Below are 112,477 nucleotides of genomic sequence, written 5' to 3'. Positions count from 1 at the left end.
CACCGCCGCGACCTTGAGCGGTGGCGACAGCGGCGATGGTTTCACGAGGAGCGCTCATAAACCGGTATCCAGACAAAAGTGACAGATAGCAAAACGCCCCACTAGGGGGCGTTTTGAGTGGTTATCCACAGTGTAAATCAGGCAGCTGCTTTGGTAGCCGCTTCGATCTTGCGAGTGATGTACCACTGTTGGGCGATCGACAGGCAGTTGTTCACTACCCAGTACAGCACCAGACCAGCCGGGAACCACAGGAAGAAGAAGGTGAAGATGATTGGCATCAGTTTCATCACCTTGGCCTGCATCGGATCCGGAGGAGTCGGGTTCAACTGCTGCTGGATGAACATGGTTGCACCCATGATGATCGGCAGAATGAAGAACGGATCCTTGATCGACAGGTCAGTAATCCACAGCATGAACGGCGCCTGGCGCATCTCGACGCTTTCCAGCAGAACCCAGTACAGGGAAAGGAAAACCGGCATCTGCACGAGGATTGGCAAGCAACCACCCAGCGGATTGATCTTCTCTTTCTTGTACAGCTCCATCATGGCTTGCGACATTTTCTGCCGGTCGTCGCCATGTTGCTCTTTCAGCGCGGCCAGTTTTGGTGCCACTGCACGCATGCGCGCCATGGATTTGTAGCTGGCAGCCGACAGCGGGAAGAAAATCCCTTTGATCAGCATGGTCAGGAAGATGATCGACCAGCCCCAGTTACCCACAATGGCGTGGATGTGTTGCAGCAACCAGAAGATCGGTTGGGCGATGAACCACAGAATGCCGTAGTCGACAGTCAGTTCCAGACCTGGGGACAACTCTTTCAGCACGGCCTGGCTTTTCGGACCAGCGTACAGAACAGCACTGGTTTCAGCCTTGGCACCCGGTGCAACACTCATCGAAGGGCCGGTGTAGCCGATGATGTAGTTGCCTTTGCTGTCTTTACGGGTCTGGACGATGTTGTTTTCGCCCTTGGCCGGAATCCATGCGGTCACGAAGTAGTGCTGCAACCAGGCGACCCAACCGCCGGTGACGGTTTCTTTGAGCGGCGCCTTGTCCATGTCCTTCATGGACACTTTCTTGTACGGCTCCGAACTTGTCCACAGGGCAGCACCCAGGTAAGTCGCGGTGCCGGTCGCCGTGGTCGACGACGGGTCGGCGCTGGCATCACGCTTCAACTGGGCGAACATCGCACCGTTCCAGGGCTGGGCGCTCTGGTTGTCGATCAGGTAGGAAACGGCTACGTCGTACAGGCCGCGTTTCAGGGTGAAACGCTTGATGTAGTTGACACCGTCCTTGCTGAACTTCAGGTCCACGACCAATTGGTCCTGACCGTCAGCCAGTTGATAAACCTTCTTCTCCGATGAATAGACCGGACGACCGGCCGGGTTTGCATCCGGACCATTGGTGCCGATCAGACCGCTTTGCGCCAGATAGGTACGTTCGCCGCCGTTATCGAACAGCTGGAACGGAATTTCCGGGTGATCCTGACGACGCGGATACAGCGGCAGGGTCAACTGGGCAACATCGCCACCTTGTGGGTCGATAGCCAGGTCCAGTACATCCGTTTTGATCTGGATGAGGTCCTTGCTCACAGCTACCGGTGTTTCGGCAGGTGCGCTGGTGTCGCTTGCAGCACGTGGAATGTCGTCACTGGCGGAAGCGTTGGAGCCAGATGCCGTATCCGGCAGGCCCGATGCAGTCGTATTGGTGGCAACATTCTGAGTCGGCAGGGCAGCCTGGCCATAGTCCTGGTTCCATTTAAGAACCATTACGTAGGACACGATTGCCAGGGCGACGATCAGGATCGTGCGTTTGATATCCATGATTACTCGGCCATCGAAGAAGAACGGGAGGTAGGGACAGGTGGAACCGGGTCATAACCACCGGGATTCCACGGATGACAGCGACCTAAACGACGAAAGGTCAGCCAGCCACCGCGAAGAAGGCCATGATTTTCGATGGCTTCTAACGCGTAGCAGGAACAACTGGGGTAGAAACGACAGTGACTGGCCATCAGGGGACTAATGGCATAGCGATAAAACTGGATCGGAACGAGTGCCAGTTTACGCATCTGGACTGTCTACCCCTACAGTTTCGGTTTTGACTGCTGGTACCGGCGAACTGCGAGCCAGACGTTTCCAGAGTTTGCCGAAATGCTGAATCAATTCGGGGTTTTCTACGTCACCCAAACCTTTGCGCGCGACGATAACAATGTCCCAGCCGACCAGAGAATCCTGGTTCAGGCGAAACGATTCGCGCATCAGACGTTTGAGGCGATTGCGCTCGACGGAGAGCTTTACGCTCTTTTTCCCGATTACCAACCCGAGACGGGGGTGATCAAGATCGTTGTTGCGCGCAAGGAGCAGGAGATTTTTCCCCGGAACCTTGCCGGTAGGGGAGTCAAAGACTGCCTTGAAATGCCGGGGGGTAAGCAGACGCTTTTCCCGACTGAAGTCCTGACTCACCTTCAGTGCCGGATTATCAAACTGCCAGACGTGCGCGACCTTTGGCGCGACGACGCGACAGGACGGCACGACCGTTCTTGGTAGCCATGCGAGCACGGAAACCGTGGGTACGAGCGCGTTTGATAGTGCTTGGTTGGAAAGTACGTTTCATGTCGTGTTACCTGGTTCGTCCACAACGGGCCGGAATGGCCCCCGTTTTAAGAGACCGGGGATTCTAGAGAAAGCAAGCCTTCAGGTCAATTTCCAACCAACGTTTCCTTATAAACAGATCTCCAGACGTTTTGTGCTGAACGAACCGTCGGCAGACATAAAAATAAGAAAGGAAAGTATTTAAAGCTTTTCTGTAAAGCTTGTAAAAGCTAGGTACGCAGTCATCTGTGGATAAGTAATCTCAGCCCTTGTTTTATCAACTGTACAGAGAATGACAACTACAGGGGAAAACCGTGTTCAGCCTGTGCTGCGCTGGCGGATAACCTGTGTGTGGAAGGTCGCCTTATCCACAGGCCGGTTATCCACTGAGTTTCGCCCCGAGTTGTGCAATGACCTTAGCCATGGTTATCCACAGACCTTATGCACAGACCGCTGGTCGTCTTTTTTACCTATGAAACGTCGATTCTTCTTGGTTGATGAACCAGCTACGTGTGGATAAGTCGGCGTCTGGTCGTTACAATGGCTGCTTGTTTTTGCCTCACCGGCTTTCAACTTAGGGGATATCCGTGTCAGTGGAACTTTGGCAGCAGTGCGTGGAGCTTCTGCGCGATGAGCTGCCTGCCCAACAATTCAACACTTGGATCCGTCCACTACAGGTCGAAGCCGAAGGCGACGAGTTGCGTGTCTATGCACCCAATCGTTTTGTTCTGGACTGGGTTAACGAAAAGTACCTGGGGCGTGTTCTCGAATTGCTCGATGAACACGGCAATGGCATGGCGCCTGCGCTTTCCTTATTAATAGGAAGCAAACGCAGTTCGGCACCCCGTGCCGCGCCAAACGCTCCCTTGGCTGCCGCGGCTTCCCAGGCCCAGGCTGCCCAAGTGACCGCCAACCCGCCGCCAGCACCTGCCGCCGCTCCGACCAAACGTGCGACGCAAAAAGTAGAAGAGGTCACCGAGGAAGAACCTTCCCGTGACAGCTTCGATCCAATGGCCGGCGCCAGTTCGCAACAGGCCCCGGTTCGTGCCGAGCAACGTACCGTGCAGGTCGAAGGTGCGCTCAAGCACACCAGTTACCTGAACCGCACCTTTACCTTCGAGAACTTCGTCGAGGGTAAATCCAACCAGTTGGCGCGCGCCGCCGCCTGGCAGGTGGCAGACAACCCCAAGCACGGTTACAACCCGCTCTTCCTTTATGGTGGCGTCGGCCTGGGTAAAACCCACTTGATGCACGCTGTGGGTAACCATCTCTTAAAGAAGAATCCGAATGCCAAGGTGGTCTACCTGCATTCCGAGCGTTTCGTGGCGGATATGGTCAAGGCCCTGCAATTGAACGCGATCAACGAGTTCAAACGCTTCTACCGTTCGGTGGATGCGTTGTTGATCGATGACATTCAGTTCTTCGCCCGCAAGGAGCGTTCCCAGGAAGAGTTTTTCCACACCTTCAACGCCCTGCTCGAAGGTGGCCAGCAGGTCATTCTCACCAGTGACCGATACCCGAAAGAAATCGAAGGCCTTGAAGAACGCCTCAAATCCCGCTTTGGCTGGGGCCTGACCGTAGCGGTCGAGCCGCCGGAGCTGGAAACCCGCGTGGCGATCCTGATGAAGAAGGCCGATCAGGCCAAAGTCGAGCTGCCTCACGACGCCGCGTTCTTCATTGCCCAACGCATTCGCTCCAACGTCCGTGAGCTGGAAGGCGCGCTTAAACGCGTGATCGCCCACTCGCACTTCATGGGCCGCGATATCACCATCGAGCTGATTCGCGAATCCCTCAAGGACTTGTTGGCGTTGCAGGATAAACTGGTCTCTGTGGATAACATTCAGCGTACCGTCGCCGAGTACTACAAGATCAAAATCTCCGACTTGCTGTCCAAACGCCGTTCCCGTTCGGTCGCTCGTCCGCGTCAGGTCGCCATGGCGTTGTCCAAGGAACTCACCAACCACAGCCTGCCGGAAATCGGCGATGTGTTCGGCGGCCGTGACCATACAACTGTTTTGCACGCGTGCCGCAAGATCAACGAACTTAAGGAATCCGACGCGGACATCCGCGAGGACTACAAGAACCTGCTGCGTACGTTGACCACTTGATGAATACCAGCGCAGCTTATTAAGGCAAGGGACTAGACCATGCATTTCACCATTCAACGCGAAGCCCTGTTGAAACCTCTGCAACTGGTCGCAGGCGTCGTCGAACGCCGACAGACCTTGCCGGTGCTTTCCAACGTGCTGCTGGTTGTCGAAGGCCAGCAATTGTCGCTGACCGGTACCGACCTGGAAGTCGAGCTGGTTGGTCGTGTTCAACTCGAAGAGCCAGCCGATCCGGGCTCCATCACCGTGCCGGCGCGCAAGCTGATGGACATCTGCAAAAGCTTGTCGAACGATGCGCTGATCGATATCAAGGTCGACGAGCAGAAGCTTGTGGTCAAGGCTGGACGTAGCCGCTTCACCCTGTCGACACTGCCGGCAAACGACTTCCCTACCGTGGAAGAAGGTCCGGGTTCGCTGACCTGCAGCCTGGAGCAAAGCAAGCTGCGTCGTCTGATCGAACGCACCAGCTTCGCCATGGCCCAGCAAGACGTGCGCTACTACCTCAACGGTATGCTGCTGGAAGTCTCCGCCGGCGTGATCCGCGCCGTCGCCACCGACGGTCACCGTCTGGCCATGTGTTCGATGCAGGCCGATATCGGTCAGCCGGATCGTCACCAGGTCATCGTACCGCGCAAAGGTATCCTTGAGCTGGCACGCCTGCTCACCGAGCCGGACGGCAATGTCAGCATCGTGCTGGGTCAGCACCACATCCGCGCCACCACCGGCGAGTTCACCTTCACTTCGAAACTGGTCGACGGCAAGTTCCCGGACTACGAACGCGTCTTGCCAAAAGGCGGCGACAAGCTGGTGCTTGGCGATCGCCAGGCTCTGCGCGAAGCGTTCAGTCGTACCGCGATTCTTTCCAACGAGAAGTACCGTGGTATCCGTCTGCAGCTGGCCAGCGGTCAGTTGAAGATCCAGGCGAACAACCCGGAGCAAGAAGAAGCGGAAGAAGAAGTGGGCGTTGAATACAACGGCGGCTCTCTGGAAATCGGCTTCAACGTGAGCTACCTGCTCGACGTACTGGGCGTGATGACCACCGAGCAGGTTCGTCTGATCCTGTCCGACTCCAACAGCAGCGCGCTGGTGCAAGAGTCCGACAATGACGACTCGGCCTACGTTGTCATGCCGATGCGTCTGTAATCATGCTCAGCAGAAGCTAGATGGCCTTAAGTCGCGTCTCGGTCACCGCGGTGCGCAATCTGCACCCGGTGACCTTCTCCCCTTCCCCCCGCATCAATATTCTTTACGGCGCCAACGGCAGCGGCAAAACCAGTGTTCTGGAAGCCATCCACCTGCTGGGGCTTGCCCGTTCGTTTCGCAGCACCCGTCTGTTGCCGGTCATTCAATACGAACAGCTTGCCTGTACGGTATTTGGCCAGGTTGAGCTGGCAGAGGGTGGGCAAAGCGCCTTGGGCATTTCGCGAGATCGCCAGGGGGAGTTTCAGATCCGTATCGATGGGCAGAATGCGCGCAGCGCCGCGCAACTGGCCGAAATCTTGCCACTGCAACTGATCAACCCCGACAGCTTCCGGCTGCTGGAAGGTGCGCCGAAGATTCGCCGACAGTTTCTCGACTGGGGCGTGTTCCACGTGGAACCGCGCTTCATGTCAACCTGGCAGCGCTTGCAGAAGGCCCTGCGCCAGAGAAACTCTTGGCTGCGGCATGGTACACTTGACGCCGTTTCGCAAGCGGTTTGGGACAGGGAGCTGTGCCAGGCCAGCGCTGAAATTGATGAGTACCGCCGCGCTTATATCAAAGCCTTGAAACCAGTCTTTGAACAAACCTTGAGCGAACTGGTTGAGCTTGAAGGCTTGACGCTCAGCTATTACCGCGGCTGGGACAAGGACCGTGAACTGAGTGCTGTGCTCGCAGGGTCTCTGCAAAGGGACCAGCAAATGGGACATACCCAGGCCGGACCACAACGCGCTGATTTGCGTCTCAGACTGGGCGCACACAATGCCGCGGACATCTTGTCCCGTGGCCAGCAGAAGTTGGTGGTTTGCGCATTGCGGATTGCCCAAGGGCACCTGGTCAGCCAGGCTCGTCGCGGTCAGTGTATTTATCTGGTGGATGACTTGCCGTCCGAGCTGGACGAGCACCACCGTCGCGCGCTTTGCCGCTTGTTGGAAGACTTACGCTGCCAGGTGTTTATCACCTGTGTAGATCACGAATTATTGAGGGAAGGCTGGCAGACGGAAACGCCAGTCGCTCTGTTCCACGTGGAACAGGGCCGTATCACCCAGACCCACGACCATCGGGAGTGAAGGCATTGAGCGAAGAAAATACGTACGACTCAACGAGCATTAAAGTGCTGAAAGGCCTGGATGCCGTACGCAAACGTCCCGGTATGTATATTGGCGACACCGACGATGGCAGCGGTCTGCACCACATGGTGTTTGAGGTGGTCGATAACTCGATCGACGAAGCGCTTGCCGGCTACTGTGACGACATCAGCATCATCATCCACCCGGATGAGTCCATCACCGTTCGCGACAACGGCCGTGGCATCCCGGTAGACGTTCACAAGGAAGAAGGCGTATCGGCTGCCGAGGTCATCATGACCGTGCTGCACGCCGGCGGTAAATTCGACGATAACTCCTACAAGGTTTCCGGCGGTCTGCACGGCGTGGGTGTTTCGGTAGTTAACGCCCTGTCGGAAGAGCTGGTCCTGACCGTTCGCCGTAGCGGCAAGATCTGGGAACAGACCTATGTTCACGGTGTTCCACAGGCACCGATGGCCATCGTTGGCGACAGTGAAACCACCGGTACCCAGATCCATTTCAAGGCTTCCAAGGAAACCTTCAAGAACATCCACTTCAGCTGGGACATCCTGGCCAAGCGCATTCGTGAGCTGTCCTTCCTCAACTCCGGCGTCGGCATCGTTCTGAAAGATGAGCGCACCGGCAAGGAAGAGTTGTTCAAGTACGAAGGCGGCCTGCGTGCGTTCGTTGAATACCTGAACACCAACAAGACCGCGGTCAACCAGGTGTTCCACTTCAACATCCAGCGTGAAGACGGCATCGGCGTGGAAATCGCCCTGCAGTGGAACGACAGCTTCAACGAGAACCTGTTGTGCTTCACCAACAACATTCCCCAGCGCGATGGCGGTACCCACCTGGTGGGCTTCCGTTCGGCGCTGACGCGTAACCTGAATAACTACATCGAGCAGGAAGGCCTGGCCAAGAAGCACAAGGTCGCGACCACCGGTGACGATGCCCGTGAAGGCCTGACCGCGATCATTTCGGTGAAGGTGCCGGATCCGAAGTTCAGCTCCCAGACCAAAGACAAGCTGGTGTCTTCCGAAGTGAAGACCGCGGTCGAACAGGAAATGGGCAAGTACTTCTCCGACTTCCTGCTGGAGAACCCGAACGAAGCCAAGCTGGTTGTCGGCAAGATGATCGATGCCGCCCGTGCCCGTGAAGCGGCGCGCAAGGCCCGTGAGATGACCCGCCGCAAAGGCGCGCTGGACATCGCCGGCCTGCCGGGCAAACTGGCCGACTGCCAGGAAAAGGACCCTGCCCTGTCCGAACTGTACCTCGTGGAAGGTGACTCCGCGGGCGGCTCCGCCAAGCAGGGACGCAACCGCCGGACCCAGGCGATTCTGCCTCTGAAGGGTAAGATCCTCAACGTCGAGAAAGCACGCTTCGACAAAATGATCTCTTCCCAGGAAGTGGGCACCCTGATCACCGCGCTGGGCTGCGGTATCGGCCGCGAAGAGTACAACATCGACAAGCTGCGTTATCACAACATCATCATCATGACCGATGCTGACGTCGACGGTTCGCACATCCGTACCCTGCTGCTGACCTTCTTCTTCCGTCAGTTGCCGGAGCTGATCGAACGCGGCTACATCTACATCGCCCAGCCGCCGCTGTATAAGGTCAAGAAAGGCAAGCAAGAGCAATACATCAAAGACGACGACGCCATGGAAGAGTACATGACGCAGTCGGCCCTGGAAGATGCGAGCCTGCACCTGAACGAAGACGCCCCGGGGATTTCCGGCGAAGCGCTGGAGCGTCTGGTGAACGACTTCCGCATGGTGATGAAGACCCTCAAGCGCCTGTCGCGCCTGTACCCACAGGAGCTGACCGAGCACTTCATTTACCTGCCAGCCGTAAGCCTGGAAAAACTCAGCGATCACGCAGCGATGCAAGACTGGCTTGCCCAGTACGAAGCCCGTCTGCGCACTGTCGAGAAGTCCGGCCTGGTCTACAAGGCCAGCCTGCGTGAAGACCGTGAGCGTGGTGTGTGGCTGCCGGAAGTCGAATTGACCTCTCACGGCCTGTCCAGCTACGTCACCTTCAACCGCGACTTCTTCGGCAGCAATGACTACAAGACGGTCGTTTCGCTGGGCGCACAACTGAGCACCCTTCTGGATGAAGGTGCATACGTTCAGCGCGGCGAACGCAGAAAATCGGTCACCGAGTTCAAGGAAGCCCTGGACTGGCTGATGGCCGAAAGCACCAAGCGCCACACCATCCAGCGATACAAAGGTCTGGGCGAGATGAATCCGGATCAGCTGTGGGAAACCACCATGGACCCAAGCGTGCGTCGCATGCTGAAAGTCACCATCGAAGACGCCATTGGCGCAGACCAGATCTTCAACACCCTGATGGGTGATGCGGTCGAACCTCGCCGTGACTTCATCGAGAGCAACGCCCTGGCGGTGTCCAACCTGGACTTCTGATCCCGGCCGGCGCCAACGAAAAGGCCAATGCATCAGCATTGGCCTTTTTTGTTGCCTACCATTCACTCACGGGCGGGTGCCACGCTCTCCAACCGATACCCATACCCATAAATCGTCAGCAACTGCCAACCGCGATCCGCTGTAAGACCAAGCTTGTTGCGCAGGCGATAGATGTGGGTGTCCAGCGGGCGTGACGACGACAATTCTTCATGGGGCCAGAATCGTTCGTACAGGTAATCCCGCGACAGCGGTCGGCCGAGATTGCTGAAAAGGCAATGCGCCAGCCGGTATTCCCGTTCGGTCATGACGATGGGTTTGCCTTCGCGAGTGACTGTCAGTTCAGCGTCGTCGAACACCAGATCGTTGAAGCTCAACACTTCAGCAGCCGCACGCTGCTGACCCTGTCGGCGCAGAACCGCGCCAACACGGGCCTTCAGTTCATTGGGACGGAATGGTTTGCTGACGTAGTCATCGGCGCCGGCATTCAGGGCCTGGACGATATCGCTTTCGCCGTCGCGGCTGGTGAGCATGATTGCTGCGGGTGGCGCCTCCATGTGTTCACGGGTCCAGAGCAACAATGACAAACCGCTGAGGTCGGGTAGCTGCCAGTCGAGGATCAGCAGGTCGAAGGTTTCCCGACGCAGTTGGCGCAACAGGTCTTCAGCTCGTTCAAAGCTGTGCAGCGACCATGGCTGCTCTCCGGTTTCGGCCATCTGTTGCAGGGTTTGTTCGACCCGGCGTAATTCGGCGGGCTCATCGTCCAGAATCGCAACACGCATACACGGTGATTCCTTGTCGCTTGGGCAGATCCTTATCGACGATAGCGGCTCAATCGATACAGTGAAAGCAAGTGGCCCGCCGTTGGTCGCAGTGTCCGCTATGATTCTTTGAGTCGACGCCTCAGACCCAGGAACCATGAAACCATTTCCCTCGCCCTGCCCTGTTGGCCATGTTTGACCAACGTCGCCGTGAAAGCCGAGAGCCAAGCCAGGTGCAGCGATTGTTTCGGCAATTGGTGCGCGAGTGGTTGTGGATAAGCCTTGTGCTGCTGCCGCTGACGACACTGCTGTCCTATCGCGCACAAATCAACCTGGGCGATGCTTTCCCTGGCTTGAGCGCATTGCTTTCCCTTGGTCTGGTGACATCTGTACTTGGGCTGTTGCTGTGGCGCCCGCGCCTGGCGCTCTGGCTGACGCTCACGGGAATGGCGTGTGCGTTGCTGATCAGTGCCGGCCTTGCGGAGTTCAAGCGGTGGTGGTCACCGACGCCAGCGGTGTTGGGGATGTTGTTTGGTTATCTGATCTGGAACTGGCGGCGGCTGAGTGTGGTGCTGACCTATTTCGGGTGGGAGTTGGCGCGGCTGGACAGCGAGCCGAAAGTGTTTCCGGAGCGCCGTCGTGCCCGGTATCCCGGTGGCGACCGTTTGCAGAAGCAAATCATCGCGTTGGAACAAGCCATGAGCCTGACCCGCGATACCCACCGATTCATCGCCGATGGCCTGGAATATTTACCGGTTGCAACGTTGATCAGTGATCCACAGGGACAGATTCTGCTCGGCAACCGCAAGGCCCGTGATCTGTTTGGCGGGGATCTGGTCGGTGATGACGTACGCAAGCGACTTGAACAGCTAGGTTATCCGGATATGAGCCGTGGGGCGGGCTCGCCTTTATCGAGCCTCCCCCTGCTGGAGTTTCGCGACCTCAAGGAACGCAGCTTGCGTCTTGAGCGTGCAGAGTTGTTGCCGGTAGACGGCGACATTCCGGTCGGCTGGCTATGGAACCTGACTGATTTGAGTGTTGAACGCGATGCGGAGCAGCAGCGCGCGGTCCTGTTGCGGTTCCTGTCTCACGATCTGCGGGCGCCACACTCGGCCATCCTCGCCTTGCTCGACGTCCATCGGCATCAGGTGGGAGGTGATACGGCGCTCTTTGATCAAATCGAGCTACAGGTCCGTCGGGCTCTGGAACTGACAGACGGTTTCGTGCAACTGGCGAGGGCCGAGTCCGAGGCTTACCAATTTCAGCCGAGCTTGTTTGCGATGTTGGTGTTGGATGTGTTCGATCAGGCGCTGCCCATCGCGCAAGTTAAACAGATCGAACTGGTTCGCCAAGTAGAAGAGGAGGCGCAGGAAAGTCTGGTCCTGGCGGACCAGGCGCTGCTGACTCGGGCACTGTTCAATCTGCTGGAGAATGCCATCAAATACAGTGTTTCAGGTACATGCATCCGTTTGCGCGTCAGTCAACGGGACGGTTGGCTGAGCTGTGAGCTCATTGATCAGGGCAAAGGCATCGCCGCTGAGGAGTTACCCGAATTGTTCAGCCAGTACCGGCGCTTTTCTTCCGCCCAGGGTATCGATGGCGTCGGGTTGGGATTGTCGATGGTCAAAGCCGTTGTGGATCGGCACGGCGGGCGAATCGAGTGTCTGAGCGAGGTGGGTCGGGGTACGACATTCAGGCTGGAATTTCCGCTGCTTGCTGAATGAAAGCGTGCAATCCAGATCGCCAGCCAGCGATCGCTTGGGCATAAAAAAACCGGCTATATCAGCCGGTTTCTTTAGGTCTCCAAAAAACTTATGCACGTTTTTATGGTTTTTATCATTCAAAGAAATATATAAAAAAATCATAAACTTACGTGCAATTCACGACGGTTTTCAACGAAACGGTACACAGGTTATCCACAGAATTTCAGACAGCCACCTGATCGTTTGAAACCGGCGCTTGCGGAGCAGGTGGCAGCGAGCCCATTTCCCGTTGCATCTGTTCGTTCCACGCCTGGACCCGGTCGTTCAACTCAGCAATGGCGCGCGGTCCGGTGCCTTCGGCATACATCGGCTTGCCAATGATTACAGTGATGACGCCCTGCTTCTTCGCCCAACCGGTTTTCGGCCAGAACTTGCCGGCGTTGTGCGCAATCGGAAGCACCGGCAATTCGGCGTTGACCGCCAATGCGCTGCCACCGCGGGAGAACTTGCCGATGGTGCCGAAAGGAACGCGCGTACCTTCGGGGAAGATCAGCACCCAGACATTGTCCTTGAGCAACTCATCGCCTTTCTGCGCCACATGCTTGAGCGCGGCTTTCGGGTTGTCGCGATCGATGGCGATCGGTCGCAGCATGGCCATGGCCCAACCGAAGAACGGTACATAGAGCAGTTCACGTTTGAGCACCTGGCTCAGCGGTGAGAAGTAAGCAGAGAGAAAGAATGTCTCCCACGTACTCTGGTGGTTCGACTGAATGACGCAAGGCCGTTCAGGTACGTTCTCGGCACCCTTCACTTCGTAGCGAATGCCCAGAAACACTTTGCTCAGCCACAAGGCGCAGCGGCACCAGTACACGTTGATGAAGCGATAACGTGCCTTGAAGGGCAGAAACGGCGCGATGAAAAAACTCAGGCTGCACCACAGCAAGGAACTGGTGCCCAGCAGCAGGTAAAAGAGGAAGATTCTGATGGCCTGCAATATCGACATGGTGACGTTTACCGTTGCGGGAATTGCCCGCCTGTATAAAGCGCACTCCTGATGGGTCCTTTATCAGGAATTTCAGAAGCACTCTAATTGTGGATAAGTTCTGCGGCAATCGCCGCCAGATCGTCAAAAATCAATGTGCCTACCGGAAGGGTCTTGCCCAAAGTCTTTTCGCCTTTCCCGGTCTTTACCAAAACTGGCTGTGAATCGACGGCTTTGGCGGCTTCCAGGTCACCAAGGCTGTCGCCAACGAACCATAGATTGGTCAGCGACACGTTGTAATGAGCGGCGATGGTTTTCAACATCCCCGGTTTCGGCTTGCGGCAATCGCAGCCTTCGTCCGGCCCGTGTGGGCAATAGACGATCAGCCCGACTTCACCACCCTGCTCCGCCACCAGCGCGCGCAAGCGCTCGTGCATGGCGTCCAGGGTGGCGAGGTCGTAATAGCCGCGAGCGATGCCCGACTGGTTGGTAGCGACCGCTACCGTCCAGCCGGCCTTGCTCAACTGCGCGATGGCTTCGATCGATCCGGGGAGTGGAATCCACTCCTCCACCGACTTGATGTAAGCGTCGGAGTCGAAATTGATCACCCCGTCCCGATCGAGAATCAGCAGTTTCAACAGCAGCCCCTCAACTCAGCAGCGAAATGTCGGCGACGCCGAGGAACAACCCACGCAGGCGCGCCAGCAACGCATAACGGTTGGCGCGGACCTTTGCGTCCTCCGCGTTGACCATCACGGCTTCGAAGAACGCATCCACTGGCTCGCGCAGTGCAGCCAGGCGTGCCAGGGATTCGCTGTACTGACGCGAGGCGGCCATTGGCTGTACAGCCTGGTCTGCCTGCTGGATCGCCGAGTACAGGGAGAACTCGTTGGCATTGTCGAAGTACTTGGCTTCCACGACGGTTGGCACCGAGCCTTCGATCTTGCTCAGCAGGTTCGACACGCGCTTGTTCACCGCGGCCAGGGCAGCGGCTTCCGGCAATTTGCGGAAGGCTTCTACCGCTTGCACGCGCTGGTCGAAGTCCAGGGCCGAGCCTGGCTTCAGGGCACGTACCGACAGGTAGGTGGCAACGTCGACGCCTTCGTCTTCGTAACGGGCACGCAGACGGTCGAAGATGAACTCCAGCACCGAGTCACTGAGGCCGGCAGCCTTGACCTTGGTACCGAACGCATCCACGGCGAAAGCCACGGCGTCGGTCAGGTCCAGATCCAGTTGTTTCTCGATCAGGATGCGCAACACGCCCAGTGCGGCACGGCGCAGGGCATACGGGTCCTTGCTGCCGGTCGGTAGCATGCCGATGCCAAAAATGCCGACCAGAGTGTCGAGCTTGTCGGCGATGGCCACGGCCGCACCGGTCAGGGTGGACGGCAGTTCAGCGCCGGCACCGCGCGGCATGTACTGCTCGTTGAGCGCCAGGGCGACATCTTCCGGCTCGCCGTCGTTGAGGGCGTAGTAGTAACCGGCGACACCTTGCATCTCCGGGAACTCACCGACCATCTCGGTCGACAGGTCGCACTTGGACAGCAGGCCTGCACGAGCGGCCCACGCGGCGTTGCCGCCGATGCGCTGAGCGATGAACGCGGCGAGTCTGGATACGCGCTCGGCCTTGTCATAGACACTGCCGAGTTTTTCCTGGAACACCACGTTTTGCAGGCGCAGGTTGAAGTCTTCGAGTTTCTGCTTCTTGTCTTGCTTGAAGAAGAACTCGGCGTCGGTCAGGCGTGGGCGAACCACTTTCTCGTTACCGGCGATGATCTGTTGCGGGTCTTTGCTTTCGATGTTGGCCACGGTAATGAAACGTGGCAGCAACTTGCCGTCGGCATCCAGCAGGCAGAAGTACTTCTGGTTGTCCTGCATGGTGGTGATCAGGGCTTCTTGCGGCACGTCGAGGAAGCGTTCCTCGAACGAGCACACCAGCGGCACTGGCCATTCGACCAGCGCGGTCACTTCATCGAGCAGGTCCGGCGGCACGATGGCGGTGCCTTCCTGGCGGGTGGCCAGCTCTTCGGTGCGCTTGCTGATGATCTCGCGACGTTCGTTGGTGTCGGCCAGCACATAGGCGGCACGCAGGTCGGCCAGGTAGCTGGACGGCGAACCGATGCGCACGCTTTGCGGGTGATGGAAACGGTGGCCACGGGAATCGCGGCCGGCCTTCTGGGCAAGGATGGTGCAGTCGATGACCTGGTCACCGAGCAGCATCACCAGCCATTGGGTCGGACGAACGAATTCTTCCTTGCGCGCGCCCCAACGCATGCGTTTCGGGATCGGCAGGTCGTTCAGGGAATCTTCGACGATGGTCGGCAGCAGGCTCGCGGTCGGCTTGCCGGCGATGCTCTGGCTGTAGCGCAGTTTCGGGCCGCTCTGGTCGATTTCGCTCAGCTCGACGCCGCACTTCTTGGCAAAGCCCAGGGCCGCCTGGGTCGGGTTGCCTTCGGCATCGAACGCGGCCTGACGTGGCGGGCCGTCAAGGTTGATGCTGCGATCCGGCTGCTGGGTGGCCAGTGCGGTGATCAGCACGGCCAGGCGGCGCGGGGCGGCATAGACGCTTTTGGTTTCGTAGTTCAGGCCGGCAGCTTGCAGGCCCTTGTCGATACCGGCGAGGAACGCCTCGGCCAGGGTGTTCAGGGCTTTGGGTGGCAGTTCTTCAGTGCCCAGTTCAACCAGAAAATCCAGAGCACTCATTGTGCAGCCTCCAGCTTGGCCAGTACTTCATCACGCAGGTCCGGGGTTGCCATCGGGAAGCCCAGCTTGGCGCGAGCCAGCAGGTAGGCTTGCGCAACGGAGCGCGCCAGGGTGCGTACACGCAGGATGTATTGCTGACGCGCGGTCACCGAGATCGCCCGGCGCGCATCCAGCAGGTTGAAGGTATGGGATGCCTTCAACACCATTTCGTAGCTCGGCAACGGCAGCGGCTGGTCGAGTTCGATCAGGCGCTTGGCTTCGCTTTCGTAGAAATCGAACAGTTCGAACAGCTTGTCGACGTTGGCGTGTTCGAAGTTGTAGGTCGATTGCTCCACTTCGTTCTGGTGGAACACGTCGCCATAGGTCACTTTGCCGAACGGGCCGTCAGCCCAGACCAGGTCGTAGACCGAGTCCACGCCTTGCAGGTACATGGCCAGGCGCTCGAGACCATAGGTGATCTCGCCGGTGACCGGGTAGCATTCGATGCCGCCCGCTTGCTGGAAGTAGGTGAACTGGGTCACTTCCATGCCGTTGAGCCAGACTTCCCAGCCCAGACCCCAGGCGCCGAGGGTCGGCGATTCCCAGTTGTCTTCGACGAAGCGGATGTCGTGGACCAGCGGGTCCAGGCCGACGTGCTTGAGGGAACCCAGGTACAGTTCCTGGAAGTTGTCCGGGTTCGGCTTCAGGACCACCTGGAACTGGTAGTAGTGCTGCAGACGGTTCGGGTTTTCGCCGTAGCGGCCGTCAGTCGGACGGCGGCTTGGCTGCACGTAGGCGGCGTTCCAGGTTTCCGGGCCGATGGCGCGCAGGAACGTTGCAGTGTGGAAAGTGCCGGCGCCTACTTCCATATCGTAGGGCTGAAGTACCACACAACCTTGCTCGGCCCAGTATTGCTGGAGGGCGAGGATCAAGTCTTGGAAGGTACGCACGGCTGGCGTAGGCTGGCTCACGAAATTCACCTGTTTCTTGGGCTGCGATTTAAAGAGCGGGAGTATACCCGATTCATGGCTGCGCACGCCCCCTGGAGCCTTATGCCACGCTGCTTTTGGTGTTCCGAAGATCCGCTGTACATGGCTTATCACGATCAGGAGTGGGGCACGCCGCTTCGCGATGCGCAGGGATTGTTCGAGTTGCTTTTGCTCGAAGGGTTCCAGGCCGGGCTTTCCTGGATCACTGTGCTGCGCAAACGCGAGCATTATCGTCAGGTGATGTTTGGTTTTGATGTCCAGCGCGTGGCGCAGATGAGCGATGCCGAAATCGACGAGTTGATGCTTGATCCCGGCATCATTCGCAACCGCCTCAAGCTCAACGCGGCCCGGCGCAATGCCCAGGCCTGGCTGGCGCTGGAGGACCCGGTGGCGTTTCTCTGGTCGTTCGTCGGCGGCCAGCCGGTGATCAATCATTTCAAGGATCGCGGCGAAGTCCCGGCCGTCACGCCGACTGCCGTCGAGATGAGCAAAGGCCTGAAAAAAGCCGGTTTCACCTTCGTCGGACCGACCATTTGCTACGCGCTGATGCAGGCCTCGGGCATGGTCATGGATCACACCCGCGACTGCGACCGCTACGCGCAGTTGGCGAACGGCGGTTAGAATAGCCGCCTCGCGCACAGCACAAGATCAGGAGTGACCTGTGGATAAGTTGAAAGGCGCCTTGCTGGTAGGCGCTCTGCGGCTGTTTGCCCTGCTTCCGTGGCGGGCCGTGCAAGCCGTGGGCTCGGCGATTGGCTGGGTCATGTGGAAAACCCCGAACCGTTCCCGCGACGTGGTACGGATCAATCTGTCCAAGTGCTTTCCGGACATGGACCCCGCCGAGCGTGAGCGCCTGGTGGGCCAGAGCCTGAAGGACATCGGCAAGTCCCTGACCGAAAGCGCCTGCGCCTGGATCTGGCCGGCACAGCGCTCCATCGAACTGGTGCGCGAGGTCGAAGGCCTCGACGTATTGAAGGACGCCCTCGCCTCCGGCAAAGGCGTGGTCGGCATCACCAGCCACCTGGGCAACTGGGAAGTGCTCAACCACTTCTATTGCAGCCAGTGCAAACCGATCATTTTCTATCGTCCGCCGAAGTTGAAGGCGGTGGATGAATTGCTGCAAAAACAGCGGGTGCAGTTGGGTAACAAGGTCGCCGCCTCCACCAAGGAAGGCATCCTCAGTGTCATCAAGGAAGTGCGCAAAGGCGGTGCCGTGGGCATCCCCGCTGACCCGGAACCGGCCGAATCCGCCGGGATCTTCGTGCCGTTCTTCGCCACGCAGGCGCTGACCAGCAAGTTCGTACCGAACATGCTCGCGGGCGGTAAAGCGGTTGGCGTGTTCCTGCATGCCCTGCGCCTGCCGGATGGTTCAGGCTACAAAGTGATTCTTGAAGCCGCGCCAGAGGCCATGTACAGCACCGATACGGCGGAGTCCTGTGCAGCCATGAGTAAAGTGGTCGAGCGTTATGTCGGCGCCTACCCGAGCCAGTACATGTGGAGCATGAAGCGCTTCAAGAAGCGTCCACCGGGCGAAGCGCGCTGGTATTGATTCAATTGGCATGATCTGTGGATAACCTTGCACTCGGGGTTATCCACAACCGTTCATCAAAGGGCGCAGAAGATGTCCGAACACCGCAAGTCATTCCGCATCAAGATCAGCCACGAAAGCATCGGCGATTGCCTGGGCCAGACACGCAACCTGTCGACCACCGGTGTCTACGTCAAGCATCCGCAACTGTCGGGGCTGCCTCGGGGCGCAGTGGTCTATGGGCAGGTGCAAGACTTACCCACAGGCGCGCCGCGGGTACGCATGGAAGTGGTGCTGGTGGATGCCGAGGGCATCGGTTTGCGCTATCTCTGATCAGTGCGCCTGACGCTCGAGTTTCTTCAGGAACACTGTCATTTCCTTCTCTGCCTGCTTGTCGCCATGGCCGCGAGCAGCTTCCAGGCCTTGTTCCCAGGCCTGCCGAGCAGCTGCGAAGTCCGCCAGCGCCAGATGGGCCTTGCCCAGCAGTTTCCAGGCAGCCGAATACTTCGGATCGAATTCGACGCAGCGTTGAAAATGTTCCACCGCCTTGGCGTTCTCCCCCAGATCCAGATAACCCTTGCCCAGGCCGAAGCGCAGCAAAGAGTTATCCACACCCTTGGCGAGCATTTTTTCCAGGGATTCGATCATGGTGAATTCCTCACCTGAGGCATGTCAGGGGTTGATTTACTGTAGGAGCGAGCATGCTCGCTCCTACAGTACAGGGAGGGGTCGGTCTTTTAGAAGAAGCTCAACCCCACATGGAACAACTTTTCCACATCGCGAATATGCTTTTTATCCACAAGGAACAGAATCACATGGTCGCCCGCTTCGATCACGGTGTCGTCGTGGGCGATGATCACTTCTTCGTCGCGGATGATCGCACCGATGGTGGTGCCCGGCGGCAGGCCGATGTTCTCGATGGCCTTGCCGATCACCTTGCTCGATTTCGCATCGCCATGGGCAATCGCCTCGATGGCTTCCGCCGCACCCCGGCGCAGTGAGTGCACGCTGACGATGTCACCACGGCGTACGTGAGCCAGCAAGGTTCCGATGGTCGCCAGTTGCGGGCTGATGGCGATGTCGATGTCGCCGCCCTGGATCAGGTCGACATAGGCCGGGTTGTTGATGATGGTCATCACCTTCTTCGCACCCAGGCGCTTGGCCAGCAGCGACGACATGATGTTGGCTTCGTCGTCGTTGGTCAGGGCAAGGAACAGATCCGCGTCGGCGATGTTCTCTTCCAGCAGCAGGTCGCGGTCCGAGGCGCTGCCCTGCAACACCACGGTGCTGTCGAGGTGGTCCGAGAGATGACGGCAACGTGCCGGGTTCATCTCGATGATCTTTACCTGATAACGGCTTTCGATGGCCTCGGCCAGACGCTCGCCAATCTGCCCGCCACCGGCGATGACAATGCGTTTATAGGTTTCGTCGAGACGGCGCATTTCGCTCATGACCGCGCGAATGTTCGCTTGGGCGGCGATGAAAAATACCTCGTCGTCGGCCTCGATCACGGTGTCACCCTGGGGCAGGATCGGCCGGTCACGACGGAAAATCGCCGCGACGCGGGTTTCCACGTTCGGCATGTGTTCACGTAGCTGCCGCAGTTGCTGACCCACCAGCGGTCCACCGTAGTAGGCCCGCACCGCGACCAACTGCGCCTTGCCTTCGGCAAAGTCGATCACCTGCAAGGCGCCCGGATGCTGGATCAGGCGCTTGATGTAGTTGGTGACCACCTGTTCGGGGCTGATCAGTACGTCTACCGGAATCGCTTCGTTCTGGAACAACTGCTCTTCGCGGGTCAGGTACGCCGCTTCGCGTACCCGGGCGATCTTGGTCGGGGTGTGGAACAGCGTATGGGCGACCTGGCAGGCGACCATGTTGGTTTCATCGCTGTTGGTCACTGCGACCAGCATGTCAGCATCATCGGCCCCGGCCTGGCGCAGCACGGTCGGGAACGAACCGCGACCTTGAACGGTGCGGATGTCCAGGCGGTCGCCAAGGTCGCGCAGGCGTTCGCCATCGGTATCGACTACGGTGATGTCGTTGGCTTCGCTGGCCAGGTGTTCCGCCAGCGATCCGCCGACCTGCCCTGCGCCGAGGATGATGATTTTCATCCAGTCACTCCATTGAATCCATTTAACCGCGCGCGGCGGCGATCTTGATCAGCTTGGCGTAATAGAACCCGTCGTGGCCGCCTTCCTGGGCCAGCAACTGACGACCATGGGGCTGCTTGATGCCGGCCGCCGTGGCAAGGTCCAGTTCACGGGCGCCCGGCGTGCGGGCAAGGAAGGCTGCGATGACTTCGGTGTTTTCGGTCGGCAGCGTGGAGCAGGTGGCGTACAGCAGAATGCCGCCCACCTCCAATGTGTTCCACATGGCGTCGAGCAACTCGCCTTGCAGCACCGCCAGCGCGGCGATGTCGTCGGGCTGGCGGGTCAGCTTGATGTCCGGGTGCCGACGGATCACGCCAGTAGCCGAGCAAGGCGCGTCCAGCAGGATGCGCTGGAACGGCTTGCCGTCCCACCATGCCTGAGTGTCGCGGCCGTCGGCGGCGATCAGTTCGGCACTGAGTTTCAGGCGTTCGAGGTTTTCCCGCACCCGCACCAGGCGCTTGGCTTCCAGGTCCACCGCTACCACACCGGCCAGTTTGGGCTCGGCTTCGAGGATATGGCAGGTCTTGCCGCCGGGTGCGCAGCAGGCGTCCAGCACCCGTTGGCCCGGTGCCAGATCCAGCAGGTCCGCGGCCAGTTGCGCGGCTTCGTCCTGCACGCTGATCCAGCCCTCGGCGAAACCCGGCAGGCTGCGCACATCGGTGGCCGCTTCGAGCAAGATGCCGTCGCGGCTGTACACACAGGATTTAGCAGCAATACCGGTATCAGTCAGCAAACCGAGGTAGGCATCGCGGGTGTGATGGCGACGGTTGACCCGCAGGATCATTGGCGGATGCGCGTTGTTGGCGGCGCAGATGGCTTCCCATTGCTCTGGCCAGAACGCCTTCAGGGATTTCTGCAGCCAGCGCGGGTGAGCGGTGCGCACCACCGGATCACGTTCCAGTTCGGCGAAAATCGTTTCGCTTTCGCGCTGGGCATTACGCAGCACAGCGTTGAGCAACGCCTTGGCCCATGGCTTTTTCAGCTTGTCGGCGCAACCGACTGTTTCACCGATGGCGGCATGGGCCGGGACACGGGTATAGAGCAGCTGATAGAGACCGACCAGCAACAGCGCCTCGACATCGGCGTCGGCGGCCTTGAACGGTTTCTGCAACAGCTTGGCCGCCAGTGCCGACAAGCGTGGCTGCCAGCGTGCGGTGCCGAACGCCAGGTCTTGGGTGAAACCGCGATCACGGTCTTCCACCTTGTCCAGTTGCGTTGGCAGCGAACTGTTGAGCGAGGCTTTTCCGCTCAGGACCGCGGCGAGTGCCTTGGCGGCGGCCAGACGCGGATTCATTGAGCGTCCGCCGCTTGACCGAGGACAGTGCCGGTGGCGAATTTCTCACGGCGGCTGTTGAACAGGTCGCTGAAATTCAGTGCCTTGCCGCCGGGCAATTGCAGGCGGGTCAGGCACAAGGCCTGTTCGCCGCACGCGACAATCAGACCGTCCTTGCTGGCGCCGAGGATTTCCCCCGGGGCGCCTTTGCCTTCGGCGAGATGCGCGGCCAGCACTTTCACGGCTTCGCCATTCAAGGTGCTGTGGGTGATCGGCCACGGGTTGAAGGCACGGACCAGGCGCTCCAGCTCAACCGCCGGGCGACTCCAGTCGATGCGTGCTTCGTCCTTGTTCAACTTGTGCGCGTAGGTGGCCTGGCTGTCGTCCTGCACTTCGCCTTCCAGCGTGCCCTTGGCGAGGCCGGCAATCGCCTGGACCACGGCCGGCGGGCCCATTTCGGCCAGTCGATCATGCAGGCTGCCGCCGGTGTCTTCAGCGCTGATAGGGGTGGTGACTTTGAGCAGCATCGGCCCGGTATCGAGACCGGCCTCCATGCGCATCACGGTCACGCCACTTTCGGCGTCCCCCGCTTCCACGGCGCGCTGGATCGGCGCAGCGCCACGCCAGCGCGGCAACAGCGAGGCATGGCTGTTGATGCAACCCAGGCGCGGAATATCCAGCACCACTTGCGGCAGGATCAGGCCGTAGGCGACCACCACCATCAAGTCCGGTTTCAGTGCAGCCAGCTGCGCTTGTGCGTCTTCGTTGCGCAAGGTGGGCGGCTGCAGCACCGGGATGTTGTTCTCCAGCGCCAGCTGCTTGACCGGGCTCGGCATCAGTTTTTGCCCGCGACCGGCCGGACGATCCGGTTGGGTGTAGACCGCGACGATCTCGTAGGGGCTGCTCAGCAGGGCCTTGAGGTGTTCGGCGGCGAATTCCGGGGTGCCGGCAAAGACAATGCGCAATGGCTCAGTCATGGGTGACGTCTCTTGAAAAGAAAAAGGCTTGCCGCAGCAAGCCTTTGAAGATGGGCATCAGGCGTTCTGGCGATGAAGCTTTTCCAGTTTTTTCTTGATGCGGTCGCGTTTGAGCGTCGACAGGTAATCGACGAACAATTTGCCGTTGAGGTGGTCGCATTCGTGCTGGATGCACACCGCGAGCAATTCTTCGGCGATCAGTTCGTATGGCTTGCCGTCGCGGTCCAGCGCCTTGACCTTGACCCGTTGCGGGCGATCGACGTTTTCGTAGAAGCCCGGCACCGACAGGCAGCCTTCCTGATACTGGCCCATCTCGTCGGTCAATGGTTCGAGCTCGGGGTTGATGAACACTCGAGGCTCGGTGCGGTCTTCGGAGAGGTCCATCACGACGATGCGTTTGTGCACGTTGACCTGGGTAGCGGCGAGGCCGATGCCAGGCGCTTCATACATTGTTTCAAACATGTCGTCGACCAGCTGACGCACTTCGTCGTCCACTACGGCCACTGGCTTGGCGATAGTGCGCAGACGCGGATCAGGGAATTCGAGGATGTTTAAAATGGCCATAAGCTTGATCAGTGCACGTGTGGAGTAAGGTCGGGTCGATGGCCTGGCGGCTCCGAAGAAATGCAGGCTACCGTTGTAAAACGTAGCTCCCATCTGTTGACAAGCAAGTTTTGACAAGCAAGCCGGGAGCGAGCCACCGAGGGCTCTGGCGTTTCACGCGAACGCACATAATAAAGGGATTCACCGCATGAGGAAATCACTACTCGCCCTGCCGCTTCTGGTCTCGGCCAGTCTGGCGTACGGGCAAGTGCAACTTCGGGAAGATACTCCCACCATAAAGCTGTCGCCCCAGGTGCGCAGCAGCCCGGTGACCGAGGCTATCCCCGGCATCGCGCTGAAATCGATCAACAGCTTTCTGCTGAGCAACCGCATCCTCGACAGGACCGACGATTTCGACAAGGCGCCCTACATCGTCGCCGGCGATGCCGAACGCGTACTCAGCGGCGCGGGTGACCGTGTCTTTGCCCGCGGCCATTTCGATCCGGCGCAACCGGTGTACGGCATTTTCCGCCAAGGCAAGGTCTACACCGATCCGCAGAGCAAGGAAGTCCTGGGGGTCAACGCCGACGACATCGGCGGTGGCGAGGTCGTGGCCATCGAAGGTGACGTCTCCACACTGGAGCTGCAACGTACGACCCAGGAGGTCCGTCTTGGCGACCGCTTGTTCAGCGGCGAAGAGCGCTCGATCAACTCGACCTTCACACCCAGCGCACCGAACCACGAAATCAACGGTTTGATCATCGATGTGCCGCGTGGGGTCACGCAGATCGGCGAACTGGACGTGGTGACGCTGAACAAGGGACAGCGCGACGGCCTGGCCGAAGGCAATCTGCTTGCGGTGATGAAAACCGGCGAAACCGTGCGCGACCGGATCACTGGCCAGCCGTTGATAATTCCCGATGAGCGCGCCGGTCTGCTGATGGTTTTCCGTACCTACGACAAGCTCAGTTATGGGCTGGTGCTCAGCGCTTCGCGCTCGCTGTCGGTCATGGACAAGGTGCGCAATCCGTAAGTTTGCTTCACAAGTTACCAACAGAGTTATCCACAGCTTGTTCCCGTTTGTACGGGTACTCATAACGATCAAGGATGATCCATGCCACTGTCTGTCGCCACACCGGTTTCCCCTGCGGAACTGGAAGCCCGTTTGCGTTTGCATCGCCTGCCTGAGCTCGGCCCGGCACGGTTCAAGAAGCTGCTTGAAGCCTTTGGCTCGGCATCCAGGGCGATCAGCGCACCGGCGAGTGCCTGGCGTTCACTGGGGTTGCCTCTGGCCTGTACGGAAGCCAGGCGCAGCACTGAAATCCGTGATGGTGCCGCCCACGCATTGGCTTGGCTAGAGCGTCCGGCCCAGCATTTACTGATGTGGGACCAGCCAGACTACCCGGCGCTGCTGGCGCAAATCAGCGATGCACCGCCTCTGTTATTTGTTGCCGGCAATCCGGGCATTCTGGAAAAGCCGCAGTTGGCGATGGTTGGCAGTCGTCGCGCATCGCGCCCGGGCATGGACACCGCCGCCGCGTTTTCCCGCAGCCTGGCCGGCGCCGGTTTTGTCATCACCAGTGGCCTGGCCCTGGGTATCGACACTGCTGCACATCAGGCCGCCCTGGACGTTGGAGGGCAAACGGTCGGTGTACTTGGCACGGGGCTCGAGAAGTTTTATCCACAGCGCAATCGACGCCTGGCGGACGCGATGATTGCCTCGGGCAGCGCGGTGCTATCGGAGTTCCCCTTGGATGCAGGCCCAACCGCCAGCAACTTCCCTCGACGCAACCGGATCATCAGCGGTTTGTCGCTCGGGGTGCTGGTGGTCGAAGCCAGTGTCGCCAGCGGCTCACTGATCACCGCGAGGCTGGCGGCGGAACAGGGGCGCGAGGTATTTGCGATGCCTGGGTCGATCCATCATCCCGGCGCCCGCGGCTGCCATCAATTGATCCGTGACGGTGCGGTATTGGTGGAGACCATCGAGCATATCCTCGAAGCCTTGCGTGGCTGGCAACGACTGCCGTTATCCACAGAATCCTCTACCCCTGAAACGACTCACCCCCTGTTGAAGTTACTGCATGCCGCGCCTCTGACCAGTGAAGCGCTGGCCAACGCAAGCGGCTGGGCCTTGCCGAAAGTGCTGGCGGCGTTGACGGAGCTGGAAATGGACGGCTGTGCCGTTTGCGAAAGCGGGCGCTGGTTTGCACGGGTGAGCTAGGTTTTATGAACAAGATCGGTAAACTGCACAGAGCCTTATTCTGGAGAGTTTTTCATGGTCAACAGTTGGCGTGTGCAACAAGCCGCGCAAGCAATTCGCGCCGGGGCGGTGATTGCCTACCCAACCGAAGCAGTCTGGGGTCTGGGTTGCGATCCGTGGGACGAGGAAGCGGTGGAGCGTCTGCTGCTGATCAAGGGCCGGTCTGTGGATAAAGGGCTGATCCTGGTCGCCGACAACATCCGTCAGTTCGATTTCCTCTTCGAAGACTTCCCCGAATTGTGGATGGACCGCATGGCCAGCACCTGGCCGGGGCCCAACACCTGGCTGGTGCCGCACCAGAACCTGCTGCCGGAGTGGATTACCGGGGTGCACGAAACCGTGGCGCTGCGGGTCAGTGATCACCCGCAGGTGCGGGACTTGTGCGCTCTGGCCGGGCCGCTGGTATCGACGTCGGCCAACCCGCAGGGGCGCCCGGCGGCACGTACGCGGATTCGCGTCGAGCAATATTTCCGTGGGCAGGTCGATCTGGTACTCGGCGGGATGTTGGGCGGACGCAAGAACCCGAGCGTGATTCGCGATCTGGCGACCGGCAGGGTGGTGCGCCCGGACTGATACCGAGGTGTGCCCATCGCGAGCAGGCTCGCTCCCACAGGGGATTTGTGTTCGACACAGAACCAATGTGGGAGCGAGCCTGCTCGCGATGGCGCCAGTCAGGGCAATAACACTACCGAACCGGTCGTACGCCGCGCCGACAACTCGGTCTGCGCCTTCGCCGCGTCAGCCAGTGGATAGCGCTGGCTGATCTCCACCGTCAACTTGCCGCCGATGATCATCTCGAACAACTCGTCGGCCATGCGTTGCAGGTTCTCGGCGTTGTTCGCATAAGTGCCCAGGGTTGGCCGGGTCACGTAGAGCGAGCCTTTCCCGGCCAGGATCCCCAGGTTTACGCCGTCGACCGCGCCGGACGCATTGCCGAAACTCACCACCAGCCCACGGGGCGCGACGCTGTCGAGTGAGGTCAGCCAGGTGTCCTTGCCAACGCCGTCGTACACCACCGGGACTTTTTTGCCGTCGGTCAATTCCAGTACGCGCTGAGCGACGTTTTCATGGCTGTAGTCGATGGTCGCCCAGGCACCGTTGGCCTTGGCCAGTGCGGCTTTCTCTGCCGAGCTGACCGTTCCGATCAGCTTCACGCCCAAGGCCCTGGCCCATTGGCAGGCCAGGGAACCGACACCGCCGGCTGCGGCGTGGAACAGAATGGTTTCGCCACCCTTGAGTTCATAAGTCTGACGCAGCAAGTACTGCACGGTCAGGCCCTTGAGCATCACCCCGGCGGCCTGTTCGAAACTGATGGCGTCCGGCAGTTTCACCAGATTGGCCTCGGGCAACACGTGAACATCGCTGTAGGCGCCCAGAGGGCCGCTGCCATAGGCCACGCGATCGCCGATCTTGAAGCGGGTCACGTCGCTGCCTACCGCCTCGACCACGCCCGCACCTTCCGAGCCGACACCCGATGGCAGGGATGGCGGCGGATACAGACCACTGCGGTAGTAAGTGTCGATAAAGTTCAGGCCGATGGCCTTGTTGGTCACGCGTACTTCCTTCGGGCCGGGCTCGGCGGGCTGGTAATCCACATACTCGAGCACTTCGGGGCCGCCATGGGCGCGGAACTGGATACGCTTTGCCATCGGAACTCTCCATAGGTCGTTTTACCAAGCTCCCTATCGGACTCCTAAGCTTGATCTTCGTCAACTGCGACGGGGTGACTTGCGATGGTATGCTACGGACCCATTTGCGCTGGCCCCCCCGCTCCCATGGAGCGCCGCGTAGTTTTGCCCGATTCAAGGTGATGACATGACGACCCGCACCGAGGCCGTAAAAGCCTATCTGCTCGACCTGCAAGACCGTATTTGCGCCGCCCTGGAAGCCGAAGACGGTGGCACGCAATTCGTCGAAGATGCCTGGACCCGGCCGGCCGGCGGTGGCGGTCGCACCCGTGTGATCGAAAACGGCGCAGTGATTGAAAAGGGCGGCGTCAACTTTTCCCACGTCTTCGGCAGCGGTCTGCCCCCGTCCGCCAGCGCTCATCGACCGGAACTGGCCGGCCGTGGCTTTGAAGCCCTGGGCGTGTCGCTGGTGATTCACCCGCACAACCCGCATGTGCCGACTTCCCACGCCAACGTGCGCTTTTTCATCGCCGAAAAAGAAGGTGAAGAAGCGGTCTGGTGGTTCGGCGGCGGCTTCGACCTGACGCCGTACTACGGCAATGAAGCAGACTGCATCCACTGGCACCGCATCGCCGAACAGGCCTGCGCGCCGTTCGGTCCGGACGTCTATGCGCGCTACAAGGCCTGGTGCGACAGCTACTTCCACATCAAGCATCGCCACGAACCGCGCGGCATCGGCGGGCTGTTTTTCGACGACCTGAACGAATGGGATTTCGACACCAGTTTCGCTTTCATGCGCGCCATCGGTGACGCATACATCGACGCCTATCTGCCGATCGTGCAGCGCCGCAAGAATGATGCGTTCACGGAAAAACAGCGTGAGTTCCAGGAGTTCCGCCGTGGCCGCTACGTTGAATTCAACCTGGTCTATGACCGTGGCACGCTGTTCGGCCTGCAGTCGGGCGGGCGTACCGAGTCGATTCTGATGTCGCTGCCACCGCAAGTGCGTTGGGGTTACGACTGGAAGGCCGAGCCTGGCAGCGAAGAAGCGCGCCTGACCGAGTACTTCCTGCAAGACCGCGATTGGTTGGCCGATGCCTGAACGAGGAACCCCGATGGACCGTTATGTTGTATTCGGTAATCCGATTGGTCACAGCAAGTCACCGCTGATCCATCGCCTGTTCGCCGAGCAGACTGCGCAACGGCTGGACTACAACACGCTGCTGGCGCCACTCGACGACTTTTCCACTTGTGCCCGGACGTTTTTCCTCGAAGGGCGCGGCGCCAATGTGACGGTGCCGTTCAAGGAAGAGGCCTATCGATTGGCGAACAGCCTGACGGCACGGGCGCAGCGCGCCGGCGCGGTCAATACCTTGAGCAAACTGGCTGATGGCAGTTTGCTGGGCGACAACACCGACGGTGCCGGGTTGGTGCGTGACCTGACGGTCAACGCCGGATTCAGCCTCAAGGGCAAACGCATCCTGCTGCTCGGTGCTGGCGGTGCGGTGCGCGGTGCCCTGGAGCCGTTGCTGGCCGAGCAACCGGCATCGGTGATCATCGCCAACCGCACGGTGGACAAGGCCGAGCTGCTGGCCGAACTGTTCTGCGATCTGGGGCCGGTCTCGGCCAGTGGCTACGATTGGTTGCAGGAGTCGGTGGACCTGATCATCAACGCGACCTCTGCGAGCCTGACCGGCGATGTGCCGCCGATCGCCGCCAGCCTCATCGAACCGGGCAAGACGGTCTGCTACGACATGATGTACGGCAAGGAACCGACCTCTTTCTGCCGCTGGGCCAGCGAACATGGGGCCGCGGTGGCGATGGATGGCCTGGGGATGTTGGCCGAGCAAGCCGCGGAAGCGTTTTTCCTGTGGCGCGGTGTGCGCCCGGATACGGCGCCGGTGCTGGCGGAGTTGCGTCGGCAACTGGCCCTTTAAAAGCTTCGTCGGAACGCCGCCCGGAGCAAGCCCGCTCCCACATTGCACTTGTGAACGACACAGATCAAATGTGGGAGTGAAGCCGGATCAGTCTTCAAACCGGATCGGGCATTTCTCCGCCCCTTCCAGCTTCCTCAGCTCTTCCACCACCTGCGGCCGGGCCCGGCGCAAGGTCAGGCTGCGATCCTGACGCAGCAGGCGCCGCGCTTCCTGATGCAGCATTTCCACCCCGGAATAGTCGATGAAGTTGATCTGCTGCGCCTCGATCACTACCCGCATGCCCTGCATGCGTTGCAGGCGTACTTGCAGGTAATGGCTGGCGCCGAAAAAGATCGAACCGCCCACTCGCAGTATGTCTTCCTCGCCATCTCGCACATGCTGCACCCGTGGTTGCGATGTGCGTTTGAGGTAGAAAAACAGCGAGGCCAGCACGCCGGCGTAGATCGCCGTCTGCAATTCCAGCAGCAGCGTGGCGACGCAGGTCAGGGCCATGACTGCAAATTCGGCGCGGCTGACCCGCAACAGCGCGCGAATACCGCGATGGTCCACCAGTCCCCAGGCGATCAGCAGAATACTCCCGGCCATCGCCGGGATCGGGATGTGCGCGATCAGGCTCGCGCCGAAGATCGCAAACAGTGCCACCCACAATGCCGAAAAAATCCCGGCCAGTGGCGAACAGGCCCCCGCTTCATAGCTCAGGCCTGAGCGAGTGAAAGAGCCAGCCGACAGCGATCCGGAAAAAAACGCTCCGACGATGTTCGACAGGCCCTGGGCGCGAACTTCCTGGTTGGCGTCGAGCAATTGCTGCGAACGTGCCGAGATCGAGCGGGCGATCGACAGGCTGGTGACCAGCCCGAGCATTCCGACCGCCACCGCACTGGGCAGCAGGCGCAGGATCAGATCGAGATCCAGCGGCAACGGACTGAAAGGCGGCAGTTTGCCAGTGAAGGCGCTGACCAGATGCACGTGGCCGAACATTGATGGCCAAAGCCAGACCCATAATGCAGCCAGCACCAGAGTGATCAACAGCGTCGGCCAGCGTGGCAGCCACAGTTTGAGGATCACGCCCACCACCACCGTCGCCAGCCCCAGCGCCAGCGAAGGTTTGTCCATTTCGCCGAAATGGCGCAACAACGTGATGAAACTATCCAGAGCGGTGGCCTGGCTGGGCAAATCCAGCCCCAGCAGGTTAGGCAGTTGACCGATGGCAATCACTACGGCGGCGCCCAGGGTGAAGCCGAGCACCACCGAGTGCGAGACGAAATTCACCAGTGCGCCGAACCGCAGCAAACCCAGCAGCCACTGAAAGATGCCCGCAAGAAACGTCAGCAACAGGATCAACATGACGTAGTCCTGCGAAGCCGGAACGGCCAGAGGACTGACGCTGGCGTACAGGACAATCGAGATGGCCGCCGTAGGCCCGCAGATCAAATGCCACGACGAACCCCAGAGGCAGGCGATCAACACCGGGATGATTGCCGCGTAGAGGCCGTATTCCGGTGGGAGACCGGCAATCAGCGCGTAGGCAATGGATTGCGGCAACGCGAGAATCGCGCCGCTGAGGCCGACGATCAGGTCACGCCCGACGCTGGCGCGGGTTTGCCGGGGTAGCCAGGTGAGGAAAGGGAAGAGTGAATGGCGGCTGGGAAGGGCCATGGGTCCTCTCGGTCGGGTTTTTTGCGCAAGGGTAGCAGGACCGTGCACAGATCGGTCCTTCTGTGGGAGCGAGCCTGCTCGCGAATGCGGAGTTTCAGTCGGCATGAATGTCGGATCTGATGGCCCCTTCGCGAGCAGGCTCGCTCCCACATTGGCTCAGAGTTTGGCTTTGACCGCCGGCAAGGCATCCTTGCCATCTACGGTCTTCACGCCATCGAGCCATTTGTCCAGCACTGCAGGGTTGGCCTTGATCCACGCCTTGGCCGCGTCGGTGTTGCTGACTTTCTTGTTCACCACCTCGGCCATGATGCTGTTTTCCATGTCCTGGGTGAAACTCAGGTTGGTCAGCAATTTGCCGACGTTCGGGCAGGCCTGTGCATAACCTTTTCGGGTCAGGGTGTGAACGCTGCCAGTGTCACCGAAGTATTTCTCGCCACCCTTGAGGTAGTGCATTTTCAGTTGCACGTTCATCGGGTGCGGGGTCCAGCCGAGGAAGGTCACGAATTTCTGTTTTTTCACTGCGCGGGATACTTCCGCCAGCATCGCCTGCTCGCTGGACTCGATCAGCTTCCACTGGCCCATGTCGAAATCGTTTTTCTTGATGATCTCTTGCAGCGAGATGTTCGCCGGTGCGCCGGAGCCAATGCCGTAGATCTTGCGGTCGAACTTGTCGGCGTACTTGTTCAGGTCGGCGAAGGTATGCACACCCGCGTCCCACACGTAGTCCGGAACCGCGAGGGTGAACTCGGTGCCTTCGAGGTTCTTCGCCAATTGCGTGACATCACCATTGGCCACGAACTTGTCGTAGAAGCCTTGTTGCGCCGGCATCCAGTTACCCAGGAACACATCGACCTGGCCATCCTTGAGGCCACCGAAGGTAATCGGAACCGCGAGGGTGTCGACCTTGGCCTTGTAGCCCATGCCGTCCAGCAGAAACCCGGTGATGGCGTTGGTCGCGGCGATGTCGCTCCAACCCGGGTCGGCCATCTTCACCGTTTCGCAACTCTGATCGGCAAATGCCGATGCACTGCCCAGAGCCAGGAGCCCGACCGTCAGTACTGTGGATAACCTTTGCATGGATTTCCCCTTAACATTATTGGTTTTGGCAGGGTTGTGGATAACGTGCTTTGCGCTCCAGATCGTCGAGGTCGATGTGGTTGCGCATGTATTGCTGACTGGCGTCCACCAGCGGCTGGTGATCCCAGCTCTTGAGCTTGCCAAGGGTCAGCGCCTCGGCCACGAAACGCCGGCGCCGCTGGCTGGCGAGCACCTGCTGGTGAATCGCCGGAATGTTCCATTTGGCCCGCGCTTCGGAGAGAAAATCGTCGAACAGCTGACGATGTTGCGGCGAATGGCTGAGTTCTTCCTGTTCGCGAGGGTCATTGTCTACATCGAAGAGCAGGCAAGGGTCGTCTTCACTGTAGATAAATTTGTAGGCGCCACGGCGGATCATCATCAACGGGCTGACGGTGCCTTCGGCCATGTATTCGCCGAACACCTCGTCGTGACCACCCTGCCGTTGCAGGTGCGGGAGCAGTGAACGACCGTCCAGCGGCAAGCCCGGTTCCAGCGAGCCGCCGGCCAGTTCGACGAAGGTCGGCAACAGGTCCGCCGTGGAAACACTGGCGCTGACCCGGCCGGCACCGAATTGCCCCGGTGCGCTGATCAGTAGCGGCACCCGTGCAGCCATTTCATACCAGTGCATTTTGTACCAGAGCCCGCGTTCGCCGAGCATGTCGCCGTGGTCACCGGAAAACACGATGATGGTGTCATCGATCAGCCCGGTATCCTCGAGGGTTTGCAGGAGTTTGCCGACGTTGCTGTCGATATAGCTGCAGGCGCCGAAATAGGCACGGCGGGCGTCGCGGATCTTGTCCACAGGCAGTGGCTTGTCCCAAAGGTCGTAGACCTTGAGCAAACGCTGGGAGTGCGGATCCAGATCGTGCTGATCGGGGGTCACCGGCAGCGGGATCTCAGCGTCGTCGTACAGATTCCAGAACGCCTTGGGGATGGTGTACGGATCGTGGGGGTGAGTCATGGAAACGGTCAGGCAGAACGGCTGATCGCCGTCTTCGCGAACGTGATCGAACAGGTACTGCTGGGCCTTGAACACCACCTCTTCGTCGAAATCCAGCTGATTGGTGCGCACGCACGGTCCAGCTTGCAGCACCGACGACATGTTGTGGTACCAGGTCGGGCGCACGTCCGGTTCATCCCAGTTCACCGCCCAGCCATAGTCGGCCGGGTAGATGTCACTGGTCAGGCGTTCTTCGTAGCCATGCAACTGGTCCGGCCCGCAGAAATGCATCTTGCCCGATAGCGCGGTCCGATAGCCGAGGCGGCGCAGGTAGTGGGCGTAGGTCGGTACGTCGGCGGGGAAATCGGCGGCGTTATCGTAGGCGCCGATCTTGCTCGGCAACTGGCCGCTGACCAGGGTGAAACGCGACGGCGCGCACAGGGGGCTGTTGCAGTAGGCGGAGTCGAACACCACGCCCTGTTCGGCGAGGCGACTGAGATTGGGCAGTTTGATGGGCGATGGGCCGTAGAACGGCAACATTGGCGCGGCCATCTGATCGGCCATGATGAAAAGAATGTTCTTGCGCTTCATGTGATCGCGGCATTCCATAGTGGATGTTTATGCGAGAGTGCTGGCTTCGAGAATGAAACCCTCGCACCTTGCGGTAAAGCCCACGCTCGGCAATGACTAGGATAAGCACAGCTTATGTATGACGCTCTTGGAGACCTGTCTCTCGATCTGCTTCGAGCCTTCGAAGCCGCGGCCCGTCAGCGCAGCTTTACCGCGGCGGCGGTGGAACTGGGCACTACGCAACCGGCCATCAGCCAGCAGATCAAGCGCCTCGAGGAACAACTGGCCACCCGATTGTTCGACCGCATTTATCGCGGTATCGAGCTGACCGAGGCCGGGCTGATACTTTTTCAGCAGGTTCAGCTCGGATTGCAGAATATCGACGCAGGATTAAGCGCAATCAGCGCACAGCAACAGCATGAGGTGCTGCAGGTCGCCACGGATTTTGCCTTCGCCGCCTATTGGTTGATGCCGCGCCTGCACCGCTTTCACGCCGCCAATCCGCAGGTGGATGTCAGCCTGGTCACCAGTGAACGCAGCCATAACATGCTACGTACCGATATCGATGTGGCGGTGCTGTTTGGCGATGGCCGCTTCAAGCAGGGTGAAAGTCATTGGCTGTTCAGCGAAGAAGTGTTTCCGGTGTGCAGCCCGCAGTTGCTGGGCGAGCGTCCCCTGCCCTTGCCGGCCCAGGCATTGCTGGAGTTCCCGTTGCTGCATCTGCGTGGGGAACACAGCAGTAACTGGTTCGACTGGAGTGGTGTATTCCGTGAGCTGGGCATCACCTCGCCCCCGGCGCCGGGGCAATTGCGTTTCGACAATTACACCCTGCTGATTCAGGCGGCGATTGGCGGTCAGGGCGTGGCCATCGGCTGGCGCCACCTTGTGGATAACTTGCTGGCGCAAGGGTTGTTGTGCCGACCGATTGCCGAAACGGCGATGTCGAGGTTGGGTTACTACGTAGTCTTGCCCCAACGCAAACGACGTGGAGCGCTGATCCAGCAATTTGTGGACTGGTTGATGGCCGAGCAGGCCAGCAGTGCGGAGTCTCTGTCTGGGTTGTCATTGCCTTCGATTGCGGTGTGAAACGTGAAAAGATCGAAACCTGTGCCAGGGGATCTGTTCGACCGGATATAGAGGATTTCAAATGCAACCCATAACGGGCTACCACGCCCATGTCTATTTCGACGCCAGCACCATCGGGCAGGCGCGGGCCTTGTGTGAGCAGGCAGCGCAGCTGTTTCCAGTGAAAATGGGGCGCGTGCACGAGCGCCCGGTCGGTCCGCACCCGGACTGGAGCTGCCAGCTGGCCTTCGAGCCGCAGGTGCTGGGTGACGTGCTGCCGTGGCTGGCGCTCAATCGCAAGGGGCTGGTGGTGTTCCTGCACCCGGACACCGGCGACGATCTGCGCGATCACACCGAGCACGCGATCTGGATGGGCGCGATTCGGCCGCTGGACCTGTCTGTTTTTTGATCAGAGTGTTTCTCCAGCCTCGCCGGGCAAGTGCTCGTCCAGATGCAGCCAAGGCAAGCGGCTGTCGGTCCAGATATGGCGCTCGGCCGGTGCTTGCTCGGGATGGTCGAGGGTGGCAATGGTCAGGTCGATGCTGTCCGGGCTCAGTTGCGTGACCACGGCCAGTTGCGCTCCGCAGCGGCCGCAGAAATAACGCGCGCAGGTGGCGGAGGAGTCGTACCGCGCTGGCGTCCCGGCCAGCCATTTGAAGGCGGAGGCCGGCACGGTGATCCAGGTCGTCACGATGCCGCCGCTGACCCGTCGGCAAATCGAACAGTGACAATGGGCGATATCCTGCAGCGGCCCGCTGAATTGATAGCGCAGCTGCCCGCAGTGGCAGCCGCCGGTGTGAACTTCGACCATGCTGTTTCCTCCTGGCGCGGATTGACTGACGCCTTCGCGAGCAGGCTCGCGAAGACCGTGACTCGGTTCACCTCCATGCCCCCGTCCGACGACCGGTAGCACTTGCGGTCAACGCTTTCATTCCCGAAAGCTGGCTGAAAGCTTCCCCGATTAGGATCGCCCCCACTACCGGCAACAGACCGGTTGGCCAATGCCAGCGTTTTATCGCTCGCACAGCCCATTTAACAACAACAATGGTGATTCTGATGTCCTCCTCTACCCGCCAGTTCGCTGTAACTCCGTCCGTACATCTCGTGCTTCCCGTTCTGCGCTGATCCTGCCCGGTCCGCCCATTCCCTAGCCGCGCTACGCCTGGAGTATTCCCATGCTGACTTTCCTTGGCTTCGCCATGGTCATCACGTTCATGTTCCTGATCATGACCAAGCGCCTGTCCGCGCTGATCGCCCTGATCCTCATTCCAATCATCTTCGCCCTGTTTGGCGGCTTCGGCCCCAAAATCGGCCCGATGATGCTCGAAGGCATCACCAAGCTTGCGCCTACCGGCGTGATGTTGATGTTCGCCATTCTCTACTTCGCCCTGATGATCGACTCCGGCCTGTTCGACCCGGCCGTGCGCAAGATCCTCAAACTGGTCAAGGGCGACCCGTTGAAAGTGTCGGTCGGTACCGCCGTGCTGGCGCTGATCGTGTCCATGGACGGTGACGGTGCGACCACTTACATGATCTGCGTGGCTGCCATGCTGCCGCTCTACAGCCGCATTGGCATGAGCCCGCGAATCATGGCCGGCCTGATCATCCTCGCCGGTGGCGTGATGAACATGACCCCATGGGGCGGCCCGACCGCCCGTGCCGCCAGTGCGCTGCACGTGGACCCGTCGGCGATTTTCGTACCGATGATCCCGGCGATGCTGGCCGGTGTGGTAGCGATCCTTGCCATTGCTTACTTCTACGGCAAACGTGAACGTGCGCGCCTGGGTGAATTGCACCTGGTGGGCGATGAGATCGACCACAGCGAAATCACCGTTTCGCAATTCCCGGATGCCCGTCGTCCGAACATGATCTGGTTCAACGGCGCCCTGACCCTGGCCCTGATGGGCACCCTGATCGCCGGCCTGCTGCCGTTGCCGGTGCTGTTCATGGTGGCGTTCAGTATCGCCATGATCGTCAACTATCCTTGCCTGCAACAGCAAAAGGATCGCGTTGCGGCTCACGCCGGTAGCGTGCTGGCGGTAGTCGGGTTGATCTTTGCGGCCGGTATCTTCACCGGTATCCTGACCGGCACCGGGATGGTCGATGCCATGTCGAAAAGCCTGTTGGCGGTGATTCCGGATTTCCTCGGCCCGTACCTGGCGGTGATCACGGCGCTGGTAAGCATGCCGTTCACTTTCTTCATGTCGAACGATGCATTTTATTACGGCGTGTTACCGGTGCTTGCCGAAGCCGCGAGCCATTACGGTATAACCGCAGTGGAAATGGCACGTGCCTCGATCGTCGGTCAGCCCGTCCACCTGTTGAGCCCGCTGGTTCCATCGACCTACTTGTTGGTGGCCCTGGCCGGCATCGATTTCGGTGACCACCAGCGCTTCACCCTCAAATGGGCCGTGCTGGTTTGTATCTGCATACTGATTGCTGCACTGATGTTGGGGACTTTCCCGATGTTCAGCACTCTATAAGCCCAAGACTCACCATTTCGGGTCCAGGCTTCGCTGTTTGAAGCCCGGGCCCTTTGTGGTTTAACAATCGTTCAAAGGAATACACATGGAATGGCTGACCAACCCTGAAATCTGGGTTGCCTTCTTTACCCTGACCGCCCTGGAGATCGTCCTGGGTATCGATAACATCATCATGATTTCGATCCTGGTCAGCCGTATGCCCAAACACATGCAGGCGCGCACCCGGATCTTCGGTCTGGCGCTGGCCATGATCACGCGAATCCTGTTGTTGCTGTCGATCACCTGGGTCATGCGCCTCACGGCGGACTTGTTCGTGGTGTTCGGTCAGGGTATTTCCGGGCGAGACCTGATCCTGTTCTTCGGTGGCCTGTTCCTGCTGTGGAAGAGCTCGCAAGAGATGTACCACGCGCTGGAAGGTGAAGACGAAACCAGCGAAGAGCCTTCGGGCAAGGGCGGCAACTTCCTCTACACCATCGTCCAGATCGCGATCATCGACATCGTGTTCTCCCTGGACTCGGTGATCACCGCGGTCGGCATGGTTTCCCACGTTCCGGTCATGGTCGCGGCAATCATCGTGGCGGTACTGGTGATGATGTGGGCATCTGGCACCATCAGTGAGTTCATCGACAAGCACCCATCGCTGAAGATGCTGGCGCTGTCGTTCCTGTTGATTGTCGGTACCGTGCTGATTGCCGAATCCCTGGACGTGCATGTGCCAAAAGGCTACGTCTACTTCGCCATGGCGTTCTCGCTGGCAGTGGAAGCGATCAACATCAGGATGCGCACTACCATTGCGAAAAAGAAGAAACAGCAGGAGCCGGTAAAGCTGCGCAAGGACATTCCGGGCCAGTAACCCGAAAGCGCTGAATACGCAAAACCTGTGGGAGCGAGCCTGCTCGCGAAGGCGGTCTGTCAGTCAACACCCATGTTGAACTTGATGGCCTCATCGCGAGCAGGCTCGCTCCCACATTGTTTTTGTGTGGCTGGAAGGCCAATGTTTCATGACAGTTTTGTTTCAATCCCTTCTTTGGCTATGCGATGCTGGCGCGCAGACCGTTAGCCAACTACAGCTTAAGTACAGAACGTAGAACGTCGCGCGGCACCGTCAATTTGCTCCTTTGGGGCGCTACACCACAGGGGGTCGATATGCTCACCCTGCTCAATTTGCTTTCCGCCGTGGCCCTGCTGATCTGGGGCACGCACATCGTCCGAACCGGCATCCTGCGGGTCTACGGCACCAACCTGCGCCATGTCATTGGCCATAACATGTCCAAACGCTGGCTGGCGTTCGTCTCCGGGATCGCCGTGACGGCGATGGTCCAGAGCAGTAACGCCACCGCCATGCTCGTCACCTCCTTTGTCGGCCAGGGCTTGATGGCGCTGACCCCGGCACTGGCCACCATGCTTGGCGCGGACGTCGGTACGGCATTGATGGCGCGGGTGCTGACGCTTGATCTGTCATGGTTGTCGCCGTTGCTGATCTTTGTCGGGGTGATCTTCTTTCTGTCGCGCAAGCAGACTCGGCTTGGTCAACTGGGCCGTGTCGCCATTGGCTTGGGGTTGATCATCCTGGCGCTGCAACTGATTGTCGAAGCGGCGCATCCGATTACCCATGCCAAAGGGGTGAAGGTGATTTTCGCCTCGCTCACCGGCGACATCCTGCTCGATGCCCTGATCGGGGCACTGTTCGCGATGATTTCCTATTCCAGCCTGGCCGCTGTGCTGCTGACCGCAACCCTGGCAGGCGCCAACGTGATCAGTCTGCCAGTGGCCATCGGGCTGGTGATCGGCGCCAATATCGGTAGCGGCGTACTCGCCTTCCTCAGCACCAGCATGCAGAACGCCGCCGGGCGCCAAGTGGCGTTGGGCAGCCTGCTGTACAAACTGATTGGTCTTTTATTGATCATTCCAGTGCTCGATCCACTTGCGCACTGGCTCGATGGCCTCGATTTCAGCGCTCAGGAAATGGTCATCGGCTTTCACCTGCTCTACAACACCGTGCGCTGCCTGATCCTGCTGCCCAGCATCGAACCGATGGCCAGGTTTTGTGCCTGGGTGCTGCCGGAGCGCACGCTGGCCAACGGCACGGCCAAGCCCCGGCATCTTGATCCCACGGCATTGGACACGCCAGGTTTGGCGTTGGCCAACGCGGCCCGGGAAACCCTGCGCATAGGCGATTTGATCGACAGCATGCTCGAGGCCATGCTCGACGTGTTGCGCGGCAAGCAAACCGCTGTCACCCAGGAAGTGCGCCGCCTGTCCGACGATGTCGAAGCGCTCTACAGCGCGATCAAGTTGTATCTGGCACAAATGCCCCGGGAGGATCTCAGCGATCAGGACAGCCGGCGCTGGGCGGAGATCATTGAGCTGGCGATCAACCTGAAACTCGCCAGCGACTTGATCGAACGCATGTTGCGCAAGATCCAGCAGCAGAAAACCTCGCAGCACCGGTCGTTTTCCGACGTCGGGCTGGACGAATTGACCGGTCTGCATGCTCAGTTGATTTCCAACCTGCGGCTCGGAATGTCGGTGTTTCTCAGCGCCGATCAGGAAAGCGCTCGCCAGTTGGTGCGTGAGAAACGTCGTTTCCGTGCACAGGAACGGCGCCTGGCTCATGCTCATGTCAGCCGTTTGCAACGTAAAATCGTGCAAAGTATCGAAACCAGTTCGTTGCACCTGGAGCTGATCGCCGACATGAAGCGTCTGAATTCGCTGTTTTGCAGCAGTGCCTATGTGGTGCTGGAAACATCCGACACCGGCGCGCTGGTGGTCGATGATTTGACTGACATTACTCATTCACCCTGAACGACCACAGTTGCCTGAAGTCTGTTGAACTTACGCTAGTCGTATGGAAACCCGTTATGCGTTGTCTGCTGTTCGCCTGCCTGTTGCTTGGTTCCTTCCCGTCATTTGCCCTGGATCGCTTTCAGGTCGAGGGCTACACGCTGCGCAACGGTTTGCAGTTGCTGCTCAAACCCGGCACTGACCGCGGGCATGTGGCGATCCGGCTGGTGGTCGGCGTTGGCCTGGACGATTTCGGCTGCGAAGAAAAGGAATTGCCGCATCTGCTGGAGCACCTGCTGTTCAGTGGCATCGACGCCAGCGGCGAAGGTGGCCTGGAAGAGCGCATGCAGGCCCTGGGCGGCGAGTGGAATGCCTTCACCAGCAACGCCGATACGACTTTCGTCATCGAAGCCCCGGCGAAAAACCAGCGCAAGGTGCTCGACCTGCTGCTGGCGCTGCTGACCCAGACCCGTTTCGACGACAACGCCATCAACGCGGCCAAGCAAGTGGTCGAGCGGGAAGACGGCGGTCACTACTCGCATCTGCAACGCTGGCTCGATCGGCAGGACCTGGGCCACACGGCCAGCAACCAACTGGCCGTGGAACTGGGCCTCAAATGCCCGGAGCGTGCGCAAGTCGATGACCTGACCCATGAGCAACTGGAGCAGGTACGCAAGGACTGGTATGCGCCGAACAACATGACCCTGATCGTGGTCGGCGACCTCGACAAGTTGCTGCCGGCCTATCTGGAGCGTGCGTATGGCGCGCTGGAGGCGATCAACCCGGGCGAGCATCCGCCCCTGCCGCAAATTCAGACCAGCGCCGCCCACGAGCGCACCCTGACCCACGGTCTGGTCGGCAACGGCGCCAAACTGCACTGGCTGGTGCCGGAGCCGGTGCTGGAAGACGGGCACGACCAAACCTTCGATTTACTCAAGGATTATCTGGATTGGGCAATCTATCGCCAGATGCGTCTGGCTCACGGTTTGTCCTACGGCCCGTGGGCGGAACGCGAGGTGTTCGGCGGCGTGGGTTTCATGAGCCTCAATGCCGACCTTGAGCGCGACGACGTGTCTGAGGCCGAACAAGTGCTTGAAGACTTGAAAGCCGATTTGCTCAGGGACGGCCTCAATGCCGATACCTTCAACCGCCTCAAACAGGCCGCGATTGCCCGCCAGGCCTGGGCCGTACAAGGCAACAGTGCGTTGGCCGACTATTACTGGAGCGCCATCGGCGACTACGAGGACGGCCGGTTCACCAACCCGGCCCGGGAGCTGCAAGGGGTGACGCTGCAAGAGGCGAACAAGGCCATGCGTGAACTGCTGTTGCAGCCGGGGTATTTGCGGATCGAGAAGCCCTTGCTCAGTTATGACCAGTTGATGTGGCTGGTGGTCGCAGTGGCGGGGTTGCTGGTGTTAAGTCTGGGGGCATGGCGTTTTCATCGCGCAGGGTAAACATTCCTTGTGGGAGCGGCTGGCCCTTCCAACATTGATGTCGACCGCTACACCGCTTCGCGAGCAGGCTCGCTCCCACAGGTTGCACCGCGTAACTGACCGCAAACCCTCGCCACGCGGCGCCCTCGCGGGTACCCTGTCGAGGTTTTTTCCTACGACTACTGTGAACCCGCCGAATGCAAAACCTGACCCTTTTCGTACAGCGCATCCTCGAGTTGATGAAGCGCTATCCCGGGGTCATTGCGCTCGCCGGTTTCATCTCCGGGGTAGGCAGTTTCATTCTGGTCGATCGTCAGCAAGGCCTGGCGAGCTGGATCACCACCATCATGCTGATCAGTTGGATCTGGCTGATGCTGGAAAACAGCCTGACCAAGCTGTTCGCGCGCATTTTCAAGCGCGAAATCCCGGAGCCGTTACTGCGTTACGCAACGCAGATGATCCATCAGGAAAGCCTGTTCTTTGTCCTGCCGTTCTTCTTCATCACCACGACGTGGAACAGCGGGCAGTTGTTTTTCACCGGGCTGCTGGGCGTCGCGGCGCTGATTTCGATCATCGACCCGCTGTACTACAAGTGGCTGGCACCACGACGCTGGGCATTCCTGGCCCTGCACACCTTGACCCTGTTCGCCGCGCTGCTCACCGCGTTGCCGGTGATCATGCACCTGACGACGTCGCAAAGCTTCAAATGGGCGCTGGGTATCTCGGTGCTGCTGTCGTTCCCAAGCCTGGCGTCGATCTTCCCGATTCGTACGGTACGCAGTGCGTTGGCGATCTTGAGCATCACCTTGGGTATCGGTTTCGTTGGTTGGGAGCTGCGTTCGTGGGTGCCACCGGCAACGTTGTGGATGACCGACGTGGCCATCAGCACGCAAATACAAGACCGCACGCCCGGCGCCAGCCTCGATGCAGTCAGCACCGAACAGATTCGCAATGGCGGGCTCTACGCATACACCGCGATCAATGCCCCGCGTGGTCTGGATGAGCGGATTTATCACGTCTGGCAGTTCAACGGAAAAGAGGTCGACCGTATTGCGCTGGATATCCACGGCGGGCGCAAGGAAGGTTATCGGGCCTGGACCCACAAGCAGAACTTCCCGGGCAACCCGGCCGGCAAATGGCAGGTGCGGGTACTGACCGAAGATGGCCAGGTCATCGGCGTGCTGCGTTTCAAGGTCACGGACAGCACAGCGATCAAAGAAAAGTAGTGCGGTTCGTGCTATTACGTAGAGCTGCGTAATCACTGAACAAGCACGGAGCTTATGATCAGCAGCACGATGGCCGGCACCGCCCGATTGGACACGTCGATTACCCCTGCGCGATTGCGGGTAACGGGCGACTGGACGCTTGTCCATTACGCCGAGCTCAAGCTGTTGAGCGAAAAACTCCACGGCCAGTACGACGCCAACACCCCCATCGACCTCAATGGTCTCGGCGCTCTCGACACTGCTGGCGCCTCGCTATTGGTGGAACTGCTCGGCTCCGAGCGCCTCGGCCGCTCCGCTGAACATCCTGACTGCACGCTTTCCGCTGCAGACCGCGCGTTGCTGCAAACCGTCTATTGCTCGTTGACCGATTTCTGCGTATCGATCAAGGAGCCGGAAGTCAGCGTTTCCATTCAGTTGCTGACCCGCATTGGCCGCGCGGTGGACACCGTCTGGCAGGACACCCTGCAACTGCTGGGTTTCGTTGGTCTGATCATCGAAACCATTGCCCGCGGCCTGTTCTGTCCCAAGCGTTGGCGTGTCACCTCGATGATCGCGCATATTGAACAGACCGGTCTCGATGCCGCCCCCATCGTTGCGTTGCTGACTTTTCTGGTGGGCGCCGTAGTGGCGTTTCTCGGGTCGACGGTACTGGCCACTTTCGGTGCCACGGTCTTTACCGTTGACCTGGTGGGATTTGCCTTTCTGCGCGAGTTCGGCGTCTTGCTGACGGCGATCCTGATGGCCGGGCGCACCGCCAGCGCGTTCACGGCGCAGATCGGTTCGATGAAGGCCAACGAAGAAATCGACGCCATCCGCACCCTGGGCCTCGACCCCGTGGAATTGCTGGTGGTGCCGCGAGTCCTGGCGTTGCTGATTGCCCTGCCGATGCTGACCTTTCTGGCAATGCTGTCGGGGATTATCGGCGGTGGCGTGGTTTGCGCGGTGGCGCTGGATATCTCGCCAGCGATGTTCCTGTCGCTATTGCAAACAGACATCGGCGTTCAGCACTTTCTGGTGGGCATCGTCAAAGCACCGGTCTTCGCCTTCCTCATCGCCGCCATCGGTTGTCTTGAAGGTTTCAAGGTCAGTGGCAGCGCCGAGTCCGTCGGTGCCCATACCACGTCGAGCGTGGTGCAGTCGATTTTCGTGGTGATCGTGATGGATGCGATAGCCGCGATGTTTTTCATGGAGATGGGCTGGTGAGTCGATTACCCCGAGCGCCCTCCGAGGCGGTGATTGAAGTCCGTGGGCTGTGCAACCGCTTTGGCCGCCAGAGCGTGCACGAGAACCTCGACCTGGATTTGTACAAGGGCGAAATCCTCGCCGTGGTCGGCGGTTCCGGCAGTGGCAAATCGGTGTTGCTGCGCAGCATTGTCGGGCTGCGCCAGCCCAGTGAAGGGGTGGTGAAAGTCTTCGGCAAGAACCTGCCAAGCCTGTCCGAGCACGAGCGTTCGCTGGTGGAGCGACGATTCGGTGTGCTGTTCCAGAAGGGGGCGCTGTTTTCCTCGCTGACGGTGACGGAGAACGTTGCCCTGCCGCTGATCGAACACGCCGGCTTGAGCCGCAACGATGCCGAGCACCTGGCGGCGGTGAAAATGGCCTTGGCCGGGTTGCCGTTGTCAGCGGCGGATAAGTATCCAGCGTCGCTGTCGGGGGGCATGATCAAGCGTGCCGCATTGGCCCGGGCGCTGGCACTGGATCCGGACATCCTGTTCCTCGACGAGCCCACCGCCGGGCTCGATCCGATCGGCGCCGCCGCGTTCGACCAGTTGATCCTGACGCTGCGCGATGCCCTGGGCCTGAGCGTTTTTCTGGTGACCCATGACCTCGACACGCTTTACACCATCACCGACCGGGTGGCGGTGCTGGCGCAGAAAAAAGTGCTGGTGGCGGACGCCATCGACAAGGTCTCGGAAACCAACGATCCGTGGATTCACGAATACTTCCATGGCCCTCGCGGCCGCGCGGCATTGACAGCCGCTCAACAGCTCAACGAGGTCTGACATGGAAACCCGAGCCCATCATGTACTGATCGGCCTGTTCACCGTGATGGTGGTGACGGCCGCGCTGCTGTTCGGCCTGTGGCTGGCCAAGTCCAGCGTCGATACCGAATTCAAGGATTACGAGGTTGTGTTCAACGAGGCGGTCAGTGGTTTGTCCAAGGGCAGTTCGGTGCAATACAGCGGGATCAAGGTCGGCGACGTGATCTCGCTGCGCCTGGACCCCAAGGACCCGCGTCGGGTGCTGGCGCGCATTCGCCTGGCCGGTGATACCCCGGTCAAGGAAGACACCCAGGCCAAACTGGCCCTGACCGGCGTCACCGGGACCTCGATCATTCAGCTTAGCGGCGGCACGCCACAGAGCCCGACGCTCAAGGGCAAGGACGGTAACCTGCCGACCATCGTCGCCTCGCCCTCGCCCATCGCCCGTCTGCTCGATGACAGCGAAGACCTGATGGCCGGGGTGAATACCTTGATGCACAACGCCAACCTGATGTTCTCCACGGAAAACATCGAGCGCATCAGCAACACCCTGGAGCACCTGGAGCAAACCACCGGGACCATTGCCGAGCAGCGCGGCGATATCCGCCAGGCCATGCAGCAACTGGCCTCGGTCGGCAAGCAGGCCAACACCATGCTGGAGCAGACCACGGCGCTGATGCGCAATGCCAACGGGCTGCTCAACGAGCACGGCAAGGACGCGCTGGGCAGTGCCGAACAGGCGATGAAGTCGCTGCAGGAAAGCAGCGCCACCCTCAACAAACTGATCACTGCCAATCAGGAGTCGCTCAACAGTGGCATGCAAGGCCTCAATGGCCTGGGCCCGGCCGTGCACGAGATGCGCGAAACCCTGAGCTCGTTGCGCGCCATTACCGAGCGTCTGGAGGCCAACCCCAGCGGTTACCTGCTGGGCAGTGAAAAGACCAAGGAATTCACGCCATGAAGCTGATTCAAATTGCCCTCCTCGCTGGCTTCACACTGATCAGTTCGTGCTCGATCCTGCCCAAGCCCGAGCCCTTCGAAATGTATCGGTTGCCGTCGGCCCAGAGCAACGCTTCGGCCAGTCAAGGCACGCCGCAGCGCTGGTCGTTGCGCCTGACCAGATTCCAGTCCAGCGAAGCATTGAACAGTCCGAACATTGCCGTTATTCCTCAGGGCGATGTGATCAGCCACTACAAGGGGGCACGCTGGAGCGACCCGGCACCGGTGCTGGTGCGCAATCGCCTGCTGGACGGTTTCCAGCATGACGGGCGGGTGCCGCTGCTGAGCACCGATGACAGCATTTTCCAGACCGATCTTGAATTGGGCGGTAGCCTGCAGGCATTCCAGACGGAATACCGGGGCACGAATGCCAGCGTGGTCGTGCGTCTGGATGCATTGCTGGTGCGCAGCTATGACCAGCGCCTGCTCGCCAGCCGCCGCTTTGAAGTGCGCCAGCCGATCAGTGATGTGCAGGTTCCGGCGGTGGTGGCCGGGTTCGGTCAGGCCAACGATCAATTGACCGCGCAGGTGGTGAACTGGGCGGTCGAGCAAGGGCAAAGGTTGGCTCCGCCGCCAAGGCCCTGAAGAATTACGCAGTCCCCTGTGGGAGGGGCGGTGCGGCGATCCCACAGTTGATTTGTGTCGATCCTGTCAGCGCTGCAAAAACGCCCGGTGCATCTCTTCCAGCGTTTCAAAGTGATACGCCGGCGCTTCGGCGCTCAACTCTTCGTGGCTGCCGAACCCGTAACCCACTGCTGCCGCGTCCAGGCCGTTGCTGCGCGCGCCGATCAGGTCGTGCTTGCGGTCGCCAATCATCAGGGTGTTGGCCGGGTCCAGGTTTTCTTCGGCCATCAGGTGAGCGATCAGCTCGACCTTGTTGGTCCGGGTGCCATCCAGTTCACTGCCATAAATCACCTTGAAGTGTTTGGCAAAGTCGAAATGCCGGGCGATCTCCCGGGCGAACACCCAGGGTTTCGAGGTCGCGATATACAGTTGCCGGCCTTGTCCGCTCAGGGTTTCCAACAGCGGCGTGACACCTTCGAACACCCGGTTTTCGTAGAGGCCGGTGACCTTGAAACGCTCGCGATAGAAATTCACCGCCTCCCACGCCCTGGCTTCGTCGAAGTCGTAGAACTGCATGAACGCCTGCAACAGCGGCGGGCCGATGAAATGTTCGAGTTTGGCCAGGTCCGGCTCATCGATACCCAGTTTGCCCAAGGCGAACTGGATCGAACGGGTAATGCCCTCGCGCGGGTCGGTCAGCGTGCCATCGAGGTCGAACAAAACGGTTTGGTAATGCATGTTGAATCCTGAATATGAGGGGCCGGGTCAGAGCTGGTCGTAGCCTTCGGCCAGATGCAGGTCCTTGAGCTTCACGTAGTTCGCCGCGCTGTAGGTGAAAAAGGCACGTTCCTTGTCAGTCAGCGGACGAACCTGCTTCACCGGGCTGCCCACATACAGGAAGCCGCTTTGCAGATGCTTGCCTGGCGGCACTAGGCTACCGGCACCGATGATCACATCATCGTCGACCAGCGCACCGTCCATGACGATGCTGCCCATGCCGATCAACACCCGGCTGCCCACCGAACAGCCATGCAGCATGACCTTGTGGGCGATGGTGACGTCGTCGCCGATCAGCAGTGGAAAGCCATCGGGGTTGAACGGCCCGGCGTGGGTGATGTGCAAAACACAGCCATCCTGCACGCTGGTGCGCGCGCCGATGCGGATGCGGTGCATGTCGCCACGGATCACTGTCAGCGGCCAGACCGAGCTGTCTTCGCCGATTTCAACATCGCCGATCACTACCGCCGAGCCGTCGACAAAAGCGCCTTTGCCCAGCAGCGGCGTGTGGTTCTGATACTTGCGAAGGTTCACGATAGGGTTTCTCTCTGTCGCTGATAGCTGCGGTGAATGTCGATTGTAATTAAGATGGCTGCATGTTTCTCCAGCCAAGGTATCAACCGTGAGCGTGAACAACCCTCTTTTGCAGTCCTACGACCTGCCGCCGTTCTCCGCCATCCGCGCCGAACACGTACAGCCGGCCATCGAACAGATCCTGGCTGACAACCGTGCCGCCATCGTAGAGATCCTCAAGACCCAGGCCAAACAGCCATCGTGGGCCGGCCTGGTCCTGGCGATGGACGAGCTCAACGATCGCCTGGGTGCCGCCTGGAGCCCGGTCAGTCACCTCAACGCGGTGTGCAACAGCGCCGAATTGCGTGAAGCCTACGAGTCGTGCCTGCCGGCCTTGAGCGCTTACTCCACCGAGCTTGGCCAGAACCGCGAACTGTTCCAGGCCTTCGAAGCCCTGGCGAACAGCCCGGAAGCGGCCGGTTTCGATGTGGCGCAGAAAACTATCCTGGAACACTCCCTGCGTGACTTCCGTTTGTCGGGTATCGACCTGCCGGAAGCCGAGCAGAAGCGCTACGCCGAAGTGCAGAGCAAGCTGTCCGAGTTGGGCAGCCGGTTCTCCAACCAGTTGCTCGACGCCACTCAGGCGTGGACCAAGCACATCACCGATGAAGCCGCCCTTGCCGGCCTGACCGATTCGGCCAAGGCACAAATGGCTGCTGCGGCACAGGCCAAGGACCTGGACGGCTGGCTGATCACCCTGGAGTTCCCCAGCTACTACGCGGTGATGACCTACGCCCAGGACCGCGCACTGCGAGAAGAAGTCTACGCGGCCTACTGCACCCGTGCGTCGGACCAGGGACCGAATGCCGGTCAGAATGACAACGGCCCGGTCATGGAAGAAATCCTCGACCTGCGTCAGGAGCTGGCCAAACTGTTGGGCTTCAGCAGTTTCTCCGAACTGAGCCTGGCGACCAAAATGGCCGAATCCAGCGACCAGGTGCTGAACTTCCTGCGTGACCTGGCCAAGCGCAGCAAGCCGTTCGCCGCCCAGGACCTGGAACAGCTCAAGGCCTATGCTGCCGAGCAAGGTTGTCCGGACCTGCAAAGCTGGGACAGCGGCTTCTACGGCGAAAAACTCCGTGAGCAGCGTTACAGCGTGGCTCAGGAAACCCTGCGCGCCTACTTCCCGATCGACAAGGTGCTCAGCGGCCTGTTCGCTATCGTTCAGCGTCTGTACGGCATCGAGATCGCCGAGCAGAAGGGCTTCGACACCTGGCACCCGGATGTGCGCCTGTTCGAGATCAAGGAAAACGGCCAGCACGTTGGCCGCTTCTTCTTCGACCTTTATGCCCGCGCCAACAAGCGTGGCGGTGCCTGGATGGATGGCGCCCGCGACCGTCGTCGCACCGCTGGCGGTGTATTGCAAAGCCCGGTGGCAAACCTGGTGTGCAACTTCACCCCGGCCGACAGCGGCAAGCCGGCATTGTTGACCCATGACGAAGTCACCACCCTGTTTCACGAATTCGGTCACGGCCTGCATCACCTGCTGACCCGTGTCGAGCATGCCGGCGTGTCCGGCATCAACGGCGTGGCCTGGGATGCCGTCGAACTGCCAAGCCAGTTCATGGAAAACTGGTGCTGGGAGCCGGAAGGCCTGGCGTTGATTTCCGGTCATTATGAAACCGGCGAACCGCTGCCTCAGGACTTGCTCGGGAAAATGCTCGCGGCGAAAAACTTCCAGTCTGGCCTGATGATGGTCCGCCAACTGGAGTTCTCGCTGTTCGACTTCGAACTGCACGCCACTCACGGCGACGGCCGCGGCGTACTGCAAGTACTCGAAGGCGTGCGTGACGAGGTTTCGGTGATGCGTCCGCCGGCTTACAACCGCTTCCCCAACAGCTTTGCGCACATTTTCGCTGGCGGTTATGCCGCGGGCTACTACAGCTACAAATGGGCTGAAGTGCTCTCGGCCGATGCGTTTTCGAAGTTCGAAGAGGAAGGTGTGCTCAACGCTGATACCGGACGTGCGTTCCGCGAAGCGATTCTGGCACGTGGCGGTTCTCAGGAGCCGATGGTGCTGTTCGTCGACTTCCGTGGCCGGGAGCCATCGATTGACGCACTCTTGCGCCACAGCGGCCTGAGTGAGGACGCGGCAGCATGAGCGAGGGGCCTGTGATTACGAAAAAACGCTTTATCGCCGGGGCGGTCTGCCCGGCATGCAGCGAGCCGGACAAGTTGATGATGTGGAGTGAAGACAGCGTGCCGCATCGCGAGTGCGTGGCCTGCGGTTACTCCGACACACTCAATGAGCAAGGGCTGTCGGTGCCCAAGGAGCTCGGCACGCGGGTCAATACGACCGTGCCCAAAGCCCCGGATACCAAGGTTCAGGCCGTGCAGTTTTTCCCGAACCCGAAGCTGAAGAAAAAGCCTGAGTGAAATAAAGCCCCCGTAGCGCCATGCCACGGGGGCTTTTTTATTCGATATGAGCGGACTTGAACCAGCTCTTCATCGAGCACGCGGCGAACGGGCTGGTGCTGCAATCGCCATTGGCCAGGGCCGTGCGCAGCTTTTCCACGTCAGCCTGCATCATGTAACGAATGCCATCCTTGAAATGGGTACTGTCACCAAAGCCGCCCTGGGTCATTTCGTTCAGGGCCTCTTCCTTGCTCCAGCCCTGGATGACAACCCGGTACATGGCCGCCATAAGACCGGTGCGGTCAGACCCGTGTTTGCAGTGCATCAGCACCGGGCCTTTGGCTTCGGCAGACTTGATGGCGCGCAAGGCCTTGAGCACATCGGCGTCATCCACATGGTTGGTACGATAAGGCAGCTGTACTTGCGTGATGCCTGGCGTGGACAGCCAGCTGGCGTCCGCTTCAGGCAGGAAGTTGATCACCGTGCCGACCTTGAGTTTCTCCAACAGTGGCACGGCATCTTTGTCCGGCAAGGCGCTGCGATAGAGCGTCGGCGACATCTGGAAGAGGTTGTACTGCTTCTCGACCGGTTGAGCCCATTCCGCTGGGCGCGGCGGGGTAGCGTCGTCAGCGAAGACCGGTGTCAGCGTGAGAAAGGCGACCAGTGACAGGCACATTGCCGGGATAAAACGCGGTAAGGACATGCAGGGTTAACCGTTCTGGAAGAGGCAGGATGTTGGCGTTCAGCTTCAACCTTGAGCGGTCAAAGGGCTGTGAGGCAGGTGTCAATGAAATGTGAAATGGCGCTGGTTATCTGAAATCAGTTCGTGGCGCCTTTACAGTTTCAATATGTAGAAAGCTTTGGCCAGATTTTCCAAGTCGGGTATTACATCGTTACCGAAGCCTGTTGAGTAACCTCCCCTTACTGCAAAACTATTACCCTCATCAAATGATTTGCCGTAGTAGTAAGCTCTGAGTTCCAATTCCTCCTCCTCATACATATACAGCGCTTCAATTCGCAGGGTATGTATCAGGGGAGGCAATGGTTCAACAGGTTTTGTTGGATCAAAAACATCTACATCGTCGACCGGGCCCCGCGAAATGTAAACAAGAAGGTCCGGGTCAATTACTGATTGATGGTAGAAGGCAAGGGCGAGCTGATTAATTGCATTTATATCTTTTTCATCAATGCTGCCGTCGCGGATTACATTTATATCTGACCATGGATCAAAATCGAGGCTGTGTTGCCTGGTTTCATTATTTATATGCAGCGTCATGGTTGTTATGGCGCTGAAACGATCATCATATTGCCGGTTGGCAACATCGACCGTGTTTTCTCTCACCAGTTTTATAATCACTTTATCACTTTCCGGTGAGTCTATTCGACGTAGAAATACACCTGGATTACTGGGTTTCCACATGATTTTTATCCTTGTTAGTCAACTTTGTCGCGCATGGGTTATATGCACGGCAGGTCATTGATATTGCTGTCGCAATCGATGTTTATAATGATGTTTCCGAGGATTTAAGAATAAAATAATCAGTTCCTTTAGATGTATCCATGTTTATGTTTGCTGCAAAAATAGTAGCGCTACTGTCCGAGCCTGAACCAGGTTTTATATGTATCTCATGGTTACTTTGCAGAAACTCAAAATACAAAAAAGAGAAAGTGCCGAACGGCACTGGTGTGGTGAATGCTGATAATGTACTGTACATGCATACAGTTAAAGGGTTCCCCCCATGCACACGCCATTGCCCCCACGTGGCCGCGGCACAGCGACCAATCCGCACAACCGCTTCTCCATCAGCCGCTCGGTGGCCGAAGACGACGGCTGGTACCAGGAAGTCCCGCTCACCCAAGGCACCGAGGTGCGCATTGAAACGGCGAAAACCATCATTACCCGCAACACGTCGCCGGATTTGCCCTTCGATCGCTCGATCAATCCTTATCGCGGGTGTGAACATGGCTGTATTTACTGCTACGCAAGGCCGAGCCATGCCTATTGGGACATGTCGCCAGGGCTGGATTTCGAAACGAAACTGATCGCCAAGACCAACGCTGTGCAGGTGCTGGAAGAACAACTGTCCCGGCGTGGCTATCAATGCGCGCCGATCAACCTCGGCTCCAACACCGACCCGTATCAGCCGATCGAGCGTGAATACAGGATCACCCGGCAAACCCTCGAAGTACTGCTGCGTTATCGGCACCCGGTGACCATCGTCACCAAGGGCTCGCTGATTCTTCGCGACCTGGACCTGCTGACCGAACTTGCCCGGCACAGGCTGGTGGCGGTAATGATCAGCCTGACCACCCTGGACGACGAACTCAAGCGCATCCTCGAGCCCCGCGCAGCAGCGCCAAAGGCCCGCCTGCGAGCGATCCGGGTCATGCGCGATGCCGGAATTCCGGTGGGCGTGCTGTGTTCACCGATGATCCCCATGATCAACGACAGCGAACTCGAAAGCCTGCTCTGCGAGGCTCATGCGGCCGGAGCGCAAAGCGCCGCCTACATGATGTTGCGCTTGCCGCTGGAAGTGGCGCCGCTGTTCGAAGAATGGCTTGGCGCTCATTATCCGCAACGGGCCGCGCATGTGCTGAGTCTGATTCGCCAGAGCCGTGGCGGTGAACTCTATGACAGCCGATTTGGCGCTCGAATGCGCGGCGAAGGTCCGTTTGCGGACTTGCTGGCGCAGCGCTTTGCCAAAGCGATCAAACGGCTGGGAATCAATCACCGGGAGGGGTTCAATCTGGATTGCGAAGCCTTTTGTCCGCCGGGTCGCCAAATGTCGTTGATTTGAGGACAATTGGCCTATGGTGAGTACTGAAGAGCGCGTTCATATACTGTGAAGGTCACATTTTTGTGACCTGGAACGCGCGTTCTAGAGCGTTTCATTCAGTTTCAATTAAGATTCGGCCGCTACCTTGTTCATCGAGTGACTGATGGGTCGAGATGCTCGGCCTGGATGTTTTTTAACCAGCCACTGGCTCCACACCGGACCCCACGGGATGACTTTCCGAGCCCGCCAATGAGGATGAATTCATGAGTGACAAGGATAAACAGCCGTTGGCTGCGTCGGCTTCAGCCCAACCCGAGGCCGAAACCGCCGATGCAGCGTTGCAGCACATCGTTGACGGTTTTTTGCATTTTCATCATGAGGTCTTTCCCCAACAGGAAGAGCTCTTCAAGAAACTCGCCACGGCCCAGCGGCCAAGAGCGATGTTCATTGCCTGCGCCGATTCGCGCATCGTTCCCGAATTGATCACTCAAAGCTCCCCCGGGGATCTGTTCGTGACCCGCAATGTCGGTAACGTCGTACCGCCTTACGGGCAAATGAACGGCGGTGTTTCCACGGCCATCGAATACGCCGTACTCGCTCTGGGTGTGCATCACATCATCATTTGCGGGCACTCCGATTGTGGCGCCATGCGCGCGGTGCTCAACCCGGACAGTCTGGAAAAAATGCCGACGGTCAAAGCCTGGCTGCGTCATGCCGAAGTGGCCAAGACCATGGTGCAGGAGAACTGCAACTGCTCTAACGAAAGTGAAAGCATGCACATTCTCACCGAAGAGAATGTGATCGCCCAGTTGCAGCATTTGCGCACCCATCCGTCGGTGGCCTCGCGCATGGCCAACGGTCAGCTGTTTATCCACGGCTGGGTCTACAACATCGAAACCAGCGAAATCAAAGCCTATGACGCCGATCAAGGCTGTTTCCTGCCGCTCAATGGCAGCCTGCCAATTCCCGTGGCGACGCCCAAAGCGCGCTTCTAGATCCTCCTAAATCGTTGTGTGGTTCAGCCGGGGCTGCCGTTCAGGCAGCCTGGCTTTGCCATGCCTGAAGAAAACTTCGGGAGACTCACCATGCGTGCTGTTCGACTCAAAGCTGTTCTGCCACGGGAGCTACTGGCTTCGGTGGTTGTGTTCCTGGTCGCCCTGCCCCTGTGCATGGGTATCGCGATTGCCTCGGGGCTGCCGCCGGCAAAAGGTCTGATAACCGGCATCATCGGTGGTCTGGTCGTCGGCTGGCTGGCCGGCTCGCCGCTGCAGGTCAGCGGCCCGGCGGCGGGGCTGGCTGTTCTGGTGTTCGAACTGGTCCGCCAGCATGGTGTCGCCATGCTCGGACCCATTTTGTTGCTGGCGGGATTTCTGCAACTGGTGGCCGGTCGCTTGAAGTTGGGCTGCTGGTTTCGGGTGACCGCACCGGCGGTGGTTTACGGCATGCTGGCCGGGATTGGCGTGTTGATTGTCCTGTCGCAGGTGCATGTAATGCTGGATGCCGTGCCCAAAGCCTCGGGGCTGGATAATCTGTCAGCCTTCCCGGAGGCGCTGGCTCAGGCTTTGCCCACGTTTGGCTGGCAAGCCGGCTTGCTGGGTTTGTCGACCATTGCCGTCATGTGGCTGTGGGAAAAACTCCGTCCACAATCCCTGCGCTTCGTTCCCGGGGCGCTACTGGGCGTCGGTCTGGCCACGTTTACCAGCCTGATACTGACGTTGCAGGTCAAACGGGTCCAGGTGCCGGACAACCTGGCGCAAGCCATCGACTGGCTGAAGCCGGCGGATCTGCTCAACCTGGCCGATCCGACCCTGCTGATTGCCGCATTTGCCGTGGCCTTCATTGCCAGCGCCGAAACCCTGCTCTCAGCCGCAGCGGTGGATCGCATGCACAGCGGCCAGCGTTCGGACTTTGACCGCGAACTGTCGGCGCAAGGCATCGGCAATATGCTGTGTGGCCTGCTTGGGGCGTTGCCGATGACGGGCGTTATCGTGCGCAGTTCGGCGAATGTTCAGGCCGGAGCAACCACGCGCTTTTCAACCATTTTCCACGGCCTGTGGCTGCTGGCGTTCGTGCTGTTGCTGTCCAGCGTGCTGCAAAGCATTCCGGTGGCAAGCCTGGCGGGCGTACTGGTGTACACCGGCTTCAAGTTGGTGGATCTCAAGGTCTTTCGTGGTTTGGGTCGGTATGGTCTTGCGCCGATGGTCACTTACGCGGCAACCGCGCTCGCCATCGTTTTCACGGACTTGTTGACCGGCGTGCTGATTGGCTTTGGCCTGACGCTGGTGAAGCTGGCGCTGAAAGCCTCTCGATTGAAAATCAGCCTGGTCGACCTGCCTCAGGAAGGGCAAGTGGAATTGCGCCTGGCAGGGGCGGCGACCTTCCTCAAGGTGCCGGCGCTGACCCGGATGCTGGGTCGTATCGCTCCGGGCACGACCGTGCATGTGCCGCTCAACAACCTGAGCTACATCGATCACTCGTGCCTGGAGTTGCTGGAGGAGTGGGGGCGGGCCAATGCAGCCAAGGGTTCAAGGTTGGTGATTGAATCGCGGGGATTGAAGCGCAGGCTCGAAGGGCGGGTGCGGACGAACATTGGCTTGGGCGCGGCTGGCTGAGGCTCCTGTGTGGGAGCGAGCTGGTTCGCGATGGCGGCGTATCACTCAACATTGATGTTGAATGACGTGGCCTCATCGCGAGCAGGTTCGCTCCTACAGGGAGATTGTGTTTACCGCTGGATCAAGCCGCCGGCTGATCCAGCGCCAGGTCTACGCCCAGTCGGCGGGACATGCACGGCCAGCGTTTCCACGCGGCGCCGGTGTCCGGGCTTTTGAGCTTCTCACGGTAGGCTTCTACCGATTCCAGGGCGAAGCTTTCGTCGTTGAGCATCTCGTCGATGGCGTGATGTACCGCTTCGTCCAGTTGGTTGGCGAACGACTCACCGATCAATTGGTGAGCAATCAGGTTGGCGACAGTCATGTCCAGGGGGATCAGTGGCTGGCCGAAATGCTTGATGTACAGGTCGTTGACCTCTTCGACGAACCGATGCGCCAGATAGGCTTCATCCAGCAGGCTGTCGAGCCCGACGTGGCCAGCCATGATGGCTGGCGGCTGGAGGAAGTACTGCTCGGCGATTTTCAGCACCGGTTTGATCTGTGACTCAATGCCCGCTTCCCTTGCGACTTCATTGGCTGCATCCAGCAGATCGGGCACTTCTTCGATGTAGGCGGCGACAAATCGCGTCAGTACGCCGTTGGTATCGGTCTCCGGCAATTGGATCGACGGGTGTAGATGAGGCAGTTTGCTTTCCAGCTGACGCGTCAGCAGGCGGGTTTCGGCTTCGTGTTGTTGGGCTTTTTGGATCTGCTCGCGCAATGCGGCGGTGTTCATGAAAACTCCAGGAAACAAGGCAATGAAATAGGGAAGACATAACTTAGCTGGCTTACGAAAAATGCTAAGACGCATTTGTCATAATTACTTCATCCTTGAGACGCACCTGTTATATCGGCGTGCCACCACTCGCCTGCATCCTTCTCCATTCGTGCCCTGCAATGCAAGTTAATGCTGTTTCATCCGATTTACGCCTTCGCGTTGCGAGGTCGGAGGTGCTGTCTATACTCGGGGTGGAATGGAGTTAGCTGATGACGCCCGACTGCATATGCAGCAAGGCCCGGCAATTCAAGTTCGTAGTCTGATGCAGCCGCTCCCTTGCCGCAGGTGAAAGCCGGCGGGATAACAAGAACGATAAGGGGAACCCGCAATGATGCGACATCCACATGTCTGGATGGGCCTCCTGTTGTGGTCGATTTTCAGTCAGGCGCAAGCGGCCTGGACTGTGAATATGGCGCCTGGAGCGACCGAAATCAGTCACGCAGTATTCGACCTGCACATGACCATTTTCTGGATCTGTGTGGTGATCGGCATCATCGTTTTTGGTGCCATGTTCTGGTCGATGATTCTCCACCGCCGCTCGACCGGGCAGGTGGCCGCCAAATTTCATGAAAGCACCACCGTTGAAATCCTCTGGACCATCGTGCCCTTCCTGATCCTGGTGGCCATGGCGGTTCCCGCTACCGCGACCCTGATCAAGATGTACGACTCAAGCGAGCCGGAGGTCGATATCCAGATCACCGGTTACCAGTGGAAGTGGCATTACAAATACCTGGGCCAGGACGTTGAGTTCTTCAGCAACCTGACCACCCCCCAGGAGCAAATCCACAACAAGGAAGCCAAGGGCGAGCACTACCTGCTTGAAGTCGACAAGCCCCTGGTGCTGCCGGTTGGCACCAAGGTGCGCTTCCTGGTGACCTCCGCCGATGTAATCCACTCCTGGTGGGTGCCGGCTTTCGCGGTCAAGCGCGATGCGATCCCGGGCTTCGTCAATGAAGCCTGGACCCGCATCGACAAGCCCGGCATCTACCGTGGCCAGTGCGCCGAGTTGTGCGGCAAGGATCACGGCTTCATGCCGACCGTGGTCGAGGTCAAGGAAAAGGCCGATTACGAAAAATGGCTGGCTGATCGCAAGGTCGAAGCTGCACAGCTCAAAGAGCTGACCAGCAAGGAATGGACGCTCGACGAGCTCAAGGATCGCGGCGACAAGATCTACCACACCACCTGCGTGGCCTGTCACCAGGCCGAAGGCCAGGGCCTGCCGCCGATGTTCCCGGCGCTCAAGGGCTCGAAAATAGCCACCGGACCGAAAGACGCCCACCTGAGCATTGTCTTCCACGGCAAGCCCGGCACCGCGATGGCGGCGTTCGGCAAGCAACTCTCGGAAGTCGATATCGCGGCGGTCGTGACCTATGAACGTAATGCCTGGGGCAACAACAAGGGCGACATGGTCACGCCTAAAGAAGTGCTGGAGCTGAAACAGGCGGAAAGCAAATGACCCGGTCCATTGCACGCGTAAGGAACCGGTCGGGGCTACGCATCCCGACCTGCCCAGCCCATCTGTTTGCAGGAGACAGGACATGACTGCTGTAATCGATGAACATGTTCATACCGCCACCGACCACGCCCACGGCCCCGCCAAAGGCTTGATGCGCTGGGTGCTGACTACCAACCACAAGGATATCGGTACGCTGTACCTGTGGTTTGCGTTCTCCATGTTCCTGCTCGGTGGCTCGTTCGCGATGGTGATTCGCGCCGAGCTGTTCCAGCCGGGGTTGCAAATCGTCCAGCCGGAATTCTTCAACCAGATGACCACCATGCACGGCCTGGTGATGGTCTTCGGTGCGGTGATGCCGGCCTTCGTCGGCCTCGCCAACTGGATGATCCCGCTGATGATCGGCGCGCCGGACATGGCCCTGCCGCGAATGAACAACTTCAGCTTCTGGTTGTTGCCAGCGGCGTTCCTGCTGCTGGTTTCGACCCTGTTCACTTCTGGCGGCGGGCCGAACTTCGGCTGGACTTTCTATGCTCCGCTATCGACGACTTATGCGCCGGAAAGCGTGACTTTTTTCATCTTCGCCATTCACTTGATGGGGATCAGTTCGATCATGGGGGCGATCAACGTGATCGCGACCATCCTCAACCTGCGCGCCCCCGGCATGACGTTGATGAAAATGCCACTGTTCGTCTGGACCTGGCTGATCACCGCGTTCCTGTTGATTGCGGTAATGCCGGTACTGGCCGGTTGCGTGACGATGATGCTGATGGACATTCACTTCGGCACCAGCTTCTTCAGTGCCGCCGGTGGCGGTGACCCGGTGCTGTTCCAGCATGTGTTCTGGTTCTTCGGTCACCCCGAGGTGTACATCATGATCCTGCCGGCGTTCGGTGCTGTCAGCTCGATCATTCCGGCCTTTTCGCGCAAGCCACTGTTTGGCTACACATCGATGGTCTACGCCACGGCGAGTATCGCGTTCCTGTCGTTCATCGTCTGGGCGCACCACATGTTCGTGGTCGGCATTCCGCTGGTGGGCGAGTTGTTCTTCATGTACGCCACGCTGCTGATTGCGGTGCCAACGGGCGTGAAGGTGTTCAACTGGGCCAGCACCATGTGGCAAGGCTCGCTGACCTTCGAGACGCCGATGCTGTTCGCCGTGGCATTCGTGATCCTGTTCTCCATTGGCGGTTTCTCCGGGTTGATGCTGGCCATCGCCCCGGCGGATTTCCAGTACCAGGACACCTACTTCGTAGTCGCGCACTTCCACTATGTGCTGGTCCCGGGGGCGATTTTCGGGATCTTCGCCTCGGCCTACTACTGGCTGCCGAAATGGACCGGCCACATGTACGACGAAACCTTGGGCAAGCTGCATTTCTGGCTGTCGTTCATCGGTATGAACATGGCTTTCTTCCCGATGCACTTCGTGGGCCTGGCGGGCATGCCTCGGCGGATTCCGGACTACAACCTGCAATTTGCCGATTTCAACATGGTTTCCTCGATTGGCGCGTTCATGTTCGGTGCGACGCAGATCTTCTTCCTGTTCATCGTGATCAAGACCATTCGCGGCGGCCCCCCGGCACCGGCCAAACCGTGGGATGGGGCTGAAGGCCTGGAGTGGAGCATCCCGTCGCCAGCGCCGTATCACACCTTCACCACGCCGCCGGAAGTGAAATGAACACCCACCCTGTAGGAGCGAGCATGCTCGCGATGAACCCGAGAACTCCGCGGGGTGTCAGGCAGCCAGTGTCAGTGTTGGCGACCATCGCGAGCATGCTCGCTCCTAAAGGGGACGGTGCGAAGAGGAAGAGCCATGGCTGACTCTATTTCTTTGAAGAAACTGGTCACGCGTTTACTGACCGTGGTGGTGGCGATGTTTGTGTTCGGGTTTGCGCTGGTGCCGATCTACGACGTGATGTGCAAGGCCTTCGGCATCAACGGCAAGACCGCCGGGCAGTACGAGGGTGAGCAAACGGTCGATACCTCGCGGCAGGTGCGTGTGCAGTTTCTGTCGACCAACTCTGCCGACATGCCCTGGGACTTTTACCCCAAGCATGATCAATTGACCGCTAACCCAGGTGCGGTGAACGAAATGATCTTCATCGCCCACAACCCCACCGACCGGCCAATGAGCGCGCAAGCCGTGCCGAGTATCGCGCCCAGCACCGCGGCGGCGTACTTCCACAAGACCGAATGTTTCTGCTTTACCCAGCAAGTGCTGCAGCCCGGTCAGCGGATCGAGATGCCGGTACGTTTCATCGTTGACCGTGACATGCCCAAGGATGTGAAGCACCTGACGCTGTCTTACACGCTGTTCGATATCACCGCCCGACATCCACCGGTAGCTGTAAACACTGGCGGCTGAGCGTGCCCGATAAGGAGAACAATAAATGGCAACTCATGAACATTATTACGTTCCCGCCCAGAGCAAATGGCCGATCGTCGCCACGCTCGGCTTGGTCATCACCGTCTACGGCCTGGCCACCTGGTTCAATGATCTGAAAGCGGCGCGCCCGGAATCCCACGGACCGCTGATCTTTTTCGTCGGCGGGCTGCTGCTGGCCTACATGTTGTTCGGCTGGTTCGGCACGGTGATCAAGGAAAGTCGCGCAGGCTTGTACAGCGCACAGATGGATCGCTCGTTCCGCTGGGGCATGAGCTGGTTCATTTTCTCGGAGGTGATGTTCTTCATCGCCTTTTTTGGCGCGCTGTTTTATGTGCGTCACGTCTCCGGGCCTGCGCTCGGCGGCGAGGGCACCAAGGGCATTGCACACATGCTGTGGCCGAACTTCGAATTTGTCTGGCCGTTGTTGAACAACCCCGACTCGAAACTGTTTCCGCCGCCCAAGGAAGTCATCAGCCCCTGGGGCCTGCCGCTGCTCAACACTGTGTTGCTGGTCAGTTCCAGCGTGACCGTGACCATCGCCCACCACGCCTTGAAAAAGGGCCATCGCGGCGCACTGAAACTCTGGCTGGCGCTCACCGTATTGCTGGGTTGTGCGTTCCTCACCTTCCAGGCCGAAGAATACATGCACGCCTATCACGAGCTGGGCCTGACCCTGGGTTCGGGCATCTACGGCGCGACGTTCTTCATGCTCACCGGGTTCCACGGCGCCCATGTGACCATCGGCACCATCATCCTCTTCGTGATGCTGATGCGGATCATGCGGGGGCACTTCGACAGCGAGCACCAGTTCGGCTTCGAAGCGGCAAGCTGGTACTGGCACTTCGTGGATGTGGTGTGGATCGGGTTGTTCGTTTTCGTCTATGTGCTTTAAAGCAGTTGGCAGGAGCGAGCTACCAGGGGGCATGAGAAACCAGCTGGCCGCTGAAAAAGCCCCAGGCGATCAGGCCGAGGGTAATGGCGGCCAGTGTCACTCGCACACTCAAGGCAATGACGAGGCGGTTTGAGCTGCTGTCGTCCTTGACCAGAAAAAACAGGCCGCTGAACAGGCTGACAACCGTGGCAATCAGCATCAGGACGATGGCTGCTTTGAGCATGGTGTGACTCCGGGGGGACAAGCGATGCATATGAGTATAGCTATCGCGATGACCGACTTTCTGGCGATGCCATGAAGTGTTTTCGGCCGGGTATCGTGCCAACGCTGGTGGTGGCGCTGTTGCTGCCGTTGCTGGTGTGCCTGGGGTTCTGGCAATTGAGCCGGGGGGCGGAGAAAAGCGCGCTGCTGCAAAACTATGCCGAACGCCGCGCGGCCGTGCCGATGGCCAGCACCGAGTTGCAATACACCACTGATCCGGCCTTTCGCCGGGTGCGTTTGCATGGCCAGTTCGATGCCGAACACAGCCTGCTGCTGGACAATAGCCAACGCAACGGCCGAGTCGGCGTCGAGTTGTTGCAACCGTTCCATGATCAGGCCACCGGGCTTTGGCTGTTGGTCAATCGCGGCTGGCTGCCATGGCCGGAGCGCCGCATACCCCCACAATTCAAGACCCCTGCCGAGGTAGTCAGCCTCGATGCGTGGGTCTACGTTTCTCCCGGTGCGACCTTCCAACTGCACGCAGATCCGACGACGTCTACATGGCCGAAGCTAATTACGGCCGTCGAGCCGGCCAGCCTTTGGAGGGCGCTGAACCGCGAAGGTTTTGCCTACGAATTACGCGCTGAAACCAGCCCGGCCACCTATCAGGCCGACTGGCCAGTAATCGCCATGGGCCCGGAAAAACACATTGCTTATGCCGTGCAGTGGTTCGCCATGGCGATTGCCCTGTTCGGTCTTTATCTCTATCTCGGCTGGCACAACGCAAAGGAGAAACACCATGGGAGCGGCCATGAATCCACCCAGCATGTCTGAGGCGAAACCGTCGGTGAACCGGCGCAAGGGCCGCTTGCAACTGCTGCTGATCCTGCTCGGGGTGATCGGTCCGATGATCCTCGCCACCGGCATGTACAAGCTGAATTTCTGGGTGCCCGAGGGCCGCAGTTATCACGGCGAACTGATCGGCAACGGCCAGAGCCGCGCGGACATCGGTGTACAGGCACAGGAGGATCGCTGGCAGATACTGGTGACGGCGCCCAAGGATTGCGCGGTGGACTGCCAGCAACTGGTGTATCTGGCGCGGCAGATCCAGATCGGCCTGGGGCGCGACGCGTCCCGCGCCAGCCATGCATTGGCCGCCGCGCAGGCGCTGAACAGCGATTACGAGACTAAACTTCAACGCGAGTACCCGCAGTTGCAGCGCTATTCACTGGACTTGCCGACCTACATCAAAGGCGCTCAGAGCAATGACGCGCCACACCTTTGGATCATCGACCCTCACGGCAATCTGGTGCTGCGCTATGACCCTTCGGTCAAGGGCAAGGACCTGCTCAACGACCTGCGTCACCTGCTGAAACTGTCGAATATCGGATAAGGGCATCGTCATGGCCAAACCTGGATTTCGCCTCGCGTTGTTTGCCACTTTGCTGGCGCTGATTGTGGTGTTGCTTGGCGCCTATACCCGCCTGACCCACGCAGGCCTCGGCTGCCCGGACTGGCCCGGCTGCTACGGCTTCATCAGCGTACCGAAAAGCGAAGCCCAACTGGCCCATGCCGAATTGCATTTCCCGGACACTCCGGTCGAGGCCCACAAGGGCTGGAACGAGATGATCCACCGTTACTTCGCCGGCACGCTGGGGCTGTTGATCGCAGTGCTGGCAGCGCGTGCGTGGATGCATCGCCGCCATCCGGGGCAGCCGGTGAAGTTGCCGTTGTTTCTGTTGGCGGTGGTCTTTGGCCAGGCCGCGTTTGGCATGTGGACGGTCACGCTCAAGCTTTGGCCGCAGGTAGTCACCGGGCATCTGCTTGGCGGTTTCGCGACCTTGAGTCTGTTGTTTTTGTTGACCTTGCGCCTGTCCGGCGTACTGCCGGCGCTGACCGTGCCACGACGTTTGCAGCACTGGGCGACGGCGGGGTTGCTGTTGGTGATCGGGCAAATCGCGCTCGGTGGCTGGGTCAGTTCCAATTACGCCGCCGTAGCCTGTATCGACTTTCCCACCTGTCATGGTCAGTGGTTGCCACCGGCCGACTTCGCCAACGGTTTCCACCTGACCCAACACATTGGCCCGAACTATCTTGGCGGCCAACTGGACAGCGATGCCCGTACGGCTATCCACCTGACCCATCGTATCGGTGCGTTGTTGGTCACCCTGGTGTTGCTCGGTCTGGCCTGGCAATTGAAAGTGGTCGGCATGACGCGCCTGGCAGGCCTGGTGCTGGTCGCCCTTGGCGCACAAATCACCCTCGGCATCAGCAATGTGCTGTTTCATCTGCCGCTGCCGGTGGCCGTCGCGCATAACGCGGGCGGCGCGGCGTTGTTGCTGACCATGGTGCTGGTCAATTACCACGCCCGAACCAGTCTGGTTCGGGTCAAGCAGCCAACGCGCTGGCGTTTCAGTCCGCGTAAACACTCAGCCGGGCCCATAACAATAAAAGGAGAGATGCCATGGCGATTCTGATCGGCGAACGTCCCAGTCAGGCGATCTGGCGTGACTACCTGGAGCTGACCAAACCCAAGGTCGTGGTGCTGATGCTCATCACTTCACTGGTGGGGATGTTTCTTGCGACCCGCGCCGGTGTGCCGTGGACGGTACTGATTTTCGGCAACCTGGGCATCGCCCTGTGTGCTGGTGGCGCGGCGGCGGTCAATCATGTGGTGGATCGGCGTATTGACGCGGTGATGGCGCGCACCCACAAACGGCCGCTCGCCGAAGGCCGGGTTTCGCCGACCGCCGCGCTGACGTTCGCGTTGCTGTTGGCGGCCCTTGGGCAAGCCATGCTGCTGGCGTTCACCAACCCGCTGACCGCGTGGCTGACCCTCGCCTCGTTGCTCGGCTACGCCGTGATCTACACCGGATTCCTCAAGCGTGCGACCCCGCAGAATATCGTCATCGGTGGTCTGGCCGGTGCAGCACCGCCGTTGCTCGGCTGGACCGCCGCCACCGGTCACGTCAGCGCTGAACCGCTGCTGCTGGTACTGATCATCTTCGCCTGGACCCCTCCGCACTTCTGGGCGTTGGCGATCCATCGCAAGGAGGAATACGCCAAGGCCGACATCCCGATGCTGCCGGTTACCCATGGCGAGCACTACACCAAGGTTCATATCCTGCTTTATACCTTCGCGTTGCTCGCCGTCAGCCTGATGCCCTACGTGATCCACATGAGCGGTACGCTCTACCTGGTGTGTGCGCTCGGGCTGGGGGCGCGGTTTCTGCATTGGGCCGTGGTGTTGTACCGTGGCACTCGGCCGCACGCGGCGATCAACACGTTCAAGTACTCTATTTACTACTTGTTCCTGCTGTTTATCGCCCTGCTCGTAGACCACTACTTATTGTTGATCCTATGACTCGAACCCAGAAAACCGTCTTCATTCTCGTCGCCCTGGTCGCACTGATCCTGGGCCTGACCGTCAACAAGGTGTTGTCCGGGAAAAACCAGGGCGACCCGACGGCGCTGATCGACGCCGGCATCATTATGCTGCCGCAGAGCCGTAACCTGCCGGATGTGACGATGACCAATCAGGACGGCCAGCCGGTCACGATCAATGAATTGAAAGGCAAGTGGAGCCTGCTGTTCTTCGGCTATACCTTCTGCCCGGACATCTGCCCGACCACCCTCGCCCAACTTCGGCAGATCAAGAGCGAGTTGCCGCCCGAGGCTGTGGATAAACTGCAAATCGTACTGGTCAGTGTCGACCCCAATCGCGATACACCCACACAGCTCAAGCAATACCTGGGCTACTTCGACCCGCAATTCGTCGGCCTGACTGCGACGTCGACCGAGGAGCTGCAAAAGTTCGCCAACGCGGTGAGCATTCCGTTCATTCCGGCGGACACCAGCAAGGCGAACTACACCGTCGATCACAGCGGCAACCTCGCGGTGATCGGACCGGATGGAACGCAGCGTGGCTTCATCCGTGCACCGTTGAACAATGCGAAGCTGGTGGCGCAGTTGCCGGTGATGCTCAAGCGCGACTGATCGACGCCAACCCCCCTGTAGGAGCGAGCCTGCTCGCGATGGTGTATCAGATACAGAGGTGCCGACTGACACTCCATCGCGAGCAGGCTCGCTCCTACAAAGGGCGCTGATACAGGCACAAAAAAGGGCGCATTGAATGCGCCCTTTTTTCGTTACAGCAATGGATCAGAACGCCGGCACAACCGCGCCTTTGTACTTCTCGATAATGAAGGCCTTCACTTCCGGGCTGTGCAGGGCAGCGACCAGTTTCTTCATCGCTTCGCCGTCCTTGTCATCCGGGCGAGCCACCAGGATGTTCACGTACGGCGAGTCGCTGCCTTCGATGAACAGCGCGTCCTTGGACGGATCAAGCTTGGCTTCCAGCGCGTAGTTGGTATTGATCAGCGCCAGGTCGACCTGGGTCAGCACGCGCGGGATGGTCGCGGCTTCCAGTTCACGGATTTTCAGGTTTTTCGGGTTCTCGGTGATGTCTTTCACGGTCGACAGGATGTTGTTCGAGTCCTTCAGCTTGATCAGACCGGCCTTGGCCATCAGCAACAGCGCACGACCGCCGTTGGTGGCATCGTTCGGGATCACTACGGTAGCAGTGCCTGGCAGTTCATCCAGCTTCTTGTACTTGCTGGAGTAGGCGCCCAGGGGCTCCAGGTGCACGCCGGCGACGGAAACCAGATTTGTACCCTTGGCCTTGTTGAACTCATCCAGGTACGGCTGGTGCTGGAAGAAGTTGGCGTCCAGGCGCTTTTCCGCGACCTGTACGTTCGGCTGGATGTAGTCAGTGAATACCTTGACCTTCAGGTCCACGCCTTCTTTGGCCAGGGTCGGCTTCACGAACTCGAGGATCTCGGCGTGCGGAACCGGAGTAGCCGCGACGGTCAGGGTGTCGGCTGCGTGGGCCGAGAATGCGGCAACAGCAGCGAAGGCGACGAGTAGTTTTTTCATTCAGCTAACTCCTTGTGGGTGCTTGCTGGCGGGCGCCGCTTTCCGGTGCCTGCCAGCGAACGGCCGGCTCATGTCTTATTTACGGGAGAAATGCACAACCAGTTTGTCACCGACGGTCTGCAGCACCTGGACCAATACCAGAAGCAGTACCACCGTCACGACCATCACATCGGTCTGGAAACGCTGGTAACCGAAGCGGATCGCCAGGTCACCCAGACCCCCGGCGCCGACGACACCGGCCATCGCCGTGTAGGACACCAGTGTAATTGCTGTCACCGTAATCGCCGCGAAGATGCCTGGGCGAGCCTCCGGCAACAACGCGTTGGTGATGATCTGCCGGGTGGTCGCGCCCATGGCCTGGGTCGCCTCGATGATGCCGCGATCGACTTCACGCAGGGCGGTTTCCACCAGGCGGGCGAAGAACGGCGTGGCGCCTACCACCAGCGGCGGAATCGCACCCGCGACACCGAGGGACGTGCCGGTGATCAACACGGTGAACGGAATCATCACGATCAACAGGATGATGAACGGCAGCGAACGCAGAATGTTCACCACCAGCGACAACATGGCATAGACGCCTTTGGCTTCCAGCAACTGGCGCGGGCTGCACAAGAACAGCAGCACACCAAGCGGCAAGCCGAGTAGCACGGTGAACAACAGCGAACCGCCGAGCATCAGCAGGGTGTCGCCGGTGGCCAGCCAGATTTCGAACCAGTCGATGTTGGCGAAGAAACTTGTCAGGGCTTCCATTAGCGCAGCACCTCCATGTGGACGTCGGCCGCGGTGAAGCGGGCAAACGCCGCCTCCATGTCACCACCGGTGACGGCCAGAGTCAGTTGCCCATAGGGAATGTCTTTGATGCGGTCGATACGACCGGCCAGGATGCTGTAGTCCACACCCGTTTCGCGGGCGACGGTGCCCAATAACGGCGCGTAGGTCGCTTCGCCCTGGAAGGTCAGGCGCACGATGCGACCGGGCACGTGAGCGAAGTCGTCGCGCTGTTCGTTTTCGTCGATCTGCTCGTCTTCTTGCACGAAGCGTTTGGTGGTCGGGTGCTTCGGGTGCAGGAACACCTCGGCCACCGAGCCTTGTTCGACGATCATGCCGGCGTCCATCACGGCTACCTGATCGCAGACTCGGCGGATCACGTCCATCTCGTGGGTAATCAGCACGATGGTCAATTTCAGCTCGCGGTTGATCTCGGCCAGCAATTGCAGCACCGATGCGGTGGTTTGCGGGTCGAGGGCGCTGGTGGCTTCATCGCACAGCAGGATTTTCGGCTTGGTCGCCAGGGCGCGGGCAATGCCCACGCGCTGCTTTTGTCCGCCGGACAGTTGCGCCGGGTACTTTTTCGCGTGGTCGGACAAACCGACCCGCGCCAGCAATTCGGCCACGCGCGAGTCGATTTCGCTGCGCGACAACTCGCCGGCCAGGGTCAATGGCAGTGCGACGTTGTCGGCGACAGTCTTGGAGGCCAGCAGGTTGAAATGCTGGAAAATCATCCCGACCTGCTGACGGAAGCGGCGCAGGCCATTGGCGTCGAGCGCGGTGACTTCTTCACCGTCGACGGTGATCTTGCCGCCACTGGCGTTTTCCAGGCGATTGATCAGGCGCAGCAGGGTACTTTTTCCGGCGCCGGAATGACCGATCAAGCCGAAAACCTGCCCGTTCTCAATCGTCAGACTGGTTGGATGCAGGGCGGGGATTTCCTTACCGGCGACGCGGTAGGTTTTATGGACGTTTTGAAACTCGATCACGTAGCGAACCTTGTGGGGCGCGTTGGAAAAGGGTCAGCGGTTAGCCGGGCGCGCATTTTAGCCTGTCTGTATAGAGGTTCTTAGCATTTATTTCGCATTTGTCCTGTCATTTGGCAATAACGCGATCAAAGGTCAGAAAAAGGAACGGCTGTAGAAGCTCACCCAAGGCCGAAGGCAACTTCGACCTGCTGGGCAGCATCGGACTTGGCACAGGGAGGCGAAGGCCAAGGCGATACCGGCCTGAGAGTTTTATTGCCAGACTGGATGCCATCGCGGGCGAGCCCGCGATGCTTTTCAGGGTTTACGCGGAGTCAAAACCATCTGCGCCGGGACACTGCGCAAAATCTGCCGATCAAGCTTCAGGTCAAACGCAGGATCGAGCTTCTTGACCCGTTTGGTCAGCAAGTTAGCCAGCCAAGGGTAATCATCGGTACGCGGCGCCTGAATGCTTACGTCGCACTGAAAATTCACCACATCGGCGGCGATAGCGTCCAGTTGGCGACGCAGTTTGCCCATATCGTTGATATTCAGTACGAGCGCGGTGCTTTCGGCCGTTAGATCGATGACCTTGGCTTTTGGCTTGGCCTCGGCAGCCTTGAGGGCGGCTTCGGCTTTTTCCAGCTCGGCCTTGCGCGCCTGGGCAATCGAGCCGTTGACGCCGCCGGTCAGTGCCGGAGCCTTGGGCATCAATGCACGGGCACGACTGAGGGCGGTCGCGGCGGCGTCCACATCGCCCTTTTGCAGCACGATCTGGCTGCGGCGCAGGTAGGCTTCGGCCAGTTGCCGCTGGTACTGCTCAAGGGATGCGTCGTTGGGCGATTCGGCCTGCAAGGCTGCCAGTTGGTCTTCGGCGATGGCCAGTTCATCACTGGCAATGTTTTGTTCCAGCTGTACGATGGCCGTGGCCCGCGCATCGGCGGCCTCGGTGGCCGCCGGTGGCGTGCTTTGGCAGGCACCCAGCAGCAAAGAAAATGCGACAAGGAGCAGATAACGGGAGGCGAACGACTTCATTCCTGCGACTCTCTAATTGCGCAAAAAACGAGCAAGTCTACACCCCTCGACGGGGCAGAACAAAACTCAGCAGAAACAGCGCGGCGGCTGTCACCACAATCGATGGGCCGGCGGGGGTGTCCTTGAACCAGGACAGTGCCAGCCCGCCACACACGGCGAGTATGCCCAGCAGGCTCGCGCCCAGTGCCATCTGCTCCGGCGAGCGGGCGTGGCGTTGTGCCGCCGCGGCCGGGATGATCAGCAACGAAGTGATCAGCAACACGCCGACGATTTTCATCGCCACGGCAATCACCACCGCGATCAACAGCATCAGTGCCAGGCGCAATCCCGCCACGGGCAGGCCTTCGACTCTGGCCAGTTCTTCATGCACCGTGATCGCCAGCAAGGGGCGCCACAAAGCAACCAGCAACACCAGTACCGCAGTGCTTCCGCCAAGGATCCAGGCCAGATCGGTCGGGCTGATCGCCAGCAGGTCACCGAACAGATAGGCCATCAGGTCGATCCGCACTTCGTGCATGAAGCTTAGTACCACCAGGCCCAGAGAGAGCGTGCTGGGTGCGAGAATTCCCAAAAGCGTGTCGGATGCCAATGGCTGACGTTGTTGCAAGGTCACCAGCATCACTGCCAACAGCAAGCAGCCTACGGTGACCGCAACGGTCGGGCTGACATCCAGCAGGAAGCCCAGGGCCACGCCCAGCAGTGCCGCGTGGGACAAGGTGTCGCCGAAGTAGGCCATCCGCCGCCAGACCACGAATGATCCCAGCGGGCCCGCGACGACGGCCAGGGCCAAGCCTGCAAGCAGGGCGTAAAGGAGAAAATCAGCCATGCTTGCAGCTATCTCCGTGAACATGGTTATGGCCCGACGCGGGCCCCTTGACCACCGAGCCATGCAAGTCGTGGGCGTGGTCGTGATGGTGGTGATAAATCGCCAGGCTTTGTGCGTTTTTTCCGAACAGCTCGACAAACGCCGGATCGCCGCTGACCTGTTCGGGATGGCCGGAGCAGCAGACGTGACGATTGAGGCAAACCACCTGATCCGTGGTGCTCATCACCAGATGCAAGTCGTGGGAGACCATCAGCACGCCGCAACCGTGACGGTCGCGCAAGCGGGTGATCAGGCTGTACAGCTCAGCCTGGCCGGCCACGTCGACACCCTGCACCGGTTCGTCGAGTACCAGCAGTTCCGGTTCGCGCAACAAGGCCCGGGCCAGCAACACGCGCTGCATTTCGCCACCGGAAACGCTTTGCACCGGGCTATCGATCACCTGTTCGGCGCCCACTTCCTTGAGTGCCGCCAAGGCCATGGCCCGGTCCACGCCCGGCACCAGGCGCAAGAAACGCAGGACCGACAACGGCAGGGTCGGATCGACATGAAGTTTTTGCGGCATGTAGCCAACCCGCAGTTTCGGCTTGCGCCAGACACTGCCGCTGTCCGGTTTCAACAGGCCGAGCACGGCACGCACCAGGGTTGTCTTGCCGGCGCCGTTGGGACCGATCAGGGTAACGATCTGCCTCGGCTCGACACTCAGCTCGATATTGTCCAGCACCGGTTGCCCGGCGAACGTGACAGCAACCTGCTCAAGACGGATCAGCGCGTTGCTCATCAAGCCTCCTGGCAACCCGAGCAGAGACCGACCACTTCGACGGTCTGGCCCTCGACGACGAACCCGACATCCCTGGCGCTGGCGATGATCGCGTCGCTGATGGATTTTTGCTCAAGTTCGATCGCGGCGTGGCACACACGGCAAATCAGGAACTGACCCTGGTGCGCGTGTTCAGGGTGATTGCAGCCGATGAAGGCGTTGAGCGAGGAGATGCGATGGACCAGGCCGTTTTCCAGCAGGAAATCCAGCGCGCGATAGACCGTCGGCGGCGCGGCACGGCGACCGTCCTGCTCGCTGAGGACCGCGAGAATGTCGTAGGCACCCAAGGGTTTGTGGCTTTGCCACACCAGTTCCAGCACTCGCCGGCGCAACGCGGTCAGGCGCAGGCCTTGACGTGCGCACAGGGCATCGGCCTCGGACAAAGCGCTGTGAACGCAATGCGAGTGGTCGTGGGGGCGACTGGCAATCGGTGTTTTCAGCATGAGCGGCGACGAGTTTTGTGAGAGACGTTATTATATTACCCGTTCTCGCCTCTTTGAGTGGTCATCGTGTCCCGACTTTTTTCTTTCTTTGTCGCATTTATCACAAGTTTTCTACTGATCGGTCCGGCGCAGGCCGAAGTCAAAGTCCTTACCAGCATCAAGCCCCTGCAATTGATTGCTGCGGCCGTGCAGGACGGTGTGGCGATTCCTGAGGTTTTGCTGCCACCAGGGGCCTCGCCGCATAACTATGCGCTGCGTCCTTCCGACGTACGGAAAGTGCAGTCAGTGGACCTGTTGTACTGGATTGGCCCGGACATGGAAGGTTTCCTGCCACGCGTGCTCAATGGGCGTACGCTGCCCAACGTCGCCGTGCAGGATCTACCAGGCATGAAGCTGCGCCGTTTTGCCGAAGATAGCCACTCCCACGCTGAAGAAGCGGACGAACACGACCACGATCACCGCCCGGGCAGCCTGGATGCACACTTGTGGCTGTCACCGGTCAACGCCCGGGTCATCGCCACGAAAATGGCGGCTGACTTGAGTGCCGCCGATCCTGGCAATGCCCCGCGCTATCAGAGCAATCTGAAAGCCTTCGACGAGCGTCTCGATGCGTTGGATGCGCGCCTGAAGAAACGCCTGGCTGATGTTCAGGGCAAGCCTTACTTCGTGTTCCACGAAGCATTCGATTACTTCGAAGACGCCTACGGCCTCAAGCACGTGGGTGTATTCAGCGTCGCGGCCGAAGTGCAACCCGGTGCCCAGCATGTCGCGGCGATGCGCGCACGCTTGCAGGAAGTCGGCAAGACCTGCGTGTTCAGCGAACCACCGCTGCGTCCGCGTCTGGCAGAAACCCTGGTGGCGGGTTTGCCAGTGAAACTGGCTGAACTGGATGCGCTGGGTGGGTATACGCCAGCGACTGCTCAGGGCTATGAGCAGGTAATGGAGAAGCTGGGGAATGATCTGGCGGGGTGTCTGGAGTCGTTGTAATTCGAACATAAGGTGGCGCCCCCATTCGCGAGCAGGCTCGCTCCCACAAGGATCACTGTGAGCCTGTGGGAGCGAGCCTGCTCCGGGCGGCGTTCCGACGAAGCCTTTAAAGGGCGAAAGGCAACGGAGTGCTGACCGTCTGCCGCTGCGCCAGGCGCAGTTGGAACTCCATCGGATCGTGAATCAACACGTCCTGCCCGGCGAACGACTCCGCCGCGATCAAGCGTGACAGCCAGAACCGTACGCAAGCCACCCGCAGCAGGGTCGGCCACAACTCGGCTTCGGCAGCGGTGAACGGTCGCAAGGCCGCGTAAGCGCCGAGCAAGGCCCGCGCTCGCGGCCCATCGATCACGCCATCGTCGTCCGAGCACCAGTCGTTCAAGGCAATCGCTACGTCGTAAAGCATCGGCCCGGAGCAGGCGTTGTAGAAATCGATCAGCCCGGTCAGGTGCGTGCCTTCGAACATTGCGTTGTCGCGAAACAGATCGGCGTGAATGTTCGCCCGCGGCAGTGCCAGGATTTTTTCCTTCTGCCGGGTGATTTCTTCCAGCGCCCGTTGCAGCAGGTCTTTCTGTTCGGTACCGAGGTGCGACAGAAACTGCGTGCCCTCTTCCAGCATCCAGTCCAGGCCGCGATCGGTTTTGCGCTTGATCATGTTGGCCTGGGTCGCCAGGTGCAGATGGCCGAGCAGCTCACCGACCTGCGCGCAATGCTGCGCATTGGCCTGCTTGATGTGCTTGCCGGCAAGGCGCGGTTGCAGCAACGCAGGTTTACCCGCCAGTTCACGCAGGGCCACGCCGTCGGTGGTGCGCAGGGCGTAAGGCACCGGCAGATCGGCGCCGTGCAGCACGTCGAGCAGTTCGATGAAGAACGGCATTTCCTGAACAGGGCCGCGCTCGACCAGGGTCAGGACAAATTCGCCCTGCTCCAGGCTGATAAAGTAATTGGTGTTTTCGCTACCGGCGGCAATCCCCTGGAAATCAAGCAGGCGGCCGAGGCCATAAGGGGCGAGAAAAGCTTCCAGCTCGGGCCGAGCCAGGGGGGTGAACACAGACATGTTTAAACTGCCAGTACGGGCGCCGCTGTTGAGCCAGCGCCGATTAAAGTTAAGGACGACTTACCACTTAAAGATTTCCCACGCCGGAATCAGCATATCCGGGTAATCCGAGCGAACGAAGTTACCTTCTGATCCGTCGGCGCGTACCAGGAAATACGGCTTGCCGCCTTTGGGCGTGACTTTGATCGCATACAGGAAGCCGTTTTGGCGGTATTCCTGGATGAGCTTGTCCCCTTCCGTGCGGATCGTGACTTCTGGCTCCGGTGTCGGCGCATCGTCCGCCGCCATGACGGCCAACGGTGCGATTGCAAACAAGCCAGCCAGCAACAGGCGATTTGGTGTGCGCATGATAACCTTGTCCCTTTGTCGTCAACGGTCCCGCTATTCTAGCGCCGGACCCGCCGAAAAGGTTGATCCTGCTCATGAGCCAAGCCCCCCTCGTCCTGGTGGACGGTTCTTCTTACCTGTATCGCGCCTTTCACGCGCTGCCGCCGCTGACCACGTCCAAAGGCCTGCCGACCGGTGCGGTCAAGGGCGTGTTGAACATGCTCAAGAGCCTGCGCAAGCAGTATCCGCACAGTCCGTTCGCCGTGGTGTTCGACGCCAAGGGTGGGACTTTTCGCGATGACATGTACGCCGAATACAAGGCCAACCGTCCGAGCATGCCTGACGACATGCGCGTGCAGATCGAGCCGCTGCACCAGAGCGTGATCGCCCTGGGCTTCCCGCTGCTGTGCGTCGAAGGCGTCGAGGCCGATGACGTGATCGGCACCCTGGCCCGCAGCAGCGCGGCGGCGGACCGTCCGGTCATCATCTCCACCGGCGACAAGGACATGGCGCAACTGGTCGACGGCCACATTACCTTGGTCAACACCATGACCGGTAGCAGCATGGACGTGGAGGGCGTGAAGGAGAAATTCGGCGTCGCTCCGGAGCAGATCATCGATTATCTGGCGCTCATGGGCGATTCTTCCGACAACATTCCGGGCGTCCCGGGTATCGGCCCGAAGACGGCTTCAGGCCTGCTGGTCGGTGTGAACGGCGGCCTGACCGAGCTCTATGCGCAGCTCGACATCGTGCCGACCTTGCCGATTCGTGGCGCCAAGACCCTGCCGGCCAAGCTCGAAGAGCACAAGGAAATGGCCTTCCTTTCCTATCAGCTGGCAACGATCAAGGTCGACGTGCCGCTGGACATTGGCCTCGATGACCTGCAAATGGGCGCAGAAGATCCGGACAAGCTCTTCGAGCTCTACACCCTGCTGGAGTTCAAGAGCTGGTTGAACGATCTGCAGCGGGATGCCAAGCGTATTGAGCTGAGCAGCGTTGCCGAGCCTGAACCAGCCGTTGACCTGCTCAATACCGCAGAGGCTGAAATTCCTGTCGTGGCCGCCGAGGCCCAATATGAAACGATCCTTGATCAGTCGCGGTTCGATGCCTGGCTGGAAAAACTGAACAACGCCAAGTTGTTTGCCTTCGACACCGAAACCACCGGTATCGATGCGCAGCAGGCGCAACTGGTGGGTCTGTCATTCGCGGTTCAGGCCAACGAAGCGGCCTACATCCCGTTGACTCATTCCTACATCGGCGTCCCGCAACAGCTTGACCGCGACACGGTCCTGCGTGCGCTCAAGCCGATTCTGGAAGACCCGGACAAGCTCAAGGTCGGCCAACACGCCAAGTTCGACATGAACATCCTGGCCAACTGCGCCATCGGCGGCGATCAGGACAACGGAATCACCGTGCGGGGCATCGCCTTCGACACCATGCTCGAGTCCTACGTGCTCAACTCCACGGCTACGCGCCATGACATGGACAGCCTGGCGCAGAAGTATCTGGACCACACCACGGTGAGCTTCCAGGACATCGCCGGCAAAGGCGTGAAACAGCTGACGTTCGACCAGATCGCCCTGGAGCAGGCCGGGCCTTATGCCGCCGAAGATGCGGATATCACCTTGCGCCTGCACCAGACCCTGTTCGAAAAACTCTCGGCCATTCCAAGCCTGGCCAGCGTGCTGACCGACATCGAAATCCCGCTGGTGCCGGTACTGGCGCGAATCGAGCGCCAGGGCGCATTCGTCGACGCAGCCCTGCTGGGTGTGCAAAGCATCGAGCTGGGCGACAAGATGGTTGCGTTGGAGCGTGAAGCCTTCGAGATTGCTGGCGAAGAGTTCAACCTCGGTTCGCCCAAGCAACTTGGCGTGATCCTTTACGAGAAGCTCGGTCTGCCGGTTTTGAAGAAAACCGCCAAGGGCCAGCCGTCCACCGCCGAAGAAGTGTTGGCCAAACTGGCGGAAGACGACTATCGATTGCCGAAAGTGCTCATGGAGTATCGCTCCATGAGCAAGCTGAAAAGCACTTACACCGACCGTCTGCCGGAGCAGATCAACCCGCGTACCGGGCGGATCCATACCTCGTATCACCAAGCGGTAGCGTCCACCGGGCGACTGTCCTCCAGCGATCCGAACCTGCAGAACATCCCGGTGCGCACCGCCGAAGGGCGTCGCATCCGCCAGGCCTTCGTGGCCCCGGCCGGTTACAAGCTGCTGGCGGCGGACTACTCGCAGATCGAACTGCGGATCATGGCGCACCTGTCACGGGATGAAGGGCTGATGAACGCCTTTCGCCACAATCTCGATGTGCACACCGCGACCGCCGCCGAAGTGTTCAAAGTCGAACTGGCCGACGTGACCTCCGACCAGCGCCGCAGTGCCAAGGCGATCAACTTCGGTCTGATCTACGGCATGGGTGCGCAGAAGCTTGGCAAAGACATCGGCGTCGACACCAAGACCGCCAAGGCCTACATCGATACCTACTTCGCCCGCTACCCCGGCGTTCGCCAGTACATGGACCGCACGCGCGCCCAGGCTGCCGAGCAAGGTTATGTCGAGACATTCTTCGGCCGTCGCCTGTACCTGCCGGATATCAACTCCAACAAGCCGCAAGAGCGCGCCGCCGCCGAACGCACAGCGATCAACGCGCCGATGCAAGGCACTGCTGCGGACATCATCAAGAAAGCCATGGTCGCGGTGGATAACTGGCTGACCGCGTCTGGCCTGGACGCCAAAGTCATTTTGCAGGTGCACGATGAGCTGGTGCTCGAGGTGCGTGAGGATCTGGTCGACCAGGTTCGCGATGAAATTCGCGTGCACATGAGCGAGGCGGCGCAACTGGATGTTCCGTTGCTGGTCGAAGTGGGTGTTGGAGATAACTGGGATGAGGCTCATTGAGCCTTCCGAATCGGCGTTTCTGCTGCGGCATAGTGCCGCGGCAGTGGGCGCAGGCAGCTTGGCGCGAAAGGTAATTACATTTATTCCAAAGCTATTTGAAAAAAATCTGAACTAATCTTGCAACTACCACTCAGACGTACTGAATGGCTGGTGAAGCCCTTCGATGCTCCTATGTTGTGTTAAGTGTTGGCAGATATCTGGACCCCGCCCTAGCGGTCTGGAATTTGAACCCCGGAACTTCTCCCTCCCCATACGAAGTCCGGGGTTTTTTTTGCCCGCAGAAAGCTGCCCAGGGCGACCCAGGCAGCTTTTGCTGGTTATTGGGCTCCTGCCTCGGCGCCCTTGTCAGCCAGCTCCATCCAGCTTGCCAGCACTGTGTAGGCTTCTTCCAGGCCCATGCGCTTGGGGGCCGAGAACAGCTGAATCGACACGCTGTCGCCCCAGCCCTTGCGGATTTGCGCCTGAACCTTGAGCAGCGTGTTCTTGGCCGCGCCATAGGTCAGCTTGTCCGCCTTGGTCAGCAGAATGTGCATCGGCATGCCGGCAGCCACGGCCCAGTCGAGCATCAGCAGGTCGAAATCGGTCATCGGATGGCGGATGTCCATCATCAGGATCAGCCCCTTCAAACTCTCGCGCCCACCGAGGTACGCCTCCAGGTGACGCTGCCAGTGTTGCTTGAGCGGGATCGGTACTTTTGCATAACCGTAGCCAGGCAGGTCGACCAGACGGCGTTCATCGTCTAGCTTGAAGAAATTCAACAGTTGCGTGCGACCCGGGGTTTTCGAGGTCCGCGCCAGGCTGGCGTGGGTCAGGGTGTTCAGGGCACTCGACTTGCCGGCGTTGGAACGCCCGGCGAAGGCGACTTCGAAGCCCTCGTCATCCGGACATTGGTCGACTTTGGCGGCGCTGAGCATGAAGGTGGACTGTTGGCACAGACCGAGGATGGGATTCTTGAGTTGCATGGGATTTCCGATGTGGGCGGCGCCTGGAATGGGCGCGGCAAGCAGTGTCGCTTCCGTTTCAGTGACGCCAGTATATAATGCCGCAGATTTTGTGTGCGCTTTGTCCCAGCGTAGGATGAAGTTCACGAGAGCGACAGACCTTGATTGCGCACTAGAACGCAGCACGCTCTCAACCCTGAAAAGGTCGTTTTATGACGAAATGGCTGCTGGCTGCCGGTGTCTTGATGCCGCTTTACGGCGCTCACGCAACACAGGATCCGGAAGCTGTGTACAACCGTGTTTGTGGTGCCTGTCATTCCGGCCAACTACCCATGGCGCCCCGCAAGGGCGATCAGGAAGCTTGGACGCCGAGGTTGGCGAAAGGTATGGAGACGCTGGTGCAACACGTGACCCAGGGTTTCAAGGCGATGCCGCCGCGTGGTTTGTGCATGGACTGCAGTGCCGAGGATTACCAAGCCATCATCCTTTGGATGAGCGAGTAAGCCCGGTCCATAACTCTTAACCCTTAGCCGTAGTTGGATTAGCTGATGAAGAAATTGATCGTGAGTCTGCTGTTGACCGTGGGCATCTCCGGCATGGCCCATGCTGCAGGTGAGGCAGTGCAACCGGGTGATGCAAAAGCCGGCCAGGCCAAAGCCGCCGTATGTGGCGCCTGCCACGGCCCGGATGGCAACAGCATGGCGCCAAACTTTCCAAAACTGGCGGGTCAGGGTGAACGCTACCTGACCAAGCAATTGCACGACATCAAGTCGGGCAAGCGCACTGTTCTGGAAATGACCGGCCTGCTGACCAACCTGAGCGATCAGGACCTGGCGGACATCGCCGCCTACTTCGCCAGCCAGAAAGGCAGTGTCGGCGCCGCCGATCCCAAAGTCGTCGCTCGCGGTGAAGCCCTGTTCCGTGGCGGTGACCTGGCCAAGGGCATGCCAGCCTGCACCGGTTGCCACTCGCCGAACGGCGCCGGCAACGCAGCCGCCGGTTTCCCGCACCTCGGTGGCCAGCACGCTCAATACGTCGCCAAACAACTGACCGATTTCCGCAAGGAAGAAGGTGGTCGTAACAACGATGGCGACACCAAACCAATGCAAAGTATTGCCAAGAAGATGAGCGACGAAGACATCGCCGCGGTGTCCAGCTACATTCAAGGCCTGCACTGAGGCTGGCGGATCGGGCGTTGAACGGGGTGCTTATCACCTGCAACGTTAACGCTCGATTAATCCGTTGCAACGAGTATAAAAAGGGTGGCTTTGGCCGCCCTTTTTTGTGGCCGCTGCCGTTACACTACAGAACTCGAGCCCGCCAGGACCTGTCTGATAACAGGTCGCGCGAAGCGAAAAAATTTGTCCAGGAGTGAAGCATGCGTAATCTGATCATCAGTGCCGTTTTTGCCGCTGCCAGCCTGTTCGGCATGACTGCCCAGGCCGCTGAAGCCCCCGCCGCACCTTATGTAGAACTGAGCAATCCAGTTCCGGTCGCCGTGCCTGGCAAGATCGAAGTGGTAGAGCTGTTCTGGTACGGCTGCCCGCACTGCTATGCCTTCGAGCCAGTGATCAATCCCTGGGTCGAGAAGCTGCCTTCTGACGTCAACTTCGTTCGTATTCCTGCCATGTTCGGCGGCCCGTGGAACGCACATGGCCAGATGTTCCTGACCCTGGAGGCCATGGGCGTAGAACACAAGGTCCACGCTGCGGTATTCGAAGCCATCCAGAAAGAACACAAGAAACTGACCGACAAGGATGACATGGCCGACTTCCTGGCCACACAGGGCGTCGACAAGGACAAGTTCCTGGCCACCTTCGATTCCTTCGCCATCAAGGGCCAGATCGTCAAGGCCACTGAACTGGCCAAGAAATATGAAATCACTGGCGTCCCGACCTTGATCGTCAACGGCAAGTATCGCTTTGACGTAGGCTCTGCCGGTGGCGCTCAAGAAGCCCTGCAACTGGCCGACAAACTGATCGACAAAGAGCGAGCAGCCAATAAGGCGGCCTCCAACTAAAAGGCTTTACCCACCATGCGCCGCTGGGGAAGTGAACGCAGCGTTGGCCTGCATGATCCACGGGTCAACGAGCATCATCTGCAATCGACGGGCCTGCCCGAAGACAGCCGTTTGCGTTTGCTCAGTTTCAATATCCAGGTCGGCATCAGTACCGAACGTTATCGGCATTACCTGACCCGGGGGTGGCAACATCTGTTGCCGCACCCCGGACGCGCCGAGAATTTGCAGAAAATCGGCAACCTTCTCGGCGACTTCGATCTGGTCGCCTTGCAGGAAGCCGACGGCGGCAGCCTGCGCTCAGGCTACGTCAATCAGGTCGAACACCTGGCCCAGCTCGGGGCCTTCCCCTACTGGTATCAGCAACTCAATCGCAATCTCGGGCGCTTCGCCCAGCACAGCAATGGTGTGCTGAGCCGCCTGCGGCCGTGGGCGATCGAGGATCATCCGTTGCCGGGACCGAAAGGTCGCGGAGCGATTCTGGTGCGCTTCGGCGAGGGCGCGGATGCCATGGTGGTGGTGATGATGCACCTGGCGCTCGGTGCACGGACCCGCAGCCTGCAACTGGCCTATATCCGCGAGTTGATCGGCGGCTACAAGCACCAGGTGCTGATGGGCGACATGAACACCCATGCCAGCGATCTGCTGCAAAATTCTCCGTTGCGCGACCTCGGCCTGTTGGCGCCGCAATTGGAAGCAACGTTCCCCAGCTGGCGCCCACAGCGTTGCCTGGACCATATCCTGTTGAGCCCGAGCCTGACCCTGGAAAAGGTCGAGGTGCTGGCCCAGCCCATTTCCGATCACCTGCCGGTCGCGGTAGAGATTCGTCTGCCGGGTTCGCTCACGGCCGATGCATTGCCCGCGTTGAGTCCTGACCCTCGCGGATCCCATGAATGAGCGACGAAGCACAGCGCTGGAAAGAGAAATACCTCAAGAGCATTGAACAACAGGAAAAGCTCGAACGTCGCTGGGACGCTCGGCTCGACTTGCTGCGCCGCGGGCTGGTGCGCAGCACACTGGCGGCGGAAGGGACTGACCGCGCCGTTGACCAATGCATGAAGGAAATGCGCGAGGTCGTGCGTACCGACGATATGGATGCCGGCCTTGCCGCGCTGATTCCACGGCTGGAAAAAGCCGTGCTCGACTCCGAGCAGCGTCGGGAAACCCGGGTCAACCAGACCAGTGCCGCCCTGAGTGCACTGGTCACTCAACTGCAAACATTGCCGCTGCCACGGGATGTGAGCCGGCCCCTCAAGAGTTTCGCCAAGCATCTGGATGCGCGGGTCAGCCAGGCGCGTGAGATACCACTGTTGCTCAGCGAGCTGAGTGGCCTGCAAGGCAAGGCCCTGAGCCAATTGGAGACTCCGACGGAGCCCGGTCGGCCCGGCTTGCTCCAGCGATTGTTTGGCGGTCGTGAAGCGGAGGAGGCGGTGGCAACGGAGATTGCTCCCGCGCCGTCTGCTCCTGTAGCCGAGAGCCCAGCGGCGATTCTCGAGCCGGCCCCGGTCGTGAATGAGCTGGCTGTCTGCGAAGTGCCCGCAGCCGAGCGAGTTGAAGACGAGTCCGAGCCTACCGTCGTTTCGCCTGCTCTGGCAGTCGTGGCTTCTGCACCTCCCGCTGCGGAGCCGCAAGCAGCCAATGCCGCCGTCGTAGAAATCGAATCGGACGAGAGGCCGATCCCGGAAACCATCGAAGCACCTCTTTGGTCACAAGCAAACCCCGACGAGCTGACCGCGCAAGCATCGCCGGATAGCTCGCCTTTGCCTCCGGTTTCGGCGCAAGACGTGGCCGTCGCCGCTCAGCTGCAATCCGAACACGATATTCTCTACGCGCTCCCGGATTCCCCCGAGCCCTCCTACAGTTCGGTGGCCAGCCATATCGAAGACACACTGCTGGGGTTGCTGGAAGACCTGACGTTGCCCGAGTGTCATCGCCCGCAAGCTGAATCCATGCGTGATCGTCTTAAAAACGGTTTGAATTGGTACGAGTTGCTGCCAATTCTCGACGATTTCGCTACCTTGATGCTGGCCATTACCGATAGCGGCCAGCATGAGTTCGAAGCCTATCTGCAACGACTCAACGAGCGTCTCGAATCATTCCAGAGCAACTTGCAGGCCGCCACCGCAGGGCACGCCGACAATCGTTCGGCTGCGCGGCAAATGGACACGCAGATCCGCGAACAGGTCGATGGCTTGCAAAGCAGCATGCAGGAAGCCGCGGACCTGGAAGATCTCAAACACGTCCTGGAAAACCATCTCGAAGGCTTGCTGGGCACCATGGACGAGCACCAGAAACAGCGCGATGAGCGCGAGCAAGAGGTCGCTGCGCGCCTGCACAGCCTGGCCGAACGGGTCGCCCATATGGAGCAGGAGGCCCAGGGCTACCGCGAGCACCTTGAAGAGCAGCGGCAGAAGGCATTGGTCGACCCGCTGACCGGCCTGCCCAATCGTGCGGCCTGGAGCGAGCGCCTGGGTCATGAAGTCAAACAATGGCAGCACCATGGCAATACACTTTTGCTGGCCATGCTCGACCTCGATCATTTCAAGCGCATCAACGATAACTACGGGCACCTGGCCGGTGACAAAGTGCTGAAGATCATTGCCAGTGTGTTGCGCAAGCGTCTGCGCGCAACGGATTTCATTGCCCGGTTTGGCGGTGAAGAGTTTGTGCTGTTAATGCCATCCACGGTGCCGTCGGCGGGGCTGAAATTGCTGGAAAGCTTGCGTGCCTCAATCGAGGCCTGTCCGTTCCACTTCAAGGGAGAGCCGGTGACCATTACCGTGTCTATCGGAATGTCTGCCTTCAAGCTGGGTGAGCACGGCGATCAAGTGCTCAAAAGAGCCGATCAGGCGTTGTACCGCGCAAAAAACGCCGGACGTAACCGAGTGGAGCCGGGTTGATCATTAATTGTTCCATTTTGTTTAATTCGCGGCGATTACCGTCAGCCCGCCAGGCATTACGTTACACTGTTGCATTATTGTCTTGCGTGTACTGCCTTTCGTCATGAAATACTTTGCTCTGATCGCGTCCCTGATTCTGCTGGCCGGCTGCGCCAGCGGTCCCCGTTTTGACACCAGCCATCCTTCAACCAATTACGACAGTCGCGTGCAGTTCGTGGTGGTGCATTACACCAACGCCTCGATGGAGCGTTCGTTGCAACTGCTGACACGCGGCGAAGTCAGCAGCCATTACCTGATTGGTGACGACAAGGGCGCCACCATCTACAAGCTGATGGATGAAAACAACCGGGCCTGGCACGCCGGGGAGAGCGAATGGAATGGCCGGACCTGGCTGAATTCCAGTTCAATCGGTATCGAAATCGTCAACCCTGGCTTCAAGGACACTCCCACCGGGCGCGTGTGGTACCCCTACAGCGAGGATCAGGTTCAGTCCTTGATCGTATTGCTCAAGGACATCAGCAAGCGTCAGGGCATCAAGCCTCGCGACATCATCGGCCATAGCGATATTGCGCCGTTGCGCAAGCTGGACCCGGGACCGCTGTTCCCCTGGAAGCGTCTGGCCGCCGAAGGCCTGGGTATCTGGCCGAACGAGCAGGCGGTGGCGCGGCAGCAGATGCAGTTTGCCGAACAACTGCCGAGCATCAGCTGGTTTCAGGCGCAGTTGGCCCGATTGGGTTATGCCTCGCCACAAACCGGCGAACTCGATGTCGCGACACGGCATGTGATAGCGGCCTTCCAGATGCATTTCCGCCCGGCGCGTTTCGATGGCACTCCGGATGCGCAAACTGCAGCGCTGCTTCTGGTGTTGAATCAGACAAAATAATGACGCCGCCCGACGGTTCGGGCTTTTTTCCAATCAGCAGCTATAACTCATTGGTAATACTTCGGATATTACGCAATGGCCGCTGCTCGAGAGACCTTCCACAGTTGGTTCCATCGCCCCTGGTTTTTGGGGCTGCTGTCGGCTGTCTTGAGCGCAACGTTGTTGATGGCCGGCAGCCTGTTCGTCGCCATTCATCAGGTCGAGCAAAACGAAAGCGAAGAGATGAATGCTCAGGGTGAACGCTTCCTCGCCCGCCTGGAACAGCTCTTCGGGCAACTGCGTGAAAGCCTTGACGATCTTGAAGCGCAACCGTTGCGCGGCTGCGATGCTGAAATGATCGCGACCTTGCAACAGCTTACGTTCAATTATCGCTTCGTCTACGAAGCCGCCTACATGGACTCCTCGCGAATCTGCTCCAATCGCCCTCGTCAGGAAGGGCTGTCGCTGATTCGATCGCCAGACATCAAAGGCCCGACTTACAGCTATTGGCTCAACACCACCACCGAACCCGATGAAAACCGCGCTGCGCTGATGCTCGGACGCGGGAACTTCCGGGTCGCGACTTCTCGCGGGCATTTGACCGACATGGTCGACCTGTCGCCAGGCAGCAGCCTGCTGGTAGTCCTGGACCATGGTGCGCGCGCGATTCCGGTGTTGGGCGCTTCCCAGATATGGCCGCCGGTCGAAGCCTGGCCGCCGAGAAACCGCGATGCGCTACAGATCACCCAGACACGCCTGATATATCGCATGCCCACCGATAACCCGGAATATCAATTGGTGCTGATCACCCCGCGTACCGGCATGCATATCCCGACGGTCTGGTGGTGGCTGCTGCCGGCCAGTCTGGTGCTGGGCATATGCGTTGGGTTCCTGGTGTATCTGCTGGTGTGTCAGCGGCAGTCACTGGACGCCGAACTGACTGGCGCGATTCGTCGTGGCGAGTTGCAGGTGCTGTATCAACCGATCTTCGATCTCAATAGCCGCAACTGTGTCGGGGCTGAAGCACTGCTGCGTTGGCGCAGGCCGGACGGCACCCTGACCAGCCCCGACCTGTTCATTCCGATGGCGGAGAACACCGGGCAGATTCGTCAGATGACGGACTTCGTCCTGCAACGCCTGCTCGAGCAACTCGGCCAGTTGCTGCGTGCCAACCCACACCTGTACATCTCGGTCAATCTCGCGGCGTGTGATGTGACGGTGCCGCGAATCGGCCAGGTGATGGCGCGTCTGCTGACCCTGCACCGCGTCGCTGCGCGGCAAATTGCCTTTGAGGTCACCGAGCGCGGGCTGGTCGATGTGGTGGTGGCCAGGGAAAATCTGCAATCGCTGCGTGATGTCGGGCACCAGGTGTTGATCGATGACTTTGGCACCGGTTACTGCAGCCTCGCCTATTTGCAGACCCTGCCAGTTGATTGCCTGAAAATCGACAAGGCGTTCATTGATGCATTGGGCCATGATGCGGCCAGCAGCGGTGTGGCCCCGCACATCATTCATATGGCCCAGTCGTTGCACCTGAAGGTGATTGCCGAGGGCATCGAACATGAAGCCCAGGCCGAGTTCCTGAGCAGTGAAGGCGTGAAGTTCGGCCAGGGCTGGCTGTTCGCCCATGCTTTGAGCGCGGTTCAGTTCATCGAGTTGATAACCCGCGGGCGACGTCTGGCCGGCCGGCGCCTGGATGACGAAGCCTGACCGCAAGCTAAACGGTCAGCGCCATGTAGAACTGAGAACCATGCCCCGGTCGTGAATAGACCCCCATCCGCCCACCATGCAGTTGCACGATTTCCTTGCACAAGGCCAGACCGAGACCCGCACCGCCCTTCTTGCGACCGACCTGCACGAACGGCTCGAAAATCCGCCCCTGCTGTCCGTAGGCAATGCCTTCGCCGTTGTCCTCGACGCTGATGATGACCCGCTCACCGTGGCGCCGGGCGTGCAGGCGTATCCGCCCGCCGGAACCGGTGTGACGCAAGGCGTTGTCGAGCAAGTTATCGAGTACCCGGTCCAGTTGCGGCTGGTCGACCTGCAGCCGCGGCAAAGGCCCCTGCACTTCCACCAGCAGATTGATTTCCTTCTCTTCGGCCGAAGTGGCAAAGCGTGACTGAGCCTGTTCCAGCAGCGCTTCGATGGAGCACGGCGCCAGGGTGAGTTTCTGCAACCCGTTCTGGTAACGGGAGAAATTCAGCAGGTCATTGATCAACTGCATCAGTCGCTGCATTTCTTCATTCACGGTATCGAGCAGGTCGGCTTCCCGGGAGTCCGGGGCAAAGTGTGTGCGCTCGCGGAACAATCCGAAGGCCATGTGCATACCGGTGACGGGCGTGCGCAATTCATGGGAGGCGCGTAATACAAATTCGCTGCGTACCCGTTCGAAGGCACGCTGTTCCGTGACGTCATGCAGCACCATCACGGCACCGAGGATATGACCCTGGATATGGCTGACCGGGGTCAGGCTATAGGTCAGCAATCGTGACTCGCCATCGACTTCGATACTCAAGTCTTCCGGCGCTCGCTCCAGCGTGCCGCCGCGCAGCACCAGTTGCAGTTGCTCATCGAGTTCGGGGCGCTCCAGCGCCGTGCCCAACCCTTGGCCCAGGCGATCGGACTCCCAACCCAACTGACGCTGGGCCACAGGGTTAAGGTGTTCCAGATGGCCCTGGCGGTCGATCATCAGCAGTCCGTCGTCGATGCTGTCGAGCACGGCCTGCAATCGTTGCTGGCCGGCCAGCAGTTCATCGACGTTGGTGGCCTGATGTTCACGCAGCGCCTGGGCCATGATGCCGAAACGCCGGGTAAGCTGGTTCAGCTCCACCTCCGAAGAAAGCGGCAGGGTGACATCGAAATTGCCCTGGCCAATATTGTCCGCCGCCTTGGCCAAGGCCTCGATGGGCTCGCCGAAGCGCCGGGCGATGGCCTGCGCGGTGACGAAGCCGATGACCAGCACCGCCAGCCCTACCAGGCCAAGTAAACCGGCAATCAGCAGGGCCCGCTCCCGAGCCTGGCGCTCGGTATCGTTGATGTTATCCAGAGCGCGCTTGTGCTCGGACATCAGACCATTGCGCAATGCGTTGAATTTTTCCGTCAGGTTGTCGTGGCTGCCAAGCTCATTCGACGGGTCCGGGGACTTTTCATAAGCCAGGATAAAGCGCTCGTAGTCGGCTTTGGCTTTTCTGAAGCCGTATTCGCTACTCGTTTGCGCCGGCTCCTGGGTGATGCCTTCCTCGAGCAGTTCGAAGTAATGCTGCTTCGAGGCAGCGAAAGCGGCGGCGTCAGGCTTATCGCTGAGCATGATGATCAGTTGATCACCCAGGGTCTGACGCAGCTTGAGGCCAAGGTCCAGAGTGATGAAGTTGTTGCGGATGAGCATTTCCTGGCTGCCGGCCATCTGCATCACGCTGATCAACCCGAGCAAGAGCCCGAGCAGTGCGACGGTGATCAGTGCAGAGATGCTCAGGAAAAGCCGGGTTTGCAATTTCATCGCCAGTTTCATTGGCTATTGCTCACAAATTGTACTGCTTGCGCTTGCGGTACAGCGTCGAGGCGTCGATGCCCAGGGTTTTGGCCGCTTGATCCAGGGTGTCGGCGGTGGCGAGAACCGCGCCGATGTGGGCCTTTTCCAGCTCATCCAGGCTCAGTGCCGCGCCGATGCGCGGTGTATTGTTGACCGGGGTGTCGGTCATGCCCAGGTGACTGATCTCGACCCGCTCCTGAGGACAAATGATGCTCGCGCGTTCGATCACGTTGCGCAGTTCGCGGATGTTGCCGGGCCAGCGATAGCTCAGCAGTGCTTCCCGGGCTTCGTCACTGAAGGCGCGCGCGGGACGGGCGTATTCCTTGACGAAGCGCGCGAGGAAACGATCGGCAAGGTTGAGAATATCTTCGCGGCGCTCGCGTAACGGTGGCAGGTGCAAGGTAATGACGTTCAGGCGATAGAGCAGGTCTTCACGGAAACGACCGTCGCGGGCCATGTCCTCAAGGTTGAGGTTGGTGGCCGCGAGGATGCGCACATCCGCGCGGCGCGTCACCGGATCACCGACACGCTCATACTCCTTGTCCTGAATAAAACGCAGCAACTTCGGCTGCAATGTCAGGGGAAAGTCGCCGATCTCGTCGAGAAACAGTGTGCCGCCATCAGCCTGGTTGACTCGTCCCAGGGTACTTTCGCTGGCACCGGTGAAGGCGCCGCGGTTGTGGCCGAAGAGTTCGCTTTCCATGAGCTCGGCATTGAGCGACGGGCAGTTGATCGTGACGCAGGATTTTTTCGCGCGCTTGCTCCAGGCGTGGATGGCTTGGGACAGCTCGCCCTTGCCGGTACCGGACTCACCGAGAATCAGGATGTTGGCATCGGTCGTGGCAACCTGGCGGGCTGTCTCCAGCACCACTTTCATGGCCGGGCTATGGGAGTCCAGGCCATCCTTGGGCCTGCGCACTTCACCTTCCAGGGCTTCCAGTCGCGCCGACATTTGCCGCACTTCCAGTTGCTTGGCGGTTGCCAGTCGCAGTTGATCGGGGCTGCACGGTTTGACCAGATAGTCGGCGGCACCGGCCTGAATCGCATCCACCGCGGTGTCGACAGCCGAGTGCGCCGTGACGATCACCACCCGCATCCAGGGTGCCTGGATCCGCATCTGGGCCAGCACATCGAGGCCGTTGTCTTCGCCCAGGCGCAAATCGAGGAAGCACAAGTCGAAGACCTGCCGCTGCAACAGGGCGTCTGCCTGCGCGGCACTGGTGGCGGTGGCCACGCTGTAGCCTTCGTCTTCAAGGCAGTATCGGAAAGTACGCAGGATGGCTGACTCATCGTCCACCAGCAGAATGCGGCCTTGATGCTCAGTGGCTGATTCCATTTTCCTACGCTCCTTAATGAATAATCTTTATTGAGTTCTGGAGAAATCGGGCAAGTTGCATGATTGATTCTGAGCCATTCCTGTCATGGCAGAGTAGCTTTCATCCGATTATGGGTTAGCCACCTGATTTGGCCGGTCTTTTATGGTTGCCCGGTTTCCGACAGCGGACGGTGTGTATATCTGACATCCGCGCCCTCCTCTCAATTCAAAAAATTTACGTCTTCCTTCAAATCGATCGTGCAATACGCACGACCGCACAGGAGGCATCGTGCAGGATGCGTGCGAAGTGATTTTTGGGTTCTCGTAATTCATTGATATTCAAGGTTATTAATTCGAATAGAAGCTGGCATGCGGACTGCAATTGTCTGGTTGACCAGGGCCTTCAAAAACGAACGCCCGCCATCCAATACCGACCCGAGTGGTAGGAGCTCCAGGATGAACCGTCAACGTGTCGCCGAGCTGCACCTTTCGCCTGTACCTGTCCAGCAAGGGTTGTTTGCTGTTCTGGCGCTGTTGATCACCCTGATCGGCGGCCAGCAGTTTCTGCGCTGGGAGCAGAGTCAGCCGCCAGAAGTGCTACGCCCAGTGATTTCGCATCCGACCCAAACCCATTTCAGCGCTGTCAGCAGCAGTCAGGCGAATAGCACCCCAATGCGCATGATGGATGTCGACCAGGCTGGGCCTGTGGGTGAGGTACGTCATCAGGAGCGTTGGGTGTTCTAGGCAAAAACTCCGCCGCACCCGATGCGCCGGGCAAACGCAGCACCTCTGGACAGAAGCGTAAGGAGAATCACCATGTTGAGCTGGGCAATCACATTTCTGATTATCGCCATCATCGCCGCCGTTCTGGGCTTTGGTGGTATTGCGGGCACCGCCACGGGTATCGCCAAGATTCTGTTTATCGTGTTCCTGGTGATGTTCATTGCCTCCTTCTTCTTTAGCCGTCGCGGTCGAGGCTGACAGGAGAGGTTTTTCAGGGCACTGGCAGCCACCCTGCTGGCGGGCGCCAGTGCCAGACAGGCTGGACAGCATTCCCCCGACAAGCCTGATCCCCGTATGCAGGACGTGTCGATGGAAGAGCTTGTACATGAAGGAGGCCCCCCGCCTCTTTCAACTTGCGCCACCTGAGGAAGGCCGGCGCATGACCAAGGGGTCGGGACGTTCTGCCTGATTCAGGGGCGGAGTGACCTACGGGTACAGGGAGTACCTGCGCAAGGACCGGGTCAGGAAAGCCGCCGCAAGTTCGCCGGACCGCCCTGGCTCGACGGGCTTGCGAAGGGCTGGATCGAGCAACACATTGAAATAGAGCACTCGTCTCGGTTTCATCAATGTTTTCGCTTACTCGCCCTTGTTGCGCGGGAAAATACTATTCCCGGTGTTTCAACAGTGACCGTATATCGAGAAAAATTACCTTTCTTTGGCCGCTGTTTTTCGCTTCGCCCTGCGCGATTTTGCTGAAAAATCAACGCTCGGCCACCGCTCAAAAAATATTCAATCTGCTCTGTGATGACCGGTTCACGGCACTTATGCCTGCCGAAATGTCGTATTCGAACCGTTTGCGACGTCGCTTTCGGTTAAAAAACCTCATGCCGATTCGGCATGGGGTAGGCGTTTACGGCATTAGACGGCGCTTCCTTGCATCGGAATAGTTGCGCCTTTTTTCGCCTGCCAGAGAGCCGCCAATACGGGTTCCGGGGCACCTTATACGGGGGGACGATGCACTAGACTTTTTCGCCACAAGCGTTCCAGTTCGCGCATCTCCCTGAGTCAAACGCAAGTAAGGGTAAAGATATGAAGAAGGCAAAGCTTAGCCTCGCCTGGCAGATCCTCATCGGTCTGGTATTGGGGATTGCAATCGGTGCGCTGCTCAACCATTTCAGTGCCGAAAAAGCCTGGTGGATCAGCAACGTCCTGCAACCGGCAGGCGATATCTTTATCCGTCTGATCAAGATGATCGTGATCCCGATCGTCATCTCTTCTTTGATCGTCGGCATTGCAGGCGTCGGTGACGCCAAGAAGCTGGGGCGCATCGGCCTCAAGACCATCATTTACTTCGAGATCGTCACCACCATCGCTATCGTGGTCGGTCTGCTGCTGGCCAACCTGTTCCATCCGGGGGCCGGCATCGACATGAGCACCCTGGGTACTGTGGACATTTCCAAGTACCAGGCGACGGCGGCCGAGGTTCAGCATGAACACGCGTTCATCGAAACCATCCTCAACCTGATTCCGTCGAACATTTTCGCGGCCATGGCCCGCGGCGAAATGCTGCCGATCATCTTCTTCTCCGTATTGTTCGGTCTCGGCCTGTCGAGCCTGCAGGCAGATCTGCGCGAGCCGCTGGTGAAGATGTTCCAGGGCGTATCGGAAAGCATGTTCAAGGTCACTCACATGATCATGAACTACGCTCCGATCGGCGTGTTCGCACTGATCGCGGTAACCGTGGCCAACTTCGGTTTCGCGTCGCTGCTGCCGCTGGCCAAACTGGTGATCCTGGTTTATTTCGCCATCGCCTTCTTTGCGTTCGTGATCCTGGGCCTGATCGCTCGCCTGTTCGGTTTCTCGGTGATCAAGCTGATGCGCATCTTCAAGGATGAGCTGGTACTGGCCTACTCCACCGCCAGCTCCGAAACGGTGTTGCCGCGCGTGATCGAGAAAATGGAAGCCTACGGCGCGCCGAAAGCCATTTGCAGCTTTGTGGTGCCGACCGGTTATTCGTTCAACCTCGACGGTTCGACCCTGTACCAAAGCATCGCGGCAATCTTCATTGCCCAGCTGTATGGCATCGACCTGTCGATCAGCCAGCAACTGCTGCTGGTGCTGACCCTGATGGTCACCTCCAAAGGCATCGCCGGCGTACCGGGCGTGTCCTTCGTGGTCCTGCTGGCCACCCTCGGCAGCGTCGGTATCCCACTGGAAGGCCTGGCGTTCATTGCCGGTGTCGACCGTGTCATGGACATGGCTCGTACCGCATTGAATGTGATCGGTAACGCCCTGGCTGTTCTGGTTATCGCTCGTTGGGAAGGCATGTACGACGCCGCCAAGGGCCAGCGCTACTGGAACTCCCTGCCGCACTGGCGCAGCAAGGAACAACTGCCAGCAGGCGAAGTGTCCAAGAACTGACACACCCCCCCCTGTAGGAGCGAGCATGCTCGCGATGGTGGCAGGAGCACCGCGCTTATCCAGAATGCCCGCGTCATCGTTGGCGTCCATCGCGAGCAGGCTCGCTTCTACAACAAACCCCGGAGAAATCCGGGGTTTGTCGTTTCTGGCCACCCCGCTATCATTCGCGGATCTTTTGGGGGATTTGACTGATGCTCAATGGCCTGTGGCTTGGCTTTTTCATCGTGGCAGCCGTTTCGGCGCTGGCGCAGTGGCTGGTCGGTGGCAACGCCGGGATATTCGCGACGATGGTGGAGAGCATTTTCGCCATGGCCAAGCTGTCGGTCGAAGTCATGGTGCTGCTGTTCGGCACCCTCACCCTGTGGCTGGGTTTTCTGCGCATTGCCGAGAAAGCCGGGATCGTCGAATGGCTGGCCAAGGCCCTGGGGCCACTGTTTCTGCGCCTGATGCCTGAAGTCCCGCCGGGCCATCCGGCCATCGGCCTGATCACCCTGAACTTCGCCGCCAATGGCCTCGGCCTGGACAACGCCGCCACGCCAATCGGCCTCAAGGCCATGAAAGCGCTGCAAGAGCTCAATCCCAGCGCTACCGTCGCCAGCAACGCACAGATCCTGTTCCTGGTGCTCAACGCCTCCTCGCTGACCCTGCTGCCAGTGACCATCTTCATGTATCGCGCCCAGCAAGGCGCGCCGGACCCGACGCTGGTGTTCCTGCCGATCCTTCTGGCGACCAGTTGCTCGACCATTGTCGGCTTCCTGTCGGTGGCGTTCATGCAGCGCCTGCGCGTCTGGGACCCCGTGGTGCTGGCCTACCTGATCCCCGGCGCCCTCGCCCTCGGTGGTTTCATGGCATTGCTGGCGACCCTTTCGGCAACCGCGCTGGCCGGCCTGTCATCGATCCTCGGCAACCTGACGCTGTTTGGCCTGATCATGTTGTTTCTACTGATCGGCGCACTGCGCAAAGTGAAGGTCTACGAGGCCTTCGTCGAAGGCGCCAAAGAGGGTTTCGACGTCGCCAGGAACTTGCTGCCCTATCTGGTGGCGATGCTCTGCGCGGTGGGCGTTCTGCGAGCCTCCGGGGCGCTGGATTTCGGTCTGGACGGGATTCGTCATCTGGTGGCGTGGGCCGGTTGGGACACGCGCTTCGTCGACGCGCTGCCGACGGCGCTGGTCAAACCCTTCTCCGGCAGCGCGGCCCGGGCGATGCTGATTGAAACCATGAAAACCTCGGGCGTGGACAGCTTTCCGGCGCTGGTGGCGGCGACGATCCAGGGCAGTACCGAAACGACGTTCTATGTCCTGGCGGTGTACTTCGGCGCCGTCGGCATCCAGCGTGCACGCCATGCCGTCGGTTGTGCATTGCTGGCCGAGCTTGCCGGGGTGTTGGGTGCGATTGGGGTTTGCTACTGGTTCTTTGGTTGACCCGCGTCATCGGCCAACGCTTTCAGCGCGGCTTTTCGCTCGTCCATGGGCAAAGCGCCGAGTTGCTCCACGGCCGCATAAAACTGCGGCCAGTTGCCGTCCATCTGTTGGAACAGCACGGAAAACGCTGGCACCCATTGATCGTACAAACCGAACGGCAATAGCCGGGCATTGTTCATGGGGGCGTGGATCCAGGCGTCGTAGCGTTTGTCTCCCGCCCACTGACTGTCGCGCATCTGCCGATACTCGCTGCGCAAACGCTCGAATTCGGCTGCTTTGCGCTGGCGCATCTGTTCGGTTGGCAATGGCGAGACGTAGAGTTTTTCCAGCCGGGCGCGGGTTTCCAACACCAACTCGATGAACTGATCGCGCTGACGCGCATGCGCATTGTTATCCGGTGGCAGGTGGCGGTAGGCGCGCCATTGGCGAGTACCTTCCTGCTCGACGAAGGTGGCGAAGGATTCGTTGAACGCCGTGTCGTCCTTCACATAGAAACGCTGATGGGCCAGCTCGTGAAAGATCAGCGTGGCCAGTCGCTCATCCCCCCAGGCCATCATCGAACTGATGATGGGGTCGTTGAACCAGCCGAGCGTCGAATAGGCCTCGACTCCGCCAATCGACACGTCCATGCCCTGCAAGCGTTGCAAGGCCGCCTCGCCGCGGGCTGCGCTCTGACTGTAGTAACCGCGGTAGGCCACGCAACCGGCAAAGGGAAAGCAGTGGTTTACGGGCTTGAGGGAAAATTCCGGCGTGACGAAGACATTCCAGAGCACGAAGGGACGGCCAATGTCTGCGTAGAAGCGGTAACTCTGGTTATCCGGCAGGTGCAATTGCTGGCTGGCGAACGTTCGGGCTTTTTGCGATTGCTCAAGGTGCGTGCGCAGGTTTTGGTCGCGCGTCGGGTCGGCAATCACGCTGGAAACCGGCTCCCTCGCCCGCAGCAACTGCAGTTGGCCGCTGGCCAACTGGTTGTAGTAGCTGACGCTGGCGCAACCGTTGAGCAACAAAAACAACGCACTCGGAAACAAAACGCGAAAAACGCGATCAAGTAATCCAGGGCTAGGAAGCGGCCTGATCACAATAATTCTTCCTTGGAGAGTCTTTCCACAAGACTATCCCGCCAGACTGGAGCTCCGCTATGCGCACGTTGATACTGACAGCAAGCCTGCTGTTGCTGGCCGGCTGTGCCGGTTTCGGATTCCCCCGCCATGATCCCGCGCAAGCCTGGATCGATCTGGACTCGAAGCCAGAAGATACGGCATTGCAGGCACTGGAGGTCGATGACAAGGCCACCGACGATAAACGCTATTTCCAGGTCCAACCCGGTAGCCATGAGTTGACGGTGCGCTACCAGTTCTCGGTCCAGCCCACCAACATCGGTCCCGACGCCGAGCCGTTGTGGCGCGATTGTCAGTTGAATGTGAAATTCAAAGCTTTCAACGCGGGTGAGCGTTATCAACTGCAAGCGGGGAATATCGGTTTTCGGCCCTGGGCAAAACTCTACGATCAACAGCGAAAGGTAGTTGGTCTGGGCACGCCAGCGGGCTGTCAACACACCTGATCGGCGTTATGCTGGATGCACACCCCTTGGGACATCCATCATGCGCAGGTTGATGCTGTTACTCGCCGCCGGTGTTGTCGCCGGCTGCCAGAGCCCGATGCCGACACCCAATCCACAAATGGCCTGGGTCGAATTCTCGACGCCCTTCCCTAACGACAAATTGTTGATGGCCGAGCGACTGGATAAACAACGCCTGCGCGACGGGCGTTTTTTCGAAGTCACGCCCGGTAGCCACGAACTGATCGTCCGCTTCGACTTTGAAGTGCCCGGCGGCGGATTGGGCATGATGAGCGGCCCTTCGGAACGGCTGTGCTACCTGACCATCAATTACGATCATTTCGAAGCCGGGCAGCGTTATGTGCTCGAAGGTCGCTCAATTGCCTTCATCCCCGGCGCCCGGCTGTACAACGCCAAGCGGGAGATCGTCGCGGAAGATCGGGAATCCTACTGTCTGATGTGAGGTGTCAGCGATCGTTCTTCTGGTAGATGATTTTTTTGCTGCCGTTTTCGCACGAGCCAACGACCATGTTCTGGTCGTGCACTTCGTCATTGCTGACGATTTCAAGTGTGTAGGCGGTCACGCCACTGGCCTGGATCTTGGCTTCGATCTCGGCCTTGAGCTCTTCGCAGGGTTTTGGTGCCGCCAGGGCCGAAGTGGCCAGTGCGCAACAGATAACCGCCAGGGCAAAACGTTTCATGGTTGAAGCTCCTTTGACGCAGCACGTACAGTCATGGGTTTTCGCTGCTGTCATTTATTCGACCACAGTTTTAGCGGTCGAGTCTGTCACGACGCAAAAATAGATCGCAGCCTTGCGCAACCTGCTGAATGATTTCGGCAGTTTGCGCAAGGCTGCGATCTTTTCGTCTGATCAATCTGCTTTTTTCGCGGGATTTTTTACCGGGCTATTGAAACTCGGGTATATGCCCACATTGCATGAACACGCTTTTGGATTCGGCAGGTTTGCGTTCGCAAGAACAAACCTGCGCCCTCAATTGGAGAAGCAGGTTTATGAAACGACTGTCCGATATCAAGTTCTCGACCCTTGATCTGGTGCCGGTGCGCGAGAACGGCAGCGCGGCCCAGTCGCTGCGCAACTCGCTGGACCTGGCGCAGCACGTCGAGAAGTTCGGTTACAACCGCTTCTGGGTGGCTGAACACCACAACATGGACGGCATCGCCAGTTCCGCGACTTCGGTGTTGCTCGGTTACCTGGCCGGCGGTACGTCGACCATTCGAGTCGGTTCTGGTGGGGTGATGTTGCCCAACCACGCACCGCTGGTGATCGCCGAACAGTTCGGCACCCTGGAAAGCCTCTATCCGGGGCGGATCGACCTGGGCCTGGGGCGCGCCCCCGGTTCCGACCAGATGACCGCACGTGCGTTGCGCCGTGAACGCTCGGGCAGCGCCGACGACTTCCCGGAAGATGTGGCGGAACTGGTGCGCTACCTCGGGCCACGTACCCCGGATCAACGCATCATCGCCATGCCGGGAACCGGGACCCAGGTGCCGGTCTGGTTGTTGGGATCGAGCCTGTTCAGTGCGCAGCTGGCGGGTGAGCGTGGTTTGCCCTACGCCTTCGCTTCGCATTTCGCGCCGCGCTACATGCATGAAGCGATTCGGGTCTACCGCAATCACTTCAAGCCGTCAGCCGTTCTGGAAAAACCCTACGTGATGCTCGGTGTGCCATTGGTGGCAGCCGATACCGACGAGCAGGCCGATTACCTGGCGACTTCGGTGTTCCAGCGGATTCTGGCCCTGATGCGTGGCCAAAGCCTGGTGCAACGTCCGCCAGTGAAAACCATGGACGGCCTGTGGCTACCCCACGAAAAAGAGGCCGTACATGATTTCCTTGGCCTGGCCATGATCGGCAGCCCGCAGAAAATCCGTGCCAAGCTTGATGTCCTGATCGAACAGACCCAGGCTGACGAGCTGATTTTCACCTGTGACCTGTACGAACATTCGGATCGCGTGCATTCCTACGAGCTGCTGGCGCAGGTCATGCGAGGCTGATACTCAAACGGCATGAAAAAGCCGGCGCCAGAGCGTCGGCTTTTTCATTCGGGCAAGTATCGGCCTACTTTTTATAGACGATCACCTTGGCGCCTGCTTCGCATTTACCAACAACTTTCCCGCCAGCAGCGGAACCTTTATCGACAATCTCCAGCGAATAACCGGAAACGCCCTTGGCATCAAGTTTCGCTGCGATTTCGGCTTTCAGCTCTTCACATGGCTTGCCACCCGCCAATGCGCTCCCCGCAAGGCTCAGCAAACCTACTGCCAATATAAACTTCTTCATCGGTTGCATTCCCTGGTCGGATCATAGGGGTAACCAGCCGTCAGCCGGACGTACTCATGTAGTGTTTTGCCAATCCCTATGGCATTCGGCCGGCGTGCAAGTTCAGAAGACTAGCCCAAAGTCAGCTGCTGGCAATCCGGAATCCGACTTTCAAGGTGACCTGAAAGTGCGCAGCCTTGCCGTCCCTGATGTGCCCACGGGTCTCGGTTACTTCAAACCATTCCATGTACTTGATGCTTTTGCTGGCTTCGGCCAGCGCGTTGTTGATCGCATCTTCGATACTGCTGGTGGACGAGCCGATCAGCTCGACTTTCTTGTAGGTGTGATGGTCAGACATGGCGTTCTCCTCTGCGTGTGAATTACAGCCTAGCAGTGATTTTTCCGATTTCTTCCGTTGGCCGTTCTGAGTGTGAAGTTCAGATTTTCTGCACTTTCTCGAACCCGTGAAGTCCCAACCAACACACGCCACTCATCACCAATGCAGGAGAGCCACCATGGCCAACAGCTCGCTACGCAAAGCCTCATTGCAAAGCATGGAAGCGGAGATCGAGAGTCTGCTCAAGTCTTTGGAAAACCTGAAGGACGACGCCTCGGACGAGTCGCGTAAAACCCTCAAGACCTTGAAAAGCAACGCCGAGAATGCCTTGCAGCACTCGCGCCATCTGCTTGCCGATGCCTATGAAGAGGTCAAGGTAAAAACCCGCGAAACCGGGATTGCTACCCGCGACTACGCTCAGCAACACCCCTGGACAACAGCTGGTGTCGCCGTGGGCGCATTGGGCCTGCTGGCCGCTTACCTGTTGTGCAAGCGTGATTAATCCGCTCGACGCAGCTCATTCTTGAGCCACTGCGCCAGTTGCCGGGCGCGCCCGTCCGCGGCGCGCTTGGGCAGCCACAACGCCAGTTGTGCCGGGGTTTCATTGAAACCCCATGGCGCAACCAGGCGGCCGGCTTTCAAGTCCTCCGTCACCAGGGGTTCGGGGGCAATCGCCACGCCCAGCCCCGCGACGGCGGCTTCGAGCAAGTAATACAAATGTTCGAATCCTTGACCGTACTTCAACGCCCTGGCGTCGAGGTCGCGAGGTTGCGCCCAGTTAGGCCAGGCTTGCGGGCGTGAGGTGGTGTGCAGCAAGGGTTCGCTCAGCAGTGCAGCGTCCGGCGCGTCCTTGAGCCGTTCATAGCCGGCGAACCGCGGGCTCATGACCGGACCGATGCGCTCGCTGGCCAGCTCGAAAACCTGCATGTCCGCCGGCCAGGGTGGCTCGGCGAAGACCAGCAAGGCATCCAGCCCCGGTCTGCGCGGATCGAGGTCGCCTTCTCCGGCCGACAGGTGCAGGCGCAAGTCCGGCAGGTCGGCATTGAGTCTCCCCAGTCGCGGGATAAACCATCGCGCCAGCAGGCTACCCGAGCAACCGAGCACGAATGGAGCATCGGCCGTGCTTTGCGTGAGTTCGGCGCAAACATTGCGCAGGCGCTCGAAGGCTTCGCTGCTGGCGTCACGCAGCCGCAGCCCGGCATCTGTGAGTTTAAGGCCGCGCCCGTCCTTGATGAACAGGTTAACCCCCAGGTGCTCCTCCAGCGCTTTCAATTGCCGACTGACCGCGCCGTGGGTGACGTGCAACTGCTCGGCGGCCTGACTGACGCTGTTCAAGCGGGCAGTGGCTTCAAAGGCGCGGAGCGCGTTAAGCGGAGGAAGACCATGGCTCATGTTATCTGTGAGTTTTCCTGACAGGTTGCGGCGATCTTATCGGTTTTCAGCTCGGGGCGTCAGGGGTAGAGTGAACCCCACGATCTCTTTATGCATCACTTCACGCATTCAACTGGAGCGCCAAATGACCCAGACTAATCTGCGCAACGGCCCTGATGCCAACGGCCTGTTTGGCGCGTTCGGTGGCCGCTACGTTGCCGAAACCCTGATGCCGTTGATTCTCGACCTGGCCCGCGAATATGAGCTGGCCAAGGAAGATCCTGCATTCCAGGAAGAATTGGCCTACTTCCAGCGCGATTACGTCGGACGTCCAAGCCCGCTGTACTTCGCCGAGCGTCTGACCGAGTTCTGTGGCGGCGCGAAAATCTACCTCAAGCGCGAAGAGCTGAACCACACCGGCGCACACAAGATCAACAACTGCATCGGCCAGATCCTGCTGGCGCGGCGCATGGGCAAGAAACGCATCATCGCCGAGACTGGCGCCGGCATGCACGGTGTGGCCACGGCCACCGTCGCCGCGCGTTTCGGTCTGGACTGTGTGATCTACATGGGCACCACTGACATCGAGCGTCAGCAGGCCAACGTGTTCCGCATGAAACTGCTGGGCGCCGAGGTGATCCCGGTGGTGGCCGGTACCGGCACACTGAAAGACGCGATGAACGAGGCCCTGCGTGACTGGGTAACCAACGTCGACAGCACCTTCTACCTGATCGGCACCGTGGCCGGTCCGCACCCTTACCCGGCGATGGTTCGCGACTTCCAGGCAGTCATCGGCAAGGAAACCCGCGAGCAACTGCAAGCCCAGGAAGGCCGCCTGCCGGACAGCCTGGTGGCGTGCATCGGCGGTGGTTCCAACGCCATGGGGCTGTTCCACCCGTTCCTCGACGACAAAAGTGTCGAGATCATCGGCGTTGAAGCCGCCGGTTATGGCATCGAGACTGGCAAGCATGCAGCCAGCCTGAACGGTGGAGTTCCAGGCGTTCTGCACGGCAATCGTACTTTCCTGCTGCAGGACGACGATGGCCAGATCATCGACGCCCATTCGATCTCCGCTGGCCTGGACTACCCGGGCATCGGCCCGGAACACGCCTGGTTGCATGACATCGGCCGCGTTCAGTACACCTCGGTGACCGACGACGAAGCCCTCGCTGCATTCCACCAGTGCTGCCGCCTGGAAGGGATCATCCCTGCCCTGGAAAGCTCCCATGCCCTGGCTGAAGTATTCAAGCGCGCACCGAACCTGCCAAAGGATCACCTGATGGTGGTCAACCTGTCCGGCCGTGGCGACAAGGACATGCAGACCGTGATGCACCACATGGAACAATCGAAGCAGGAGAAACACTGATGAGCCGCCTGCAAACGCGTTTTGCCGAACTCAAGGAACAGAACCGCGCCGCCCTGGTGACCTTCGTGACCGCTGGCGATCCGGGCTATGACACCTCCCTGGCAATCCTCAAGGGTTTGCCGGCGGCTGGCGCCGACGTGATCGAACTGGGTATGCCCTTCACCGACCCGATGGCTGACGGCCCGGCAATCCAGCTCGCCAACATCCGTGCATTGGGCGCCAAACAGAATCTGGCGAAAACCCTGCAAATGGTTCGCGAGTTCCGCCAGGACAACAACGAAACGCCACTGGTGCTGATGGGTTACTTCAACCCGATCCACAAATACGGCGTTCCGCGGTTCATTGCCGAAGCCAAAGAGGCTGGTGTTGACGGTCTGATCGTGGTCGACCTGCCGCCAGAGCATAACGGCGAGTTGTGCGACCCGGCGCAGGCAGCGGGCCTGGACTTCATTCGTCTGACTACGCCAACCACCGACGATGTGCGTCTGCCGACCGTTCTCAACGGCAGCTCCGGTTTCGTTTACTACGTGTCGGTGGCCGGTGTGACTGGCGCCGGTGCCGCCACGCTGGAGCACGTCGAAGAAGCGGTCGCCCGTCTGCGCCGCCATACCGACCTGCCGATCAGCATCGGTTTCGGTATCCGGACTCCGGAGCAGGCAGCGTCCATCGCGCGTCTGGCCGATGGCGTGGTGGTGGGTTCGGCGTTGATCGATCACATCGCCAATGCCACCTCCCCGGAACAAGCCGTGGATGGCGTGCTGAGCCTGTGCTCGGCGTTGGCCGATGGCGTGCGCAAGGCACGCAACAGCTGAGGATTTGGAACCTCACGGTACTGTAGGAGCGAGCATGCTCGCGATGGACTCGAGAGCGACGCGTTTTGCCAGTCAACACGCGTTACCGTTAACGACCATCGCGAGTACAGGTACCGAGTCAAGGCAACTCCAACCCGCCTGATGCCTTGTGCAGTTTGCGCAGGTGCTCACCGATCTGTTTCATGTTGGCCTCGTTGGCGGCCATTTCGGCGGCACGACTCGGTTCGAGCAACGCTCTCACTTCCTTGTCCAGATCTCCGGACAGCGCCAGGAGCTGTTTCTGGCGCTGGCTGCTTTCCGATTCCAGATGCTCCCACTCGCTCGGCTGTGGCAAGCCATAACCGTTGGTGCCTAGCAGTTCAGCCGGACGGCTGAGGAAGCCACTGTTGTTGAGAATGTTCTTGAGTGTCTCGTTGGCCTTATCCATGCCGCCATTCTTCAGCTCACGAGCGCCCAGATAACGCTGTTTCACTTCATCCTGAGCCAGCAGCAACTGTCGGCGGAAGCTCGCTTGCTCCAGCAAAAGCAGCGCCGCACTGGTGCGCAAGTCGGCCTTCTCGAACCATTGCCGACGTTCCTCGGCTTTCAAGTCGAGCCAGTCTTCAACTTTTTCCTGTTTGACCGGCAAGTGCTTTTTCAGCACTTCAAACATGGCCTGATAGCGATCGCGGAAGGAGTCGAAACGGTAGCCCAGACGCAGCGCTTCCTTGGGATCATCCAGCACGCTGGTATCCGCCAGGCCTCGGCCCTTCAGCACTTCCAGCAAGCCGTTGGGCATGATGTTGTCGAGCCCGACCAATTTCGGGTTGTTGGTCCCGCCGCGCAGCAGTTTCAGTTCTTCCACTGCGCAGTTGTTGGACAGGAAGAAGTAGTTGCCGTCGTAACTCCAGTGCATCTCGGCGGCACGTCCCACCACCTCTTCAATCTCTTTGCGCGACAGGTTCAGAGGCACGGAGGCCAGGCTGCGCAGTTCAGTCTTGGTGTACTCGTCGATGACCTGCGAGAGCGGCAGGATGAATAACCGTGACGGGTATTTACCCACCAGGCCATCCCAGCTCGACAGCTGTACGTCGCCGACGAAGGCTCGGTACGACAGCACCAGATGCTGGTCCAGGTCCAGTCGACAATCAGGCCCGAGGGGGCGGCCCGGTGCGCAGATCACCAGGCGCAGCATGCTATGGCCCCAGCGGCTGAACAGGTTCTGGTTAGCCTCGGCCAGCAGATAGTCAACGGCATAGACCCGTTCCGGATCAACCTGCCCGAGTGGTGTCCTGGCGAAATCGTTGCCGGCATTGAGGAACGCGAAGGTCTTGCTGCAAGCGTCCCAGGTGGCGGGCGCCCAGCCGAAATGTTCTTTGTAGTAGCGGTACAGCGCAGGGCGGCGACAAGCGTAGCTCGGGTCGAGGAGGAAGTATTCCATGTTGACCGCGACGAATTCCTTTGGACTGCTGGTCTCGTAGAGGTCCGGGCTGCGGGCAATCTGGCGATTGTGCTGTTCGCGTTCACCGCGACGGCCCACGTATTGCTGCCAGCCGGCGAGGTCGAGCAGGCGCGGATCGTCACTGAGGGTAAAACGCCGATCGGACTGGCCGCGACATTGATCGGGAATGCCAACCAGCCCGGCGCTGTTGTTGCGCTGGGTGCAGCGCTGAATCAGCTTGCGCTCGGCATCCGGCCACAGGCGCGAACGGTCGTAGATGTGAGTCAGCTCGTGCAACACAGTGGCTAGCATTTCCCGGCGCACGGTGCCGTGGGGTCGATGGGTTTTTTTGCTCGCGGCGCTGCCATCGGTGAGGCTGGCCAGCAGGTTGCGGTTCAGATCGAGCTCAGACACCAGCGATGCCTGGCCGTAGGCATTATGCGGCATGTCATCGGTCCAGCCGACGACGATACGTCGGTCCAACTGCTCGATGAAGCGTGGCGGTAGCGCTCGCACGGCTTCATCAAGCAAGGCCTGGCTGGCTTGCTGTTGCGCGGAGGTCAGACCTTCGGTCTTGAGCTGTAGTTGAAGGCCTGCGTGGGCCGTGTTGCCGAGTAGCAACAAGGCCCCGGCCAGCAGCCAGGCGCCAGGACGCCTCACAGTGCGAGAATGGCTTCGGCGAGATCCTGATCGCTGGCGTCACGGGCTTCCGGCACGCGTGTGCGCAGCAAGTCGAAAGCGGATTCCAGATGAGCGCCACGAATGTCGCCATTGCTGGCAACGAAACTGGCGGCGTCGTCCTGGGCTTCGCGCACGATTTTCGAGTCGCGAATGGACGTGGTGGTATCGGAAGTGAAATCAAGGGTGCGCTGGGTAGCACGGATCAGCATGTTACTGGTGGCAACCAGAGTATGTGCCTGGGTCACATCGGCCAACAGCAGCAGGCCCAAGGTGGCGGCAATCAACGGGTTACGCATGGAACGACTCCAGAAAAAACAGGGATAACCATTGGACGAGAATTGCCTGTGCCAGTTCAAGGTCGCTGGCATGAAGTTTTGCCTGGGTTCGGCGCAGATAACGCAGGGCTGGCTCCAGTCGCGCGCCCCTCAGCTGGCCGTCACTGGCAATGAACGCCGCAGCGTCATCGTGGGCGGCGAGCAGTGCCATTGTCGAAACATTGGGGCACGTCGAGCGTGCCCCATGTCCGAACAGCCGTTTAGATCGTCAGGATCGCCTGAGCCAGTTGTGCGTCTGTTGCGCTCAGTTGCGGCGCCTTATGGCGAATGTGGTCGAGGGCGCTTTCCAGCTTCACACCTCGGATGGAGCCTTCGGTGGCAACGAAGCTGGCGGCGTCGTCACGGGCGGCGAGGACGATCTTGTCATCCTTGAACGACGACGAGACGATGTTGGTGGTCGCATCGGAAGTGGCTTTGAGCGCGTTGACAACAGCATCCGTGGTCACAACGAAGCTGGTGGCTTGGGCGCTTGCAGCCACGGCAAACAGTGCGGCAGCGCTAAGCAGGCGTAGGCGGGTCATGGAATAACTCCTTTGGGTCGATCAATTGAAATATGGCGCAGTGTCTGCAAGGTCGGACGCCAGGCACTCGGCGTTCGCCACGTTCTGGAGTGATATTAGGCCTGTAGGTGTCAGTTCGAACAGTCCCGACCTTGCAAGCAGATAGTCAGCGCCAGAACGGTTTGTCCAGTTCATTGCAGCGCTCGGCGAGGCTGATACCCAGATCCGCTAGCTGGCGATCATCGAGTTGAGCCAGCAAACGTCGCGTTCTCGCCCTTTCCAGTCCAGCGAAGAGTCTCTTCGGCAGCCCTTTGAGCCAATGCCGGCAAGGTTGCCATTGAGCTGAGGTAATGGAAAAACACTGTAGGTTTTTCATGGAACGGTCCCTGTCCGATAAGTGAAGAGCTCCATGCTGACACCATCCGAATACCTGCCACAGACACACTGCAGCGATATTGTACCTATTCAGTTTGTGTGTTTTGCAAACTGTACTGGTGATGAGGTTTCCCTTCTGTAGGGCCAGGATTGACAGGCCAAAACGACAAGACCCGTCGTGGTTTCCCACGACGGGTCTTGTTTTTTCAATTCGGGTTGCTGGCGGTGGACCTTCAGGTCAGAGCCAGCGACGCTAACTTAGCGCCAGAACGGCTTGCTCAGCTCTTCGTAGCGTTGCGCTTCGCTGATCCCGGCGTCAGCCAGCAGACGCGAGTCCAGGCGAGCCAGTTGATGGCGGCTGGTGATGCGGCGCTGCCACAACATCAGGTTGGCGATAACGCGCAGAGGCAGGGAAGCCTGGGTTTTTGCAGCAGTGTCTTCGAAGAACAGATCGGAACTGAGTGTACGTTCCATGGTGGTCATCCTTCCGCTTATGGCGGGATTAGGTAGTGGTTTAACTGGTGCCCATGATCCTCCTGTTTGCCTAGTCTCTGTAGATACAGTTCATCTGTATTGTGAGAGCTCAGTTAACTGTTTATAGGGGGTGTGCCGGTCTAAATTGAGGCAACTGTACCTATGCGCACTGCTTTGGTGCGAAATTGCAATTTTAGCTCGGTGGTGTGGGGATTTTCCGTAGGAAATGACCAGTACAGCAGTACAGTTTTTTTCATATTGCGAGAAGGGCAAAAGCAAGCTGACGAAACTGTGTTTGCGTCAGCCGCTTTCTGTACCAATTACTTCTTCAGCATTTGCCCGGTTTCTTCCAGGTTCATGTGCCAACTCAGGGCGTCACGCAGAATGTGTGGGGTGTGTCCGCCGATGGCGCATGCGGCAGTGAAGTATTCGTTCAGCGCCTGGCGGTAATCGGGGTGCACGCACTTGTCGATGATGACCCGGGCACGCTCCCGGGGCGCCAGGCCACGCAAATCGGCCAGGCCCACTTCGGTCACGAGGATATCGACGTCATGTTCGGTATGGTCAACATGGCTGACCATCGGCACCACGCTGGAGATCGCACCGCCCTTGGCGATCGACTTGGTCACGAATACGGACAGGTGCGCGTTCCGGGCGAAGTCGCCCGAGCCACCGATGCCGTTCATCATCCGCGTGCCGCAGACGTGAGTGGAGTTGACGTTGCCATAGATGTCGAACTCCAGGGCTGTGTTGATACCAATGATGCCGAGGCGGCGCACGACTTCAGGGTGGTTGGAGATCTCCTGCGGGCGCAGAACCAGTTTGTCCTTGTAGCGTTCCAGATTGCCGAAAACATCGGCATTACGCCGGCTCGACAGGGTGATCGAGCTGCCGGAAGCAAAGCTCAGCTTGCCAGCATCGATCAGGTCGAAGGTCGAGTCCTGTAGCACCTCGGAGTACATCGTCAGGTCTTCGAACGGCGAGTCGATCAGGCCACACATTACCGAGTTGGCAATAGTGCCGATACCGGCTTGCAGCGGGCCGAGCTTGTTGGTCATGCGCCCGGCTGCCACTTCCTGTTTGAAGAAGTCGATCAGGTGGTCGGCAATGGCTTGGGTCTCGGCGTCCGGTGCCAGCACTGTGGAGGGGGAGTCCGCCTGATTGGTCACCACAATGGCAACGATCTTGTCCGCTGGAATCGGGATGGCGGTGCTGCCAATGCGGTCGTCGACTTTGACCAATGGAATCGGGGTGCGGGTCGGGCGATAGGTCGGAATATAGATGTCGTGCAGGCCTTCGAGGTTCGGATTGTGCGCCATATTGATCTCGACGATCACATGCTTGGCGAAAATCGCGAAGCTGGCCGAGTTGCCTACCGAGGTGGTTGGCACGATATGCCCTTGCTCGGTGATCGCAACGGCTTCAATCACGGCAATGTCCGGCAGTTTCAGTTGCTGGTTGCGCAATTGCTCAACGGTTTCCGACAGGTGCTGGTCGATGAACATGACTTCACCGGCGTTGATCGCCTTGCGCAGGGTGCTGTCGACCTGGAACGGCATGCGTCGCGACAGCACGCCAGCTTCGGTCAATTGCTTGTCGAGGTCGTTACCCAGGCTTGCGCCTGTCATCAGGCTGATCTTCAACGGCGTGACCTTGGCACGCTCGGCCAGCGCCTGAGGAACGGCCTTGGCTTCGCCAGCGCGAGTAAAGCCACTCATGCCGACGGTCATGCCGTCCTCAATCAGGGCGGCAGCGTCGGCAGCGCTCATCACTTTGTCCAACAACGAAGGCAGGCGAATACGGTCACGGTACATGGATTGTTATCTCGGGCAACGGGTAGCAGGACGTGCAGTCTAGTGAATTGCGCCGACTTCTGTCCCGCTACCAAGGTCGCAATCGAGGCGTCTATTGCGGGCCTTTCAAGCAAAACACCGTTACCGGATCGGTAACAAAAGAATAGTTTGTCCGACGATTTGCACAAACAAAAACGCCCCGACGAGTCGGGGCGTTTCGTGTGCCGCAGAGGGTTAGTCGACGGCTTTTACCATGTCTTCGATGACCTTTTTAGCGTCACCGAACACCATCATGGTTTTATCCAGGTAGAACAGTTCGTTGTCCAGGCCGGCATAGCCGCTGGCCATCGAGCGCTTGTTGACGATGATGGTCTTGGCCTTGAACGCTTCGAGGATCGGCATGCCGGCAATCGGCGATTTCGGATCGTTCTTCGCCGCTGGGTTGACCACGTCGTTGGCGCCCAGCACCAGCACCACGTCGGCCTGGCCGAACTCGGAGTTGATGTCTTCCATCTCGAACACCTGGTCGTAAGGCACTTCGGCCTCGGCCAGCAACACGTTCATGTGGCCCGGCATGCGACCGGCAACCGGGTGGATCGCATACTTCACGGTGACACCGCGATGGGTCAGCTTCTCGGTCAGTTCCTTCAGCGCATGCTGCGCCCGTGCTACCGCCAGGCCATAGCCCGGAACGATGATCACGGTGTCGGCGTTGGTCAGCAGGAAGGTGGCGTCGTCAGCCGAGCCGGATTTCACCGGGCGGGCTTCCTTGGCGCCTGCCGGGCCTGCGTCGGCTGTATTGCCGAAACCGCCGAGCAGTACATTAAAGAAGGAGCGGTTCATCGCCTTGCACATGATGTACGAGAGGATCGCGCCGCTTGAGCCTACCAGCGAACCGGCAATGATCAGCATCGAGTTGTTCAGCGAGAAGCCGATACCTGCCGCTGCCCAGCCGGAGTAGCTGTTGAGCATCGACACGACCACTGGCATGTCCGCGCCGCCGATCGGGATGATGATCAGCACACCCATGATGAAGGCCAGGGCCAGCATCAAGGCGAAGGCGCTGAGGTCGCCGGTCAACATGAAGGTGATGCCCAGGCCCAGGGTAGCCACGCCCAACAGCAGGTTCAGTTTGTGTTGGCCGCTGAACTGTACCGGTGCGCCCTGGAACAGACGGAACTTGTACTTGCCCGACAGCTTGCCGAAGGCGATGACCGAACCGGAGAAGGTGATCGCACCAATGGCGGCACCAAGGAACAGCTCCAGGCGGTTGCCGGCCGGGATCGCGTCACCCAGCTGCGCAACGATACCCAGCGACTGCGGCTCGACCACCGCGGCAATGGCGATGAACACCGCGGCCAGACCGATCATGCTGTGCATGAAGGCGACCAGTTCAGGCATCTTGGTCATTTCAACGCGTTTGGCCATGATCGAACCGGCAGTGCCGCCGATCAGCAGGCCGACGATCACGTAGACGATACCGTCATGGGCCAGTTCGGCACCCAGCTTGTAGATCAGGCCGACCGTGGTGAGAATCGCCAGGCCCATGCCGAGCATGCCGAACAGGTTGCCGCGACGCGACGTGGTGGGGTGCGAAAGGCCCTTGAGCGCCTGGATGAAGCAGACCGAGGCGATCAAATACAGGGAGGTAACCAGGTTCATGCTCATGCTTGCTGCACCTCAGCCTTGACTGCTTCGGCCTTGGCTGCCGGAGCTTTTGCCGGGGCCGCTTTTTTCTTGAACATTTCCAGCATGCGCCGGGTCACCAGGAAGCCACCAAACACGTTGACCGCAGCCAGGGCCACGGCCAGGGTGCCCATGGTCTTGCCCAGCGGTGTCACGGTGAGGGCGGCGGCGAGCATGGCGCCGACGATGACGATGGCCGAGATGGCGTTGGTCACGGCCATCAGCGGTGTGTGCAGTGCCGGCGTCACGTTCCAGACCACGTGGTAGCCGACATAGATGGCCAGCACGAAGATGATCAGGTTGTAGATACCGTGAGAGATCAGCATGTCTTCCATTGTTTTTATCCTCAGCCGTTCTTGCGCACGATCTGGCCGTCGCGGCACATCAGGCACGCGGCGACGATATCGTCTTCAAGGTTGATCACCAGTTGTCCTTCTTTATCGAACAACAGTTTCATGAAGTCCAGCAGGTTGCGGGCGTACAGCGCCGAAGCGTCGGCCGCGACGGCGCCGGCCAGGTTGGTCGGGCCAACGATGGTCACGCCGTTTTCGACGACCACCTGATCGGCCACCGTCAGCGGGCAGTTACCACCCTGGGCTGCGGCGAGGTCGATGACCACCGAGCCTGGTTTCATTTGCGCCACGGTTTCCGCGCTCAGCAGCGTCGGTGCCTTGCGGCCGGGAATCAGTGCGGTGGTGATGACGACGTCCGCCTGTTTGGCGCGTTCGTGCACGGCCACGGCCTGACGTTGCATCCAGCTGGCCGGCATCGGGCGGGCATAGCCGCCGACGCCGACGGCGCATTCACGCTCTTCGTCGGTCTCGTAAGGCACGTCGACGAACTTGGCGCCGAGGGATTCGATCTGCTCTTTTACCGCAGGACGCACATCAGACGCTTCGATCACCGCACCGAGGCGTTTGGCGGTCGCAATGGCCTGCAAACCGGCCACGCCGGCACCGAGGATCAGTACGCGCGCCGCTTTCACGGTGCCCGCAGCGGTCATCAGCATCGGCATGAAGCGAGGGTAATAGTGAGCAGCCAGCAACACGGCTTTGTAACCGGCGATGTTGGCTTGCGAGGACAGCACATCCAGGCTCTGGGCGCGGGAGGTGCGAGGCGCAGCCTCCAGGGCAAAGGCGGTAATGCCGCACTCGGCCAGCTTGGCGATGGTTTCGTTGCTGAACGGGTTGAGCATCCCCACCACAACGGTGCCGCTTTTAATCAGCGTCAGCTCGCTGTCGCTGGGGGCGACCACCTTCAAGATCAGCTCTGCACCAAACGCGTCATTGGCGCTGCCAATGGTTGCGCCTGCCGCTTCATAGGCACTGTCGACAACGCTGGCATTAACGCCGGCGCCGCTTTGTACAGTGACCTTATGACCCTGGCTGATCAGCTTCTTGATGGTTTCCGGGGTTGCAGCAACCCGTGTTTCACCGGTCTGGGTTTCGAGAGGAACACCAATGTGCACGTCAAATCTCCTGCGTGATCTTATTGAGTAAACCCATGCACTACGGATGGTGCGGCTGGGGCGGCCGATCAGCACGATCCCGCCAAATCAGGGCGGGGCGCGGCATTTTGCAGGCGAACTTTGTGCCCTTCAAGGGATTATGACGGGTGACGGAAAATTAACTACAAGTCACCCCGTGACCGAATGTCGCAACCAACCGGCTCGATCCCTTGCAGACCGTGCTTTTCAAGGATTCTGGCTGAAATTGAAGAATTTACACATCGGCCGTATGAATGATGCGGCATCGCTTCGAAATAGTGGCTCAAAGCCGCGTCGTGAGCCGCTTGTGGGACGTTTGTACGGCTTCTCGATACAGTTTGTCGCTATGCGACAAATACTTACATCTGTAGGGCTTGTTTTTTGCTGACTACGAGGTCAAGTAATGGCGGTAGGCCTTTATCCCTCTAGGCTGTAGCTGTGCGCCTGATTTACCAGCCAGTCACGAAACGCCCTTAAAGACGCAGATTCGACCTTTCGCTCAGGAATCATGAGGTAATAAGCCTTGATGCTGGACAGTGCTTGCGGGTTGGCGATCACCAGGCGTTTTTCTTTCAACTCTCTTTGAATCAGGAACGGCGGTATCAGGGCGATGCCCATGTCGTGCATGGCCGCTTGAGCGAGCATGGAGAATAGCTCGTAGCGTGGGCCTGTCATGTCTCGAGGGACATTCAGGTGTTGGGAGTCGAACCATTGGCGCCAGGCATAAGGCCGAGTGGTTTGTTGCAAAAGGGGCAAATCCGCGATTTCACCGGGCGTCAGACTCGTCTTGTTTCCGAGCAGGTTGGGGCTGCAAACGGGCATCGGATTTTCACCCATCAGCCTGTGGGATTCTGTCCCCGACCAATCTGCATCGCCGAAGTAGATGGCGGCATCAAAATCGGTGTCGGCGAACAGGAACGGGCGCGTGCGGTTGGTCAGATTGACAGTCACTTCCGGGTGCTTGTGTTGGAAATCCTTGAGTCGTGGCAGAAGCCACTGGGTGCCGAAGGTCGGAACTACGGCCAGTTCGATGACGTTGGCGCCCTGCTGGCCCATGACCGACAAGGTGTCTCTCTCGACCGCGTCTAGCTGAGTGGCGACCCGTCGGCTGTAGGAAAGCCCGGCCTCCGTCAGCTTCACTCCACGTCGTGAGCGTCGGAACAGTTCTACGCCGAGGAACTCTTCAAGGCTGGCGATCTGTCGGCAAATTGCCCCTTGGGTCAGCGAAAGTTCCTGAGCGGCCTTGGTAAAGCTCTCATGGCGTGCCGCTGCCTCGAAGCTGATCAGGGCGGCGGTGCTGGGTATCTTCCTGCGCATGTACGTCAACCTCACTAATGCATCGCAAAAAAGCTCTTTCGCGACGTTTCGGAGTGAGAAGTTAGCACAACAGTATGCAAAATCCTCGTTTGCCGTAGCGCCGATCCAGGCCTAGGATCACTCCACGTTATTTGACCCGATTCGAGAGGACACACTCATGGGCGGTAAAGTCAGCTTCAACTGGATCGATCCCCTGCTGCTGGATCAACAGCTCACCGAAGAAGAACGCATGATTCGCGACACGGCTGCGCAGTTCGCTCAGCAGAGCCTGGCGCCGCGCATTCTTGAAGCTTTCCGCCACGAGAAGACCGACCCGGCGATCTTCCGCGAAATGGGTGAAGTCGGCCTGCTGGGCGCAACCATCCCTGAGCAGTACGGCGGCAGCGGCCTGAACTATGTCAGCTATGGCCTGATCGCTCGCGAAGTCGAGCGTATCGACTCCGGCTATCGCTCGATGATGAGCGTGCAGTCCTCGCTGGTCATGGTGCCAATCAATGAATTCGGTACCGAAGCGCAGAAGCAGAAGTACCTGCCGAAACTGGCCTCGGGCGAGTGGATCGGCTGCTTCGGCCTGACCGAGCCAAACCACGGTTCCGACCCTGGCGCGATGATCACTCGTGCGCGCAAGGTGGAAGGCGGATACAGCCTCACTGGCAGCAAGATGTGGATCACCAACAGCCCGATCGCCGATGTGTTCGTGGTCTGGGGCAAGGACGATGCCGGCGACATCCGTGGCTTCGTTCTGGAAAAAGGCTGGAAAGGCCTGAGCGCTCCGGCGATTCACGGCAAGGTTGGCCTGCGGGCATCGATCACCGGTGAAATCGTGATGGACAACGTGTTCGTGCCGGAAGAGAACATCTTCCCGGATGTGCGCGGCCTGAAAGGTCCTTTCACCTGCCTCAACTCGGCACGTTACGGCATCTCCTGGGGTGCGCTGGGTGCGGCCGAGTTCTGCTGGCACACCGCTCGCCAGTACACCCTGGATCGTCAGCAGTTCGGTCGCCCATTGGCCGCCACTCAGTTGATCCAGAAGAAGCTGGCCGACATGCAGACCGAAATCACCATGGCGCTGCAAGGCTGCCTGCGCCTGGGTCGCATGAAGGATGAGGGGACTGCGGCAGTCGAAATCACTTCGATGATGAAACGCAACTCTTGCGGCAAGTCCCTGGATATCGCGCGCATGGCTCGCGATATGTTGGGCGGCAACGGCATCTCCGATGAGTTCGGTGTCGCTCGCCACCTGGTGAACCTGGAAGTGGTGAATACCTATGAAGGTACCCACGACGTCCACGCACTGATCCTCGGTCGCGCCCAAACCGGCCTCCAGGCGTTCTATTAACAGGAGAACGTCCATGGGCGCGCTTTCGCATCTGCGGGTACTGGATTTATCACGGGTACTGGCCGGGCCTTGGGCCGGCCAGATCCTGGCCGACCTTGGCGCCGAAGTGATCAAGGTCGAGCGCCCAGGTAACGGCGATGACACGCGCGCCTGGGGGCCGCCGTTCCTTAAAGACGCGTATGGCGAGAACACCAGCGAGGCCGCCTACTACTTGTCGGCCAATCGCAACAAGCAGTCGGTTACCATCGATTTCACGCGCCCTGAAGGGCAGAAGCTGGTGCGCGAACTGGCGGCCAAGTCGGACATCCTGATCGAGAACTTCAAGGTCGGCGGTCTGGCAGCTTACGGCCTGGACTACGAGTCGCTGAAAGCGATCAATCCGGATCTGATCTATTGCTCGATCACCGGATTCGGCCAGACCGGTCCTTACGCCAAGCGTGCCGGTTATGACTTCATGATCCAGGGGTTGGGCGGTCTCATGAGTCTGACGGGGCGACCTGAAGGCGAAGAAGGCGCGGGGCCGGTGAAGGTTGGCGTGGCGCTGACGGACATCCTGACGGGGCTGTATTCGACTGTTGCGATCCTGGCAGCACTTGCGCATCGGGATCACGACGGCGGTGGTCAACATATCGATATGGCTCTACTGGACGTACAGGTGGCTTGTCTGGCCAACCAGGCAATGAACTATCTGACGACAGGCAATGCGCCTAAACGCTTGGGTAATGCTCATCCGAACATCGTGCCCTATCAGGACTTTCCTACGGCGGATGGTGATTTCATCCTTACCGTCGGGAATGATGGGCAGTTCCGCAAATTCGCGGAAGTGGCCGGGCAGCCGCAGTGGGCGGACGATCCGCGTTTTTCGACCAATAAGCTGCGGGTGGCAAACAGGGCTGTACTGATTCCGCTGATTCGCCAGGCAACGGTGTTCAAGACCACTGCTGAATGGGTGGCGCAGCTGGAGCAGGCTGGTGTGCCTTGCGGGCCTATCAATGACGTGGCGCAGATGTTTGCCGATCCTCAGGTGAAGGCGCGTGGGTTGGCTATCGAGCTGCCGCATGCGCTGGCTGGCAAGGTGCCCCAGGTGGCGAGCCCGATTCGACTTTCTGAGACGCCGGTGGAATACCGTTTTGCGCCTCCTTTGCTGGGCGAGCACACGCTGGAGGTTTTGCAGCGGGTGTTGGGTCTGGATGCCGGGGCGGTGTCCGCATTCAAGGCTTCGGGCGTTCTCTGAATGGTCTCTCCTATATAGAGGGGCCTTGACCCCTCTATATAGGCTTCATTTGGGGCGTTTGGCTGCTTTCTACAGATTGTTGATAGAAAACCTGAATCACTGCTTGACGGCAGGTTTCAGATGTCTATAATTCGCCCCACTTCCGGCGCGGTCGAAACGGAAAACTCCTTGATAAACAATGAGTTACGCAGTTTCGACAGCAGGTTGCTTCAGTTCATCGAAGCCGCCAGGGAGTTGAAAAAGAGGTGTTGACAGCAGCGAGTAACGCTGTAGAATTCGCCTCCCGCTGACGAGAGATCTGAAGCGCAAGTGGTTGAAGTTGCAAAGGAAACTTTGAAAACTTCTGAAAATAATCACTTGACAGCAAATGAGGCTGCTGTAGAATGCGCGCCTCGGTTGAGCAAAGCGCTTAACCAACCGCTCTTTAACAACTGAATCAAGCAATTCGTGTGGGTGCTTGTGGGGTCAGACTGCTAGTCAACAGATTATCAGCATCACAAGTTACTC

Annotated in this window: 112 protein-coding genes and 2 pseudogenes (1 of these 114 cut by a window edge); 60 read left to right on the top strand and 54 right to left on the bottom strand. The window is 59.5% G+C overall.

The window, feature by feature from the left end; genetic code table 11:
• The 5 genes from mnmE to rpmH form a co-directional block, all read right to left on the bottom strand.
• Positions 1-58 carry the start of a tRNA uridine-5-carboxymethylaminomethyl(34) synthesis GTPase MnmE gene (gene mnmE / locus CAG47_RS03645; RefSeq protein WP_085723550.1) on the bottom strand. 1,313 nt of this gene lie to the left of the window's left edge, so 58 of the gene's 1,371 nt are visible here — the first part of the coding sequence; the start codon lies at positions 56-58; its stop codon lies beyond the left edge, outside the window.
• Positions 59-137: 79 nt separating this feature from the next.
• Entirely contained in the window at positions 138-1,817 is a 1,680-nt protein-coding gene (yidC, locus tag CAG47_RS03640) for a membrane protein insertase YidC (protein WP_085723549.1), read from the bottom strand.
• A gap of 2 nt (positions 1,818-1,819) precedes the next feature.
• Positions 1,820-2,065: a membrane protein insertion efficiency factor YidD gene (gene yidD, locus CAG47_RS03635; protein WP_082302427.1), complete on the bottom strand. Its 246-nt coding sequence runs from the start codon at positions 2,063-2,065 to the stop codon at positions 1,820-1,822.
• Positions 2,058-2,459, bottom strand: coding sequence for a ribonuclease P protein component (gene rnpA, locus CAG47_RS03630; protein ID WP_015097448.1), 402 nt, complete (start codon positions 2,457-2,459; stop codon positions 2,058-2,060). Before rnpA ends, yidD begins: the two co-directional genes overlap by 8 nt.
• Before the next feature lie 16 nt (positions 2,460-2,475).
• Entirely contained in the window at positions 2,476-2,610 is a 135-nt protein-coding gene (rpmH, locus tag CAG47_RS03625) for a 50S ribosomal protein L34 (RefSeq protein WP_003213577.1), read from the bottom strand.
• A gap of 565 nt (positions 2,611-3,175) precedes the next feature.
• Between rpmH and dnaA the strand changes: the two genes are divergently transcribed.
• The 4 genes from dnaA to gyrB are packed head-to-tail and all read left to right on the top strand — an operon-like array spanning position 3,176 to position 9,386.
• Positions 3,176-4,696: a chromosomal replication initiator protein DnaA gene (gene dnaA, locus CAG47_RS03620; protein ID WP_085723547.1), complete on the top strand. Its 1,521-nt coding sequence runs from the start codon at positions 3,176-3,178 to the stop codon at positions 4,694-4,696.
• Between the two features lie 39 nt (positions 4,697-4,735).
• On the top strand, positions 4,736-5,839 hold the full coding sequence (gene dnaN, locus CAG47_RS03615; RefSeq protein ID WP_085723546.1) for a DNA polymerase III subunit beta: 1,104 nt from the start codon (positions 4,736-4,738) through the stop codon (positions 5,837-5,839).
• Between the two features lie 20 nt (positions 5,840-5,859).
• A complete protein-coding gene (gene recF / locus CAG47_RS03610) occupies positions 5,860-6,963 on the top strand; it encodes a DNA replication/repair protein RecF (RefSeq protein ID WP_085723545.1) in 1,104 nt (367 codons plus the stop codon).
• A gap of 5 nt (positions 6,964-6,968) precedes the next feature.
• Positions 6,969-9,386: a DNA topoisomerase (ATP-hydrolyzing) subunit B gene (gyrB, locus tag CAG47_RS03605; RefSeq protein WP_085723544.1), complete on the top strand. Its 2,418-nt coding sequence runs from the start codon at positions 6,969-6,971 to the stop codon at positions 9,384-9,386.
• A gap of 62 nt (positions 9,387-9,448) precedes the next feature.
• Here gyrB and CAG47_RS03600 read toward each other — a convergent pair whose 3' ends face one another.
• The gene (locus tag CAG47_RS03600; RefSeq protein ID WP_085723543.1) at positions 9,449-10,165 is read right to left on the bottom strand and encodes a response regulator transcription factor; all 717 of its coding nucleotides are present in this window, start codon (positions 10,163-10,165) and stop codon (positions 9,449-9,451) included.
• A 170-nt stretch (positions 10,166-10,335) separates the two neighbouring features.
• On the opposite strand from CAG47_RS03600, the gene CAG47_RS03595 reads away from it, so the two are divergent.
• The gene (locus CAG47_RS03595) at positions 10,336-11,868 is read left to right on the top strand and encodes a PAS domain-containing sensor histidine kinase (protein ID WP_085723542.1); all 1,533 of its coding nucleotides are present in this window, start codon (positions 10,336-10,338) and stop codon (positions 11,866-11,868) included.
• 202 nt (positions 11,869-12,070) lie between these two features.
• Here the strand turns inward: CAG47_RS03595 and CAG47_RS03590 are convergent, their stop codons facing one another.
• From CAG47_RS03590 to glyQ, 4 genes are all read right to left on the bottom strand, one after another.
• Entirely contained in the window at positions 12,071-12,850 is a 780-nt protein-coding gene (locus tag CAG47_RS03590; RefSeq protein WP_085723541.1) for a 1-acyl-sn-glycerol-3-phosphate acyltransferase, read from the bottom strand.
• A gap of 83 nt (positions 12,851-12,933) precedes the next feature.
• Positions 12,934-13,473: a D-glycero-beta-D-manno-heptose 1,7-bisphosphate 7-phosphatase gene (gmhB, locus tag CAG47_RS03585; RefSeq protein ID WP_177408914.1), complete on the bottom strand. Its 540-nt coding sequence runs from the start codon at positions 13,471-13,473 to the stop codon at positions 12,934-12,936.
• Positions 13,474-13,477: 4 nt separating this feature from the next.
• Complete coding sequence (glyS, locus tag CAG47_RS03580; RefSeq protein WP_085723539.1) at positions 13,478-15,532, bottom strand: glycine--tRNA ligase subunit beta; 2,055 nt, start codon at positions 15,530-15,532, stop codon at positions 13,478-13,480.
• Positions 15,529-16,482 (bottom strand): glycine--tRNA ligase subunit alpha, encoded by a 954-nt coding sequence (gene glyQ / locus CAG47_RS03575; protein WP_003187265.1) that lies wholly within the window; start codon positions 16,480-16,482, stop codon positions 15,529-15,531. Before glyQ ends, glyS begins: the two co-directional genes overlap by 4 nt.
• Positions 16,483-16,563: 81 nt before the next feature.
• On the opposite strand from glyQ, the gene CAG47_RS03570 reads away from it, so the two are divergent.
• From CAG47_RS03570 to CAG47_RS03560, 3 genes are all read left to right on the top strand, one after another.
• Positions 16,564-17,121, top strand: coding sequence for a DNA-3-methyladenine glycosylase I (locus tag CAG47_RS03570; RefSeq protein ID WP_085723538.1), 558 nt, complete (start codon positions 16,564-16,566; stop codon positions 17,119-17,121).
• Positions 17,122-17,161: 40 nt separating this feature from the next.
• Positions 17,162-18,049, top strand: a complete 888-nt coding sequence (locus CAG47_RS03565; RefSeq protein WP_085723537.1) for a lysophospholipid acyltransferase — start codon at positions 17,162-17,164, stop codon at positions 18,047-18,049.
• Positions 18,050-18,121: 72 nt separating this feature from the next.
• A complete protein-coding gene (locus CAG47_RS03560; RefSeq protein WP_085723536.1) occupies positions 18,122-18,361 on the top strand; it encodes a pilus assembly protein PilZ in 240 nt (79 codons plus the stop codon).
• Here the strand turns inward: CAG47_RS03560 and CAG47_RS03555 are convergent, their stop codons facing one another.
• The 5 genes from CAG47_RS03555 to def form a co-directional block, all read right to left on the bottom strand.
• Positions 18,362-18,676, bottom strand: coding sequence for a tetratricopeptide repeat protein (locus CAG47_RS03555; protein WP_008002299.1), 315 nt, complete (start codon positions 18,674-18,676; stop codon positions 18,362-18,364). It abuts the gene before it with no gap.
• An 89-nt stretch (positions 18,677-18,765) separates the two neighbouring features.
• Positions 18,766-20,142, bottom strand: a complete 1,377-nt coding sequence (gene trkA / locus CAG47_RS03550) for a Trk system potassium transporter TrkA (RefSeq protein WP_085723535.1) — start codon at positions 20,140-20,142, stop codon at positions 18,766-18,768.
• 22 nt (positions 20,143-20,164) lie between these two features.
• Positions 20,165-21,475 (bottom strand): 16S rRNA (cytosine(967)-C(5))-methyltransferase RsmB, encoded by a 1,311-nt coding sequence (rsmB, locus tag CAG47_RS03545; RefSeq protein WP_085723534.1) that lies wholly within the window; start codon positions 21,473-21,475, stop codon positions 20,165-20,167.
• Complete coding sequence (gene fmt, locus CAG47_RS03540) at positions 21,472-22,431, bottom strand: methionyl-tRNA formyltransferase (RefSeq protein WP_085723533.1); 960 nt, start codon at positions 22,429-22,431, stop codon at positions 21,472-21,474. The genes rsmB and fmt overlap by 4 nt, the downstream gene beginning before the upstream one ends.
• A gap of 57 nt (positions 22,432-22,488) precedes the next feature.
• Complete coding sequence (gene def / locus CAG47_RS03535) at positions 22,489-22,995, bottom strand: peptide deformylase (RefSeq protein WP_085723532.1); 507 nt, start codon at positions 22,993-22,995, stop codon at positions 22,489-22,491.
• A gap of 259 nt (positions 22,996-23,254) precedes the next feature.
• Here def and CAG47_RS03530 point away from each other — a divergent pair.
• The 3 genes and pseudogenes from CAG47_RS03530 to CAG47_RS03520 all read left to right on the top strand — a co-directional run.
• A pseudogene (locus CAG47_RS03530) lies at positions 23,255-24,007 on the top strand (peptidoglycan-binding protein); the annotation flags it as partial.
• Between the two features lie 81 nt (positions 24,008-24,088).
• Complete coding sequence (gene dprA / locus CAG47_RS03525) at positions 24,089-25,195, top strand: DNA-processing protein DprA (protein ID WP_085723530.1); 1,107 nt, start codon at positions 24,089-24,091, stop codon at positions 25,193-25,195.
• A gap of 54 nt (positions 25,196-25,249) precedes the next feature.
• The gene (locus tag CAG47_RS03520) at positions 25,250-25,807 is read left to right on the top strand and encodes an L-threonylcarbamoyladenylate synthase (protein ID WP_085723529.1); all 558 of its coding nucleotides are present in this window, start codon (positions 25,250-25,252) and stop codon (positions 25,805-25,807) included.
• Positions 25,808-25,905: 98 nt separating this feature from the next.
• On the opposite strand, the gene CAG47_RS03515 is transcribed toward CAG47_RS03520, so the two are convergent.
• Positions 25,906-26,883 (bottom strand): NADPH:quinone reductase, encoded by a 978-nt coding sequence (locus CAG47_RS03515; RefSeq protein ID WP_085723528.1) that lies wholly within the window; start codon positions 26,881-26,883, stop codon positions 25,906-25,908.
• Between the two features lie 166 nt (positions 26,884-27,049).
• On the opposite strand from CAG47_RS03515, the gene hemF reads away from it, so the two are divergent.
• On the top strand, positions 27,050-27,964 hold the full coding sequence (gene hemF / locus CAG47_RS03510; protein ID WP_085723527.1) for an oxygen-dependent coproporphyrinogen oxidase: 915 nt from the start codon (positions 27,050-27,052) through the stop codon (positions 27,962-27,964).
• 13 nt (positions 27,965-27,977) lie between these two features.
• Complete coding sequence (aroE, locus tag CAG47_RS03505; protein ID WP_085723526.1) at positions 27,978-28,799, top strand: shikimate dehydrogenase; 822 nt, start codon at positions 27,978-27,980, stop codon at positions 28,797-28,799.
• A gap of 87 nt (positions 28,800-28,886) precedes the next feature.
• On the opposite strand, the gene CAG47_RS03500 is transcribed toward aroE, so the two are convergent.
• The 3 genes from CAG47_RS03500 to betC all read right to left on the bottom strand — a co-directional run bounded on the left by CAG47_RS03500 (position 28,887) and on the right by betC (position 33,063).
• Complete coding sequence (locus CAG47_RS03500) at positions 28,887-30,455, bottom strand: SulP family inorganic anion transporter (RefSeq protein WP_085723525.1); 1,569 nt, start codon at positions 30,453-30,455, stop codon at positions 28,887-28,889.
• A 156-nt stretch (positions 30,456-30,611) separates the two neighbouring features.
• Positions 30,612-31,532, bottom strand: a complete 921-nt coding sequence (choX, locus tag CAG47_RS03495; protein WP_085723524.1) for a choline ABC transporter substrate-binding protein — start codon at positions 31,530-31,532, stop codon at positions 30,612-30,614.
• Positions 31,533-31,548: 16 nt separating this feature from the next.
• A complete protein-coding gene (gene betC, locus CAG47_RS03490; protein WP_085723523.1) occupies positions 31,549-33,063 on the bottom strand; it encodes a choline-sulfatase in 1,515 nt (504 codons plus the stop codon).
• A gap of 114 nt (positions 33,064-33,177) precedes the next feature.
• On the opposite strand from betC, the gene CAG47_RS03485 reads away from it, so the two are divergent.
• Both CAG47_RS03485 and CAG47_RS03480 read left to right on the top strand, forming a co-directional pair.
• Positions 33,178-34,128, top strand: a complete 951-nt coding sequence (locus tag CAG47_RS03485; RefSeq protein ID WP_085723522.1) for a LysR family transcriptional regulator — start codon at positions 33,178-33,180, stop codon at positions 34,126-34,128.
• A gap of 61 nt (positions 34,129-34,189) precedes the next feature.
• Complete coding sequence (locus CAG47_RS03480) at positions 34,190-34,516, top strand: DOPA 4,5-dioxygenase family protein (protein ID WP_085723521.1); 327 nt, start codon at positions 34,190-34,192, stop codon at positions 34,514-34,516.
• On the opposite strand, the gene CAG47_RS03475 is transcribed toward CAG47_RS03480, so the two are convergent.
• A complete protein-coding gene (locus CAG47_RS03475; RefSeq protein WP_085723520.1) occupies positions 34,517-34,918 on the bottom strand; it encodes a GFA family protein in 402 nt (133 codons plus the stop codon).
• A 364-nt stretch (positions 34,919-35,282) separates the two neighbouring features.
• On the opposite strand from CAG47_RS03475, the gene CAG47_RS03470 reads away from it, so the two are divergent.
• The 9 genes from CAG47_RS03470 to CAG47_RS03430 all read left to right on the top strand — a co-directional run bounded on the left by CAG47_RS03470 (position 35,283) and on the right by CAG47_RS03430 (position 45,599).
• Positions 35,283-36,590, top strand: a complete 1,308-nt coding sequence (locus tag CAG47_RS03470; protein ID WP_085723519.1) for a CitMHS family transporter — start codon at positions 35,283-35,285, stop codon at positions 36,588-36,590.
• Between the two features lie 85 nt (positions 36,591-36,675).
• Complete coding sequence (locus tag CAG47_RS03465; protein ID WP_085723518.1) at positions 36,676-37,443, top strand: TerC family protein; 768 nt, start codon at positions 36,676-36,678, stop codon at positions 37,441-37,443.
• 293 nt (positions 37,444-37,736) lie between these two features.
• Entirely contained in the window at positions 37,737-39,395 is a 1,659-nt protein-coding gene (locus tag CAG47_RS03460) for a Na/Pi cotransporter family protein (protein WP_085723517.1), read from the top strand.
• Positions 39,396-39,451: 56 nt separating this feature from the next.
• On the top strand, positions 39,452-40,828 hold the full coding sequence (locus tag CAG47_RS03455) for a pitrilysin family protein (protein WP_085723516.1): 1,377 nt from the start codon (positions 39,452-39,454) through the stop codon (positions 40,826-40,828).
• A 176-nt stretch (positions 40,829-41,004) separates the two neighbouring features.
• Complete coding sequence (locus tag CAG47_RS03450) at positions 41,005-42,033, top strand: DUF5924 family protein (protein ID WP_085723515.1); 1,029 nt, start codon at positions 41,005-41,007, stop codon at positions 42,031-42,033.
• 54 nt (positions 42,034-42,087) lie between these two features.
• Positions 42,088-43,236: an ABC transporter permease gene (locus CAG47_RS03445; RefSeq protein WP_085723514.1), complete on the top strand. Its 1,149-nt coding sequence runs from the start codon at positions 42,088-42,090 to the stop codon at positions 43,234-43,236.
• Complete coding sequence (locus CAG47_RS03440) at positions 43,233-44,036, top strand: ABC transporter ATP-binding protein (protein WP_085723513.1); 804 nt, start codon at positions 43,233-43,235, stop codon at positions 44,034-44,036. The genes CAG47_RS03445 and CAG47_RS03440 overlap by 4 nt, the downstream gene beginning before the upstream one ends.
• 1 nt (position 44,037) lies before the next feature.
• Positions 44,038-44,976, top strand: coding sequence for an MlaD family protein (locus CAG47_RS03435; RefSeq protein WP_085723512.1), 939 nt, complete (start codon positions 44,038-44,040; stop codon positions 44,974-44,976).
• Positions 44,973-45,599: an ABC-type transport auxiliary lipoprotein family protein gene (locus CAG47_RS03430; RefSeq protein WP_085723511.1), complete on the top strand. Its 627-nt coding sequence runs from the start codon at positions 44,973-44,975 to the stop codon at positions 45,597-45,599. Before CAG47_RS03435 ends, CAG47_RS03430 begins: the two co-directional genes overlap by 4 nt.
• 66 nt (positions 45,600-45,665) lie before the next feature.
• Here CAG47_RS03430 and CAG47_RS03425 read toward each other — a convergent pair whose 3' ends face one another.
• Together CAG47_RS03425 and CAG47_RS03420 are read right to left on the bottom strand one after the other, a co-directional pair.
• A complete protein-coding gene (locus tag CAG47_RS03425) occupies positions 45,666-46,316 on the bottom strand; it encodes an HAD family hydrolase (RefSeq protein WP_085723510.1) in 651 nt (216 codons plus the stop codon).
• 27 nt (positions 46,317-46,343) lie between these two features.
• Positions 46,344-46,889 carry a gamma carbonic anhydrase family protein gene (locus CAG47_RS03420; protein ID WP_085723509.1) on the bottom strand — a complete coding sequence of 182 codons (546 nt, stop codon included), beginning with the start codon at positions 46,887-46,889 and terminating at the stop codon, positions 46,344-46,346.
• An 88-nt stretch (positions 46,890-46,977) separates the two neighbouring features.
• On the opposite strand from CAG47_RS03420, the gene prlC reads away from it, so the two are divergent.
• Positions 46,978-49,029 (top strand): oligopeptidase A, encoded by a 2,052-nt coding sequence (gene prlC / locus CAG47_RS03415; protein WP_085723508.1) that lies wholly within the window; start codon positions 46,978-46,980, stop codon positions 49,027-49,029.
• Positions 49,026-49,304 (top strand): YheV family putative zinc ribbon protein, encoded by a 279-nt coding sequence (locus CAG47_RS03410; RefSeq protein WP_085723507.1) that lies wholly within the window; start codon positions 49,026-49,028, stop codon positions 49,302-49,304. The genes prlC and CAG47_RS03410 overlap by 4 nt, the downstream gene beginning before the upstream one ends.
• A gap of 37 nt (positions 49,305-49,341) precedes the next feature.
• On the opposite strand, the gene CAG47_RS03405 is transcribed toward CAG47_RS03410, so the two are convergent.
• Both CAG47_RS03405 and CAG47_RS03400 read right to left on the bottom strand, forming a co-directional pair.
• Positions 49,342-49,986, bottom strand: coding sequence for a dual specificity protein phosphatase family protein (locus tag CAG47_RS03405; RefSeq protein WP_085723506.1), 645 nt, complete (start codon positions 49,984-49,986; stop codon positions 49,342-49,344).
• A gap of 132 nt (positions 49,987-50,118) precedes the next feature.
• Entirely contained in the window at positions 50,119-50,703 is a 585-nt protein-coding gene (locus tag CAG47_RS03400) for a hypothetical protein (protein WP_085723505.1), read from the bottom strand.
• A gap of 319 nt (positions 50,704-51,022) precedes the next feature.
• On the opposite strand from CAG47_RS03400, the gene CAG47_RS03395 reads away from it, so the two are divergent.
• The 3 genes from CAG47_RS03395 (at position 51,023) to CAG47_RS03385 (ending at position 54,672) form a co-directional block, all read left to right on the top strand.
• Positions 51,023-52,081 (top strand): PA0069 family radical SAM protein, encoded by a 1,059-nt coding sequence (locus tag CAG47_RS03395; protein WP_085723504.1) that lies wholly within the window; start codon positions 51,023-51,025, stop codon positions 52,079-52,081.
• Between the two features lie 242 nt (positions 52,082-52,323).
• Complete coding sequence (locus tag CAG47_RS03390) at positions 52,324-53,055, top strand: carbonic anhydrase (protein WP_085723503.1); 732 nt, start codon at positions 52,324-52,326, stop codon at positions 53,053-53,055.
• A gap of 90 nt (positions 53,056-53,145) precedes the next feature.
• A complete protein-coding gene (locus CAG47_RS03385; RefSeq protein WP_085723502.1) occupies positions 53,146-54,672 on the top strand; it encodes a SulP family inorganic anion transporter in 1,527 nt (508 codons plus the stop codon).
• Between the two features lie 121 nt (positions 54,673-54,793).
• Here the strand turns inward: CAG47_RS03385 and CAG47_RS03380 are convergent, their stop codons facing one another.
• Positions 54,794-55,444, bottom strand: a complete 651-nt coding sequence (locus tag CAG47_RS03380; protein WP_085723501.1) for a hypothetical protein — start codon at positions 55,442-55,444, stop codon at positions 54,794-54,796.
• Between the two features lie 370 nt (positions 55,445-55,814).
• Between CAG47_RS03380 and coxB the strand changes: the two genes are divergently transcribed.
• The 4 genes from coxB (at position 55,815) to CAG47_RS03360 (ending at position 60,217) form a co-directional block, all read left to right on the top strand.
• Positions 55,815-56,942 (top strand): cytochrome c oxidase subunit II, encoded by a 1,128-nt coding sequence (gene coxB, locus CAG47_RS03375; protein WP_085723500.1) that lies wholly within the window; start codon positions 55,815-55,817, stop codon positions 56,940-56,942.
• Positions 56,943-57,024: 82 nt separating this feature from the next.
• Complete coding sequence (ctaD, locus tag CAG47_RS03370; RefSeq protein ID WP_008002232.1) at positions 57,025-58,617, top strand: cytochrome c oxidase subunit I; 1,593 nt, start codon at positions 57,025-57,027, stop codon at positions 58,615-58,617.
• Positions 58,618-58,752: 135 nt separating this feature from the next.
• Complete coding sequence (locus tag CAG47_RS03365) at positions 58,753-59,304, top strand: cytochrome c oxidase assembly protein (protein WP_085723499.1); 552 nt, start codon at positions 58,753-58,755, stop codon at positions 59,302-59,304.
• 25 nt (positions 59,305-59,329) lie between these two features.
• The gene (locus CAG47_RS03360; protein ID WP_085723498.1) at positions 59,330-60,217 is read left to right on the top strand and encodes a cytochrome c oxidase subunit 3; all 888 of its coding nucleotides are present in this window, start codon (positions 59,330-59,332) and stop codon (positions 60,215-60,217) included.
• Between the two features lie 19 nt (positions 60,218-60,236).
• Here CAG47_RS03360 and CAG47_RS03355 read toward each other — a convergent pair whose 3' ends face one another.
• A complete protein-coding gene (locus CAG47_RS03355) occupies positions 60,237-60,440 on the bottom strand; it encodes a twin transmembrane helix small protein (protein ID WP_085723497.1) in 204 nt (67 codons plus the stop codon).
• 71 nt (positions 60,441-60,511) lie between these two features.
• Here CAG47_RS03355 and CAG47_RS03350 point away from each other — a divergent pair, with 71 nt between their 5' ends.
• From CAG47_RS03350 to CAG47_RS03330, 5 genes are read left to right on the top strand one after another with little or no spacing between them, the layout of a single operon-like run.
• Positions 60,512-61,252: an SURF1 family protein gene (locus CAG47_RS03350; protein ID WP_085723496.1), complete on the top strand. Its 741-nt coding sequence runs from the start codon at positions 60,512-60,514 to the stop codon at positions 61,250-61,252.
• The gene (locus CAG47_RS03345; protein WP_085723495.1) at positions 61,218-61,811 is read left to right on the top strand and encodes a hypothetical protein; all 594 of its coding nucleotides are present in this window, start codon (positions 61,218-61,220) and stop codon (positions 61,809-61,811) included. The genes CAG47_RS03350 and CAG47_RS03345 overlap by 35 nt, the downstream gene beginning before the upstream one ends.
• Positions 61,812-61,821: 10 nt before the next feature.
• Entirely contained in the window at positions 61,822-62,895 is a 1,074-nt protein-coding gene (locus CAG47_RS03340; protein ID WP_085723494.1) for a heme A synthase, read from the top strand.
• Positions 62,883-63,782, top strand: a complete 900-nt coding sequence (cyoE, locus tag CAG47_RS03335) for a heme o synthase (protein ID WP_085723493.1) — start codon at positions 62,883-62,885, stop codon at positions 63,780-63,782. Before CAG47_RS03340 ends, cyoE begins: the two co-directional genes overlap by 13 nt.
• Entirely contained in the window at positions 63,779-64,414 is a 636-nt protein-coding gene (locus CAG47_RS03330; RefSeq protein ID WP_085723492.1) for an SCO family protein, read from the top strand. Before cyoE ends, CAG47_RS03330 begins: the two co-directional genes overlap by 4 nt.
• Positions 64,415-64,579: 165 nt before the next feature.
• On the opposite strand, the gene CAG47_RS03325 is transcribed toward CAG47_RS03330, so the two are convergent.
• The 7 genes from CAG47_RS03325 to zur form a co-directional block, all read right to left on the bottom strand.
• Positions 64,580-65,353 carry a MetQ/NlpA family ABC transporter substrate-binding protein gene (locus tag CAG47_RS03325; protein ID WP_085723491.1) on the bottom strand — a complete coding sequence of 258 codons (774 nt, stop codon included), beginning with the start codon at positions 65,351-65,353 and terminating at the stop codon, positions 64,580-64,582.
• Positions 65,354-65,428: 75 nt separating this feature from the next.
• Entirely contained in the window at positions 65,429-66,103 is a 675-nt protein-coding gene (locus tag CAG47_RS03320; RefSeq protein WP_008002212.1) for a methionine ABC transporter permease, read from the bottom strand.
• Positions 66,103-67,110: a methionine ABC transporter ATP-binding protein gene (locus CAG47_RS03315; protein WP_085723490.1), complete on the bottom strand. Its 1,008-nt coding sequence runs from the start codon at positions 67,108-67,110 to the stop codon at positions 66,103-66,105. The genes CAG47_RS03320 and CAG47_RS03315 overlap by 1 nt, the downstream gene beginning before the upstream one ends.
• A gap of 294 nt (positions 67,111-67,404) precedes the next feature.
• Positions 67,405-68,121, bottom strand: a complete 717-nt coding sequence (locus tag CAG47_RS03310) for a PA5502 family lipoprotein (RefSeq protein WP_085723489.1) — start codon at positions 68,119-68,121, stop codon at positions 67,405-67,407.
• 37 nt (positions 68,122-68,158) lie between these two features.
• Positions 68,159-68,947: a zinc ABC transporter permease subunit ZnuB gene (gene znuB / locus CAG47_RS03305; RefSeq protein WP_085723488.1), complete on the bottom strand. Its 789-nt coding sequence runs from the start codon at positions 68,945-68,947 to the stop codon at positions 68,159-68,161.
• Entirely contained in the window at positions 68,940-69,725 is a 786-nt protein-coding gene (gene znuC / locus CAG47_RS03300) for a zinc ABC transporter ATP-binding protein ZnuC (RefSeq protein ID WP_085723487.1), read from the bottom strand. Before znuC ends, znuB begins: the two co-directional genes overlap by 8 nt.
• A complete protein-coding gene (gene zur / locus CAG47_RS03295) occupies positions 69,725-70,207 on the bottom strand; it encodes a zinc uptake transcriptional repressor Zur (RefSeq protein ID WP_085723486.1) in 483 nt (160 codons plus the stop codon). Before zur ends, znuC begins: the two co-directional genes overlap by 1 nt.
• A gap of 66 nt (positions 70,208-70,273) precedes the next feature.
• Between zur and CAG47_RS03290 the strand changes: the two genes are divergently transcribed.
• Positions 70,274-71,194, top strand: coding sequence for a zinc ABC transporter substrate-binding protein (locus tag CAG47_RS03290; protein WP_177408911.1), 921 nt, complete (start codon positions 70,274-70,276; stop codon positions 71,192-71,194).
• A 106-nt stretch (positions 71,195-71,300) separates the two neighbouring features.
• Here the strand turns inward: CAG47_RS03290 and CAG47_RS03285 are convergent, their stop codons facing one another.
• Both CAG47_RS03285 and CAG47_RS03280 read right to left on the bottom strand, forming a co-directional pair.
• Positions 71,301-72,251: a homoserine kinase gene (locus CAG47_RS03285; RefSeq protein ID WP_085723484.1), complete on the bottom strand. Its 951-nt coding sequence runs from the start codon at positions 72,249-72,251 to the stop codon at positions 71,301-71,303.
• Positions 72,252-72,311: 60 nt separating this feature from the next.
• A complete protein-coding gene (locus tag CAG47_RS03280; protein ID WP_085723483.1) occupies positions 72,312-72,599 on the bottom strand; it encodes a DUF2782 domain-containing protein in 288 nt (95 codons plus the stop codon).
• A gap of 74 nt (positions 72,600-72,673) precedes the next feature.
• Between CAG47_RS03280 and polA the strand changes: the two genes are divergently transcribed.
• Positions 72,674-75,478 carry a DNA polymerase I gene (gene polA, locus CAG47_RS03275; protein WP_085723482.1) on the top strand — a complete coding sequence of 935 codons (2,805 nt, stop codon included), beginning with the start codon at positions 72,674-72,676 and terminating at the stop codon, positions 75,476-75,478.
• Positions 75,479-75,795: 317 nt separating this feature from the next.
• Here the strand turns inward: polA and yihA are convergent, their stop codons facing one another.
• Positions 75,796-76,440: a ribosome biogenesis GTP-binding protein YihA/YsxC gene (gene yihA, locus CAG47_RS03270; protein WP_085723481.1), complete on the bottom strand. Its 645-nt coding sequence runs from the start codon at positions 76,438-76,440 to the stop codon at positions 75,796-75,798.
• A gap of 191 nt (positions 76,441-76,631) precedes the next feature.
• On the opposite strand from yihA, the gene CAG47_RS03265 reads away from it, so the two are divergent.
• The 7 genes from CAG47_RS03265 (at position 76,632) to CAG47_RS03230 (ending at position 83,908) form a co-directional block, all read left to right on the top strand.
• The gene (locus CAG47_RS03265) at positions 76,632-76,922 is read left to right on the top strand and encodes a cytochrome c5 family protein (protein WP_085723480.1); all 291 of its coding nucleotides are present in this window, start codon (positions 76,632-76,634) and stop codon (positions 76,920-76,922) included.
• A gap of 45 nt (positions 76,923-76,967) precedes the next feature.
• Positions 76,968-77,597 carry a cytochrome c gene (locus tag CAG47_RS03260; protein WP_085723479.1) on the top strand — a complete coding sequence of 210 codons (630 nt, stop codon included), beginning with the start codon at positions 76,968-76,970 and terminating at the stop codon, positions 77,595-77,597.
• Positions 77,598-77,797: 200 nt separating this feature from the next.
• A complete protein-coding gene (locus tag CAG47_RS03250; protein ID WP_085723477.1) occupies positions 77,798-78,439 on the top strand; it encodes a thiol:disulfide interchange protein DsbA/DsbL in 642 nt (213 codons plus the stop codon).
• Between the two features lie 15 nt (positions 78,440-78,454).
• A complete protein-coding gene (locus CAG47_RS03245; RefSeq protein ID WP_085723476.1) occupies positions 78,455-79,333 on the top strand; it encodes an endonuclease/exonuclease/phosphatase family protein in 879 nt (292 codons plus the stop codon).
• Entirely contained in the window at positions 79,330-81,336 is a 2,007-nt protein-coding gene (locus CAG47_RS03240) for a diguanylate cyclase (protein ID WP_085723475.1), read from the top strand. Before CAG47_RS03245 ends, CAG47_RS03240 begins: the two co-directional genes overlap by 4 nt.
• A 103-nt stretch (positions 81,337-81,439) precedes the next feature.
• A complete protein-coding gene (locus tag CAG47_RS03235) occupies positions 81,440-82,219 on the top strand; it encodes an N-acetylmuramoyl-L-alanine amidase (RefSeq protein WP_085723474.1) in 780 nt (259 codons plus the stop codon).
• 75 nt (positions 82,220-82,294) lie between these two features.
• Positions 82,295-83,908: an EAL domain-containing protein gene (locus tag CAG47_RS03230; RefSeq protein WP_085723473.1), complete on the top strand. Its 1,614-nt coding sequence runs from the start codon at positions 82,295-82,297 to the stop codon at positions 83,906-83,908.
• A gap of 7 nt (positions 83,909-83,915) precedes the next feature.
• On the opposite strand, the gene CAG47_RS03225 is transcribed toward CAG47_RS03230, so the two are convergent.
• Complete coding sequence (locus CAG47_RS03225; protein WP_085723472.1) at positions 83,916-85,706, bottom strand: KinB sensor domain-containing domain; 1,791 nt, start codon at positions 85,704-85,706, stop codon at positions 83,916-83,918.
• Between the two features lie 10 nt (positions 85,707-85,716).
• On the bottom strand, positions 85,717-87,063 hold the full coding sequence (algB, locus tag CAG47_RS03220; protein WP_085723471.1) for a sigma-54-dependent response regulator transcription factor AlgB: 1,347 nt from the start codon (positions 87,061-87,063) through the stop codon (positions 85,717-85,719).
• A 435-nt stretch (positions 87,064-87,498) separates the two neighbouring features.
• Here algB and CAG47_RS03215 point away from each other — a divergent pair, with 435 nt between their 5' ends.
• The 4 genes from CAG47_RS03215 (at position 87,499) to CAG47_RS03200 (ending at position 91,607) form a co-directional block, all read left to right on the top strand.
• A complete protein-coding gene (locus tag CAG47_RS03215) occupies positions 87,499-87,786 on the top strand; it encodes a hypothetical protein (RefSeq protein ID WP_085723470.1) in 288 nt (95 codons plus the stop codon).
• Positions 87,787-87,858: 72 nt separating this feature from the next.
• Positions 87,859-88,023 (top strand): DUF1328 domain-containing protein, encoded by a 165-nt coding sequence (locus tag CAG47_RS03210; protein ID WP_085723469.1) that lies wholly within the window; start codon positions 87,859-87,861, stop codon positions 88,021-88,023.
• An 831-nt stretch (positions 88,024-88,854) separates the two neighbouring features.
• Entirely contained in the window at positions 88,855-90,186 is a 1,332-nt protein-coding gene (gltP, locus tag CAG47_RS03205) for a glutamate/aspartate:proton symporter GltP (RefSeq protein WP_085723468.1), read from the top strand.
• A 191-nt stretch (positions 90,187-90,377) separates the two neighbouring features.
• Entirely contained in the window at positions 90,378-91,607 is a 1,230-nt protein-coding gene (locus CAG47_RS03200; protein WP_085723467.1) for a nucleoside recognition domain-containing protein, read from the top strand.
• Here the strand turns inward: CAG47_RS03200 and CAG47_RS03195 are convergent.
• A complete protein-coding gene (locus CAG47_RS03195; protein WP_085723466.1) occupies positions 91,589-92,686 on the bottom strand; it encodes an aminopeptidase in 1,098 nt (365 codons plus the stop codon). The genes CAG47_RS03200 and CAG47_RS03195 overlap by 19 nt on opposite strands.
• Positions 92,687-92,745: 59 nt before the next feature.
• Between CAG47_RS03195 and CAG47_RS03190 the strand changes: the two genes are divergently transcribed.
• On the top strand, positions 92,746-93,168 hold the full coding sequence (locus tag CAG47_RS03190; protein ID WP_085723465.1) for a hypothetical protein: 423 nt from the start codon (positions 92,746-92,748) through the stop codon (positions 93,166-93,168).
• A gap of 40 nt (positions 93,169-93,208) precedes the next feature.
• Positions 93,209-93,628 carry a hypothetical protein gene (locus CAG47_RS03185; RefSeq protein ID WP_085723464.1) on the top strand — a complete coding sequence of 140 codons (420 nt, stop codon included), beginning with the start codon at positions 93,209-93,211 and terminating at the stop codon, positions 93,626-93,628.
• 4 nt (positions 93,629-93,632) lie between these two features.
• Here the strand turns inward: CAG47_RS03185 and CAG47_RS03180 are convergent, their stop codons facing one another.
• Positions 93,633-93,866, bottom strand: coding sequence for a DUF1161 domain-containing protein (locus CAG47_RS03180; protein ID WP_085723463.1), 234 nt, complete (start codon positions 93,864-93,866; stop codon positions 93,633-93,635).
• A gap of 112 nt (positions 93,867-93,978) precedes the next feature.
• Between CAG47_RS03180 and CAG47_RS28565 the strand changes: the two genes are divergently transcribed.
• Positions 93,979-94,215, top strand: coding sequence for a hypothetical protein (locus CAG47_RS28565; RefSeq protein ID WP_158091307.1), 237 nt, complete (start codon positions 93,979-93,981; stop codon positions 94,213-94,215).
• The gene (locus tag CAG47_RS03175) at positions 94,178-95,179 is read left to right on the top strand and encodes an LLM class flavin-dependent oxidoreductase (protein ID WP_085723462.1); all 1,002 of its coding nucleotides are present in this window, start codon (positions 94,178-94,180) and stop codon (positions 95,177-95,179) included. Before CAG47_RS28565 ends, CAG47_RS03175 begins: the two co-directional genes overlap by 38 nt.
• A 64-nt stretch (positions 95,180-95,243) precedes the next feature.
• On the opposite strand, the gene CAG47_RS03170 is transcribed toward CAG47_RS03175, so the two are convergent.
• Together CAG47_RS03170 and CAG47_RS03165 are read right to left on the bottom strand one after the other, a co-directional pair.
• On the bottom strand, positions 95,244-95,465 hold the full coding sequence (locus CAG47_RS03170) for a DUF1161 domain-containing protein (RefSeq protein ID WP_085723461.1): 222 nt from the start codon (positions 95,463-95,465) through the stop codon (positions 95,244-95,246).
• A gap of 121 nt (positions 95,466-95,586) precedes the next feature.
• Positions 95,587-95,802, bottom strand: coding sequence for a dodecin (locus tag CAG47_RS03165; protein ID WP_008045871.1), 216 nt, complete (start codon positions 95,800-95,802; stop codon positions 95,587-95,589).
• Positions 95,803-95,959: 157 nt separating this feature from the next.
• Between CAG47_RS03165 and CAG47_RS03160 the strand changes: the two genes are divergently transcribed.
• On the top strand, positions 95,960-96,283 hold the full coding sequence (locus tag CAG47_RS03160) for a YqjD family protein (RefSeq protein WP_085723460.1): 324 nt from the start codon (positions 95,960-95,962) through the stop codon (positions 96,281-96,283).
• Here the strand turns inward: CAG47_RS03160 and CAG47_RS03155 are convergent.
• A complete protein-coding gene (locus tag CAG47_RS03155; protein ID WP_085723459.1) occupies positions 96,280-97,173 on the bottom strand; it encodes a LysR family transcriptional regulator in 894 nt (297 codons plus the stop codon). The two genes, CAG47_RS03160 and CAG47_RS03155, sit on opposite strands and share 4 nt — an antisense overlap.
• 124 nt (positions 97,174-97,297) lie before the next feature.
• Between CAG47_RS03155 and trpB the strand changes: the two genes are divergently transcribed.
• Both trpB and trpA read left to right on the top strand, forming a co-directional pair.
• Positions 97,298-98,518: a tryptophan synthase subunit beta gene (gene trpB, locus CAG47_RS03150; protein WP_085723458.1), complete on the top strand. Its 1,221-nt coding sequence runs from the start codon at positions 97,298-97,300 to the stop codon at positions 98,516-98,518.
• Entirely contained in the window at positions 98,518-99,330 is an 813-nt protein-coding gene (trpA, locus tag CAG47_RS03145) for a tryptophan synthase subunit alpha (protein ID WP_085723457.1), read from the top strand. Before trpB ends, trpA begins: the two co-directional genes overlap by 1 nt.
• A gap of 118 nt (positions 99,331-99,448) precedes the next feature.
• On the opposite strand, the gene CAG47_RS03140 is transcribed toward trpA, so the two are convergent.
• The 11 genes and pseudogenes from CAG47_RS03140 to CAG47_RS03090 form a co-directional block, all read right to left on the bottom strand.
• Positions 99,449-101,410: a DUF4105 domain-containing protein gene (locus CAG47_RS03140; RefSeq protein ID WP_085723456.1), complete on the bottom strand. Its 1,962-nt coding sequence runs from the start codon at positions 101,408-101,410 to the stop codon at positions 99,449-99,451.
• Positions 101,407-101,727, bottom strand: coding sequence for a DUF2388 domain-containing protein (locus CAG47_RS03135; protein WP_008018488.1), 321 nt, complete (start codon positions 101,725-101,727; stop codon positions 101,407-101,409). The genes CAG47_RS03140 and CAG47_RS03135 overlap by 4 nt, the downstream gene beginning before the upstream one ends.
• Positions 101,720-101,911 (bottom strand): annotated as a pseudogene (locus CAG47_RS03130) (DUF2388 domain-containing protein); the annotation flags it as partial. The pseudogene CAG47_RS03130 and the gene CAG47_RS03135, both read right to left, overlap by 8 nt.
• Positions 101,912-101,966: 55 nt before the next feature.
• Positions 101,967-102,287 (bottom strand): DUF2388 domain-containing protein, encoded by a 321-nt coding sequence (locus CAG47_RS03125; protein ID WP_085723455.1) that lies wholly within the window; start codon positions 102,285-102,287, stop codon positions 101,967-101,969.
• 145 nt (positions 102,288-102,432) lie between these two features.
• A complete protein-coding gene (locus tag CAG47_RS03120; protein ID WP_085723454.1) occupies positions 102,433-102,642 on the bottom strand; it encodes a DUF1127 domain-containing protein in 210 nt (69 codons plus the stop codon).
• 257 nt (positions 102,643-102,899) lie between these two features.
• Positions 102,900-103,115 (bottom strand): DUF1127 domain-containing protein, encoded by a 216-nt coding sequence (locus tag CAG47_RS03115; protein ID WP_007969750.1) that lies wholly within the window; start codon positions 103,113-103,115, stop codon positions 102,900-102,902.
• A gap of 320 nt (positions 103,116-103,435) precedes the next feature.
• Positions 103,436-104,929, bottom strand: a complete 1,494-nt coding sequence (locus CAG47_RS03110) for an acetyl-CoA hydrolase/transferase family protein (protein ID WP_085723453.1) — start codon at positions 104,927-104,929, stop codon at positions 103,436-103,438.
• Between the two features lie 213 nt (positions 104,930-105,142).
• Complete coding sequence (locus tag CAG47_RS03105) at positions 105,143-106,576, bottom strand: NAD(P)(+) transhydrogenase (Re/Si-specific) subunit beta (protein WP_085723452.1); 1,434 nt, start codon at positions 106,574-106,576, stop codon at positions 105,143-105,145.
• A complete protein-coding gene (locus CAG47_RS03100) occupies positions 106,573-106,929 on the bottom strand; it encodes an NAD(P) transhydrogenase subunit alpha (protein ID WP_007992881.1) in 357 nt (118 codons plus the stop codon). Before CAG47_RS03100 ends, CAG47_RS03105 begins: the two co-directional genes overlap by 4 nt.
• Before the next feature lie 11 nt (positions 106,930-106,940).
• Positions 106,941-108,062, bottom strand: a complete 1,122-nt coding sequence (locus tag CAG47_RS03095) for a Re/Si-specific NAD(P)(+) transhydrogenase subunit alpha (RefSeq protein ID WP_085723451.1) — start codon at positions 108,060-108,062, stop codon at positions 106,941-106,943.
• Between the two features lie 435 nt (positions 108,063-108,497).
• Positions 108,498-109,397 carry a LysR family transcriptional regulator gene (locus CAG47_RS03090; RefSeq protein WP_085723450.1) on the bottom strand — a complete coding sequence of 300 codons (900 nt, stop codon included), beginning with the start codon at positions 109,395-109,397 and terminating at the stop codon, positions 108,498-108,500.
• Between the two features lie 157 nt (positions 109,398-109,554).
• On the opposite strand from CAG47_RS03090, the gene CAG47_RS03085 reads away from it, so the two are divergent.
• Positions 109,555-110,736 carry an acyl-CoA dehydrogenase gene (locus CAG47_RS03085; RefSeq protein WP_085723449.1) on the top strand — a complete coding sequence of 394 codons (1,182 nt, stop codon included), beginning with the start codon at positions 109,555-109,557 and terminating at the stop codon, positions 110,734-110,736.
• A gap of 13 nt (positions 110,737-110,749) precedes the next feature.
• Positions 110,750-111,970: a CaiB/BaiF CoA-transferase family protein gene (locus CAG47_RS03080; protein WP_085723448.1), complete on the top strand. Its 1,221-nt coding sequence runs from the start codon at positions 110,750-110,752 to the stop codon at positions 111,968-111,970.
• Positions 111,971-112,477: the final 507 nt, after the last annotated feature.

The sequence above is a fragment of the Pseudomonas sp. R37(2017) genome (assembly GCF_002113375.1).
Lineage (GTDB): Bacteria > Pseudomonadota > Gammaproteobacteria > Pseudomonadales > Pseudomonadaceae > Aquipseudomonas.
The sequence above is the reverse complement of the archived record's forward strand: the minus strand, read 5'-3'. Positions and strand labels throughout refer to the sequence as shown.

Coding starts and splice junctions, on each gene's coding strand:
- CAG47_RS03235 (WP_085723474.1), top strand. CDS start 81,440: ATGAAATACTTTGCTCTGATCGCGTCCCTGATTCTGCTGGCCGGCTGC.
- CAG47_RS03215 (WP_085723470.1), top strand. CDS start 87,499: ATGAACCGTCAACGTGTCGCCGAGCTGCACCTTTCGCCTGTACCTGTC.
- CAG47_RS03475 (WP_085723520.1), bottom strand. CDS start 34,918: ATGGTCGAAGTTCACACCGGCGGCTGCCACTGCGGGCAGCTGCGCTAT.
- CAG47_RS03325 (WP_085723491.1), bottom strand. CDS start 65,353: ATGAAAAAACTACTCGTCGCCTTCGCTGCTGTTGCCGCATTCTCGGCC.
- CAG47_RS03250 (WP_085723477.1), top strand. CDS start 77,798: ATGCGTAATCTGATCATCAGTGCCGTTTTTGCCGCTGCCAGCCTGTTC.
- CAG47_RS03175 (WP_085723462.1), top strand. CDS start 94,178: ATGAAACGACTGTCCGATATCAAGTTCTCGACCCTTGATCTGGTGCCG.
- CAG47_RS03280 (WP_085723483.1), bottom strand. CDS start 72,599: ATGCGCACACCAAATCGCCTGTTGCTGGCTGGCTTGTTTGCAATCGCA.
- CAG47_RS03330 (WP_085723492.1), top strand. CDS start 63,779: ATGACTCGAACCCAGAAAACCGTCTTCATTCTCGTCGCCCTGGTCGCA.
- CAG47_RS03520 (WP_085723529.1), top strand. CDS start 25,250: ATGGTCAACAGTTGGCGTGTGCAACAAGCCGCGCAAGCAATTCGCGCC.
- CAG47_RS03430 (WP_085723511.1), top strand. CDS start 44,973: ATGAAGCTGATTCAAATTGCCCTCCTCGCTGGCTTCACACTGATCAGT.
- CAG47_RS03285 (WP_085723484.1), bottom strand. CDS start 72,251: ATGTCTGTGTTCACCCCCCTGGCTCGGCCCGAGCTGGAAGCTTTTCTC.
- CAG47_RS03400 (WP_085723505.1), bottom strand. CDS start 50,703: ATGTGGAAACCCAGTAATCCAGGTGTATTTCTACGTCGAATAGACTCA.
- CAG47_RS03365 (WP_085723499.1), top strand. CDS start 58,753: ATGGCTGACTCTATTTCTTTGAAGAAACTGGTCACGCGTTTACTGACC.
- trpA (WP_085723457.1), top strand. CDS start 98,518: ATGAGCCGCCTGCAAACGCGTTTTGCCGAACTCAAGGAACAGAACCGC.
- rsmB (WP_085723534.1), bottom strand. CDS start 21,475: ATGAATCCGCGTCTGGCCGCCGCCAAGGCACTCGCCGCGGTCCTGAGC.
- CAG47_RS03310 (WP_085723489.1), bottom strand. CDS start 68,121: ATGAAGTCGTTCGCCTCCCGTTATCTGCTCCTTGTCGCATTTTCTTTG.
- CAG47_RS03165 (WP_008045871.1), bottom strand. CDS start 95,802: ATGTCTGACCATCACACCTACAAGAAAGTCGAGCTGATCGGCTCGTCC.
- CAG47_RS03180 (WP_085723463.1), bottom strand. CDS start 93,866: ATGAAACGTTTTGCCCTGGCGGTTATCTGTTGCGCACTGGCCACTTCG.
- trkA (WP_085723535.1), bottom strand. CDS start 20,142: ATGAAAATCATCATCCTCGGCGCAGGGCAGGTCGGCGGATCGCTGGCG.
- CAG47_RS03230 (WP_085723473.1), top strand. CDS start 82,295: ATGGCCGCTGCTCGAGAGACCTTCCACAGTTGGTTCCATCGCCCCTGG.
- coxB (WP_085723500.1), top strand. CDS start 55,815: ATGATGCGACATCCACATGTCTGGATGGGCCTCCTGTTGTGGTCGATT.
- CAG47_RS03155 (WP_085723459.1), bottom strand. CDS start 97,173: ATGAGCCATGGTCTTCCTCCGCTTAACGCGCTCCGCGCCTTTGAAGCC.
- CAG47_RS03185 (WP_085723464.1), top strand. CDS start 93,209: ATGCGCAGGTTGATGCTGTTACTCGCCGCCGGTGTTGTCGCCGGCTGC.
- aroE (WP_085723526.1), top strand. CDS start 27,978: ATGGACCGTTATGTTGTATTCGGTAATCCGATTGGTCACAGCAAGTCA.
- recF (WP_085723545.1), top strand. CDS start 5,860: ATGGCCTTAAGTCGCGTCTCGGTCACCGCGGTGCGCAATCTGCACCCG.
- CAG47_RS03455 (WP_085723516.1), top strand. CDS start 39,452: ATGCGTTGTCTGCTGTTCGCCTGCCTGTTGCTTGGTTCCTTCCCGTCA.
- CAG47_RS03350 (WP_085723496.1), top strand. CDS start 60,512: ATGAAGTGTTTTCGGCCGGGTATCGTGCCAACGCTGGTGGTGGCGCTG.
- znuB (WP_085723488.1), bottom strand. CDS start 68,947: ATGGCTGATTTTCTCCTTTACGCCCTGCTTGCAGGCTTGGCCCTGGCC.
- def (WP_085723532.1), bottom strand. CDS start 22,995: ATGGCCATTTTAAACATCCTCGAATTCCCTGATCCGCGTCTGCGCACT.
- dnaN (WP_085723546.1), top strand. CDS start 4,736: ATGCATTTCACCATTCAACGCGAAGCCCTGTTGAAACCTCTGCAACTG.
- CAG47_RS03485 (WP_085723522.1), top strand. CDS start 33,178: ATGTATGACGCTCTTGGAGACCTGTCTCTCGATCTGCTTCGAGCCTTC.
- trpB (WP_085723458.1), top strand. CDS start 97,298: ATGACCCAGACTAATCTGCGCAACGGCCCTGATGCCAACGGCCTGTTT.
- CAG47_RS03555 (WP_008002299.1), bottom strand. CDS start 18,676: ATGATCGAATCCCTGGAAAAAATGCTCGCCAAGGGTGTGGATAACTCT.
- CAG47_RS03260 (WP_085723479.1), top strand. CDS start 76,968: ATGAAGAAATTGATCGTGAGTCTGCTGTTGACCGTGGGCATCTCCGGC.
- rpmH (WP_003213577.1), bottom strand. CDS start 2,610: ATGAAACGTACTTTCCAACCAAGCACTATCAAACGCGCTCGTACCCAC.
- CAG47_RS03355 (WP_085723497.1), bottom strand. CDS start 60,440: ATGCTCAAAGCAGCCATCGTCCTGATGCTGATTGCCACGGTTGTCAGC.
- CAG47_RS03340 (WP_085723494.1), top strand. CDS start 61,822: ATGGCCAAACCTGGATTTCGCCTCGCGTTGTTTGCCACTTTGCTGGCG.
- CAG47_RS03500 (WP_085723525.1), bottom strand. CDS start 30,455: ATGGCCCTTCCCAGCCGCCATTCACTCTTCCCTTTCCTCACCTGGCTA.
- hemF (WP_085723527.1), top strand. CDS start 27,050: ATGACGACCCGCACCGAGGCCGTAAAAGCCTATCTGCTCGACCTGCAA.
- CAG47_RS03110 (WP_085723453.1), bottom strand. CDS start 104,929: ATGTACCGTGACCGTATTCGCCTGCCTTCGTTGTTGGACAAAGTGATG.
- CAG47_RS03515 (WP_085723528.1), bottom strand. CDS start 26,883: ATGGCAAAGCGTATCCAGTTCCGCGCCCATGGCGGCCCCGAAGTGCTC.
- CAG47_RS03465 (WP_085723518.1), top strand. CDS start 36,676: ATGGAATGGCTGACCAACCCTGAAATCTGGGTTGCCTTCTTTACCCTG.
- CAG47_RS03380 (WP_085723501.1), bottom strand. CDS start 55,444: ATGAACACCGCCGCATTGCGCGAGCAGATCCAAAAAGCCCAACAACAC.
- choX (WP_085723524.1), bottom strand. CDS start 31,532: ATGCAAAGGTTATCCACAGTACTGACGGTCGGGCTCCTGGCTCTGGGC.
- CAG47_RS03445 (WP_085723514.1), top strand. CDS start 42,088: ATGATCAGCAGCACGATGGCCGGCACCGCCCGATTGGACACGTCGATT.
- CAG47_RS03360 (WP_085723498.1), top strand. CDS start 59,330: ATGGCAACTCATGAACATTATTACGTTCCCGCCCAGAGCAAATGGCCG.
- CAG47_RS03170 (WP_085723461.1), bottom strand. CDS start 95,465: ATGAAGAAGTTTATATTGGCAGTAGGTTTGCTGAGCCTTGCGGGGAGC.
- CAG47_RS03225 (WP_085723472.1), bottom strand. CDS start 85,706: ATGAAACTGGCGATGAAATTGCAAACCCGGCTTTTCCTGAGCATCTCT.
- CAG47_RS03115 (WP_007969750.1), bottom strand. CDS start 103,115: ATGGAACGTACACTCAGTTCCGATCTGTTCTTCGAAGACACTGCTGCA.
- CAG47_RS03590 (WP_085723541.1), bottom strand. CDS start 12,850: ATGTCGATATTGCAGGCCATCAGAATCTTCCTCTTTTACCTGCTGCTG.
- znuC (WP_085723487.1), bottom strand. CDS start 69,725: ATGAGCAACGCGCTGATCCGTCTTGAGCAGGTTGCTGTCACGTTCGCC.
- cyoE (WP_085723493.1), top strand. CDS start 62,883: ATGGCGATTCTGATCGGCGAACGTCCCAGTCAGGCGATCTGGCGTGAC.
- CAG47_RS03385 (WP_085723502.1), top strand. CDS start 53,146: ATGCGTGCTGTTCGACTCAAAGCTGTTCTGCCACGGGAGCTACTGGCT.
- betC (WP_085723523.1), bottom strand. CDS start 33,063: ATGAAGCGCAAGAACATTCTTTTCATCATGGCCGATCAGATGGCCGCG.
- CAG47_RS03345 (WP_085723495.1), top strand. CDS start 61,218: ATGGGAGCGGCCATGAATCCACCCAGCATGTCTGAGGCGAAACCGTCG.
- CAG47_RS03105 (WP_085723452.1), bottom strand. CDS start 106,576: ATGAGCATGAACCTGGTTACCTCCCTGTATTTGATCGCCTCGGTCTGC.
- yidC (WP_085723549.1), bottom strand. CDS start 1,817: ATGGATATCAAACGCACGATCCTGATCGTCGCCCTGGCAATCGTGTCC.
- gltP (WP_085723468.1), top strand. CDS start 88,855: ATGAAGAAGGCAAAGCTTAGCCTCGCCTGGCAGATCCTCATCGGTCTG.
- CAG47_RS03405 (WP_085723506.1), bottom strand. CDS start 49,986: ATGTCCTTACCGCGTTTTATCCCGGCAATGTGCCTGTCACTGGTCGCC.
- CAG47_RS03125 (WP_085723455.1), bottom strand. CDS start 102,287: ATGACCCGCCTACGCCTGCTTAGCGCTGCCGCACTGTTTGCCGTGGCT.
- CAG47_RS03090 (WP_085723450.1), bottom strand. CDS start 109,397: ATGCGCAGGAAGATACCCAGCACCGCCGCCCTGATCAGCTTCGAGGCA.
- CAG47_RS03410 (WP_085723507.1), top strand. CDS start 49,026: ATGAGCGAGGGGCCTGTGATTACGAAAAAACGCTTTATCGCCGGGGCG.
- CAG47_RS03085 (WP_085723449.1), top strand. CDS start 109,555: ATGGGCGGTAAAGTCAGCTTCAACTGGATCGATCCCCTGCTGCTGGAT.
- CAG47_RS03135 (WP_008018488.1), bottom strand. CDS start 101,727: ATGCGTAACCCGTTGATTGCCGCCACCTTGGGCCTGCTGCTGTTGGCC.
- yidD (WP_082302427.1), bottom strand. CDS start 2,065: ATGCGTAAACTGGCACTCGTTCCGATCCAGTTTTATCGCTATGCCATT.
- CAG47_RS03120 (WP_085723454.1), bottom strand. CDS start 102,642: ATGAAAAACCTACAGTGTTTTTCCATTACCTCAGCTCAATGGCAACCT.
- CAG47_RS03480 (WP_085723521.1), top strand. CDS start 34,190: ATGCAACCCATAACGGGCTACCACGCCCATGTCTATTTCGACGCCAGC.
- CAG47_RS03600 (WP_085723543.1), bottom strand. CDS start 10,165: ATGCGTGTTGCGATTCTGGACGATGAGCCCGCCGAATTACGCCGGGTC.
- CAG47_RS03265 (WP_085723480.1), top strand. CDS start 76,632: ATGACGAAATGGCTGCTGGCTGCCGGTGTCTTGATGCCGCTTTACGGC.
- CAG47_RS03470 (WP_085723519.1), top strand. CDS start 35,283: ATGCTGACTTTCCTTGGCTTCGCCATGGTCATCACGTTCATGTTCCTG.
- CAG47_RS03560 (WP_085723536.1), top strand. CDS start 18,122: ATGTCCGAACACCGCAAGTCATTCCGCATCAAGATCAGCCACGAAAGC.
- CAG47_RS03240 (WP_085723475.1), top strand. CDS start 79,330: ATGAGCGACGAAGCACAGCGCTGGAAAGAGAAATACCTCAAGAGCATT.
- yihA (WP_085723481.1), bottom strand. CDS start 76,440: ATGCAACTCAAGAATCCCATCCTCGGTCTGTGCCAACAGTCCACCTTC.
- CAG47_RS03320 (WP_008002212.1), bottom strand. CDS start 66,103: ATGGAAGCCCTGACAAGTTTCTTCGCCAACATCGACTGGTTCGAAATC.
- fmt (WP_085723533.1), bottom strand. CDS start 22,431: ATGACTGAGCCATTGCGCATTGTCTTTGCCGGCACCCCGGAATTCGCC.
- CAG47_RS03395 (WP_085723504.1), top strand. CDS start 51,023: ATGCACACGCCATTGCCCCCACGTGGCCGCGGCACAGCGACCAATCCG.
- CAG47_RS03435 (WP_085723512.1), top strand. CDS start 44,038: ATGGAAACCCGAGCCCATCATGTACTGATCGGCCTGTTCACCGTGATG.
- CAG47_RS03200 (WP_085723467.1), top strand. CDS start 90,378: ATGCTCAATGGCCTGTGGCTTGGCTTTTTCATCGTGGCAGCCGTTTCG.
- zur (WP_085723486.1), bottom strand. CDS start 70,207: ATGCTGAAAACACCGATTGCCAGTCGCCCCCACGACCACTCGCATTGC.
- CAG47_RS03390 (WP_085723503.1), top strand. CDS start 52,324: ATGAGTGACAAGGATAAACAGCCGTTGGCTGCGTCGGCTTCAGCCCAA.
- polA (WP_085723482.1), top strand. CDS start 72,674: ATGAGCCAAGCCCCCCTCGTCCTGGTGGACGGTTCTTCTTACCTGTAT.
- CAG47_RS03595 (WP_085723542.1), top strand. CDS start 10,336: ATGTTTGACCAACGTCGCCGTGAAAGCCGAGAGCCAAGCCAGGTGCAG.
- CAG47_RS03080 (WP_085723448.1), top strand. CDS start 110,750: ATGGGCGCGCTTTCGCATCTGCGGGTACTGGATTTATCACGGGTACTG.
- CAG47_RS03210 (WP_085723469.1), top strand. CDS start 87,859: ATGTTGAGCTGGGCAATCACATTTCTGATTATCGCCATCATCGCCGCC.
- CAG47_RS03460 (WP_085723517.1), top strand. CDS start 37,737: ATGCTCACCCTGCTCAATTTGCTTTCCGCCGTGGCCCTGCTGATCTGG.
- CAG47_RS03245 (WP_085723476.1), top strand. CDS start 78,455: ATGCGCCGCTGGGGAAGTGAACGCAGCGTTGGCCTGCATGATCCACGG.
- CAG47_RS03100 (WP_007992881.1), bottom strand. CDS start 106,929: ATGGAAGACATGCTGATCTCTCACGGTATCTACAACCTGATCATCTTC.
- CAG47_RS03190 (WP_085723465.1), top strand. CDS start 92,746: ATGCGCACGTTGATACTGACAGCAAGCCTGCTGTTGCTGGCCGGCTGT.
- algB (WP_085723471.1), bottom strand. CDS start 87,063: ATGGAATCAGCCACTGAGCATCAAGGCCGCATTCTGCTGGTGGACGAT.
- ctaD (WP_008002232.1), top strand. CDS start 57,025: ATGACTGCTGTAATCGATGAACATGTTCATACCGCCACCGACCACGCC.
- CAG47_RS03160 (WP_085723460.1), top strand. CDS start 95,960: ATGGCCAACAGCTCGCTACGCAAAGCCTCATTGCAAAGCATGGAAGCG.
- glyS (WP_085723539.1), bottom strand. CDS start 15,532: ATGAGTGCTCTGGATTTTCTGGTTGAACTGGGCACTGAAGAACTGCCA.
- CAG47_RS03570 (WP_085723538.1), top strand. CDS start 16,564: ATGCCACGCTGCTTTTGGTGTTCCGAAGATCCGCTGTACATGGCTTAT.
- CAG47_RS03450 (WP_085723515.1), top strand. CDS start 41,005: ATGCAAAACCTGACCCTTTTCGTACAGCGCATCCTCGAGTTGATGAAG.
- CAG47_RS03425 (WP_085723510.1), bottom strand. CDS start 46,316: ATGCATTACCAAACCGTTTTGTTCGACCTCGATGGCACGCTGACCGAC.
- dprA (WP_085723530.1), top strand. CDS start 24,089: ATGCCACTGTCTGTCGCCACACCGGTTTCCCCTGCGGAACTGGAAGCC.